We start from the raw sequence: 115,343 nt of genomic DNA on the forward strand, positions 1-115,343 counted from the left end.
CGCATGGCGCCTACAAATTCTCGCGTCCGCCAACAGGCGATATTCTGGCGATCGACCGCATCAAAGAAATTCACCAGCGCATTCCAACCACGCACTTGGTAATGCATGGCTCGTCGTCAGTTCCACAAGAGTGGCTGAAAGTGATTAACGAGTTCGGCGGTGAGATTCCGGAAACTTACGGTGTGCCGGTTGAGCAAATCGCTGAAGGAATTAAGTATGGTGTGCGTAAGGTCAATATCGATACCGACCTGCGCTTAGCTTCAACGGGTGCGATTCGTCGTCACTTGGCGCAAAACACCAGCAACTTCGACCCGCGTAAGTATTTGAAAGCATCGACCGATGCCATGTACGAGATTTGTAAGGCGCGTTATGAAGCCTTTGGTTGTGCTGGCCAAGCAAGTAAAATCAAGCCAATCTCGCTCGAGCAGATGTTCAAGCGCTATGAGAGTGGCGAACTCGACGCCAAAGTAAAATAACTGAAATTAAAGAGAGATGACCGTGACCAAGTTCAAACCAGCTGTTATTGCAGCGCTCGTAAGCTGTAGTCTATTCGCTCCTGCACACGCGGCAGCGTCAATTTTTATGTATGACGATGCGGATGACTTAAGCACCACAGAAAAGCATGAGTGGGATGCCAGTGCTGAACTTGGTCTGCTCTTTACTTCAGGGAACACTGAGACTGAGACCTTTAAAACTAAGCTCAATGCTTCGCGTGATTACGAGAACTGGCGCTTAAAAGGGGTGGTGGATTACTTCCGTTCAAAGCAAGAAGACCAAGCGACCGGTGAAGACCGTGTAACTGGCGACCGCTTCTTTTTATCTGGCCAAGCCAACTACAAGTTTTCGCCTGAGTCTAAATCGTCTATCTTCGTATTTACCTCATATGAAGAAGATGAATTCAGTGGTTACGACTACCAAGGAACTCTAGCGATTGGTTATGGAGCGCGTTATCGCTACAGCGAGAGCCTCTATGCAGATTATGAGATTGGTCCGGGTTACGCCTTTGATCGTCCAATTATTGGCGGAATTGTCCAACCCGAAGAGAGCAGCGGTATTATTCGTGTTGCCGGCAACTTGGTGTGGGAAATCAGTGAATCAGCGAAACTTAACGCGCTCGCTTCATCTGAGAAAGGTAAAGACAATACCAAGACTCGTGCAGAGGTCTCGATTTCAGCCAATATCAACAGCTCGTTGGCGTTGAAGTTCTCGATTTCGGGTAACCATAACTCGTTTTTAGAGGATTCAAGCAAAGAGAAGTTAGATACTCAAACCGCAGTCACCTTGGTGTATAGCTTCTAAAATCAGCCCAGTATGCAAAAAAGCCAGACAGATTTCGCTGTCTGGCTTTTTTATTGGCGTGGTTTTGAGGTATGGTAACAGGGTTTTACACATCTAGAGTGAATAATAAGAATGAATCAATCGACTTCATCACAACAGAAAGATACGAGTTTCTTTGGGCATCCAGCTGGTTTGCAAACACTGTTCTTCACAGAAATGTGGGAGCGGATGAGCTACTACGGCATGCGTGCACTACTGGTCTTGTTTATGACCGCATCATTACAAGAAGGTGGTTTAGCGATCACTGTTGCCGCGGCAACCGCTATCTACGGTCTTTACACTGGTGCCGTTTATTTTATGGGCCTACCCGGTGGTTGGATTGCTGACCGTTTGGTCGGTGCGCAAAAAGCCACTTGGTATGGCGGTATTATTATTATGTCGGGACATATTGTCCTCGCTATTCCAAGCGTTGCCAGTTTTTACATTGGTATGATTTTAGTGGTTTTGGGTACTGGCTTATTGAAGCCGAATATCAGTGCCATGGTTGGCGATCTATACGATAGCAAAGACAGTCGCCGTGATAGTGGTTACACCCTTTACTACATGGGCATCAACATCGGTGCCATCATTGGTTACTTTGTAACGGGTTACCTACAAACTAGCGTTGGCTGGCATTGGGGCTTTGGTGCTGCTGCGGTCGGGATGTTCCTGGGCTTGGTGCAGTACAAGATGACCCAACCTAAGTTGCGTGGTGTGGGTGCCAAACCACCTAAACCGCTCTCAGCTGGCGGCGCAAAAGTCAGTTGGACGGTTATCGCTGCGTTCTTGCTCGGTTTAGTAATCGTAACCTATTCAGCATTGACGGGCGCACTCGTGATCGACCCGGTCGCCATTGCCAAGTATGTTGCGATTAGTATTACCATTGTGTTCTTTGCGTATTACATTGGTATTTTCTTGTTCGCCAAGCTCTCCCGTGATGAGATGAAGCGCCTTGGTGCCTTGTTCTTAATATGCGTGGCATCGACCTGTTTTTGGGCTGGCTTTGAGCAAGCAGGTTCATCGTTTAACCTGTTCGCCCGCGACTTGACTGACCGTATGATTGGTAGCTTTGAGATCCCAACCACTTGGTTCCAGAGCTTGAACTCGATTTTCTTGATCACCTTGTCACCTTTCTTCGCGGCGCTTTGGATTAATCTCAGTAAGCGTATGATCAACCCAAGCTATGGTTTCAAAACGGCACTGGGTCTAGTGATTATGGCAACTGGATTTATCGTCATGTTTTTCGCTGCACAAGCCGCAGCAAGTGGATTGAAAGTTGCCCCATACTGGTTGGTAACGGTTTACTTCCTGCACACTGTTGGCGAGCTCTGCTTGAGCCCGGTTGCGTTGAGTGCGGTATCTAAACTGTCACCGAAACGGATGGCGGGTCAGATGATGGGTGTGTTCGTCTTGACCTACTCGATTGGTAACGTCGTGGCAGGTCTATTGGCGGGTAATATGAACCCAGATAATCCTGCAGTGATGGCGGACCTGTTCTTGCAGATCACCTATTTTGGTCTAGCGGTTGGAGTCGTCGTTTTCTTGATTGCGCTGAAGACGCGTAAGTGGGAAGCCTTGGCTGAGAAAGATGATATGCCAGGCGCGGTGATTGATGCCAACGAACCGGTTAAGCAGGGCTAATGTAAGCCTGCGATAACAGTAAAGCCAGCCCTCGGGCTGGCTTTGTCGTTCAAAAAGTCGATAAAACGACAACAATGACTTACATTGAGGGGAGTTTTGATTAAAATAGCCCCCGACTTTTTAACTGCAGCAACAAAGGCGAACTTTTATGTCTGCTAACTCTTTTCTCGGAATGTTTGCGAAATCACCGATTAAACCGATGATTGAGCACATTGAGCAAGTCCATGATTGTGCAATGACGCTTAAACCCTTTTTCCAAGCCGTATATGCTGGTGATTGGGAGACAGCAAGAGACATCCGCACTGAAATCGTTAAAAAAGAACAGGCCGCTGACGCACTCAAACGTGATATTCGTTTGAACTTGCCAGGCGGCTTATTTATGCCGGTAGAGCGCACAGATTTACTCGAACTTGTATCGCAACAGGATCGCATTGCCAACAAGGCAAAAGATATCGCTGGCTTGGTGACGGGTCGCCGCATGGTGATTCCTGAGTCCTTGGTCGAAGCATTCGACACCTACCTTAGCCGCTGCTTAGATGCGACGGATAAAGCGAAAGAAACCATCGGTGAATTTGACGATTTGCTCGAAGCGGGTTTCCGTGGTCGCGAGCGTGAGGTCGTCGATCGAATGATTGCTGAACTAGATGCAATCGAAGCCGATACCGATGAAATGCAAATCGCCATTCGGCGTGAGTTGCGCGAGCTAGAAAAAGAGCTCCCACCGCTTGATGTGGTCTTCATGTATCAAATATTCGATTGGGTTGGTGATCTTGCTGATCTATCTGAGCGTGTTGGTGCGCGTTTCGAATTGATGTTAGCGCGCGTTTAAACGAGGAGATCGAGCAATGGATATTATTTCTACGTATCACATGACGCTGATTGTCCTCGCAGCTGCGTTTGCATTTTTTATGGCGTGGGGGATCGGTGCAAATGATGTCGCTAATGCGATGGGAACCTCAGTAGGTTCAAAAGCATTGACCATCAAGCAAGCGATTATCGTCGCCATGATTTTTGAGTTTGCCGGTGCTTACTTAGCAGGGGGTGAGGTTACCTCAACCATTCGTAAGGGCATTATTGATTCCGCTTACTTCGTCGATACGCCAGAGCTACTGGTGTTCGGGATGATCGGTGCGCTATTAGCTGCCGGCACCTGGCTACTGGTTGCTTCATGGTTAGGTTGGCCGGTCTCAACCACCCACTCGATCATTGGTGCAATCGTCGGTTTCTCCGCAGTTGGTGTGAGCGTTGACTCTGTGAACTGGAGTGGCGTTGTTGGGATTGTCGGCAGTTGGGTGATTACGCCAATGATTGCCGGGATAATCGCGTACTTTATTTTTATCAGTGCCCAACGTTTGATCTTTAACCAAGAAAACCCACTCGAGAAAGCCAAAACCTATGTCCCGTTTTATATGGCGTTAACTGGTTTTATGATATCGCTGGTCACCATCAAAAAAGGTCTAAAGCATGTCGGAATCAGCTTTTCGTTCTGGGAAGGTATTGCATTAGCGGTGGGAATTGCAGTGGTGGTTGCGGTGATCGGGAAAATTGCGATCAGCCGCTTGAAATTTGATCCATCCGCTGACCGTGAAATGCACTATACCAACGTTGAGAAGGTGTTCGCGATTCTGATGGTCGTTACTGCCTGTGCCATGGCTTTTGCGCACGGCTCAAACGATGTTGCGAATGCCATTGGACCATTAGCAGCAGTTGTTAGTGTGGTCTCAAATGGTGGTGAGATTACCAGCAAGGCACAACTCGAGTGGTGGGTGTTACCGGTCGGTGCGATTGGTATTGTTCTCGGCCTCGCCATGTTGGGGCGCCGCGTTATTGCGACCATTGGAAAAGGCATCACGCATTTGACTCCGAGTCGCGGTTTCGCTGCTGAATTAGCTGCCGCAACGACTGTTGTTCTTGCTTCAGGTACTGGCTTGCCGATTTCAACCACGCAAACGCTAGTTGGAGCGGTACTTGGGGTTGGGATGGCGCGCGGTATCGCAGCGCTCAATCTTGGCGTCGTGAGAAATATTGTGGTGTCGTGGGTCGTAACCTTACCCGCAGGTGCGGTTATGTCGATTATTTTCTTCTTTATTTTGAAAGCGATCTTCGTGGTTTAATAGCACACCAGAAGTTGCATAAAAGGGGAGCTTGGCTCCCCTTTTTTATTTTTTGATACAAATAAAAACTTTTTTCCCGCCCGAAACGAATACAGTAATGAATTCGTGAGGCTCAATTAAAAAGGAACCATATGTTTGCTCCATCTGACCAACGCTTGGTCAAGCGCGCTCGGGCGCATCATAAGCAAGCATGGCTGCAATTAGTCAAGCGCTATGAAGGGTTGGTGTTTAACCATGCGCTGCGGATGACAGGGAATCGCGATGATGCGATGGATGTGATGCAGGAAGTCTTCATCTCAGTGTTTCGCAATCTTCATTTATGGCGCGGCGATAGCTCATTTAAGACCTGGCTGATGACGATTGCACAACATCGCTGCGTTGAACACTTCCGGCGCCAACGTCCGCAAGCGCAAGAAGATGTGCTGGAACATATCGCTAGTGATGATGATTGGCACAACCCAGAGGCGGTCTATCGTGGTCAGGCACAGGGTCAACAGCTGGTTCGTGCGATGCAAGCATTGCCGTTTGAACAGCGCCAAGTGGTTGAATTGAAGTTTTTTCAGCATTTAACGTTAGAGCAAATTGCACAACAAACAGACTGTTCAGTGAATACCATCAAGTCTCGATTTTATAAAGCAATCGCTGCGTTACAGCAGCAGTTGGAGTCGCTATGAAGACAGAAAATGAATTTATCGAATGGGTACAGCGGCAAGCCGACCAACTTGAACCCGAAGCTGTACCCCCGTGGCCACGCGAACACAGCTATCAAGGTCAACAAGCGCTCGCGTGGTGGCAGCGCCCGTGGTTGCCAATGGCATCCCTAGCGACGTCCTTTATGGCGGTATTTATGGTGCTTGCACAAGTGCAATTAACGATTGATGAGCACGGCTTCAGTTTGCGTTTCGGTGATAACACGCAGCAGCAACTGACCGCCCTGGTTGAACAGCGCATGGCAGAGTATGGCGCCGACCAGCAGGTTCTCCTCGCGAACTATGCAAGTAACTTGCGAGCCGATTTGCGCACCGATATGGCGACAGAGATTGCCAGTGCGAATCAGACCTTAGTGAATTATTTGCTTGCGACCAGTCGCGAGGAGCGTCGTGATGATATGGCAGAACTTATCCGATATGTGAATTCGCAGCGCGAGGATGATCAAGTCTACTTTGCCAATCAACTGCAGCAATTATCTGAAGATTGGTATTTACCCCAGGAGAATGAATGATGAAAACTGTTTTAACCGCAACTAGTATCGCGATTGCATTGAGCGTGGGTATCGCAACTCAGGTTTTCGCAGACGAATCTCAGAATCGCTTGAAAGAGCAACTTGAGGTGATGAATAGCATTATGCAAACCAAAATGGGGCAGCAAGCCAGTGAAAAAGGGAAGCGCGTCAGAGTAGTTCGAAATGAGTTGGAGTACACTTACTTAAAGGACCAAGGCGTGGTGTATCGTGTCCCATTTTGGAAAAGTCGCTTTGAGTTTGTAACTGTGAATGGAGCCGTGACGATTCCGCCTATGCCGCCGATGCCTCCGATGCCGCCAATGGTTGAGCTTTCAGATGATATGGACGTCGTAGTTGATGAGGTCGATATTGATATGGAAATCATTGACGGTACAACTGCCGGTGGTACTCGCATTGTTCAGCGTGTACTTGAAGAAGATGGTCAAAATATTGAAGTTGTTATTGATGGCGATGAGGTCGTGATCAATGGCGAACCCGTTGAAGTTGAAGGCGCGCGCGCAATTTTTGTTGGTCAACGTGAGAATACTCGCGAATTAGCAGAGCTTGCACGTAAATTACGTGAGCAGCGGCGCCAGCTTCGCGACCTGAACTTCGCCTTAGAAAATAACCAAGGCGAGGGGAAAGTGAAACTTTAACAGCAAATTGCTGCAGTCGAAAAAAGTATGGAGCAGACGCGCGCTGAAATTGAAGCCATGCGTGCTGAGTTGCGCGAGCTAGGGAAAACCATGCGGGCCGAAGCAAAAGAGCGCAAAGCCAAGCGCGAGCAGCAACGCCAACAAAGCGTTGCGCAGTTTGAACAAGTGATGGTAACGACACTTTGTGACTACGGTAATACACTCAAAGCCTTGCCAAAGGATGAGCATGTTACCTTTGTTCTTGAAGGTGCCGGTGATGATGGAACGGATAAGGTCTTTATTTTCCGCCAGCGTGATATTGCTAATTGCTCAGGTAAAAAAGGCGCAAGTGATCTTTTAACCAAGGCGACTACGTATAGCTTTTGACCAATTAAATGATTGGTTGTCATCTCTCTTTAAGCGCACCGCCTGGTGCGCTTTTTTTTACCCGGCAAAACGGTTAAAGTACGCGCACTTTGTCGAGGAGTGAACCGATGAAACTTTCTGACTTTAATTTTGATTTACCTGATGAACTGATTGCGCGTTACCCTCAAGCCGAACGCAGTGCGAGCCGACTGCTGTGTTTAGATGGTGCGACTGGAGCAGTTGCGCATCGTCAATTCACCGATATCTTGGCGCTACTGGAGCCAGGTGACTTGATGATATTCAACGACACTCGGGTGATTCCTGCCCGGTTATTGGGCGAGAAAGTTTCAGGTGGGAAAGTTGAGGTGTTGATCGAGCGGATCACCGGTGAGGGCCGAGTCCTTGCTCATGTGCGCAGCAATCGTTCCCCTAAAGAAGGTCAGCGGCTTATCCTCGAAGGTCAAGTTGAAGTCGAAATGAAAGGGCGTCAAGACGGCTTGTTTGAACTTGAGTTTCTCACTGCGGAGCCTGTGCTCGAAGTTCTTGAAAAGTACGGTCATATGCCACTACCACCGTATATTGATCGCCCCGATGAAGAGAGCGACCGAGAGCGTTACCAGACGGTTTATGGCAAGAAGCCGGGGGCGGTTGCAGCGCCTACCGCGGGACTTCATTTTGATGACCAATTGCTCGCAGCGATAGCAGCGAAAGGTATTAATACGGCCTATGTCACTTTGCACGTTGGTGCGGGTACATTCCAGCCGGTGCGAGTCGATGATGTCACCACTCACCAAATGCATAGCGAATATGCTGAGGTGCCAGCTGAAACCATCGCTGCAATCAATGCTGCTCGAGCTGCGGGTAAACGCATCATTGCAGTTGGAACGACTTCAGTTCGCTCGCTAGAGTCCGCCGCACAACAGGCCAAAGCCGATGGTACTGAACTCAAACCATATTTTGCCGAGACGGATATTTTCATTTATCCGGGCTATGAGTTTCAACTCGTCGACGCCATGATCACCAACTTTCACTTGCCTGAAAGCACTTTGATTATGTTGGTTTCAGCATTTGCTGGACGGGAAGAAACACTGGCTGCCTACGCTCAAGCCGTAGCAGAGCGTTATCGCTTCTTTAGCTATGGTGATGCTATGTTTGTGACCCGTAAGCCAAGCTAGCGTATACTGTGGCGATAAATAGAGAGAAGCGGTGAAAGCATGAAGTTCGAATTACTCAAAACCAGTGGCAAAGCGCGGCGCGGTCGGATGATTTTTGCACGTGGAGTGGTGGATACCCCGGCTTTTATGCCAGTGGGAACGGCTGGAACGGTCAAAGGTATGAGCCCTGAAGAAGTTGCCGCGACCGGTGCGCAAATCTGTCTTGGGAATACTTTTCACTTGATGTTGCGCCCGGGTACTGGGGTGATTAAAGCCCACGGTGACCTGCATGATTTCATGAACTGGGATAAACCCATTCTTACCGATTCAGGTGGCTTCCAGGTATTCAGTCTTGGCGAATTACGCAAAATTACTGAAGAAGGGGCAACGTTTCGCTCGCCCATCAATGGTGAAAAAATTCTTCTTACTCCCGAAAAGTCGATGGAAGTGCAGCGCGATTTGGGCTCTGACATTGTCATGATTTTCGATGAGTGCACCCCGTATCCAGCCACAGTTGAGCAGGCCGAGAAATCGATGGAGTTATCATTGCGCTGGGCTGAGCGCTCGAAGCAAGCCCATGGTGATAATCCTTCTGCTCTATTTGGCATTATTCAGGGTGGAATGTACGAGGATTTGCGCAGTGTATCCCTTAAAGGGCTTGAAGCGATTGGCTTCGATGGCTATGCGATTGGCGGTTTATCGGTAGGCGAACCGAAAGAAGATATGATCCGCATTCTGGACCACATTGCGCCAGAAATGCCGAGCGATAAGCCACGCTATTTAATGGGTGTCGGTAAACCTGAAGACTTAGTCGAGGCCGTGCGCCGAGGCGTTGATATGTTTGATTGTGTGATGCCTACGCGGAATGCACGCAATGGTCATTTGTTTGTAAGCACAGGCGTGGTGAAAATACGTAATGCGGTGCATCGCCACGATACCGGGCCACTTGATCCTGAATGTGATTGTTACACGTGTCAAAACTATTCGCGCGCCTATCTGCATCATTTGGATCGCTCCAATGAGATGCTCGGCGGGCGCTTAAACACCATCCACAACTTGCACTATTATCAGCGCGTTATGCAGGACCTGCGGGATGCGATCGCTGAAGATCGACTCGAGCAACATGTTGCAGAGTTTTATGCAAAGCGAGGTTTAGAGGTTCCCGCGCTTAAATAGCGCGGGCAATATCAACGATGTAAGGTTTGATTCCTGCAAACACGAACTCGATCGCGATCAGCATCACGATCAACCCCATCAGGCGCATCAGAATTTTAGAGCCACTGCGACCAAGCCGAGCCAGCAGTTGACGGCCGCTCGCTAAGACAATCGCGGTGATGATGCAGACAGTCACAATTGCGGCAAATAAACTGATTGAGTTTGACGGTGCATTGTTGTCTTGCATGATGAGAATCACCATGGTGATTGCGCCTGGTCCAGCAATCATGGGGATCCCGATTGGGGTAACGGCAACATCTGAACCAAAATCTTCTTCTGTTTCACCATCGACTCGCTTTGGAACGGTTCGTCCGCGCAGCATCTCGTAGCCCATGACAAAGAAGAGGATTCCACCAGCAACGCGTAAGCCATTGACAGATATGCTAAAAAAGTTAAATATCGCATCCCCGATGAAAGCAAATACGGTCAGGGCAATACAAGCGGTCACAGCTGCACGCATCGCGACCCAGCGTGCCGCTTTAGGTGACATCGCCTCAGTTAGCGCAATATAGATCGGGATCGCCGCCACCGGATTGATCATGGTGAACAGGGATGTGAATTGAAACAGAAAGGTTTCCAACATTGGATATCGACTCCTAAGCCGCAAAAAATAAGTGGTTGGAACGGTAAGTGCTTAGTGTAATTGAAAATGATCTGAGCCGCGAGGGTTAGGATCAATTATTCATCGATCCGACTTTACATCGTTTGGCGGAATGGTTAGAATTGCGCACCATTTTTGATCAACAACAGAATTTTCATTGAGGTGAGATTTTAATGCCAGTTGTTAAAGTTAAAGAAAACGAGCCGTTTGACGTAGCGTTACGTCGCTTCAAGCGCTCTTGCGAAAAAGCAGGTGTATTATCTGAAGTGCGTCGTCGTGAGTTTTACGAGAAGCCTACTTCAGAGCGTAAGCGCAAAAAAGCGGCTGCTGTAAAACGTCATGCGAAGAAGCTGTCGCGTGAAAACGCGCGCCGCACTCGTCTGTACTAAGACTGCGCGTTAACACCAAAATTAGAGAGCCGAAGTGTTTTGCACTTCGGCTTTTTTATTGGGGCTTTCGTATAACCCAGATCGGACGTAGAATAGCAACTCATCACTCACTGCAACTTTATAATTGGATTACCCCTAGTTCATGGCCGGCTTAATACCCAAAAGCTTTATTCACGACTTACTCGAACGCGCCGATATCGTCGAAGTGGTTGATAGTCGTGTGCCGTTGAAAAAAGCCGGTCGCAATTACCAAGCCTGTTGCCCATTTCATAATGAGAAAACTCCGAGCTTTTCGGTGGCACCCGACAAGCAGTTTTATCACTGCTTTGGTTGTGGTGAGCATGGGAATGCCATCGATTTTCTCATGAACTTTGATGGTCTGGAGTTCCCTGAAGCGGTCGAGGAGTTGGCCTCGATGCTTGGCCTCGAAGTTCCTCGTGAAACTTCAGTGAATCCGCAAGCCGAGGCAAAAAAACGTGCGCAGGCGCATGATGATTATCAGCTCATGGAACGTGCGACACAGTTTTTTGCCAAGCAATTACGCAGTCACAGCAACAGCAGCCAAGTTATTGACTACTTAAAGGGACGAGGATTGACGGGCGAAACGGTCAAGCGCTTCCAAATTGGTTACGCCCCGAGTGAGTGGGACAGCCTCCAGAAAGCACTGGCTAATTCTGCTGCAACTCGCCAGCAACTGCTCGATTTGAAGTTATTGAATCAAGCTGATTCTGGCAAAGTATACGACTTCTTCCGTGACCGCATCATGTTCCCTATTCGTGACCGGCGTGGTCGTGTGGTTGGTTTTGGTGGGCGCATACTCGCAGGTGATGGACCGAAATATTTAAACTCACCTGAAACCCGAATTTTCCATAAGGGGCGTGAGTTATACGGCTTTTATGAACTGAAACAGGCGCATCGACAGCCGCAGCAAGTGGTGATTGTCGAGGGCTATATGGACGTTGTCGCGCTGGCGCAGGCGGGGATAGATTATGCAGTTGCTTCGCTCGGTACTGCGACAACTCCTGAGCAATTACAGATGTTGTTTCGTGCCACGCAGCGCGTGATCTGTTGCTATGATGGCGATAGAGCAGGTCGCGATGCAGCCTGGCGGGCACTTGAAAATGCCTTGCCATTACTTACTGACGGCTTGGAAATGAGCTTTCTATTTTTACCCGATGGCGAAGACCCAGATAGTTTGGTGCAAAAAGAGGGCGCCGAGAAGTTTGCTGAGCGGTTCGCGCAAGCACAAAGCTTTACCGACTACTTTTTTGAGCATCTAAGCCGTGATCTTAACCTAGCGTCAGATGCTGGGCGGAGCGCGCTATTACGCGATGCTCGACCGCTCATCGAAAAGGTTGCCAGTCCGTTTTATCGTGAACTGCTGCTCGAGCGCTTGGCGAACTTATTGCGTCGTGAAACCTCACAAGTAGCCGCGCATATTCAAACCCCAAGCAAAACCAAAGGGAAACAGCCGCAACAAAAAATGACCCCGATGCGACGGGCGATTGGGTTACTGATTCAACATCCAGAAATTGGTCGAGAGGTGCCTGTTCACGAAGAACTGGCAGGGCTCGATATTGCGGGTATGCCATTGTTATTAGAATTGCATCGCCTCACTCATCAGCAGCGTTACACCACAGCACAACTACTCGAAAGCTGGCGCGGGCGTCCGGAAGAAAAACCACTGCGACAACTGAGTCAATGGCAGCATCATCTCGAAGCGGATGCGGTTATTGCGGAATTTCGCGATATCTTCCTGTATTTTATTGACCAGTTCGTAGAGCAACGCGCGAGTGAATTACTTGAGCGGGAAAAACATGCACCGCTCACGCGTGCCGAGCGCGAAGAGTTTATGACGTTGCTGAAATATCGCAAAGGTTCGTAATTTTCCACACCTATTGGTGAGTTTCACAACTTACACATCGCAACACTTTCTCTCAAGCCCTTACAAATGCTTGCTTCAAGAGTTTGGCATTGTTCTTGCATAATCCTTCTTGTCTGACGAAGAGACATAATAGTTCTAACCCTAGATGTAAGAAAAAGGAAGAGAGTATGACGCGTACGAATAAATTAGCGCTTGCTGCCGCAGTTGTCGCAGCGAGTTTGAGTTTGCAAGGTTGTATCGTGGTTGCCGATGGTGATGGGGTTCGTGAGTGGGATAATTTAGCACAGCATGAACGCGTTGAACGCGATAACCGTCGTGTGATTGCGAGCTTAACCGAAGGCGATGCCTTAGCCTCTATTCAGGCAGAACTTGGCACGCCTAACTTTTCTGAGCTGGTAGTGGATAACGGCACGCGCTACCGCGTATTGTATTACCGCACCCATCGGGTGACAGCGGACGGTGAAACCACTAAAGATGAATGCACCCCACTGGTCTTTCGTGATGACCAGCTGATCGGCACAGGCGAGCTTGCATTGCGCCAAATTCCTCTCGCTAACTGATTATTTTCTGGCTCAAAAGCACAGTTTCTGCTACAATATCCGGTCTTAAATTTTGCCTTTTTAAGGCCGGTTTTTTCGCCAAGTTTAGAACAGGTGGTAGATCTGTATGCAGCAGAGTCGTCAGTCGCAACTCAGAATTCTTATTGCTAAAGGAAAAGAGCAAGGGTATCTCACCTTCTCTGAAGTAAATGATCACTTACCCTCTGAGATTGTAGATTCTGATCAAATCGAAGATATTATTGCCATGATCAACGACATGGGTATCAAGGTGTTCGAGAGTGCACCTGATGCTGATGAATTGATGATGAGTGAAGATACCGCTGATGAAGATGCAGCGGAAGCTGCTGCCGCAGCACTTGCGAGTGTTGATGGTGAGCTGGGTCGGACAACTGATCCCGTGCGGATGTATATGCGCGAGATGGGAACGGTTGAGCTATTGACCCGTGAAGGCGAAATCGATATCGCTAAGCGTATCGAAGAAGGTATCAACCAAGTTCAATGTTCCGTCGCTGAATACCCTGAAGCAATCAACTTCCTGCTCGAGCAGTGGGATACGTGTGAAGCTGAGGAAATGCGCCTGACGGATATCATCTCTGGTTTTATCGATCCAAACGAAGTGGACGAGGCACCTGTGAGTGCGACCCACATCGGCTCTGAATTACCAGAAGAAGAACTCGACGATGAAGATGATGACGATGACGACGATGATGACAGCGATGATGATGCATCAGAAGGCGGCATCGATCCGGAATTTGCGCGGCAGAAATTTGGTGAATTACGTGACCAATACGAAAAGACGCGCAAAGCCATCAGCAAGCATGGTCGTGACCATGCCAAAGCGCGCGAGCAAATCGAAGCGCTAAGTGAATTGTTCAAACAATTCCGGTTAGTCCCAAAACAGTTTGACCGCTTAGTCAAAGACATGCGCGATATGATGCATCGCGTGCGGGTGCAAGAGCGCCTGATCATGAAGATGGTGGTCGAACAAGCGAAAATGCCAAAACGGGCATTCATGAAGTTATTTGTTGGCCACGAGAATAACCTCAGCTGGCTAGATAAGGCGCTCGAAGGTAAAGGCGATTATATTGCCGCACTTGAAACCTTGCGTCCTGAAATCGAGCGCTGTACCCAAAAACTTGCGGAAGTTGAGCAAGAAACTGGGCTGACTATTGCCAAAGTAAAAGATATCAATCGCCGTATGTCGATCGGTGAAGCCAAAGCGCGCCGGGCGAAAAAAGAGATGGTTGAAGCCAACTTGCGTTTGGTTATTTCGATTGCGAAAAAATATACCAACCGCGGGTTACAATTCTTGGACTTAATCCAAGAAGGGAATATTGGTTTGATGAAGGCGGTAGATAAGTTCGAATACCGCCGTGGTTATAAATTCTCGACCTATGCGACCTGGTGGATTCGCCAAGCCATCACGCGTTCGATTGCGGATCAGGCGCGTACGATTCGTATTCCGGTGCATATGATTGAAACCATCAACAAACTAAACCGGATCTCGCGGCAAATGCTGCAAGAAATGGGGCGGGAGCCGACGCCAGAAGAATTGGCTGAGCGGATGGTGATGCCAGAAGACAAGATCCGTAAAGTCTTAAAAATTGCGAAAGAGCCGATTTCAATGGAAACCCCGATTGGCGACGATGAAGATTCGCATCTTGGCGATTTCATCGAGGACACCACCCTCGATTTGCCTGTCGACTCTGCGACCTCAGAAAGTCTGCGTAACGCGGTTCGCGACGTGCTCGGTGGACTCACTCAGCGGGAAGCGAAAGTGCTGCGGATGCGCTTTGGTATCGATATGAATACCGATCACACCCTAGAGGAAGTCGGTAAACAGTTTGACGTAACCCGTGAGCGGATCCGTCAGATCGAAGCAAAAGCTCTGCGCAAGTTGCGTCACCCAAGTCGCTCTGAGCAATTAAAGAGCTTCTTAGACGAATAAATTGCAATTCCAGTCATGACAAGCGGGCGGAAATTTTCTATACTTCCGCCCGTTTTTCTTACCCGCTATTCGAATATGGCCCCTTAGCTCAGTGGTTAGAGCAGCCGACTCATAATCGGTTGGTCCCCAGTTCAAATCTGGGAGGGGCCACCATCTCCACTAGATTAGTGGTTGTATGGTAAACAATTACTTACACTCTTTAAGTTTACTAGAAAAGTCTTAGGTTCCTAGCTTGGTAACCTTGGACAATTTGATTTTTTATGAGCTTACCAGTACAGCAGCCTCACTAATAATAGCGAATAGATCATAGTAACGGTATGCGCAAGGATGACTAGTCCGCCCGAATGCACCTGTGTTGTCACATCCGTGGCGAGACTGGTGAACTCGGAGCTTTTTGAAAAAAGAGCCACCTTAAATACTAATGTGGCTATAAGCTGCTTATTGCCCATCACTCTGTTTTCTGAGCCTTTAGAGCGCAGCCAATAGGTCATGTAAAGCACGGTCATTCGCTTGGCCGTGTTCCTCTGCAAGAGACTTGTAATGCCCAACAGCGTCATCGTTTTGGGCAAGGCTTTGTAGTTGCGCCATTCTCGCATAAGCCCATGCTATTTCAGGAATTTCAATGGCACTGTCGTATTCCTCTAGGTATTGCGTTAAAGCGTTAATACCTTCAACAATATTGTCTTCACTGAAGACCGCATTTCTTGCGATTTGATATAGACCATTCAAGTAAATATCGCGCTTGTCTTGTTGGAGTTGGGTCAGCTCTGCTGAACGCAGAAACGCAGAATGTGCGTCGCTGTACTTTCCTTGTTCCTGCAGATTCAAACCGAGTCTTAATTGAACACCGGCAAATTCAGGATATTGCGTTGCCAAGCGCTGTAACTCGTCGCCATATTGGCGGGAATGAAACACATTGATAACACGTAAATGAGCGATAGCTCCGGCCTCTCGATTCAATTCCTGAATGTTAATTACTTCTTGTTTTGCTCGGTCTTCTCCGCCACCAACAATACCCGGCGCATTTAAGTAATAGTTAAATAGCGCCTCTCTGTATTGCAGGTTATCGGGTTCAATCGCTACAGCTTGTTCTAGGCAGTTTCGGCTTTTTCCGGCAAATCTAATCGCTTTCATAAAACCTTCACTGGCGCGTAATCCGTAGATCATCCCGCAGTAATAATTCACTTTCGGGTTATCTGGAGCCAGCTCTAATGCTTGCTCCATATAGTTTTCCGCATCGCCAAGGAAATCTGGGAAGTGCGTTTCAATGTTTTCGATGAGGCTCTCAACGGAAGCCTCTTGAGTGTTGGCATGCAAACTTGAAGACAATACCAGTGCAATGGTTATCACACTCATTCTGAGGGGGAGTGTTAGTACATTCATAATAATTTCTTGTTCTAAATATTTTTCTTTCCAACAGTTTTTGGAACTGTTGGCGGGTCATATTTTTTTGATAATTTAATGATAAAGAGCGTGCCGACAATTCCTGGAGCTATCCATAGCGCGGTGTAGATTGAGCCAGTTGCGGAAAGCACTGTCGCAGCACCAAACACGATAAACGCGGTATAAGCTCCGATACCCGAGCCGATATATGCGCCAAGATGCTCGCGTAGCCATGCCTTTCTGGAGTAGTTTTGAGCGAAGATGAATTTCAGATTAGAAAAGCCAATCCAAAAGCCAAGCGCGCCAAAAGCGATGTGCAGAACCAGATTATTGAGAACGCCAACAATAGCAAGCGCCAATCCATTGAGGGCAAGTACAGCAAGAATCGTAATAAGATATGGCTGCTTTAATCCACTATGGTTAGCTTTGTGGTTGAGAACCGCATTCCCATAGTAGATGGCACTATGAATTAAAATACTTAAATGCAGAAGAAACCACGCAAACAGTTGAGCGTACTCAACCCTAGCCTCGGCAAGATGAGGAACGGTGTAGAGTTCAGGTTTCACCACAGAGGTCAGTAGCAGTGTAAGAGTCGACATTGCGATCCCCGTAAATGCCACCGTATTCATACTGAACCCGTAATACCGCCCAAACTTTTTGTGGTTCAAACTGCCTTTGCGAGTTAAGGCTGGAACCCAAAACAGCAAAAGCGATAATGAGCCCGCCAAGATATGGGTGAAAAGTAAACCCTGATAAAGATGTAACATGACAGTTCTCCTGTGTATGTTTAACAACAGGGGAAATAATATTTCTTATGACTTGACGATATCAGTGACGAAAGTCATGACTTTGAACGTGACTTTTGGCCTATTGGAGTAAGCGTTCTAGCAGGGCATACTCAATACATGAAACGGAAAAAATTGAACTTTAAAATCACTTCTGATCAACTTAGTGGACTTGGTACCGTTGTCCTTGTCGGTGGTATCGATCTCTGGAGTCTGGTGACATTCCAAGATTTGTCACCAACGGTTATCTTTTCTTTGGCTTCTTGTTACTTCGTATTTGCGCTTTTATTTTCGCTCCTGACAAGTAACGACGAATTGACGGGGAAGGACAAGACAACGTGGTTGCTCCTTATTGGTCAGTTCCTAGCCGTGAACTTAGTCATGTATATCTCTCCGAATATGTTCACTGCAATACTACTAGTGATTTGGATGGCGCAATTGCCCTATATCATGCCATTCAAATTAGCCTTGTGGCTTTCACCATTATTGACGGCTATCGCCTGGTATAGCCACGCAATTGCGTGGGGAGGAGATACTCTAATTTTTAATGCATTACTCTTTTATTCCTTCAATATTTTTGCCATGTTGATGATGGAATCAAGAAGAAATGCGGAGTTTCAGACCGAGCGTGCTGAGCGAGGAAACCGGGAGCTCGTAGCGATGCAGTCGTTGATGCAAGAAGCGTCAAAGCAAGACGAAAGACTTCGAATTGCGCGAGATATTCATGACTTGGTAGGGCACCACCTGACGGCATTAACCCTACAGCTTCAGGTGCTCGGACGCACGGTTCCAGAGACGTCGAAGAAAGAAGTCGAGCAGACCCACGCTATCGCTAAATTATTACTAGCGGATGTTCGAGAGGCCGTGAGTGATATTCGCGAACACGACTATTTAGATCTGAAAGTAGCATTAAGTCAGATCAGCGAGCGTATTCAAGGCGTCAAAGTACTATTGGACATACCAGAGAGAGTCGCCGTTCTTGATTTAAAACAGGGTATGGCAGTGCTCAGAGGGGTCCAAGAAGCCATTACCAACTCCGTGAGACACGGCAGAGCGAATGAGGTACGCATTGAAGTCAGGCAAAATAAAGAGCTGCTGACTGTTTGCGTGGAAGACAACGGCAGTAGTTCAAAGCCATTCATAGCCGGTAACGGTATTACTGGAATGACCGAACGTTTTGAACAATTACGAGGACATGTACAAGCGGGTCCGTCTGAAAAAGGCTTTGTTGTGAAATTAGTCTTGCCATTGATGAGGACGTCATGAGCGACACACATGTATATCGAGTCTTACTCGTAGATGACCAGATGCTCGTTCGCCAAGGCTTAAAGAGCTTGTTGTCACTTTCTCCCGAGATTGAGGTTGTCCATGACGTTTGCGATGGTGTAGAGGCAACCGAGTGGCTTAAAGTGCATCAACAAGATATTGATGTAGTTCTTTTGGATATTCGAATGCCAAAGATGAACGGTATCGAGACGCTTAACGCGATGAGGCGGGAGGATATTGAGACACCTGTACTCATTTTGACTACCTTTAATGATCACGAATTACTGATTGATGCGCTTAAAGCCGGCGCAAAAGGCTACTTGTTGAAAGATGTTGAGTTAGAGACGTTGGTCAGTGGCATCCAGCGCGTCGTTCGCGGAGAGTCGATGATTCAACCTTCGATTACTACCCATTTACTTTCTGGGTTAAAAGACATGAAGTCTGATTTTGCGTCGTTTGAGCAACCGGAACCTCTCTCTGTAAAGGAAATTGAAATTCTTCGGTTAATGGCTTCGGGCTGTAGTAACAAGGAAATAGCCACTGCCTTGTTTAAGTCTGAGGGTACGGTAAAGAATCAGGTCAGTACCTGAGGGATCCCCTCGAATTTGACCATAGTATCAGCTCTTTTCCAGTTTGATGATACCCCAGTCAAACTCTGCTACCCAGAGCATGATTTGCTGCCTCGCCGCTTGTATCTCTTCTTCAGTCAATCCTGGCTGGGCGAGCTTACATAACCGCATTCCCAGATAGTTGAACGACAATACGCGCCGGTGCTTGATGCTGTTAGCCTGAAACTGTAAGTGCTTCCCGGCCAGCTCTGCCGCCAGCCCTATCATGTAGTGCAACCAATTTGCCAGTGCCGCCAATAGCAACAGCACTTCCAGCCGTTCACGTTTATAAGTACGGTGGGCTTCGCTACCTAAGCCATAGGTCTGGCTTTTCTGGTCGCGGAAGCTCTCTTCTATTTGCATGCGTTTGCCGTAGCATTTGGCAATCTTCGTCGCGTAACCGAAGCAATTGGGCAAGGATGAGACCAACAACCACGGCTCTTTATATTGCTTGTGTTTGTCGGATTTTCGCAGCTTCCAACCGGTGCCCACCAGCACGGCTTGAGTGCGATATTGCTGGGCTTTGGTCAGCTGAACTTCACCCAATAGCTGCGGCGTGGAGCGCGCCTTTTTATACACTTTTGCCACGGTGACAAAGTCATTTTGTCCAGGCAGTTGCAGTGTCTGGTTGCCACGCACTCTGGCAATGTAGTGCCAGCCGAGCTTACGTATTTGCTTAAACCACGGCACTTTAAAACCAGCATCGGTAATAATCACCGGCTTAAAATCTGCTGGCAGTACCTGCTTTAATCGGTGTAAAAACGCCTTGTGTACGTGCGGACACGTATACTCGTCCATCGGTGCGACCACCTGATGTAACGTCAGCGGGCGACCTTCCAGCGCCAGGCTGGCACGCAGGATAAAATGGCGCTTTTCTGTGTCGGCATTGCTCCAGTCCACTAAAATCAGGGGCTGTTTGCCTTGACGTAGCAAGCGGGTCATTGCGGCATAAATAAGCGGCGCCTCTGCTTGCAGCGCTTCATTTCTTAACAAACGGTCAGCCCGCTTGATGCCGTGTTTTTCTGACGTTTCACTGTCAAAATCACGGCCGATAGCCGTTACCGTGCATTGACCATTCTGCATCAAGCTTTGTACTGCCGCCCCCAAAGCTAAAAACCGGGCTTTGTGCATATATTTTGGGGTGACAAATGAGAGGAAATCGGCGAGCATTGTTTTTACATTCATGGCGGCACTCATGGTTTGAGAGTTTTGGCGAATGATCTGATCGGGAACTGCCATGAATGTTCCCTTCGCCTCTAACTATTTGTTTTATTTATGCCATTCGTGGGGATTCGTCAGACACGTCAGCTACCTTTATTGCATCATTCGTAGCACTTGCTGGCACATTCTTACTGTCTTACATCGTATAACAACAAGGTATTATGATGACTACTAACATTGATCAACTTACCGAACAATATCCGCTGGTAAAAGAACTTATCGAGCTAAAGGAGATAGCTTGGTTTAACCCGTCCATCACCAACCTTGAAGAGGGTTTACCCTACGTCGGACTGGGTGCTGAGAACATTCAAGATGCAAGTGAACGGCTAAAAAGATTCGCTCCTTACCTTGCAAAAGCATTCCCGGAAACAGCCAAAACTGGCGGGATTATTGAGTCTGAAGTGGTTAGTATTTCAGCAATGCAAGATGTAATTGAGCGTGAATACAGCACCAAAATACAAGGTCGATTGCTACTGAAAAAAGACAGTCACTTACCAATTTCGGGCTCAATTAAAGCTCGAGGTGGGATCTATGAAGTCCTGACACACGCTGAAAAACTAGCTATGGAAGCAGGATTGCTTACTGAGTCAGATGACTACAGCAAGTTATTTAACGAAGAATTTCGTGATTTCTTTAAACAGTTCAGTGTTGCTGTGGGCTCTACCGGAAATCTGGGGATGTCTATTGGGATTATGAGTGCCAAATTAGGTTTCTCCGTTTCCGTTCATATGTCAGCCGATGCAAGAGAATGGAAGAAAAACAAACTTCGCTCTCATGGCGTCAATGTTGTTGAATATGAACAAGACTACGGTGTTGCTGTGGCTCAGGGTCGCAAAGAAGCCGAAAACGACCCGACTTGCTTTTTCATTGATGACGAAAACTCGCAAACCCTATTCTTAGGGTATTCGGTTGCTGGTGAGCGCCTCAAGAAACAGTTCGATGAAAAAGGTATTTTGGTAGACGCGCAGCACCCTCTATTCGTTTATCTACCATGTGGCGTTGGTGGGGGCCCCGGTGGTGTTGCATTCGGCCTGAAAATGGCTTTTGGTGACAACGTTCATTGTATTTTTTCTGAGCCGACACATTCTCCATGTATGGTGCTAGGCGTTCATACCGGATTGCACGACGAAATAAGTGTTCAGGATATTGGTATTGATAACATTACCGCTGCTGATGGTTTGGCTGTAGGTCGTGCTTCTGGTTTTGTAGGCCGAGCAATGGAAAGATTATTGGATGGTTATTTCACTGTCACTGATGAACGCATGTACCGATTACTGGGTCAACTGAGTGAGTCTGAAGACATCCAGCTTGAGCCTTCGGCATTAGCTGGCATGGTAGGGCCGGTAGTGGTAACAAATGATGGTGATTATAGAAAGCGAATGCAGTTCGACGACACCATTATGAGTAAAGCCACACATCTAGTTTGGGCTACGGGTGGCGGCATGGTGCCAGAAGCTGAAATGTCCTCTTACCTGGAAAAATCTGGTCTTTAATCAATAAATTGTTGGCAATCTGCTTTGGCGGATTGCCTCTATGTGTAAGGAAAATCATTCATGAAGACAAAAGTTCATACAGGGCACGCTCCCGCAGCTATCGGACCTTATGCACAAGGTATTATTCATAACAGCGTTATCTATACTTCGGGTCAGCTCCTGAGGGATCCCCACGAATTTAGTCCCCGCATTCAATGTTGTAACTCGTCGTATCCAGCAAGTGTTTACAGTGGCGCAAGGTGTTGCGCCACTGTGTTGTTGTAAACACCACCCGTTTGACCATGGCTCTTAACCCCAGGGTGTGAAACGACAAGACTCGTCTGTCACGATAACTGTTTGCCTGGAACCGGCGCTGCTGATTGGCTATGGTCAGCCCTACACCGAGCAATATCAATACTAATGAGGCTAAATTGCTCAGCAGTAGTAACAGGCTTATGCGGTGTAGTTTGGTACTGCCATTTTGCTCAAAGCCCAGACCATACTGAGTACTTTTCATATCTCTGAAGCTTTCTTCTATCTGCATGCGCTGCCGGTAAATCGATACTACCTGCTTGCTGTGATGGCTGCTTTGCGGCAGGTTAGAAGCAAGTAGCCATGGCTCTGTGTTTCCTCTGGCGTGTATTTTGGAGGCTCCTGAACGTTTCATGCTGCCATCCGCATTACGTAAATGACGACCTTTGCTTTTTTGCTTGTACAACGTCAACAAGCAGGCAAACGGTTTGTACCGTGCAATCTGTGCCTGATATTGCTTCGGTTGTAGCGCTGCTTCGGCAAATAACCTGCTAATACACTGCCAGTTTGCACCATTATCAGTGGTATAAAAATTCGGCTTACGTACCCGACCGACAAAGTACCAGCCTAATGCTTCAATTTGCCTGAACCAGGGTGCTTTAAAGCCTGCATCGGTGACGATCACCGGTTTACACTTTGCTGGCAGTAGCTGAGACAACGTCTGTAAAAACAGCTTATGAACTGCCGGTTTTTCTTTTGTACCCAGTGGATGAACCTCCTGGTACAGGGTGATAGGCCGACCATTGAATGTCAGCACTGCCCGCAGTAAAAAGTGTCTGCCGGCTTCATCCAAATCAGACCAATCTATGCTTATCGTTGGGTGTTTGGCAGTACAAAACAAGCGACATACGGCTCCGTAAATTAACGTCTGCTCACGCAGTAAATGCGTATTAGACAGCAGCCTGTCAGCCCGCTTAATGTTATGTTTTTCAAAGGCATTAGAGTGAATCCCCCGGCCAATACTGGTTACGGTAGCGGCACTGCCGTTTGCGAGGCTATGCACGCAATCAATTACGGCTTTTCGTCTGGTAACATGCATTTTGGGTGTGACAAATGAAACGATATTGGTCAAGATAGCGCGAACATTCATGGCAGTTTGGGGTTGGTGATTTTTGGCGATTGATCTGATCACCGAACGCCATGAATGTTCCCTCCGAGTTCATCTTTTTGTTTTAGCTGATAATTTTGTGGGGATACCTCAGGGTCAGTACCATCATGGCGAAACTAGGAGTAAGAGACCGAACTCGGGCTGTGTTAAGAGCTATCGAGCTCGGTCTGTTAGCTACTTAATGTTGTTCTTGAGCTATTAGGTCGTCCATTTCACTTTCAAGTTTCGCACTCTCATTGACCCGCGGCTTCGCATACCGATAGCCCTTTGTCGCAAAGTTTGGTCGGCAAACTCAATAAATAGAATAGAGTTCTTCGCTAGAAGGTCGATCAGCATGACAAGACCAATTTGCGAATAGATATTGATACAGTTGTCATTTCTAAAAAGGGCGAATAGTGCAGCAGCGATACCTAAAGGAACGGTAATCATAACGACAATGGCACTGTTTACACTCTCACCTTGTGCCGCATCTGGTAGAAGAATTTCTTCAGGCTTATAGGCTTAACGATCCATAAAGTCCAAAGTTACGTCGTCGAGGCCCCATAATCGGTTGGTCCCCAGTTCAAATCTGGGAGGGGCCACCATTACCCTATTGATCCGAACTCTTTGCTGCCCGCGCGGCATGCAACTTGCGATAGCTCTCAAGTAAACGCTGATGTCGGTCCAGTCCAGTTAAGTTCATATCGGTAGGGGTTAGACCGTAAAAACGGACCGTACCGTCGACAGAGCCCTCAACAGCATTCATGACTTCATCACTATACATGCGGCGTAAATTAACGATGAAATCGCTTCGTTCCAGCTCGTCATCAAGTTCAATTTCCAAGACAGCTTGAACTGCCCGGTAGAACAACTGCCGACTGACAGTGTTATCGTTGTACTGCAGGAACGCTTCGACCCCTTCAAGTGCATCTTCGTGCTGACCCAGCGCGAGTTGAATCAGAATCTTTAATTCTAGAAGAGTGAGCTGACCCCATACCGTATTCTCGTCAAACTCAACGCCAATTAAGGTGATGATGTCCATGTAATTATCGAGCTGGCTCTGCTCGAGCTGATTGAGTAGATCGGCCAGTTGTTCAGTCGAGAGTCGATGCAGGTTCAGAATCGATTCACGGAACTGCAGCGCCTGATTCGTATTATCCCAAATCAAATCCTCAATCGGATAGACTTCCGAATAATCAGGCACGATCATGCGCACTACAGGTGCGCCGAGATCGGTATGCACCATTTGATAAACTTCTTTACCGAGTTCGTGCAGGATTCCAAATAGCGTATCGGCTTCTTGCTGATTGTCAGCTTGATGGTCGGCGCTAAAATCCCATTCAACAAATGGATAGTCTGCTTTGGCACTGAAAAAGCGCCAGGAGACGACCCCAGATGAGTCGATAAAATGCTCGACAAAGTTGTTTGGCTCGCTTACTTCCATACTGTTAAACGTCGGCGGAGGTAAATCGTTTAAGCCTTCAAAACTGCGTCCTTGGAGTAACTCGGTAAGGCTTCGCTCGATTGCGACTGCCATGCTCGGGTGGGCACCAAACGAGGCGAACACGCCACCTGTTCTGGGGTTCATTAAGGTCACACAAGCCACCGGGAATTGCCCGCCGAGAGAAGCATCCTTGACCAGCACCGGGTAGCCTTGTGCTTCGAGTGCTTTGACTCCTTCGACTAAGTGCGGATAGCGCTCAAGCACCTCAGTAGGAACATCAGGTAGGGCAATCTCTTGTTCGATAATCTGCTTTTTAACCGCCCGCTCAAAGATTTCTGAAAGACATTGAACTTGGGCTTCGGCAAGGGTGTTGCCGGCGCTCATGCCATTACTCAAGTACAGGTTTTCGATTAAGTTTGATGGAATATAAACCGTTGCACCGTCACTTTTGCGAGTGAATGGCAGGGCGCAAATACCGCGCTCAATATTACCTGAGTTGGTATCAATTAAATGTGAGCCACACAGCTCGCCCTCAGGGTCATAAACTGTGCGGGTATACGCATCGAGGAGACCGTCCGGTAGGCTATCGTCTGCGCTCAGTGGGAACCATTTTTCAGTTGGATAGTGAACAAAATCGGCCTGCGCCAGTTCAGCGCCAAAATATTGATCATTATAGAAAAAGTTACAGCTCAAACGTTCAATGAATTCGCCTAACGCTGAGGCGAGAGCCGCTTCTTTGCTGGCGCCTTTACCATTGGTGAAGCACATAGGTGAAGACGCATCTCGAATATGCAAAGACCAAACATGCGGGACAATATTGCGCCAGGATGCGACTTCGATTTTCATCCCCAATGACTCGAGAATTGCGGTCATATTGGCAATGCTCTCTTCGAGCGGTAAGTCTTTCCCTTCAATATAGGTTTTATCTGTTTTTGAGAGGCCTTCCATTAACAAAGCTTGGGCGTCCTCAGCGAGGTTATCAACGAGCTCAACTTGGAACTCGGGCTGAGTTTGCACCACTTTTTTCACGGTACAACGGTCGATGGCACGGAGAATCCCTTGCCGATCTCGCTCGGAAATATCTTCTGGTAACTCACATTGAATCTTGAATACTTGGTTGTAGCGATTTTCAGGGTCAACGATGTTGTTTTGGACGATACGAATGTTATCGGTTGAGATGTTTCGAGCTAAACAATAAACCCGCACAAAATAAGCTGCGCACAACGCGGAGGAAGCAAGAAAGTAGTCGAAAGGACTGGGGGCTGAGCCATCACCTTTATATCGAATCGGTTGGTCTGTGATGACGGTAAAGTCATCAAACTTGGCTTCAAGTCGCAAATTTTCGAGAAAGTTTACTTTAATTTCCATTACGTATGCCGCAGTCGCAGTGAGTCTTGCTGGGCATTATCTCGCATACCTGAGTATTTTTCAGTTCATTTCTTTTATCAATCGAATTCATAGCATGTATTCAGTTAGTTAATTGTGATGCTATTTTACATATGTTAGGCTTTGCGATTGTTTCGATTGAAACTAAAAAAATGCACGTATTTGATCTTAAATGCGCTTAAAAGCGTTAATTTTGTCGATTTACATGATATTTATACTTCGTTATCGAATAATAAATACACTGTGCATTAAACGCGTTCTACGCATGCGGCTTGGTCACCCTAGGGCCAATCGTTCCACAAGAATGAAGAAGCTTAAGCAGGAGAGAACATGTTCCAGCAAAGTAAGTTAACCCACGCCATCCTGGTTGCCTTGGCAGCCTCAGCACCTGGTTATGCCTTAGCACAGGACGCCAGCGAGGAAGCCAACGATGAAAATACCCGCGCGGTTGAGACCATTGAAGTCACAGCAACCAAGCGCACCACTAATATTCAGCAAACTCCAACAGCGGTTCAGGCGCTCAGTGAAAAGGAGTTACGTGACCAGAATATTGGTAATTTTGAGGATTATATTCAGTACGTGCCAAACGTATCTGCTGGTGGTCGTGGCCCGGGTCAGAATGATGTATTCATTCGCGGCATGTCGATTCAACCGATTACGGTGATGCTGTCGGGCGCGCAAGGAACCATGCCTAACGTTGCCTTGTATGTGGATGAAATGCCGGTCACAGCTCCGGGGCGTAACCTAGATGTCTATGCGGCTGATCTACAGCGTATCGAGGTCCTACCTGGACCACAGGGCACGCTATTTGGTGCAAGCTCGCAAGCCGGGACGATTCGTTACATTACTAAAAAGCCGCGTTATGGAATAACCGAAGCGGGTTTCAAAGCGGGCTTTGAAATGATGCCTGAAGGTGAAATGAGTAATGTCACCGAAGCATTTTTAAATGTGCCAATTGGCAATGATATGGCTGTTCGAGCTGTGGTCTACAACGTCAATCGTGGTGGTTACATCGATAATGTTTATGGTGAATTCACGCTCGATCCGGCAATTAATCCGAACTCAGCTGTCAATTACGGTCCTGATGCGAAATACGAAACAGCTTATAACACCAATTTAATCGAAGAAGACTTCAATGATAGCTACTATCGTGGCTTCCGCCTTAGCGCACGCTATCAAATCAACCTTGATTGGGAGCTATTGGTTCAACACCAAAGCCAAGACCTTGGCGCTGACGGGGTATTCGATTACGATCCTGAAGTAGGGGATTTACAAGTTCAACGCTTTTATCCGGACCAACTGGAAGATAGCTTTGGCTTGACCTCATGGACCCTTGATGGTCGCTTGGGTGACCTCGAAGTGGTCTACACCGGGGGGTACTTACAGCGTGAAGTAGAACAATCAATTGATTACACCGGTTACAACAATACCGGCGCATTTATTGGTTATTACACCTGTACTTATACGAACCCTGATTACATTGATAATTACGGAATCAATCCGGATGTGATCACCGATGTGCGTGAGTGTCTGGACCCAACGAAAGGCTTTGAAGGGTATCAAGAGCATACGCGCTTTACGCAAGAGTTCCGGATCAATTATGACTTCAATGACAGCTCTCGTGTCACCGCGGGTGTTTTCTACGATGATTATGAAATTGAAACACAAGATGACTATGTGTACTTCAATGATCCTGACCGCTTAGGTTTTGCCCCGAATGCACCTTTACCTGACGCAAACAATATCAACCCGAATACGCGTCCTCCAGGTGTAGCATTCTTTAATGATATTACCCGTACTGAGAGTCAGATTGCGGTGTTTGGTGAGTACACTTATGACTTCACCGAGCAATGGTCAGCGACGGTTGGTCTGCGTTGGTACGATATGGAAAGTGATTATACCGGCTCATCAAACTTCGCCGCGGGTATCTTTAATGGCTCAGTTGACCATGATGCAGGTCGTGATTACGACGTGTCTGGCGGCCACACTCCAGAGCCACTCAAGCTCGATGGCGTGATTCCGAAGCTAACCGTCAGTTATCAGATGGACTCAAGCAAGTTGTTCTACGCAACCTATTCAGAAGGGTTCCGTCCAGGTGGTTTCAACCGTGGCGGTGGTTTGCCTTCGGCTAACCCAGAGTTCCCAACTGTTGAGACAACCTATGAAACCGATGATGTGGTGAACTATGAGTTTGGTTGGAAAACGCTCCTGCTAGACAACACCCTGCGTTGGAATGGTAATGTTTATTACATCGACTGGACTGACATGCAGGTGTCTCGTTTTGACCCTCAAAACGTTTCTATCTTGACCTTTATCGAGAATGCGGCTGATTCTGAAATTCGCGGTATCGAGTCAGATTTCACCTGGCGCGCAACGGACAATTGGACCTTAATGGGAGCCTTCTCTTATAACGACACGGAATTGGTTGCGACCAATGCAAACGTTATTGAGATGGCACCGGTTGGCTCTGAGTTACCATTGACTCCGAAGTTCCAGGCAAACTTCCGCGCCCGTTATGACTGGCGTTTGGATAACAATATGGATGCCCATGTTCAACTCGGTTGGTTGCATGCTGGTAAGGCCTACAGCTCAATCGTAGCGGCCGACCGCCTTGAACAAGATGCGTATGATATCCTTAACGCATCAGTTGGTGTTGCCACAGGACAATGGTCAGCTAAGTTGTACATTAACAACTTGACGGACGAGCGGGCGCAGATGTTCATCAATGATATGGATGATATTCCGCGTATCTCAACGAACCGTCCGATGACTGTTGGTCTGGCATTCTCTTATAACTTCTTCTAATCAGAGTGAAGTTGTAGAAGAGTGATGTAAAAGGGGCCAATTGGCCCCTTTTTAACTTGAATGACCATGTTGACCGAGAGATCCATGACCTTAGCTACAATTAAACAGCAGTTAGCCCAGAAGCAATTTGCACAAGCACTCCAAGCTCTTCAGAGCTTTGATGAGACAGCTGCAGATTTTGACGCCATTGAACATTTATATCTTACTGCGGTCTGCCAACGTTATTTGCAGAACTTCAATGAGAGCTTAGCCAGCTTGCGTCGTTTGCTGGAGTTACAGCCCGATTTGGGGCGCGCTTACCAAGAACAAGGGCATTGTTATCGCGATCAGGGGCAGACTGAACTCGCGCGAGCCGCTTATCGAGAAGCCCTCCGGCATAACCCTGCGTTACACGCGTCTTGGTCAAATCTCGCCCGCATTGAGCAGCAATTCGGCAATAGTGCCCAAGCGCAACGGGATATGGAGCAATCACAGTACTTGTTAAAACAACCTCGAGCGGTACTTGCAGCAATGAACTTGCTCTATGAAGGCAAGCTTTATAAAGCTGAGCAGTTAGTTCGTGAGTTTTTGCGACAAACGCCACATCATATCGAGGCCATGCGCACCCTGGCCAATATTGGTTTCAAACTTAATATATTGGCTGATGCAGAATTTTTGCTTGAGTCGGTACTCGAGTTCAAGCCCGATTACGACTTGGCCCGCTATGATTACATTAAGGTGTTGCAGCAACGGCAGAAATTTCAACAAGCCCATATAGCGGCGCGAGAACTCTTCCAACGCCGCCCCGAAAACCAGGCATACAAAGCGCTTTATGCAAATCAGTGTGTTGCAGTAGATGATTTTGATACGGCGCTCAAGCTCTATGACGAGTTATTAAGCGAAGCAAGCAGTGATCATGCGGGCATTTATTTAGCCAAGGGCCACCTGCTGAAAACCGCTGGTGAAACTGAACAGGCGATGCAGGCGTATCAGCGCGCGTATCAGTTGCGCCAAGATTTTGGTGATGCCTATTGGAGTTTGGCAAATTTAAAAACCTACCGATTCAGTTCTGCTGAAATAGAGCAAATGCGAGCCGCTCTAGAGCAACCTGTGTTGCAACTGCAAGATAAGATTCACTTGTTGTTTGCACTCGGTAAAGCTTATGGCGATCTTGGTGATGCGGGTCAGAGCTTTAAATTCTACCAACAAGGTAATGAGCTTAAACAGACTTCGGTGAGCTATCGTGAAGAGCGCTTTGCCGCCGATGTAGCGCGGCAAAAGGACTTTTTTACGCCAACTAAAGTTGCTGAGCTTAGCTCGAAAAAGCGTTCAAAAGTTGAAGATGCGGACCCTATTTTTATCGTCGGCTTACCCCGCTCTGGCTCCACGTTGGTGGAACAAATCTTGGCATCTCATTCGCAAGTTGATGGCACCATGGAGTTGCCCAATATCTTGGCTTATGTGCGTGAGTTGAATGGTCAGCAATTACAAAGTGAGACACCTAAATACCCCGCTATCATTGATGAATTAACGGTCGAACAATTGAGTGAGTTCGGGCAGCGCTACCTCGATGAGACCCGCTTTCATCGGCAAGGAGCGGCGTTTTTTACCGACAAAATGCCCAACAATTTCCGTCATGTCGGCTTTATTAAGTCAATTTTGCCTAACGCCCGTATCATTGATGCGCGCCGCCATCCACTTGATTGTTGCTTTAGTTGCTTCAAGCAGCTCTTTGCTGAGGGCCAAGAGTTCACTTATGGGTTATCCACCATAGCGCATTACTATCGGCATTATGTGGACTTGATGAGCCATTGGAAGCAACTGTATCCAGATTCAGTTTATACCTTAGTGCACGAGGATTTGATCGACGCACCTGAGCGCGAAATCAGTAATTTATTAAGCTTCTTAAAATTACCGATCGAAGCGCAGTGTTTTGCCTCGCATAAAACCAAACGAAAAGTAAAAACGGCCAGTTCAGAACAAGTTCGGCAACCGATCAACCGTAAAGGTGTCGGGCAGTGGCAAGCCTATGAGGCCTATCTAGACCCACTGAAAGACGAACTCGGTGAGTTGCTCGAAAACTGGAACCAAGTCTAGCGACTTGGTTCCAAACCTTTTTTAGGAGAAACGTGCTTCAATATCTTGGTGAAGCTGGCGTTTGCCACCAAGCATAAAGACGACTTCGGCTACCACGAATAAAGGGCCGACTGCTAACCCCATGATATCGTCAACAAAAGCTGGTTTGCGTCCCTCGAAATAGTGGCCAATAAACTGGAATATCCAACCCACCACAAATAAGCCGATACCCCAGCTTAAATAAAGGCTTGTATCTAGCACTGCAACTGAATGGCCAAGCCAGACGGTGAGAGCTAATAAGATTGCCATTACAACACCTAAGAAAAAATCCAGTTTTAAATAAAAGAGGCCAGCTAGGATGGCGACAATCACAGCAGGACTGAGGGGGTAATCCGCGACTACCCACTGTGGTCGGGATAACAAAATTTGTAAGGCAATCACGATCATCGGAATACCGATTAAGTGCGTTGCAACGTTGCGACGGTCGCGATGATACGCCGCATATTCAGCTAAGTAATCAGTAATCGTTTTCATACTCTAACTCGCTTGTTGTTTATCGAAGATACTGCCAATATGACTTAATTAGGGCGACGAGACAAGGTATCCCAAATAATCGACTTATGCCGCACGCTACTTCTCTCAAACAACACCTGAAACAGCGCCATATTTTGCCGCAATGAGTACTTGGTTTCTTTGGTGATGCGCTAAAGTCGAGTTGCATGAGCCCATCCCCCGCACTATGCTGTAGTGAAATTTATTGAGAGATCAAGTCATTATGCGTGAACGACTCGAACGACGAGCATTCTTCTTACTGCTCATAGCGGTAACCATAGGTTTTGGGATTATCTTAGAGCCTTTTTGGAGTGCAATATTCTGGGCTTGCGCAGTCGCTGTTATTTTTGCTCCAGTGCAGAGTCGTTTGCTGGCGAAACTTGGCGATAAGCCAAATACTGCCGCCGCAATTACCTTATTGTTATGCATGGCAATTGTGGTGATTCCTGTGATGTTTCTGGGCGCTGCATTTGTCCGTGAAGGAATGCAATTTTATCAGCGGATTAGTTCGGGTGAACTCGATCCGCAGCAAGTTCTTGAGCAAGTTCGAACTGCCTTCCCATGGCTTGATGGCGTCCTAGTTGAGCTGGGTATCGATACGCAAAACCTTCGCACCCAACTGGCTGACTGGGCCGTCAACGCCAGTCGCTTCCTAGCCAAAGAAACCCTGACCATTGGGCAAAACACCGCCAGTTTCTTTTTAAGTTTGGCCTTGATGCTCTACCTAACCTATTTCTTATTACGCGATGGCAGTAAGTTACGGGATTTAATGATCCGAGCCCTACCATTTGGTGATGAACGTGAGCATGCACTCTTCGTGAAGTTTGTAGAAGTCACGCGTGCCACAGTTAAAGGCAACTTAGTGGTTGCCTTCGTTCAAGGCGCTCTCGGTGGCTTCATTTTTTGGATTTTAGACATCCCAGGCCCGCTCTTGTGGGGCGTGGTTATGGCTTTCTTGTCATTGATTCCAGCGGTCGGGGCTGCGCTCATTTGGTTCCCGGTAAGCTTATATCTATACGCCACCGGTGATTGGATGAGTGCATCGATTTTAATTGCCTTTGGGGCCATCGTCATTGGTTTGGCTGATAACGTGCTACGCCCGATATTAGTCGGGCGAGATACGAAGTTACCGGATTACGTCGTGTTGTTTTCAACGATCGGTGGGATTTCATTATTTGGTATTAACGGCTTTGTTGTCGGGCCTCTTATTGCCGCTTTATTTATGGCGACCTGGCAGATTTTTATTGTCGATTTTAATAGTCACGAAGAAGAGGAGGCGCGTGATTAACGCGCCTCTAGAATAACTGCTCTAACCTGTCGTTTTACTCGAGACGAACTCAGGGTATGCCTCGACACCACAGTCTGCGATGTCGCCACCTAGATACTCGTCTTGTTCTGACACTCGCAAGCCGAGTGTTACCTTCAGCAGCCACCAAACCACTATACTTGCTGCGAAAACCCAAGCAAAGATAACTCCGGCACCAAGTAATTGATTGATGAGAGTCGCGCTTGAGTGGGTGTAAGCGACCCAGATGAGCCCGTAAACGCCACACACACCGTGGACTGAAATGGCCCCAACTGGGTCATCAATTTTTAATCGGTCAAGAGCAATAATGCTGAGCACAACTAAAACTCCAGCACCTGCACCGATGATGCAACTCAGCACTGCAGACGGTGCGGCAGGCTCTGCGGTGATTGCCACTAACCCGGCTAACGCGCCATTCAAGATCATGGTCAGGTCAGCTTTTTTCCAAATCAGGCGCACCAGCAAAAATGCGGTGATTGCGCCAGTCGCTGCCGCAGCGTTGGTATTCACAAATATATTGGCAACGGCATTGGTATTGTCTTGTCCAACTAATGCCAGTTGCGAGCCACCGTTAAAACCAAACCATCCCATCCATAAAATCAAGGTGCCGAGCGTCGCAAGTGGCATATTTGCGCCTGGAATCGCGTATATCGCACCGCTATGACCGTACTTCCCTTTCCGCGGCCCGAGCAACAACACACCTGCAAGTGCGGCTGCTGCGCCAGCTAAATGGACAATCCCAGAGCCAGCGAAATCCACGAATCCCGCTTCGGCTAAAAAGCCTCCACCCCATGTCCAGGCACCTTCGATTGGGTAGATAAAACTGGTGAGAATGACGCTGAAAATTAAAAAACTCGCGAGTTTCATCCGCTCTGCGACTGCGCCAGAGACAATCGACATTGCGGTTGCTACAAACACGACTTGGAAGAAGAAATTCGCCGCTGGGGCATGACTGGTCACTTCAGGTATGCCATACATGAGCTCATAACCGATCAGCAAATAGCAGGTAGAGGCAATGGCATACAGCAAGACGTTTTTAACTAATATTTCAGTGGTGTTTTTGCTCCGCACTAAGCCTGCCTCGAGCATCGCAAAACCGGCTGCCATCCACATGACTAAAACTGCAGAAATCAGCAAATAAAAGGTATTGAGGGCATAATTTAAATCCATCATGGTGGTCTTCCTTATGTTACAGAGCGTCTTGGTCTTGTTCGCCTGTGCGAATCCGTATCACCTGACTTAAGGGATGCACGAAAATCTTGCCATCGCCGGTGTTACCAGTGTGACTGGCGGATTGGATGGTCTCGATAACACGGTCGAGCTGAGCCTCGGTGACCGCGATCTCAACCCGCAGTTTGGGCAGAAAATCTATCCGATATTCAGCACCGCGATAGAGTTCAGTGTGTCCTTTTTGCCGACCAAAACCTCTGACCTCAGTAATGGTCATACCCTGACAGCCGATTTCAGCAAGCGCTTCGCGCACATCGGTAAGTTTCGCTGGTTTGATAATCGCTATGACTAAATGCAGTTGCATAAGCACTCTCCTTTTTCTTAGCGGGAGTAGATTGAGTCGAATCTACTTGCTAAAGCACTGCAAGAGCTGTGCCAGATCAGCACAGCGATAGCGAACGGCTACTTTGCGGGTCATCAGAGAGTTATGCTTGGCGAGATTGCCTTATTGCGGTGCAGGAGTGACATCCTGTTGCGCTCTACTGGTGCAATCCGAATGAGCTTGTCACTGCATTATTTGCACTAAGCTATAACCAATCAAACTGGAAATTAAGTCGTGACAGCAGTATCGTATCCGCCACTGCAATGGGGTTATCGGAGGTCACCATGCGCACTGCTCAGCGTCCAAGTGAGTTAATTGGACAAACAGATATGCTTCGGATTCACTCGCTCTCGGAACTTACTGGGTGTGATATTTATGTGAAGTTGGAATCGCAAAATCCAGGCGGTTCGATCAAAGATCGAGCTGCTTTGCAAATGATTAAGGATGCGATGCAACGGGGTGACTTGAAGCCGGGTATGACAGTGGTGGAGGGGACTGCAGGCAACACTGGGATTGGACTGGCCTTAGTCGCACGTTCCTTTGGTCTGAATATGCTGGCAGTGATGCCGAATGATCAAACCCCAGAGAAGGAACGCATGATTCGCCTGCATGGGGCCCAGTTGAAAACAGTTGACCCTGTCCCATTTCGTGATCAAAACCATTTTTATCATACGGCCCGTCGATTGGCGGAAGAGAATGTCGATTATTGGTGGGCCAACCAATTTGAAAACATCTCCAATATGCGTGCGCACTACCTCAGTACGGGGCCGGAAATTTGGCAACAAACTCAAGGACAAGTCGATATTTTTGTATCCGTCGCGGGCACTGGCGGCACCATAGCGGGGAATTCAAAGTTTCTCAAAGAGCAAAATGAGCAGGTTGAAGTGTGGTTGGTTGACCCAGATGGTTCGGGTATTTACCACTACTTGAAAGCCGGTGACTATGTCTCAAAAGGGAGCTCGTTTACCGAGGGCATTGGGATCATGCGTCTTGTTGAAAACTTCAAACATGCTCGCATTGATGCCGCAGTTAATTTACCGGACCAAGATCTGATTACGCTCTCACGTTTTATCCGTGATCACGATGGCTTGGTGCTGGGGAGTAGTTCTACGCTGAATGTTGCTGGAGCCTTGATGGCTGCCATTCAACGTGGCCCAGGTAAAACGATTGTGACCTTTGCCTGTGACTTGGGTGAGCGTTCAGCGAGTAAGCTTTACAACGAGCACTATTTACGGGAACGAGGATTGCAGTTAGAGGCAGAGCCTATTGCGCAATTAATCGAGCGCTACCGTGCCGCCCGTGACTCAATTTGGTTCGCGCAAGGTTAGTCGCATCCGGTAGCCGTCTTCACCGTTCTCGTAATATTGAGCGAGGAGGTCGGTCACTTCAAAACCGAACCTGCGATAAAGGGCTAATGCAGCGGTGTTGGTTGTCATTACCTCCAGACTCACCGTTTGGCAGCCGAGTTGCTTGGCCCTTATTAAGCTGTCCTCAATAAGTCTGGCGGCAATTCCTTGGCCACGAGCCTGCGCGGCAACAGCCAGTGAATATATCCGCCAAATCTTACTATTCGCTCGAGTTAAGCCAATACTGTAACCCACCACAGAGAACTGATCATGCGTGAGCTGTTCAATCAAACGAACATGAGCAGTTGGACTCTGTAATAAATATCTTAAGTTGACGCGACCTAACTGATCCGAGTCAAAGCAACTTTGTTCAAGCTGCAACAGTGGCTCAAGATCGTCAACCGAAGCTGTGCGCAGTTGCAAGGTCATATTATTTCTCATCAAGGCGACGATAAAAGTCGCGCATAATCACGTGGTAGAGCTCGTCACCTAATAATGCATCTTCCACCCCTGCATCGATGGATGGGTTATCGTTAATCTCAATAATAACAGGCCCTTGCGCCGTCACTTTCATATCGACACCATACAAACCATCACCGATAAGCCGGGTTGCTTGTAGTGCGAGCTTGATCACGTCACGCGGAACCTGCTGCACACCAACTGTCTCGAAACCTCCTGACTTACCGCCTTTGGTATGGCTTGCATGGTTATAAATTTGCCAGTGGTTTCGCGCCATATGGTACTTACAGGCATAAATGGCCCGATGATTGAGCACCCCGATGCGCCAATCATACTCGGTTCGAACAAACTCTTGTGCCAAGATAATGGTCGACTGTTCAAAGAGTTGGTTGGCAATATGCTTCAAGCTCTCTAAATCCTCAGCTTTTTCAACGCCGATCGAGAATGAGCCATCAGGTATTTTAAGAACGATAGGGAAGCCAAATCGCTCCGCTAACTTTTCATAATCAATGTGTTGATTGCGCAACAGTAATTCTGTCATCGGTGTAGCAATCCGATGCTTATCTAAAAGCTCATGCAGAAATACTTTGTTGGCGCAGCGCACAATCGACTGTGGTGAGTCAATCACGACCAAACCATTGGCTTCTGCCTTTTTGGCAAAATGGTAGGTGTAATGATTGATTTTTGTCGTTTCCCGAATAAATAACGCATCAAATTCTAGTAGCCGATTAAAGTCACTTGCGGTGATTAATTCAGCATCAATATCATGCTGGCGTGCAGCCCGTATAAAGGCTTGTAAGGCACGTTTATTCGACGTGGGAATCGCCTCGTTCGGGTCATGCAAAATAGCTAAATCGAAACGGTAATCTTTGCGTGCCCGGGCTTTGCGCCAGACGCGCTTACTGAAGTGGTCTAAAGCATCACCAAAGAAACTTTGTTCGGAGTCGCTTAGGTCACTCAGGTTCACCGGCTTCAAAGAGTGAATGTACCAGCGTCCCTGAAATTGAAAGTCGACCCGCAGTAACGGGCATGGGTAACGATCGAAGAGCTGGCGCGCAAAGCCCTCGAAAGCGACGTCTGGAGTTTGTCCAAAGGCGATAAAAATTGAGTGTTGCTGTTCGGGTAGAGACTTCTCTAGAGCACGAACCAAGGTCTTGTCGATAGTGATCGCCAGCAATTGGTAGTGCGAGAAGTTGCGTAAGTCATTAATCGTACTGACCGACGGAATAACACGCTGACCGCGTGCTTCGGCAAGTAAGCTCACGTAATAACCTGTACCAAGATAGCCGAGGTCACTACAGAGGTTGATGACGTGCGCGCGTGAATTACTGTGATCTTGCAAAAAGTCATCTGCGGCAATAATCGCTTGGCTTGGAAAATAAGGCTGCCAGACCGCGCTGTGGTCGAGAATGACAAGGGTCGAGTGATGCATATATGCTCCATATAAAAGGCGCGCTAATTAAAGATGATTTTGACCAAAACACAAGCCTTTACAATAAATATTTTAGCCAACTTAGCGATGTACGCTATGCTTAGTTAAGAACTCATCATGGAGAGGTTCGTCATGCTAACTTTGCTCGCTCGGTTTTTTAAAGCGCTCAATTCAGAAACAGGGGCTTGGGCACTCGCTTTTGCCTTTGTGCTAGGGATGATTATGGGCATTACGCCGCTGTGGAGAGTCCATAACCTACTGATTTTATTGGTAGCTTTGTTGTTCCGGGTCAATTTAACCGGATTTTTGCTGAGTTGGGCGGTGTTTTCTGCTATCGCCTATCTCGTTGACCCAATCTCTCACGCTATCGGTGCAGCTGTGTTAGCGGCTGAGGCGTGGCAACCGGTATGGACGGCCATGTACCAATCTGCGGTTTGGCGAGTCGTACAATTTCATCACACCATTACCATGGGCTCACTCATTCTAAGTGCACTATTTGCGCCAATTTTAGCGGTCATAAGTTACTTTATCGTCAGCCGCTATCGGCAGCATATCCAGCGCTGGTTTATGCAGTTAAAACTGGTGCAAATGTTTAAAGCAAGCCGACTATTCCAAATTTATGCTGGATTAAAGGGGGAGTAATGGAACAACGCACCGTTCGTAGAAGCGCATTTCGATGGCAGGGGCTGCTGGCATTTATCATTATATTGGTGTTGTTAGTGGCATTCTCATTGCTGCTGTTGAACAGTATTTTGAAGTGGACTATGGAATACAACCTTGGTCAGCTAAATGGTGCTGAGGTCAATATAGCTGAAGTTGACCACCATTGGTCCCCACTTGGGTTGGAATTAACGGGTGTGGAGTTAACTGACCCTGCAGCACCCATGCAGAACCGAGTCGTGGTTGGTCGCCTCAGCGCAACCGTGAATGTGGAGCAGCTGTTGTTAGGTCGTATTCACCTTGAAGAGGTGGTGTCGACCGGAATTCGTGTTGCCCAACCACGCCGTAGCGCTGGTGAAGTCTATCAGTTACCTAGCGCCGATAGCGTGGCCAATGAATTACGCCAGCAGTTTGCAAACTTTGAACTGAACTTACCCTCGACGGATGAGGTAATGAGCCGTCTGCAACTGCAAACTCCAGCTGCTATTGCCAAGGCGCGAGAACAGTTAGAGGCGCAACAGACGAAACTCGCAGAGGCCAAGCAAGCCTTACCGACAGAAGAGAAAATTAAATCTTACGAGCAGCAGGTTAAGGCGATTACCGAAGCAGATTATTCGAACCCAGCGGCGCTTGCTCGGGCCCAGCAGGAGTTTGAGAAGCTGAAGCAACAATTCGAGCAAGATCGCGCTGCGGTGCTTGCCTTTAAAGAAGTTGCAAGTGAAAGCGCAGATACGATTAAGGCCCTCTTTGCGGAAGTCCGAACAGCTCCAGCTCGAGATTTAGAGCGTGCCAAGCAGTTGATGCAACTGAACAGCGAAGGGTTGAGTGAGATCACAGCCGTTATTTTTGGTGAACAAGTACAACAGTGGAGCCAGTATATTTTGCTCGCCTATGAGCAATTAGCTCCCATGTTGGCGCGTTCTGCGGATGTCGAGCCTGTTGCTGATGAGAGAGCACAAGGCGACTGGGTTGAGTTCGCTGCAGCCTCTGCACCACCGAGCTTTTTAATCAAACATGCGGTAACAGAGTTCGTGTTTGGTGAGACTCAGGTCGAAGTGGATTGGCAGAATATTACCCATCAACATGCCCAACTTGGCCAGCCCACGACTTTTCGAGCGCGCGGTGAAAATTCAAATTTGTGGCGGGTGCTTAATCTAAATGGTGAGCTTGCGTTAACAGCTGATGGAGTCGATGCGCGGCAGCAGTGGCAGGTCCAAGGGATTCAACTACAGCACCTGGCGCTGGCGGAATCACAGCAATTTGCGGCAACCATCCTGTCGACCTTACTTGATAGTGAGGGCAGTGTCGCATTGCGCGATAGTCAACTTAGCGGAGGCGGGACAGTGCGCTTAGCTGATCTTGCAATGCAAGCAAGTGCTGAAAATAAATGGGCCAATGTCGTTGCCCAAGCGTTGCAAAAATTAACCCATCTGGATATTCAAACGGATGTTTCGGGCGCCATGACTGCTCCTGTATTTGCACTACACTCGGATTTAGATCGGCAGTTAGGCAGTGCGCTGCAGAGTGCTGCCCTTGATCAAGCCGAAACGCAGTTGCAGGGAATTCGAGCGGATTTACAAGCGCAGGCGAATGGTTTTCTGGGTGATTCAGAGCAAGACTTCAACGAAATTCTGGCCCTGGTAACCGATGCTGAAAATCGTGAGCAACGCTTACAAAGCTTATTAAAAGCCAAACTTGAAGCGCAATTGGAAGATAAGCTGAAGGATAAGTTAAAAGGGTTTCTGGGCGGTGGTTAACCGCCCAGAGCTTGCCTGCTATTCGCTTTCAAGAAAGTTTTTAAGGGTTTCTGCTTCAGTACTAATACTGAATAGGCCATCTAGGTGACCCCAAATTCCCTCAATCTCGACATACTCGCTTTGTTTGCCCTGTTCTAACAGTAATTGATGGGCTTGCTGTGCTAAGTATGGTTGCAGCAAGAGGTCATTTTTAGCCGGCATAAACAACGATTTTGCTTGGATATTTTTAAGTCCATCGGCAAGTGTTTGCTGATGTCCGGCAATAAAAAGTTGATTTGCACGAACCAGATAGAGGATATGGTTGGCATCAGCTAAACTCGCGCGCATCTTGGCTGCATCAAATAAATATGAGGTTGCCGGAAGTGGGTTCAGAACGCTTTCTAACCCAGCCGCAGGCAGAGTCTCTTGCTGTGGAGCGCGGATATTCATAATCTTTGGATGCATCGCTTGTTGGGTGATCATTGCGAGGGTGTGACTCAGACCTTCGAGCGGTGGTTGTGCACCGTAGTAATCGCCACCATTCCAGTTCGGATCAAGTTTAATGGGCCGTGCCCAATGTTCTAATGCCATGATCGTCCAGGCATCCATGGCACCCGCACCGATCACAGAGACCATACGTTCGACTTGATTCGGATAGCTTGCTGCCCACTCGATGGCTTGCAAAGAACCCATCGAGGCACCGACCACAGCATGTAATTTCTCGATGCCTAGTTCAGTAATCAGCGCATGTTGAACATTAACGAAGTCTTTAATGGTGACGACTGGAAAGTCAAGGCCATAAGGTTCTCCAGTGGCTGGATTGATGCTTGCTGGACCTGTGGTGATGACATTTGGATCGTGCGGAAAGCCATTGACTAGGGTATCCGAACTTAACACAAAATACTTGTTAGTATCGATTGCTTTGCCCGGTCCAATAATACTGTCCCAATAGCCAGGTAGCGGATCCGCTGCACTATATTTCCCGGCAGCGTGACTATTGCCCGAGAAAAAATGAGTGATCAGAATGGCATTGTCTTTGGCTTCGTTGAGTTCACCATAAGCTTCCCAGCCAATTCTTACTTCAGCGATCGTTTCACCACCGACAGTGGTGTAGTTGGGGAGCACGAATTCTTGTTTTTCGACCAACATGGGCTCGTTCGCCGAGACCATGAAGATTGGGCAAAAGAGCACAAGTGCGAACAGCTTCTGGGCCATTTTCATGATGTTGTCTCCAGTAAATAATTCAGATATTGCTCACGCAAGCTATGTTTTACCAATTTCCCAGTACCGGTATGGGGAAGTTCGGCAACAATCAACACATCATCAGGGGTCCACCATTTAGCGATTTTCCCTTGTAGAAAGTCGTAAATATCTTGCTTATTGAGTTGCGCCCCTTGTTTTGGCACAACAAACAGCAATGGCCGTTCATCCCATTTAGGATGTTTAACGCCAATCACACAACTTTCATTTACTTGCGGATGTTGACTACAGATATTTTCGATTTCAAGCGAGCTTATCCACTCGCCGCCGCTTTTAATCACGTCCTTTTTGCGATCGACAACTTTCATGTAGCCTTGCGGGTCGATTACGGCGATATCTCCAGTCGCTAACCAGCCATCAGCAAATTGTTGATCAGGCTCGCGCGCATAATAATGACTCGCAATCCACGGACCACGCACGCGCAATTCACCACTGGTCTCACCATCGTGAGGAAGTGCTTGACCTTCTGCGTCAACAATTTGCATGTCGACACCAAAGCAGGCTCGTCCCGCAGTGGTTTGAATCGCATAGCGTTCAGCTTTAGGTAGACTGAGCAATGCTTTAGTCGGTGGTGCTGAACTTGCCAACGGCCCTGTTTCGGTCATTCCCCAAATCGGCTGCCAGTAGATCCCGTATTGTTCATCGTAGGTTTGGACAAGGCCCAGTGGCGAGGCGGCCCCACCGACACAAACCCGCTCCAAACTCGGGATAGCTTGTCCTGAGTCTTGCAGGTAATTGTGTAAGGTAAGCCAGATGGTCGGAACTCCAAGTCCAACGGTCACCTGTTCGCTGGCAATCAGTTCTTGCATCGCCATTCCGCTCATACCATCACCCGGTAACACCAATTTACAACCGACTAATGGTGCGGCATAGGGGGCACCCCATGCTCCCGCGTGGTACATGGCAACCATAGGCAATAAGACACTGTCGCTGGTGAGGGCGAGTAACTCATGGCTAATGGTCGCTTGGGCATGTAATACCATGGCGCGATGAGAGGACAACACCCCTTTCGGGTTCCCCGTTGTGCCAGAGGTGTAACATAAAAGGGCTGCTTGCTCTTGATTGAGCGCGGGCCAGGCAAAATTATCGGGGCGTGCTCCCAATAAGTGTTCGTAATTATAGATGCGTAACTTGCCTTGCCATGTCTCACAGTCCGGCATTTGGTTAGGGTCAGCAAGAACGATGATGCCTTTCAGATGCGGTAACCGAGACGCAAATTCGGCGATAAGATCGACAAAGCAATAGTCGACAAATAGCCAAGTATCTTCAGCATCATTCATAATCCATTCGATTTGTTCAGCAAACAAACGTGGATTAACTGTATGCAGTACCGCACCTATACCGCTTACGGCGTAATAGAGTTCAAGATGGCGATAACCATTCCAAGCGAGTGTTGCGATTCGTTCGCCAGGCTGTATCTGCAATTCATCGGTTAGCGCATGAGCAAGCTGACAGCTGCGCTGATAGCACTCAAGGTAAGAATAGCGATGAATATCGCCTTCTAGGCGCCGCGACACCACTTGCTGGTCTGGACTTCGCCGGACCGCGTGACGGAGTAGATCGATAATAAGTAACTGACTTTGCTGCATCGCTGCCGGCAAAGTGACCGCGTGTTGACTTACTTCATGCATTGTTATGCCCACCACATAAATAAACTGATCGCGAGGGCAAGACCGACAAAGGGCACGACCACGGTTACTGCCGCAACGGGCCAATATGCCGCTTGATGGGTTTCATTACAGATTGCACGAATCGTGGTGACCACATAGCCATTATGCGGGAGTGAATCGAGCGCTCCAGACGAAATCGCAACGATCCGATGTAACTGGTCTGGATTAACGCCTGCATCTAAATAGTGCGGACCGACTACGGGGAGCGCAATGGCTTGTCCGCCCGAGGCTGAGCCGGTTAAACCTGCAATCACGCTGACTGCGACGGCTGCCCCAACAAGCTCATTACCCGGTAAGCTGGTCATAAGTGCCACCGCATCACTAAAGGCCGGGGTGATTTTTGCGATACTGCCGAAACCGACCACCGCTGCGGTATTACCAATTGCAATCAAAGCACCGGTCGAGGCATCGCCTATCGCCTTACCGACATTTTGGAAGTTTTTGTAATTGATCAGGGCAAGCGCAACAACACCACCGGTGAGGGCAATGATCAAAGCATTCTGTTTGAGCTCATCGTGGAATAAAAAACTAAAGGCCAACACGACAGCGAGCGGAATTAAACCAGTCACGGGATGAGGCAAGGCGCGCTCAGTCAGAGTTGGATCGCCTGTGCGTTGCTCAAACTGTTCACCATTGGCGACGGCGTTGCGAATCATTTTACTGAGCCACCAGTAACCGAAAATTGCCATAAATACCGCAACAACCAATGAAACTTCCCACGCCGCATAGGGCGAAGTCCCCAGATATTGAATTGGAATCCAGTTTTGAATTTCTGGCGAGCCAGCTGAGGTCATTGTAAAGGTTACTGAGCCAAACGCTAATGCGGCCGGAATAAAGCGACGCGGTAAGTTGGCGTCTTTAAACAGTGACAGTGCCATCGGATAGACTGAGAAGGCCACGACGAAAACGCTGACGCCACCGTAGGTTAGAATGGCGCAGGCAAGCACCACAGCTGCGACGGCATGCTTTTTACCAAGCCGATTAATAATCCATTCGGCAACAGCGTCGGCAGCACCCGTGTCTTCCATGAACTTACCGAACAATGAGCCGAGTAAGAACATAAAAAACCATGCGGCGACGAAGCTTGCAAAGCCATCCATATAGGCACTGACAAAATTTGTTTCGCCCACAAAAAGTGGCACCCCACTGGTCAGTGCGACAACCACCGCACACAGTGGTGCGCTGATAAATAAATTCATTCCACGTAGGGTCAGCACGATGAGCAGAGTTAACCCACCGATTAGTCCAATCATGCTTAACATGTAAACCTCGTTGGTTTGGTTGTGCTTCAGGTTATGCCATGACCTGAGTTGTTCTCATCACAGGCAAAACTATGCGCCAAGCGCGTTTAAATTGACATAGTACTAACGTACAGAATACAAGCCGAAAAGTTTAGGCTAGGGTAGTGATGCCATGACAAGAGGTGTACTCGCAAATTACCACCTCGTCTTAAACAACAAAGGAAGCTGGAGATACGACCATGAGTCAGCTCTATACAAATACTACATTTCGACGCTCTTTGCTCGCAGTTGCGATTGCCTCAGCTGTGGCAATGCCTGTATACGCGCAAGAGCAAAGCGCTGAGGAAGCGCAAGCAGAACAAACCACAAAAGGTTTGGAGCGGATTGAAGTTACCGCACGTCGTACCGTTGAGAACTTGCAAGAAGTTCCTGTTGCGGTTACTTCGGTTGGTGAAATGGAACTCGAACAGAGCGGTATTCAAGTCCTGACTGAGATCCAGCAATTTAGTCCAAATACGACCCTGCAAAATAGTCGTGGGACCAACTCAACCCTGACCGCGTTTATCCGTGGGGTAGGGCAACAAGATCCGCTTTGGGGCTATGAGCCAGGCGTTGGAATTTACATTGATGACGTTTACGTTGCGCGGCCACAAGGCGCGGTTTTAGACTTGCTCAATGTGCAGCGGATCGAAGTTCTGCGCGGGCCGCAGGGAACTCTGTACGGTAAAAACACCACCGGTGGTGCGGTAAAATATGTCACTAAAGAAATGAGTGGTGACGCTGAATTTGATATTCGAGCAACCGTTGGCACCTATAACCAACGCGACGTAAAACTCACCGGTCAACTTCCGTTAATCGATAATACCCTTTATTTTGGCTTCGGTGTTGCCGATCTTAATCGCGATGGTTTCGGTGAATTCCTCGAAGTAAGTTATCCAGGCCAGGATACCGAAAACTATAACAAAGACCTCACAGCATTGCGCGCTGCACTGGAATGGCGCCCAAGCGCGGATCTATTTTTGCGTTTGAATTGGGATAAAACGGAGGACGATTCAAACTCAAAAGGTGGCTATCGCTTGCTACCGAGCTTGCTGACTCCAATCCAAGTACCAGATAGTGTTTTTGACTCCTATTCGTCAATGCCAACTTGGAATAAGGTTGAGCAAGAGAACTTAAGCTTGACCGCGACCTACGATATTTCCTCGAACATGAGCCTGAAGTATGTGGCGGCGATGCGTGAGAGCTATTCACCAACGAACATTGACTTCGATAGCACGCCGTTACCGATCTTTGATGTCCCTGCGTATTATGACGATGACCAATCATCGCATGAGCTTCAACTGACCTATTTTGGTGAGAGTTACAAAGTTGTCGGTGGAATTTACGCCGATGAAACCGATTCATGTGGTCGCTTTGATGCAGTTCTGACCGTTCTTGGAAATGCTCTAAATGCGCCAGGATTAACGCGTGAAGTATCGGGTTGTAGTAATGGCTCAAGTGTCTCACTTTATGCACAAGCTGCGATTGACTTAAATGATCAATGGTCAATGACAATCGGTGGTCGCCAAACCCGCGATGAAAAAGAAGCCTTCGTAACGAATGGTTTGATTTTCGATAATATTTACCCACTTGATGGGTGGATCGATGGTTTCGTCCGTGACGAAGCAGCTATTGCTGCTGCTACGCCAATGGTGCTCGGCACTGATACCAACAATGACGGTATTCTTGATGCACCGAAGAAAGAGAGTTGGTCACGCTTTACTCCGCGGATTGGCGTTGAGTACAGCTACAGCAACGACATCATGTTCTTTGCGAGTTACGGACAAGGCTTTAAATCGGGTACCTTTAACCCGCGAGCGACGATCAACGAGCCAGCGGCTGACCCAGAAATCGTCGATTCATTTGAGATCGGGATGAAGAGCGACTGGAATGATCAACTCCGCGCGAATGTCACCTTGTTCATGCTCGACCATAAAGATCGCCAATACATCTCTGTGTTGCCGGGTGAAACCAGTACTGATCTGAATCAGCGCCTCGGTAACATTGGTAAATCAAGTGCGAAAGGGATCGAGATTGAATCAACCTACATCGCGACAGAGAATCTTAGCTTTGATTTAGCGTTTGGTTATATCGATGCCAAGTTTGACGAAGTGCTTGATACCGATCCAAATACCGGTGCGGTATTCGATAAGAGTGACTTGTTCACTATCTCGAACACACCAAAAGTGACCGCGAACTTGGGCTTTACTTATGATGTGCAAGCTCCAATCGGTGACCTTGTGGTCAATGGTAATTACTATTACCGCGGCAAGTATGACTTGTTCGAAGAGCTTAACCTGCTTAAGCAAGACGGTTATGGCATCCTGAACTTAGGGGTAACCTGGTACAGTGATGATGGTCTTTGGACGGTTGGCTTGCATGGTAAGAACTTAACGGATGAAGAGTACATGGTCGGTGGATATCAGTTCGTAACGCCTGACCCAAGCGACCTGTATGATACTTCGCTCTATTTGCCAGGGCTCGGTGGCGACACCACGTTGACAGCCTATTATGGCGATCCAAGAACCGTCTCCCTGACGGTGGGCTATCGCTTCTGATCAGCCCGCGTTGGTCTCCTGTTGGAGCATTTGCTCCAACAGGGACTGACATTTTCATTAAGACGCGGTAGCATGACTTATCCGTATTTTGCAGTAGGCAACTCCGCTATGACGCGTGCAATCATCGCTGATGATCATCCGCTATTTCGTGCCGCTCTTCGGCAAGCACTGACCGAGCCATTAGCTGGACAAATTGAAGAGGCTGCGAGTTTTCAGCAGTTGCTCGAAACGCTCGACGCAGAACCTGCAATTGAGTTGGTGTTATTGGACTTATCGATGCCTGGAAATCGAGGCTTAGCAGGTCTGACTCTGTTGCGTAGCCAATATCCAGATATCTTGGTAGTGATTGTCTCCGCAAATGAGAATACCCGCGTGATTCGGCAAGCGATGGCCTTTGGTGCGAGTGCTTATATTCCTAAATCAATGCCATTATCTGAACTGCAGCGTGCAATCGAGGTTGTTCTGAATGGCGAAACTTGGTTACCTGAGCACTTGCTTACTAGTCTCGACGGCGCAGATGACGAAGCGCATGATTTTGCCCAGCGACTTGAGCAGTTAACGCCACAGCAATACAAAGTACTCGAGTGTCTCGCTGATGGGATGTTAAATAAACAGATTGCCTATCAGCTGAATGTTCAAGAGACCACCATCAAGCAGCACGTATCAGCTATCTTGCGCAAATTAAATGTGCTGAACCGGACTCAGGCAGGAGTCGTCTTCAAGCAAATGTTGAGTGATACTGATTCAACGCAGTAATCTCTTCAATAAGCGCATCAAGGCCGCCGTTTTGAGTGGCTTCGGCATGAAGCTGGCACGCTCGGCAATAGCTTGTTCGCGCAGCACTTCATCCGGGTCAGCTGAATTTAATAGAGCCGGTAAATCCGGGCAATTAAGCTGTTGCCGAAGCCATATTAAGACTTCAATACCGGTGTCTCCGTCGTCTAGATGGTAATCCAAAATCACTAGGCTTGGTGGTTGCGAGGCGGGAGTAAGCGGCAGATCTTGACGCTTTTTAGCTGTAACGACGTGTGCTCCCCAATCGCTCAGTAGTTGTTCCATAGCAAGTAGCACGCGCTGGTCATTATCGACCACCCAAAGCGTTTGTCCTTGCAGAAATTTGGGCGAGGATAAAGCTGCTATTTGTGGTTCTGATGAGGCGTCTTGCTGCCATCCCACCAGCGGTAACTCAAGCTTAAAGGTTGTTCCCTGTCCCTGTTTAGACTCTAATTCAAGTGGCATTTCGAGCAGTCTGCACATGCGTTCAACAATCGCGAGTCCTAACCCAATACCAGGGTTCTCATGATCATTTTCGAGTTGATGGAATTCGCGAAAAATATCGGCTTGCTGATCAGCAGGAATGCCGCGACCAGTGTCTTTAATTGCAATAGCTAAGCTGGTGTCGGTGGCTGCAAAAGTAATTTCGACATGACCTCTCTCAGTGTAACGAACCGCGTTAGAGAGCAAGTTCTGGATCACGCGTGAGAGCAAGCGCCGGTCACTTGAGACAATTGCGTTTGTCGGCGTATATCTGAGTTCAAGCCCCTTGTTGTTTGCGATGATAGCTTGTCCGGCAACCAGTGGTCGAAGCACCTCATCGATGGCAATCTGCTGCCGATTCACCTGTAAATTCCCTGCCTCGAGTCGAGTCATATCCAGCAGCTGGGTCAAGAGTTCTTCGGCGTTAGTTAAGGCCTGTTGAATTTGTTGGGCAAGTTGTGCCGGTTCAGCATCGACACGTTTTAATAGCATTTCACAGAATAAAGTTGCGGCATTAAACGGTTGCATAAGGTCGTGACTGACCGCAGCAAAAAACCGAGTTTTACTCCGGTGAGCTTGCTCTTCTGCTTGCTTGGCCAGCAGTAATTCTGCGGTGCGTTCATCAACCCGCTGTTCAAGCTGCAGATTAATCGTTTCGAGCTGGCGCTGCGCTGCGACCAATTCGGTAATATCGGTATAAGTGGTGACAAAGCCGCCATCAGGCATCGGTGAGCCCTGTAACTCGATCACTTGATCACCTTGCTGGCGCTGGTAACGGTAGGCGCTACCCGCCTTTAAATAGTTAAGCCGCTTGTCGACTTCAGCATCGAGGTCGTCGCTATCGGTATTACCGAATAATCCTCGTTCAGCGTTGTAACGCAATAACTCGGCGACCGGCATCCCTGCTTGCAGAAAGCCAGGTGGGTATTGAAATACTTCAATATAACGGTGGTTCCAGGCGACCAGTTTAAGATCTTGGTCAACCACACTGATACCCTGCGGGATGTTTTCCACGGAGGCCTGCAGCAGTTCACGGTTAAATTTATAAAGCTGTGATGCTTGCGTCGCCCAACTCACCGCCTGTGCGATCGGGACGCCTGTTTGTTGAGTGATAGCCGTGAGTAAAATTCGGCTCGCCGCACTTCCAATCACAGCCGCAAGTTCCCGTTCAATGCGCGCCAGAAGATTTTTGGGAACCCATTCGTCGGCCGCCGAAAGGGTGAGATCGGTTTGCAGTTTTTGACTTAGGCGGTCGATTTCAACTGAGTCAAAAATACGGTTAAGGACCTGGCGTAAGCGGCCCCAGCTAATATTTTGTTGAGGGTCGATATCCACCTGACTGCTGTAGGGTTCGTAAAATAAATGCCCTTGAGTTCGCTCTGTACTGCTTGCTTTGAACAGCAATGAGCCGACGATAAAAAGCAGTAGGTTGAGCGCTAAACTGAGAAGGATGCCATCACTCATTGCAACATCCGATAAGCCCCGTTGCCCCGGTAAACTCGGCCAAAGCAGTAACGCAAACCAAAGCACAGTACCAATCCCTAAACCAGCGATGGCTCCAGCTCTGTTGGCGCGGCGCCACACCAATCCACCAAGCAGGGGCGGAGCTAATTGGGCGAGTAACGCGAGTGATAACAAGCCAGCATTAACAAGGGGAAGATTCGCCTCGGTTAGTTTGTGAAACCCAAATGCGAGGAGCATGATGATGACGATGGTGCCACGCCGAATACCCAGTACCTTAGCCGGACTGAAGGTTAGTTTGCGCAGGCGTTTTTGGGTCAACTTCAACCACAGCGGCATGACGACATCGTTCGACATCATGATGCTCAGTGCGAGCGTCGCAATGATCACCATGCTGGTTGCTGACGCAAGCCCGCCAACAAATGCGACCATGGTCATTTCGAGGCTGCCGGTTTGTTGCAGCAGTGCCAGCATAAAGGTGTCACTGGTGGCTGCGGCTGGTACTAATAGCATGCCGGCGAGGGCTATCGGCAAAATGAATAAATTGATGGCAAATAAATAAAGCGGGAAGGCCCAGCGTGCCGTCCGTAATTCTTCAGGATCGGTATTTTCGATATAGGACACTTGGAACTGTCGAGGCAAGCAAAACATCGAGATAGCACCGAGCAAGACATGGGTGACATAGACGTAGCTGCCGTTGGCTTGACCGCGCAGTAAATCTTGGGTGACCTCCGCTGTTGCCGCTTGCAAAACGATGTCGCTGATCCCGTCGAAGACACCATAGGTGACATATACACCGACCGCGAGGAATGCGACAAGTTTGACCACAGATTCAAATGCGACTGCATCCATCAAGCCGTTATGCTGTTCTGCTAGGCTTAATCTGCGGGTTCCAAATAAAATAGCAAAGCCCATCATCGCCAGTGCAACCAGTCCGGCGAGATCTCCAAACCAGGGTAAAGCCACCGTATCGAGTTGAGTTGCTGCGCCAAAACTTGCCGTAACGGCGCGCAATTGCAGCGCGATATAGGGAACGATGCCAATCAATGCAATCAGGCTAACGACCATCGCTAGACCAGAAGTTTTGCCAAAGCGGCTACCAATGACATCAGCAATTGAGGTGAAGTTTTGTTGTTTACAGGTCGTCAGTAGGCGCAATTGAATACGATGGGCAAAGAGGAATACCGCGATAGCGCCCAGATAAGTTGGGGCCATTGCCCAACCGTAATGAGCAGACTGCGTGATGGTGCCGTAAAAGGCCCACGTGGTGCAGTGAATCCCTTGCGCTAAGGCATAACGATAGGGACGAATCTGGTTAGCGGGTTTGCGCTCGCCACGATACGCTATGCTGTAGAGCAAGGCGATGTAGCTAATCGCCAATAAAATCGCGACGGTTGTGCTTAGCATACAGAACAAAACTCCTGCATTGGTCGCATCGCGACTTCATTTGATAGCGAAGACATCGGCTAACACTCCCTATTTATGAATATTTTCGTTAGAATGCTCGACAGTCAGAAAAAGCGATGGTTGGCACTTGCATAATCTAAAAACAGCCCCATCTCTGAACAATTACATCACTTTAACTGTGTTTTGAATGAATAACTACTAAGGGGACACACATGGACTTTTTAATCTCAACTGCATACGCGCAAGATGGTACGGCGCAACAAGGTGGTGGCATGGAACTGATCTTCATGCTGGTGATGTTCGGTTTAATTTTTTACTTCATGATCTATCGCCCACAAGCAAAGCGCGTAAAACAGCATAAAGAGTTGGTTGCCAGCATCGCTAAAGGGGATGAAGTTCTTATGAACGGTGGAATTGTTGGCCGCATCAGCAAAATTAGTGAAGAAAAAGACTTCATGGTAATTAGCCTTGCTGAAGGTGTTGAGATTACCGTTCAAAAAGCTGCGGTGACTGCAGTTTTACCTAAAGGTACGATGAAATCTCTGTAATTGAGAGATTAAGGAACGACCGTGTTAAATAAGTTTCCGCTCTGGAAAAACCTGATGGTCATTGTCATTTTGGCAGTGGCCGCAGTATATGCCTTGCCAAACCTTTATGGTGAAGACTACGCGATACAAGTCTCGCCAACCCGAACCGCCGTAGTCGACATGACGACGCTCGGTGAAGTTGAAGACGTTTTGGCAGAGCAAAATATTGTGCCTAAGTCGGTGACCCTAGAAGATCAACAACTCTTGGTTCGGGTCAACTCTGACCGCGAGCAATTACAAGCTCGAGATGCCATTTTACGTGCCCTTGGTACCGATTATATCGTTGCTTTAAACCTTGCTCCTGCGACCCCTGAATGGTTACAGAGTCTGGGTGCTTCACCGATGAAGCTAGGTCTTGATTTGCGTGGTGGGGTTCACTTCTTAATGGAAGTGGATATGGGCGAAGCCATGCGCAAAATTCAAGATCAAATGCGTGATACGGTGCGAACCGATTTGCGTGAAGAGCGGATTCGCTATCGCAGCGTGAATCGGATGGGGAATGATGTGGTCATTACCGCCCGTAGCGCTGAAGATTTTGAGGCAGCATTAGATTTTATTGATGGACGTTATCAGGGCTTCGAAATTATTGAAGATGAGACTGACCTCAGTCTTACCTTGCGGATGACCGAAGATAAAATCAAAGAAACGCAAGATTATGCGATCTCGCAAAACGTCACCATTTTGCGTAATCGGGTTAACGAACTCGGGGTTGCAGAGCCAGTCGTTCAACGTCAAGGTGCTGAGCGGATTGTGGTGCAACTCCCTGGTGTGCAAGATACTGCGCGCGCTAAAGAGATTCTTGGGGCGACCGCAACGCTCGAATTTCGTATGGTAGACCAAGAGAACAGTCTGCGTGATGCAGAACTCGGACGCGTGCCATTTGGCAGTGAGCTATACCCTAATCGCAACGGTGGCAATATTCTACTGAAAGAAGATGTCATTCTTACCGGTGACCACATTGTTAACGCCAATAGTGGAATGGATGAAAATAACCGTCCGCAAGTAAGTATCACTCTTGATGGTGCGGGCGGAGACAAAATGTCAATCGCTACGCGGGATAACATTGGTAAGCCAATGGCGACCTTATTTATCGAGTTCAAAGCAACGGGTGAGCGTGACCAAAATGGCAAGATCGTGTTTGAGCGGCGTGCCGAGGTCATCAACGTTGCCACGATTCAAGGCCGTTTCGGTAGTAGTTTTCGGATTACCGGTATTGACTCGATGCAAGAGGCGCAAAACCTCTCTTTGCTACTCCGCGCGGGTGCTCTAATCGCACCGATTCAAATCGTCGAGGAACGCACAGTTGGTCCAAGTCTTGGTCAAGAAAACATTGATATGGGGATGCAAGCGATCATTTGGGGCTTCATCTTAGTGTTAGTGTTCATGGTCGCTTATTACCGGAAGTTTGGTTTGGTTGCGAACACCGCGTTGGCGGCCAACTTAATTTTGATTGTCGGCGTGATGTCGATGATTCCGGGTGCAACCTTAACCTTACCGGGTATGGCAGGGATTGTCTTGACGGTTGGTATGGCGGTCGATGCGAACGTGCTAATTTTTGAACGTATCCGGGAAGAGCTGCGCAATGGACGAAGTCCACAGCAAGCCATTCATCACGGCTACGACAGCGCACTCTCGACCATTGCAGATGCCAATATCACCACTTTGATTGCAGCCGTGATTTTGTTCGCGGTTGGAACCGGTCCAGTGAAAGGCTTTGCGGTGACCTTGGCAATCGGGATTTTGACTTCTATGTTTACCGCAATTATTGGTACTCGCGCAGTGATCAATGCGATTTGGGGTGGCAAACGTATTGATAAGTTATCGGTATAGGGGACCAGCAAATGCGTCAATTAATTAAAACAGATAAAACGATCCCGTTTATGAAGTTTCGCGGGATCAGCTGGATTTTCAGCGGCTTGCTGATCATTGCTTCGATTGTGTCCCTAAGCGTCAACCAATTGAACTGGGGCTTGGACTTTACTGGTGGAACAGTGATCGAAGTGGGTTACCAACAACCAGCGGACCTAGCAGCAGTGCGCAGCACCCTCGATGCACAAGGCTTTGGTGATGCTGTGGTACAAAACTTTGGTACCCAAGAGGACGTGCTCATTCGGTTGGAGCCGCGAGAAGGGGTAAAAGCTGAAGACCTGGGTAATCAAATTCTACAAGCGTTAAACCAACAGGCCGACGGCGGTGTTGAAATGCGCCGCATCGAGTTTGTTGGTCCGCAGGTCGGGGATGAGCTCACTGAGCAAGGTGGGCTTGCGATGTTGGTTGCTCTCATTTGTATTTTGATTTACATCGCCATCCGCTTTGAGTATCGCTTAGCACTCGGTGCTGTTGGCGCGCTCGCTCATGACGTTATCATTACGCTTGGCTTGTTTTCGTTTCTCGGTCTTGAGTTTGACCTCACTGTGCTCGCGGCGTTGCTAGCCGTGATTGGTTACTCAATTAACGATACCGTGGTGGTGTGTGACCGCATTCGAGAAAACTTTCGCAAGTTCCGTAAGGGCTCAAGTGAAGAGATTATCAATGGTGCGATAACCGATACGATGAGTCGGACCGTGATCACGTCATTAACCACAGTACTCGTGTTATTTGCCCTGTTCTTCTTAGGCGGTCAGCTGATTCACGGTTTTGCGACAGCATTATTGTTCGGGGTGTTCATCGGAACTTACTCGTCGATTTATGTCGCAAGCTCATTAGCCTTTAAACTGGGTATTAGTCGAGAAGACCTAATGCCTCCAGAAGTTGAGAAAGAAGGTGAAGACTTAGAGCCGATGCTTTAAGTCTTTAGCGAAGGAGAAAAACGATGTTAGTTGTGATATCCCCAGCGAAGAACCTCGATTATGAGAGCGAGCTGCCAACTCAAGAATATAGTCAACCACGCTTACTTGAGCAGGCCGAGGAGCTTGTCGATCGTTGTCGTAGCTTATCCCCACAAGATTTATCCAGCTTGATGTCGATAAGTGACAAATTAGCAGGTTTAAATGCCGCCCGTTTCGCTGAGTGGAAAACTCCTTTCACCTTAGATAATGCGCGCCAAGCGATTTACGCGTTCGATGGCGATGTTTACACCGGACTAGCGGCTGAAAGCCTTGATGAACAAGCAATTTCATATGCTCAGGAACATTTACGCATTTTGTCGGGTCTATACGGAGTATTGAAGCCGCTCGATTTGATGCAGGCTTATCGGTTAGAGATGGGGACTAAGCTTGATACCGCCCGTGGCAAGAACCTTTATGAATTTTGGGGCGACCTTATTACCGATACCCTTAACGAAGATCTTGCTGCGCTTGATAGCAAGATTCTCGTGAACCTCGCATCGAACGAGTATTTTTCAAGCGTACAGAAAAAGCGATTGAAGGCTGATGTCATCACCCCAGTCTTCAAGGATGAGAAAAACGGACAATATAAAGTAATCAGTTTTTGGGCAAAGAAAGCGCGCGGCATGATGGCGCGTTTCATTGTGACCGAACAGCCAAAAACATTACAGGACTTGCGCCAGTTTAGCGCCGGTGGGTATCGCTTTAATGCCGATGCGTCGAGCGAGTCTGAATTAGTGTTTTATCGTTCAGAGCGCGACCAATAAGCTGATTATTGAGGAGCTTACATGCCAACAGATTCGGCCCAGCAGCAACCGGAACAATCGCCTCATTACGGCAAGATTATTGTTAGCTTGATCGTGGTGATCGTCATTGCGATCGCGATAATTGCCTGGTTATGGACGCAAAACCAGTCCAACTCGGAGTCTGCGCCTAGCGCACCAGTGCCGGTCGCGACCGAGGTACAAGAGCCTGAAGTGAAGATTGAGCCTGCGCCAGAGCCAACGCCTATCGAAACCGTCGAACTTGAACCTGAGCCAGAACCGACCCCGAGTGAGCCGGTCGTCGAGTCGATTGAGCAGCCACTGCCTGCGATGGCTGAGAGTAATGCTGAAATTTTGGCGGAACTGGAGCAGGCGGAACAGAGCATTGCGCCATTAAATAGTGAACAATTGATTCGTGATGGTGTGGTATTTGTTGATAACTTGCGTCGCGGACTCGTGATTCGCGATAAGGCGCTGGTTGAAGGGCCGAAAAATCGTTTCCGAGTGTTAGAGCAGGATAGCAAGCTCTATATCGATCCACGCAGCTATGATCGTTACAACACCTTAGTTGACTGGTTCGTTAGTTTGGATAATCAGATTGTGGTGCAGCTATTTGAACGCTATCAACCATTGCTGAGTGAGGCGCTTGCTGAAATTGGCTATCCTGATGCCGATCCAAAGGAAGTTTTGAACGAAGCGTTCGAGATGGTGCTTGCAACTCCCAATGTGGGGACTGTCATTGAGCTGAGTGACGAAACAGTGATGTACAAGTTTGCTGACGAACAACTCGAGGCCCTGCCAGACGCACAAAAGCAAATGTTGCGGATGGGGCCAGATAATATTCGCCGGGTCAAATTGAAAATCGAGGCCTTGCAGTTGGAGTTAAATAAAGCACTATGAGCCAGGATCAAATCCCTGCCCATTTAATTGGTGACTTCCCACTGCGCGGAAATCGATTTAGCCGCTGGGTAGGCCGAGTGGGCTTGCGCCTATTGGGTGGCTGGAAGATTGAAGGGGAACTACCGCAAGTTCGCCAAGCGATCTTACCGGTCGCACCGCATACGTCTAATTGGGACTTTTTTATCGGCGTGTTCGTGATGTTGTCGCTGGGTATTAAGTTATCGTTTTTGGGGAAACATACGATATTTCGATTTCCGGTAAATGGTATTTTGCGTTGGTTAGGTGGGATTCCATTAAACCGAAGCTCCGCGCAAGGTGTCGTGAACCAAATGGTCGCAGAGTTTCAGCAGCGTGATGAATTAATCTTGGCCTTATCGCCCGAAGGAACACGCAAGAAAGTTAAAGAGTGGAAAAAAGGCTTCTTGCACATGGCCAAAGCAGCACAGGTGCCGGTAGTTCCCATTGGTATGGACTTCTCTCGAAACGCTATCGTCATCACTAAACCACTGATGATTAGTGGGGAAATTGATAACGAGTTGGCTCGAGTCAAAGCTGCATTAAAAGATTGTGTTGGTAAAAAGCCAGAATATGCTTAACAGCAGAACTTGTGCTATTATCGCGCCCGATTTAGTTAAAGGATACGCAGATGAACGTCATTGAAGGTGGTATTAACGCCGCAGGCAAAAAGTTTGCCCTAGTGGTGGCTCGCTTTAATCACTTTGTAGTGGATAGCCTCGAACAAGGTGCTATCGATACTTTAGTGCGACTTGGTCAAGTTGATCGTGCCGATATCACTGTGGTCAAGGTTCCAGGCGCATACGAAATTCCATTGGCCGTGCAGAAGCTTGCCGCGACCGGCGACTATGCAGCGGTGATTGCTCTTGGAGCTGTGATTCGTGGAGCAACTCCTCATTTTGATTTTGTTGCAGGAGAGTGCAATAGCGGTTTGACCCGCGTCGGCTTGGAATACGGCATCCCTGTGGCAAATGGTGTGATCACCACTGAAACCATCGAGCAAGCGATCGAGCGCAGTGGCACGAAAGCCGGTAATAAAGGCGGTGAAGCAGCAATGACAGCGCTTGAGATGGTTAATCTGTTGGCCAAGATTTAGGGATTATACTGATGAAACCAGCCGCTCGGCGGAAAGCCCGCAAACTTGCTGTGCAAGCGATATACTCTTGGCAGCTGTCACAAAATAGCATGACAGATATCGAAGCACAGTTTCTTACCGATAACGATACCAGCAAAATCGACGTCGATTATTTTCTAGCGCTGGTCCGAGGCGTCGCTCAGCAAGCCGTAAGCTTAGATCAAGCCATGGAACCTTATCTTGATCGTCCGATTAAAGACTTGGACCAGGTTGAGCGTGCGGTATTGCGATTAGCCTGTTTCGAGTTGCGCGAGCGCCTCGATGTTCCCTACAAAGTCGCGATCAACGAAGCCATCGAGTTGGCGAAGTCATTTGGCGCAGACGATAGTCATCGTTTTGTGAACGGTGTTCTTGATAAAGCCATCGACGCACTACGACCTGCTCGGCAATAGTATGTTATGGCCACTGGCGAATTTGAGCTAATCGACAACTATTTTACTCATCGCTTACCCGAGCGCGACGATGTCATCATCGGTATCGGTGATGATGGCGCCGTGCTCGATGTGCCGGCCGGATTTCAACTGGTCGTTGTTACCGATACCCTAGTTGAGAATGTCCACTTTGATCGGCAAACCTCAGCTCGAGCGCTTGGCCACAAAGCGGTCGCTGTTAATCTCAGTGACCTTGCCGCAATGGGGGCTGAACCCACTTGGATTAGCTTGGCGCTGACGTTACCGCACTCAGATGATGAGTGGTTAAATTCTTTCAGCCACGGGCTCCGCGAAATCTGCGACTATTTTAATTGCCAATTAGTCGGTGGCGATACCACCCGCGGACCATTGACTATCACAGTGACGGCTCATGGGGTGGTCCCAAAAGGTAAGGCGATTCAGCGTCGCGGCGCGAAGCCCGGTGATTGGTTGTATGTCAGCCATAGTTTAGGCGATGCGGGTCTGGCACTCGCCAGCCAAAAGCATCAGGTTAATATAAGTTCCGAACACTTCCGCCAAGTCAGCGAGCGTTTGCACTTTCCAACCCCTCGGGTAGCGCTTGGTCAAGCCCTGCGTGATGTTGCTAGCAGTGCGATTGATATCTCCGATGGCTTGCTGGCAGACTTAGGGCATATTCTCCGCGCTTCTCAGGTGGGGGCGGTGATAAGTCTTGAGGAAATACCCTTAAGTTTGGCGATGACCGAGAGTGTGTCGCAAGAGCAGGCGTTGCGCTACGCTTTAACAAGTGGCGATGATTATGAGCTATGTTTCACAGTCTCTGAGGATCAGCGCGGTGTGTTCGACACCAAACTTGCCACACTTGGGTGTAAACCCGTTTGCATTGGGCGAATTACCGGACAAGCAGAAAAAATTGAATTAAAACTTGCCGGTGAACCCTGGCAATTCGAACTACCGCAAACAGGCTACCAACACTTCCGCGAGCCACTCGAGGCATCATGAAAGTGAACTCTGTGCCGGTAACATTGCTCCTTAACCCGATTCATTTCTTGAGTTTAGGGATGGGCTCAGGCTTGCTCCCAAAAGCGCCAGGAACCTGGGGAACACTGCTTGCGATCCCGCTCACTTGGTTACTCGCAGTCAATCTATCGAGCTCCATTTATGGGGTAGTCATGGTCTTTGCTGCGGCTCTTGGAGTATGGTTTTGTGCGCACACAGCAAAGCGACTTGGCGTGCATGATCATCCTGCTATCGTCTGGGATGAAATTTGTGGCTATGGGCTGATTTTTATCTGGGTAGAACCTTCTTTATTGACCGCTTCGATAGGGTTCGCACTGTTCCGTTGGCTAGATATTCAAAAGCCATGGGTGATTGGTTGGTGTGACCGGAAGCTGACCGGTGGCTTAGGGATTATGGCCGACGATCTCGTCGCCGGCCTCGTCGCGGGTGGGGTGTTATTGGGTTTGCAGGAAACTCTCGATTTGTTGCTGTAAGCCGGCGGCATCCAGTTTGAGCTCAGCGCGGATTTCGTCCTGCGTACCATGTTTGATAAATTCATCGGGTAACCCACAACGCAGTACAGGCTTGCTGATGTTATGCTCGGCTAAATACTCCAAGACCGCGCTGCCCGCACCCCCTGCAACCACATTATCTTCAACCGTCACCAAGATATCGTGTTGCGCAGCCAATGCTTCGATGAGTGCACCATCAAGTGGTTTAACGAAGCGCATATCAGCAACCGTCGCATCAAGTGCTTCAGCGCAAGGCATGACATCTGCCAAGCAAGTGCCAAAACTTAATATGGCAATATTCTGCCCGTCTCGAATCATGCGACCTTTACCGATTTCTAGTCGCTGCGGATTTTCATCCATAGTGACGCCAACCCCATTACCACGTGGATACCGGACCGCCACAGGTTGATCCGCTAAGTGTCCGGTATACAACATATTGCGGCATTCATTTTCATCAGCCGGAGCCATCACAACCATATTCGGAATGCAGCGTAAATAGGATAAATCAAACGCGCCTTGATGCGTTGGTCCGTCGGCACCGACAATACCGGCCCGATCAATGGCAAATAAGACGGGTAAATTCTGCAGCGCAACATCGTGAATCAGTTGATCGTAGGCGCGCTGCAAGAAAGTGGAATAGATCGCAACGACCGGATTGTAACCTCCAATTGCCAAACCGGCAGCGAAGGTGACTGCATGTTGCTCAGCAATCGCGACATCAAAGTATTGTTGCGGATAGCGCTGGGAAAACTCAACCATACCTGAGCCTTCGCGCATGGCAGGTGTCACCGCCATCAACTTGTCATCGCGCGCGGCCATTTCACAGAGCCAATCGCCAAAAACTTTGGAGTAGGATGGGGTGGCAGCCTTTTTACTCGGTAATGAGGTGGTGTTCGGATCAAACTTCGGAACCCCGTGATAACCGATGGGGTCTTGCTCTGCAGGAGTATAACCTTTGCCTTTGCGGGTCACCACATGCAGAAATTGAGGGCCACTTAGGTTGCGCATATTGGTTAAGGTTTCAACCAGTAAGTTGACATCGTGGCCATCAATCGGACCAATATAATTGAACCCTAACTCTTCAAAAATAGTCCCCGGAGCAACCATTCCTTTCATATGCTCTTCGGCCCGACTCGCAAGGTTTTGGATGCTTGGGACCCCTTGTAATAAGCGCTTACCGCGTTCACGCAAGGTGGTATAAACCTTGCCTGACATAAGTTTAGCAAGGTGATTATTCAAGGCGCCGACATTCTCGGAAATCGACATGTCGTTATCATTCAGAATGACCAGCATGTTGGGTTTAATATCACCCGCATGATTCAGTGCCTCGAACGCCATCCCAGCAGTCATTGCACCATCGCCGATAATGGCAACAACCTTGCGTGGTTCAGCCTCGTGTTGGGCTGCAATCGCCATTCCTAAAGCCGCGCTAATGGAGGTGCTGCTGTGCCCCACAGAGAGAGTGTCATACTGGCTCTCAGGGCGCCAAGGGAAAGGATGCAAACCGTCTTTTTGGCGAATCGTATGCAACTGGTCTTTACGGCCAGTTAAAATTTTATGCGGGTACGCTTGATGACCCACGTCCCAAACTAACTGGTCGACGGGAGTTTGGTATACATAATGCAACGCAACGGTAAGCTCGACGGTGCCAAGCCCTGAGGCTAAATGGCCACTACTTTGGCTAACCGATCGTAAGAGAAACTCACGGACCTCGGCGCACACTTGTGGCAGTTGGGTGGTCGATAATTTACGCAAGTCCGCTGGGAGGTTAATCCCATCGAGTAAAGGAAATTGCGTACCGCTTAATCGCGTTGATTCTGTCATATCTTAATGCTTCCGGGTCAGCAATACTTCAGCAAAAGCTTCCAAGGTATCGGTATTGTAAGGGATTCTCGCTAGCGCATGAAGTGCTTTATGATGAAGTTGTTCGAGCCTTTGTTGGGCGCCATCAAGCCCAAGCAATCTTACATAAGTCGCTTTGTTTGCTTCAATATCGCTCCCTTGCGGCTTACCTAAGGTGGCCGTTGTTGCCGTAACATCGAGGATATCATCTTGGACCTGAAAGGCTAAACCAAGGTGGGCGGCAAACTCATCAAAGTCAGCGGCCCAATTTTGGGCGTCGTCATTACCGCAAATCACGCCAATATTAACTGCTGCGCGAATCAAAGCTCCGGTTTTATAATTATGTACTTGCTGTAAATCATGCTCAGTGAGGTCATGACCGGTGGCAACCAGGTCCAATGCCTGACCACCGCACATACCGCGATCACCCGTTGCTAAAGCGAGCGTCCGGGTGACTTGCACGATTTGGTTTGGGCTGAGTTTAAGGTGTTCATCTGAAAGCAGTTCGAAGGCCAATGTATGCAGGGCATCGCCGGCTAAAATAGCGGTCGCCTCATCAAATTCGACATGGCAGGTAGGCTGACCTCGACGCAAAGCATCATCATCCATCGCCGGCAAGTCATCATGCACTAAGGAGAATGTATGAATACACTCGAGTGCTGCAGCAACTTGCAATAGGTCGTCCTCATCAGCACCACAGATTTTACCTGTCGCCAAGGTCAGGAACGGCCGAACACGTTTGCCGCCAAGCAGCAAAGCGTGTTTCATCGCCGCATGCAAGCGCATAGAGGGGCCGTGGCGCTGCTCTAAAATCGCGGTTAATTGCTGATTAATACGCGCTTGTGCCGCAGCAAGGTATGAATCAATACTCACTCTAAACCTTCACTTTTACTCATTTCGACGAGTTGCTCAGTGCCATTTTGCTGGAGCAATTGAGTTACTTTTTGCTCCGCTTGTTGCAATTTTTCTTGACTGATTCTGGACAGCTTAATGGCTTGCTCAAACTTTTGTAGGGCTTGCTCTAGCGGTAACTCACCTTGTTCGAGTTCGCTTACGATCGTTTCAAGTTGCTGCATCGCAGCCTCAAAACTCAATTCAGTTTGTTCTGATTTGGACATAGCCACTGACCTTATTTGCCTTTGCTCTAGTTTCAAGTCGGATAATTAGGCTATCATAACCTCTCACTTATCCGGCGCAATGGTATTTTATCGCATAGTGCCAACAGCAGACGCATTGAGGAGTATATGTCGCAGCCACCATCAATGAACATACGGAAATGGTCACAACGCGCGTTTATATTGTTGTTGGTTGGTTTAACGATAGCGTTTGTTGCACAGGTCGATCAAAACCAAGTGCCACGTATTGAACACCTCGATAAACTCGTTCACTTTGGCGCATTTTTCTTGCTTGCCTGGACCTTCCATCAAGGTTTCGCCACACCATGGTGGTTGGCTTTGCTGTGCCTTGGGGCCTATGCTGTGCTGATTGAGTGGATTCAAAGTACGTTGCCCTACCGTTCCGCCAGCTTAGGTGATTTCATTGCCGATGGACTCGGTGTACTGAGCTATTTTCTCGTTGCTTATTGTTGTCAGCAATGGCGACAACGCCGCAGTGCATCCTAAGGTTACTTTTTAGCTTTCTTCTTTTTAGCCTTTTTCTTCGCCTTTTTGACGCTATCAGGGAATTTGTACTGGGGGCGCAAATCGTCGAATACGCGCCGTTCAATCTTGCTATTCTGGTAACGCTGAATCCGTCCCAAAAGCTGCGCATCATGTGCTTCGACGATGCTCACAGCGAGTCCTGTTTTGCCCGCACGACCGGTGCGACCAATCCGATGCAGATAAATATCCGCCTGCTTGGGTAGGTCAAAGTTTACGACTAATTCAATATCTTCGATATCAAGACCTCTGGCAGCAACATCAGTCGCGACTAAGAGGGTGTCTTTAAAATGTTCTGCGCGACCTAAAATGCGTTGCCGCTCGTCTTGTGGCATATCACCGCGGAGCATCAAGGTCTTTAAACCAGCCCGTTGTAATTCTGCGACCACCATGTCGACGCGCTCGCGCGTGCGCACAAAAATTATTTTTCGGCCGTGATGGGTGCTGACTAAACGCAGCAGCAGTTGGACCTTGTGCTGATAGGTGTCGGCTTGATACCAACGCTGCAGGATCTTGCCTTTTTCGCGCTTGGGTGGCTCAACATCAACCTGCTCAGGTTCAGTCAGAATTTGTTGGCTGAACTTGGTGACTCCCGGACTTTGTAACGTTGCACTAAATAACATGCGTTGCTGTAACGCTGGCATTTCGAGCAGTAATTGCTGAACGGTTGGTGCAAAGCCCATATCAAGCATACGATCGGCTTCATCGATGATGAGCCACTCGACCTGCTCGAGTGAGCATTGCTCAGCACCTAATAAGTCGAGTAATCGGCCAGGTGTGGCAACTAAAATATCGGTATTTTCCTCAAGTTGATTGACCTGGCTACCGTAGTTGACGCCACCGGTGATGAGCACAGTGGTTAAATCAGTATTCTCACCGAAAGCCTCGGCCTGTTCTGCGATTTGCTGGGCAAGTTCGCGGGTTGGCGCTAGAATTAATATTCGTGCTTTACCGGTGCCTTTGCGTGGGTAATCGAGCAAATGTTGCAAGGCAGGCAACAAAAAAGCGAGTGTCTTGCCGGTACCTGTCGGCGAGCTGACCAGCATATCGCGACCTTCAAGCGCTGTTGGAATGACCGCTTGCTGGACTTTGGCGGGCTTATTTAGCTCCGCAGCCAAGAGGACTTCAATGAGTTCGGCGTCCAGTTCTAGTTCATCCCAATCTGGTGTCATGCGGCTTTCCTGTGGTAACGAGGCAGTTGATGAGTTTTCAATTTCGAGAATTTTACCTTAAAGACGACAACTGTGCGATGAAAGTTAGCACAGATGCCATTTTATTGGGGAGTTGGGTCGCACTACCGAGTACCGATGCACCTCTGAGGTGTCTCGATCTTGGTACCGGGAGTGGTATTTTGGCATTGATGTTGGCGCAGCGGCAGGCCCAGCAATTGCGCCCGTTTATGATCGATGCGCTAGAGCTTGAGCACACCGCTTATCAAGATGCACAAGAGAATGTCGCTGATTCGGTTTGGGCTGAACATATTCATGTATATCAAACGGATGTGCGGCAATGGCAGGGTGGACCGTATCAGCTGTTAATCAGTAATCCACCTTACTTCAACCAGTCGCTGCGTGCTTCTCACAGCGCTCGAGCTGTGGCGCGACAAGGACAAAATGAAAACATAGAAGCTTGGCTTGATATCGCCCAAGCATGGCTTGAGCCAACCGGGCGCTACAATTTAATGTTACCGCGAGCCTTGATTACGGATGCAAAGATTATGCAGTGGCGGCAATTGGGGTGGTATTTGACGCGTCATTGCCAGGTTCGAAGTCAGCCCAATAAAAGTCCCTATTTGAGCTTGCTAGAGTTAGCGCGGCAGCCTGTCGAGGCATGTGAACAGACAGAGTTAGAAATCTTTGCTAGGGGCGAATCACGAGCATATTCGGCCGCTTTTAAAAAGCTCACGGCCGACTTTTACCTAGCCGGCCGTGAGTGGGATAAGGCTTTAAGCGAGTCTCAGTGACTTAAGCCAAGTACCTGTTTGCCTTGAATAAAAGTAATATCAACTGGGATATCCGCCGCACCGAGTCGGTCAAGGTCAGCTTGAAGTTGCGGGCTAACATTGCCCATTTCTTCAAACAATTCCGTTACTCCCAGATAATCACCGTCCCCTTGTAAGGTTAAAATTTTCTCACTGAGACTGTTCATTGCCGTGCGCATGGCATCCATATTCACAGCATATTGCCCCTGCTCATTGCGAGTGAAGGCTCCGGCCTGCTCAAAATAGTTAAAGCGGATCATATTGGCTTTACCGTGAGCACTTGACGCGCCGAAGCGTACTGAACGGAAAATTCCTGCCAAGAAGGTGGTGTAATAGTCTTCCAGTTGCCCCTCATCGAGCACGCCTTGTTCGAGTAGCTGCGTCACCATATACAAGCCAAGAATATCGGCCTTGCCTTCTTCAAGTGGCGAAGCATGCTCTTTTAGCGCTTCGCGCACCGTGCCATCACCGCTTACCAGGTTCTTAATCCCTAACCCATGCGCAACTTCGTGAAACATGGTATTGGCGAAAAAGGCATCAAAAGTGATGTGCTTGCGTTGCTCGGGCACAATGAGAATGTCTGCTAATGGCACTAAAATCTCATCAAACTTAGCCCGCATTGCATTTTTAAGCTGCGATCTGCGGGTGCCTTTTTCGAGTTGTACTTGTTCATCGTTGGGTAAGTTTACCGCAATGGTTTTGCTGCCAGCGTTAGAATGACCAGCGTAATACAAGACATCATAAGCATTGAGCTGAGCCTCTGAACCAGGCATTTCGGCTTTATATTCTGGCGCAACCGGCAAGCCTCGCTGTAACTCAGGTAAATATTCTGCGTATTTTGCTAAGCGCTCACTCCAGGCCATGTCTTTCAACAAAACGTAGGCTTCAAAGCCTGCGCGATAACCGTACAACTGGTCTTCATAGGTTTCAATTGGACCGATGATGACATCGATAAGGTTGTCTTTCATATCCATCCAAGCGTAATCAGAGGCTTGGTAGTCATTACTCAAAAATGCATCTGCACGCATTTCTAGGTATCGCGCAAAATCCTTATCTTCCGCCAGCGTGGCAGCTTTACGAAGGAGCTTGGCAGCGGCCTCAAGTTCTGTTGCGTAGACTTGGTTGTAGGGCAAACTGACGAGGTCACCGTTTTGGTCGCGTCGTACCAAGCTGTAAAGATCAACCTTTCCAGGAAAATCCGCCTGCTCAAACTCAGCTTTGGTCATATCTGCGGGATAAAAATTTGCGCCCGCTGGTTTGGCGTCGAAACCTTGTAAAAACGGCGTGTCGTTGTTTAGGCGATCCCATGGGCCGTAGTTGATCGCAGCAAACGCTCGAACCTTTGGATCACTAATTCGCTGCAGAAAATCATCCGCATGCGCTCCAAAAGCTTGCTGCCAAAACAGCTTATCCATAATTTCTGCTGCATCGATCAGATGGCTCAGCAATTGCCGTTGGTTTTCTGACAGTGCAGAAAGATCAGCGCTGAGCTCCACCGGTTGATAAATATCAAGACGTGCCTCTGCGCCCTCTACCAACTGTAGAGGTTCCGGCTGAGTTGCTTCAGGGGCAGGGGAACAGGCCGTTAAACTAAGCATAATAGCCGCTGCGACGGCACCTGTCGTCAGTTGCTTAAATTGGGAAGTCGGTAACTTGAACATCTCTCATCCTTACTCAAAAAGTTGATGAAGTGCGGGAAACAATTGAGAAAATTCACCGCTTAATAGCGCAAAATCGGCATCGATTTTATCAGCGTAGCTGGCATCGACCAGTTTGTCTTGGTTTTCTACCAGCAGGTCCGTTGGTTTAAAACGTTTGATCGCAAAGTCATTCTCGAGCACAAACTCTAACTTGTCCGCCCAAATGAGACCGATTTTAGTCGCTTGTTTGCCGTGCTCTAAATGAGTCTTGATTTCTACACCCGCTAAATCGGTTTGCTTGCAGCGCACAATCCCCCCCTCGCTGTCACTATCGCGGAGCTCTAATTCATCGCCAAATTCAAAATCAGCGGCGACTTTGCCGGCTTGTAACCACTCGGTGAAGTATACTTCTGCGGGCTGCTCAGCCAACCAAGGTTTGACCGGTAATGAACCAATTGAACTGCGTAATAAGGCAAGAATATCCTCGGCTCGGCTGGCATTTGCCGCATCGCTCACCACCACCCCTAACGCAGTATTGATTAACAACCAGTAATCACGATACTTGGTGAAGGCCTGCGGTAATAATCGCGCGATAATGTCTTCTTTTAACGATTGCTTCTCTTTCCCAGCGACTTTACGGCCTTGTTCTGCTTCAATCCGCTCAAGATGCTCTTCTAATTCGCTTTGAATGACGGCAGCTGGAAGGACTTTTTCTTCTTTACGGGCGCACATTAGAAGGCTATCACCGATTTTGTGAACAAGAACTTCACTGTCGCGTCCAAACGGAGAGACCCAACCAAAGCTTGCCAGTTCTTGCCGACCACAAGGGGTAAACTGCTGCAGAGTTAAATCATCAGCTAATGTTTCGGGTAGTTTAAATTCGGGGCTAAGCGTATAGACGCGAAGATTGCGGAACCACATAAATATCCTTTAATAAGAGCTATGCTGAGGGGGTAATAAATTCTGCTGGGATAGTGATATCGTAGCGTAAACCTTCACCGGGTTTGCTACTTGGGACAATCTTCCCTGCAAGTTTTTCGGTGACCAAGTTAAACACAACATTCATACCAACGCCAGTACCGCCTTGGCCGGGCTTGCTGGTGTAGTAAAGCGTGAAGAGTTGTTCTAGGCCATTGGCGTCAAGTCCTTTACCATTATCGGCAAAGATGATGTGCAGGCTATTTTGCTGGCGCTCTATACTAAGTTTAATGACGCCACTGCTTTGCCCATCAAATCCATGCAGCACTGCATTATCAATTAAATTGGTCAAAATTTGGGTGTAGGCACCGGCTGGCCCCCGAATAAAGAGCGCCTCAGGGCAACTAAACTGATAACTGATCTTGATCTGTTTATGCCGCGATCGAACCGTGTTCAAAATACTTTCAACGTATGGTTTGAGCTCGAATTCACGGACTGTTTCCGAGCCTTGATCGACCGCAATCTGTTTGAAGCTGGCAATTAGGTCAGAGGCGCGATTCAGGCTTTCCTCGATCATCCGCGCGGCATCGGCACAGACGCTCAGGTAACCTTTTAGCTGAGTTGCGGTCAGCTGCTTGGCCGCCAGAGCCTGTTCAATTTCAGCTGTTTTCTCACCGACTAAACTTGCTGCGGTAATACTGACACTAATCGGATTATTGACCTCATGCGTAATGCCCGGAACCAAGTCACCGAGCGAGGCCATTTTCTCTGAGCCAAGTAATTTCCGTTGTGTTTGTTCCAGCAAGTGAACCGAACTTTGCAAACGCTCATTTGCTTCACGTAGGTCCTGCTCAATTTCTTTACGCTGCTTAATTTCCCGCAACAGCTTTTCCTGACGGGTTTCGAGTTCATCCTTACGCCGTTCAAGGTCAACCAAAACTCGACTTAAACTTGCGGTTTTGCGCGCAACTTGCTCTTGGAGCAAGGCATTTTGACTATCAAGTTGCCGATTCGCCTCGCGATATTTGGCTTCAGAAAGCGTGAGATCGGCCTGATAGTCAGCGAGACTATCGAGTAACTGGTTATAAGCATTTTGCACCATGGAAAATTCGGTATTGGTGCGATCATGGAGTTGTATACGCGATTGCTCTAAGGCATCCAGACGAAAACCACGAATTTGGTTGGTCAGCTCTCGCAATGGTTTACGTAACATCCGATTGAAGGCGAGCGTGAACAGTAAGAGCAGGAAGGTACTCTTCACCAAGGCGTTTGCGAGAATAAAGGCAAGACTTACTTTGAGACGCTCGATAATAACGGTGCGATTGGTAAATAATGAAACATCTCCGACCCGCGTCGACTCACCTGAGAATTCGAAGGCGAGTGGAGAATGATAGCCAAAAATTCCGGCTTGCTCGGGGATTTCGTCGGCATCATTCGTCAGTGACTCGAGTTGTGAGACGCTGGAAACATCGCCGAGTTGCACCACAACTGTGCCTTTATCATCGCGGACTCGCACGCCCGAAATGGAAGGAATTGCGATTAAGCTTTGCGCGAATTCTTCGACTTGATCATAGCGATACTCCCACAGTGAGCGAGCGATAGAGCCACGAAAGCTACTTTGTTGATTGCGCAGCTCTTCTAGCAAAACGGACTTGCTATCATAGTACTCGCCACCGATTTGCACAGCAGTAACGACCACGGTCAACAAAAAGTAGACCGACAGCACTTGAGTCAGCAATGCACGGGAAAGACTTTTAGTGGCCATGAGGTTCCTGTTCGAGATTTATCACAAAGTACTGTATTGACCTATTTTTGACAACCATGGGGCATTGAAAAGGAACAAGGTTGTCATTAACTCTTCACACTCACGTCACGGGACTGTCACATAACCTGCTTAACCTTGGCTCCGTCATTTTAAACTATATGCCCCGTAATGGAGACTGTTATGCAACGCAAAACCCCTCTCGCGCTTAGTGCCGTAGCTCTTGCTTTAGCTTTATCTGGCTGTGGTGGAGATATCAACTTAACCCCGACTTCGATTGACAACTCCGTCGATAACTCAGTGAGCGGTGGTTCTTCAACAACCAATAATTGTGCGTCATATGAAGTATCTGGCACAACTGTTCAAGGCGAGAAAGTTGGTGCAGATTGTATCTACCCTCGTAGTTTCTCGACTCCAGAGAATCCAGTTTTGACTGATATTCGCTTAGTCGAATTGCCAGGCGGGGCTCATATTTTCCCAAATGGTCTCTATATCGGCGAAAATATTGAAGCAACGGCAAGTGTCAATCGTTCAGGTCCTACCTTGACCATTGATGCAGGTGCAGTGCTCGCTTTTGAAGACGGCGACTCGTTTGTCCGTATCGCTCGTGGTGCAGATATCATCGCTGAAGGTAACCGCAACGCTCCGATTATCTTTACTTCAGTACAAGACATCGATGATCAAATCACTAACCCAAATGCTCGTGGTTTGTGGGGTGGTTTAGTCATCAACGGGTTAGGTATCTCGAATAAGTGTGACCAAAACGATTTAGCGAATTGTGTCCTCCAAGGCGAAGGCGGAGCCGGTTTCTACGGTGGTGACGACAACACCGATAGTTCAGGTACTTTACGCTACATCCAGGTGAAATTTGCTGGTTATGAGGTATCGCTCGATAACGAATTGAACGGCATCACCTTCAACACCGTTGGTTCAGGTACCACAGTCGAGTATATCCAAGTTCACAACAACTTAGATGACGGTATTGAATTCTTCGGCGGCGCTGTGAACTTCAAGTATGCCGTTCTTACCGGTAACGATGATGACTCAGTTGATTGGGCTGACGGTTGGCAGGGTAAGGCACAATACATTCTGGTTAAACACGCAGATGACCGTGCTAACCGTGGTATCGAAGCGGATGGTAACAGCGGTAACAATGATGCGCAGCCATACTCAGACCCAATTATTGCAAACTTCACTTCAATTGGTTCATTAACTGCAACCGATGGTTCAGATGAGTCAGAGGGTATCTTGTTACGCCAAGGTACGCGTGGCGCACTCTACAATGTTCTGTTAACGAACCATCGTGGCGAATGTCTCGATCTGAACCAAGCGGCCACAGTGACCAATGCGCAAGCAGGTGACTTGACGATGGAAAACTCGGTCATCGCATGTCAAGAAAACTTTAAAGATGTAACAACCCAAGATTGGTATCAAGGCTTTGCTTCAAATGTCACTCTTGATGACCTTGCCACAGTCATTTCAAGCGGTTACTTCACCGCTGCAACCATCACAGATGCAGGTGGTGCTCCGGTTACCGTTAATCCAAAAACTGACCTAAGCACAGTTGATGCCTTCTTCGATGATGTTGACTTCATCGGTGCGGTCAGCGAATCAGATGACTGGACCAATGGTTGGACTGTTGGTCTGCGCGACTAATTCCTTGGACATATAGAGCACATGGATGTGCAGGACGTTTGAAATTGAATGGCAAGCCAAGGAGCTTCTAATGACCAAGCAGAATTTTTTTAAGCACAGCAAAATCGGTCTCGCGATAAGTTTAGCGCTCGGTAGTTCGGTTGCCCTCGCGCAACAGGCCGCTGACCAGCAAGTTGCTGCGGATGAAGTAATTGAAGAGGTCGTCACCACCGCTACTCGCCTGCAAGGCTCTGCAGCTGCTGTAGTTGAAGAGCGGAAAGCGCAAGCCTTTGTTGCGGATATTCTCGGCGCAGAGCAAATTTCACGGACAGGTGATAGTGATGCCGCTGCAGCGTTACGCCGGGTGACCGGGTTGACCCTTGTCGATGGTAAATTTATTTATGTGCGCGGGTTGGGTGAACGTTATTCGAGTACCCAATTAAATGGTGCGTCGGTACCTTCGCCAGACCCGACTCGAAATGTCATTCCACTTGATATGTTCCCCGCCAGCATCATCGAGAGCATGTCGGTGCAAAAGTCGTACTCGCCAGATATGCCAGCTAATTTCGGTGGCGGTAATGTCGACATTCGAACGGTTTCAATTCCCTCTGAGCAAGTTTTTGATATTTCAATTGGCACAGGTTGGGATTCGAACTTTTCAGATGACGGTTTGACTTATACCGGTGGTGGGGATGATTGGCTCGGTACTGATGACGGCACGCGCTCGCTACCAAATGCAATGCGCGCTGCGTTGGCACGCTATCAAGAGTCGATCAATGTTGCTGATATCGCTAATTTTGATGGCGTTGATGTCGCAACTGCAGCGGCAACTAACCGTGAACTTGCGGCAGCACTAAACACCCAAAACCAAGTCTACAGTACAGGCCTCGAGCCTGACCTCAAAGGCTCTGTCGCTTATGGTGATAGTTATGATCTGAGTGATGACTGGACCTTCGGATTTCTGACGGCTATCGACTACGATAAGAGTTGGTCAAATCATCAGGAGACGGATGTCGTTCTAGGTATCGCCAACGGTGCAGCAACCGTCATTCAGTCTGGTGAAAGTCGCGTCACAGCGCAACAAGTTGAGTTAAGTGGGTTGCTGAATTTCGGCCTTCAATATGGTGATTATCATCGTATTGAAACTTCGACGATATTCCTGCTCAATACTCAAGATCGAGTTGAGCAAGGGGTCGTAGAAACGCCAAATACCATCGCTGATGAGAACTTGAGTTATTTTGATACCGACATCCGCTATGAGTCTCGTGAGCTCTTAACCAAGCAAGTGCGCGGCTCTCACTTCTTTCCTGAATATTGGAATATTGCAGTGGATTGGCAATATGCTGAATCCCGCGCAAACCGGGATGCCCCAGGCGAAGTGTTTTATCGTCAAAACAATGATCGTGACCTTGGCGAAGGGATTGGTAACTTAGCGTTTCAACAAACCCGTACTGCGACGACGTTGCAATTCCAGGAGTTGCAAGATGACGCACAAGACTGGCGCATGGACGTCGAGTTACCGGTCTACCTGAGTGACATGGAAATTTTAGTCAAAGGCGGTGGTCAGGTCTCGAAAAAAGCGCGTTCAAGTTATTCACGGCGCTTCGCGATATCTGCAGAAAGTGTCGATAATGCTGAGCTTGCCAATGTCGGCTACAACGAACTTTTCAGTGATGCCAATATCCTTGATGAAGATTTTGGCTTGCAGTTGTTCGGTGCACCAACGGCACAAGATCCGAACTACTTAGCGGCACAGCAGGTTGAGGCCGGTTACGGTTTAGTCGATATCACCCTCAATCAAGACTGGCGCTTAAGCGGAGGCTTGCGCTGGGAGCAGTATACCCAAGTCGCCGCCCAACTTGATTTGCGCAGTATGAATGTCATCGGTGATGTGACCGAGGCAGGGCGTAAAGAAGACGATATCTACGGTTCGTTAGCACTCACTTACCAGCTTAATGATGAGATGCAGCTGCGGTTCGGTTACGGTAGCACAGTGGTTCGCCCTGATTTACGCGAACTCACTGAAGTTATCTTTGTGGGCCCACTCACCAACTTTAAGGTTCGTGGTAATAGCGCGTTGGCAGTTACCGAGATGGATAACTTTGACGCACGTTGGGAATGGTATTTGCCAGCTGGTGAAAACTACTCAGTCGGTTTGTTCTATAAAGATCTGACCAATCCGATTGAGGCGGTTGAGGCAAAAGGAACCGATTCTGATCGAGTGATCACTTTCTTGAATGGTCAATCAGGCTCGCTGTACGGGGTCGAATTTGAATTTCTGAAAGATTTAACTTCGGTGCGAGATGGCTTGTTCTTTAGTGGTAACTTGACGCTAAGTGATTCTGAAATCAGTATCGCGAATACCGGTAACGTTGAATTGACGAACAACACTCGGCGGATGACCGGTCACTCTCAATATGTAGCGAACCTGCAGCTAGGTTATGACAGTTTAGATGGTGAGCATAGTGCCTCATTAATCTACAACGTTGCGGGCGAGCACATTGCCTTTGCTGGCGTAAAGCAAGGCGAGATAGGGATTGGCGATGCCTTTGAACAACCTTTCCACAGTTTAGACTTTGTCTATACTTGGTATCCAGACTTCAACTCAAAACTGAAATTTAAGGTGCAAAACGTACTCGGTGATGATGTTGACATTGAACAGAATGGACAACTGATTCAAACGCGTACGGTAGGGACCGGATTGAGTTTGGAATATAGCTACAGCTTCTAAGGTTATCCCTTGGTTACCAAGCAAACGGGAGCAGTAGCTCCCGTTTTTTTATCCTGCTAAACTGCCATTATCATAGTTACAGAGATCTGGGGTGTTTATGGAAAGCGTGCAACAACTCCAACAATGGCTTGCGGCACATCCGCAAATGGAAACACTTGCTTATATCGCACTCTTGTTGAGCGGTTCTTGGCTGGCCAATTTTGTCGTTAAGAAAGGGTTACTCCGCGGTGTTTTGAAGATTATGAGCCGCACCCCAGTTGCTCATGATCGGCAGTTAATCGAACGAAATATTATCGCGCGCTTTGCCAATGTCGTACCGGCCTTGGTTATTGGTTACGGTATTGAACATGTGCCAGGCTTGCATGAGTACGTCGCTATTGTCGTCAGTAACGTCACGAAAGCCTTTATCATACTGACCGTTGCACGTGCTATTAGTGGCACTTTAAGCGTTATTAATACCTTCTACGATCGCCAAGAAGATGCCAAAGAGCGCCCGATTAAAGGCTATATTCAAGTCGGTAAAATTGTGATTTATGTGGTTGCGGCAATTCTTGTCGTCGCTGCATTAATTGATAAATCACCGGTCATCCTGCTCTCAGGGTTAGGTGCTATGGCGGCTGTCTTGATGTTAGTCTTCCAAGACACTTTACTGAGCCTTGTCGCAAGCGTACAGATCTCGTCGAATGACATTATTCGGGTCGGCGATTGGGTCGAAATGCCGAACTTAAATGCGGATGGCGATGTGATCGATATTGCACTGCATCAAATCAAAGTTCAAAACTGGGATAAAACCATTACCTTTATCCCGACCAAACGTTTTATTACCGACCCATTCAAAAATTGGCGGGGGATGCAGGAGTCCGGAGGACGACGAATCAAGCGTAGTATTTGGCTTGATCAGCAAAGTATTCACTTTCTAACGGACGAAGAACGTCAGAAGTTGCACCGTTTTCATTTGCTTAAGCCATATTTAACGGCAAAGCAGACAGAGATTGATGAGTGGAACGCACAGCTGCAAGAGGCCGGTAAAGAGCCGGTCAATACGCGTCGTATCACCAATATTGGAACCTTTCGAGCGTATGTGAAAGCTTATTTACAGCATCATCCCCGTATCAATCAACAGATGACTATGCTGGTTCGGCAGTTAAACCCAACTGCTGATGGTTTACCACTTGAGGTTTACTGCTTCACCAATACGGTAGTGTGGGATCAGTATGAATCCATTCAGTCCGATATTTTTGACCATTTGTTTGCGATTCTGCCTGAGTTTGGCTTGCGGGTATTCCAGCACCCAAGCGGGCAAGATATGAAAAGTTTCATATTGCAACAGAACTGACATATAACCATCACTAAGCTGTCATAAAACTGACGTATCTTGCAGCACATTATCCATGTGAACTGCAAGGTATGTTTATGCGATTTGTCCCGCTTTCTATCCTCCTTTGCGGAGTCTTACTGAGTAGCACCAGTGTTGCTCAACAATCTTCCCTAGAGCCCGTTGTTGAAGCCGCTGAGCAGATTAATAGTTCCGCGCGCAGCTCGCAGCTGACCATTGACACGATTGCTGAGACGACTCAAGAGCGACTCCAACAATACAAACAGATCATGCGCCAGATTGACGGCTTGCAGGTTTATACCGAACAGCTCAGTCGGCAAATTCAAAATCAAGAAGCAGAGGCAGATGCACTCAATGCATCAATCGATGAGGTGAGTGTGGTTGAGCGCCAAATCACCCCACTGATGCTACGTATGATTGACTCGCTGGCCAAATTTATCGAGCTAGATGTGCCGTTTTTACCAGAAGAACGGCAGCAACGTGTCAGTCAGCTTCGGGATTTATTAGAGCGGGCTAATGTGGACGTATCTGAGAAGTTCCGGCGGGTGATGGAAGCCTATCAAATTGAGGCCGAATACGGTCGCAATATTGAAGCCTATAACGGCGAAATGCTGATCGATAACGCCTTGCAACAAGTTGAATTCTTACGCGTCGGTCGTTCTGTTTTTCTCTATAAAACCCGTGATGACAGCCGCTTAGCGATTTGGAATCAACAGCAGGGGAGTTGGGAAGAGCTTGGTACTGAGCATTTAATCCATGTCAAAGAAGCCATTCGGATTGCGCGTAAGCAACTGGCTCCTGATTTACTCATGCTTCCTGTGTTCGCGGCTGGAGAGTGATAGTGATGAAAAAGTTAAACTTAATTAACGCGGTGAGCGCATTCGCTTTGCTTGTGACCGTAACTTTATGTAACCCAGTAGCTCAGGCGCAAGAGCCGGTGGATCTCGATCAACTGCTACAACAACTGGAGCAAGGTAAATTTGCCCAATCACAGCAGAATCAGGAACGAGAAGCTCGTTTTCAGGCTCAAGCAGCGCAACAACAGCGGATTTTGCGCGAGGCGATTGCGCAGCGCGATCGATTGGAACAGCAAGCCGCTCGGTTAGAAACTCAATTTGAACAAAACGAAGTGCAATTGGGCAATTTAACCGATGCTTTGACCCAACGCATGGGAAGTTTGCGTGAGTTATTTGGTGTTCTGCAGCAAGTTGCGGGTGACACCAGTAGTCGCTTGCAAAACTCGTTTGTTTCGGTTGAGTATCCGGGCCGTAGTGAGCAACTGGCCAGTTTGGCAGAGAAAATGGGGTCAAGTTCTAAACTCGCTTCTATTGCCGAAATTGAGTCGGTGTGGTTTGCGCTTCAGCGCGAGATGACTGAATCTGGCAAGGTCAGTCGTTTTACCACCGAAGTGACCGAAGCAAATGGCGCAAAAGTTGAGAAAGAGGTCGTTCGAGTCGGCACCTTCAATATGGTTGCAGATGGTCGCTACTTAGAACTTATTCCCGGTACTGACGCCGTTGCTGAGTTGATGCGTCAACCAAGTGGACGCTTCCTCGCGACCGCCGAAGAACTGCAACAAGAGCAAGGTGGTTTGGTGCAGTTTGGGCTTGATCCAACAGGCGGCTCGATTCTTGGCTTACTGGTGCAAGCACCGAGCCTCAAAGAGCGCATCGAGCAGGGCGGTACGGTCGGCTATATCATCTTAGCGCTCGGCGTGATCGGTTTGTTATTTGCATTGGAACGGTTTATCACGCTGAGCTTGATTGGTATTAAAGTGAAGCGTCAGTTGAAGCAAGCGAGCGCCAGCAATGACAACCCATTGGGTCGAGTTATGGCGATAAAAGATGCGCACCCAGATGCAGATACTGAAACCTTAGAGCTTAAATTAAGCGAAGGGATCTTGCGCGAAGTTCCGAAAATCACCCGTAATCTTACCTTCGTCAAAATCATTTCAGTGGTGGCACCATTGATGGGCTTACTTGGCACCGTAACCGGTATGATTAATACCTTCCAAGCGATCACGCTATTCGGTACAGGTGACCCGAAATTGATGGCGGGCGGTATCTCGCAAGCGTTGGTGACCACGGTCCTCGGCTTGGTTGTGGCGATTCCGATGACCTTCCTATTTGCAAGCTTAAATACGCGTAGCAAGAACATCGTGCATGTGTTGCAAGAGCAAGCCTCGGGAATTATCGCTGAACGCTCGGAGCGGAGTCACTCATGAGCTTCTTCGCTGAATTCTCACTCGCATTACAAGACTTTATCGAGACCGGCGGGCAAGTCCTGCTGGTGATCGGAGTGCTGATATTCGTAATGTGGCTGATGATTCTTGAGCGGATTTTTTATTACCTGAAAGGTCATCAGCAACTGAAGCGGCAAACTCTCGAGACTTGGCAAGCACGCAGTGATAAATCATCATGGAATGCCGAGCAAGTACGCGGTCTGTTGATTTCGCGCGCGCATTTGGCCTTAGCGGGGCAACTGCCAGTGTTACAAGCATTGGTTGCGCTGTGTCCATTGCTTGGGTTAATGGGCACCGTCACCGGCATGATTGAAGTATTCGATGTGATGGCGATTGCAGGGACGGGCAATGCCCGCTCAATGGCTTCAGGTGTTTCGAAAGCAACAATACCCACTATGGCAGGAATGGTGGGAGCTTTGTCAGGTGTATTTGCGAGTACCTGGTTACAGCGAACGGCGCGACGTGAGCGCATGAAACTTGAAGATCGGATGTTGCTAGAGCAACCGACACAATAGATAGAGCGAGATCAAGATGAAGCAGCATTTTGCCAATTTAATTGAAGAAGAAGAAACAGCAATCGATATGACGCCGATGCTAGATGTGGTGTTCATCATGCTGATTTTCTTTATTGTGACGGCATCATTCGTGAAAGAGGCCGGGGTTGATGTGAATCGGCCAGAGGCGGCAACAGCCGTGCAGAAAGACCGTGCCAATATCTTAGTTGCCATCACCGATAACGGTGAAATTTGGATCAACAAACGGCAAATCGATGTGCGCGCGGTACAAGCTAATATCGAGCGCCTCTATGCCGAAAACCCGCAGGGGTCGGTCGTTATTCAAGCAGATAAAAAGGCGACGACTGAGGTGTTAATCAAGGTTATGGATGCAGCTCGGGCGGCTGGTGTCTATGACGTTTCAATCGCAACTGCAGAGCAATAGTTATGGGTCGTTTGTTAGCGGCATTAGCACTCGCACTAGTGGTCACACTCGGACTGTTTTATTTAATGCAGTCGTTGATCAGTAGTGGTGAGGGTGCGTTCAGTGAGCCACCGCGAGGCAGTGTGCTTGATTTTGTTAGGGTCAAGCCAGAAGAGATCACCCAAGAGAAGGAGCGCAAACCCGAGCGTCCGCCTGAACCTGAGCAGCCCCCACCGGATATGCCACAGCCGCAAATGCAATCGGAAAGTATCGATAGTGAAGCGGTAGGATTGGACTTTTCCGCGAGTGTTAGCGCAGACACCCAACTTGGCAGCGGGCTTGGACTTGATACCAGTGATGGTGAATACCTACCGATTGTTAAAGTTCAAGCAGCCTATCCAAGACGCGCGTTGCAACGCGGTATTCAAGGATATGTATTGGTGGAGTTTACGGTAACGCGGCAAGGAACCGTGCGCGATCCTCGGGTGGTGGAAGCAGAGCCCGAGGGAATTTTCGACCAAGCGGCGATGGATGCAGTGCTGAAGTTTAAATACAAACCCAGAGTTGTGAATGGTGAAGCGGTTGAAGTTGAGGGTGTACAGAACCGTATTACCTTTGAGATAGATGGTTAGGAGTCACATGATGCGTATTCTTTTATTAGCACTCGCGCTTTATCTCGCAGCACAGCCGCTGTGGGCACAAGAAACGAAGCGGACCCCTGCACTTCGCGAGCAAGTATACAGCCAGTTAGCCCGTGCTCAGCAACAAGCCGACACTGGCGATGTCGCGGGTGGATTGGCGATCTTGCAGAATGTCGAAGCGAAACTCAGTAGCATGAATAGCTATGAGCGCGCCATGCTTTGGAACTTTTATGGCTACATGCACTATGGTGAAGACCGGATTGACAGTGCAATTAAGTATTTCGCTAAAGTGGTAGAAGAAGATCCTATTCCACTGTCATTACGCCAAAATACTCTATTTAGCTTGGCGCAACTTGCCATGGGCCAAGAACGTTACGACGATACCCTTGCTTACCTGAGTCAATGGCGCACAAACGCAGGCGTGCAAGAGCAAACCAAAGCGGATGTTTTAGCGGCCCAAGCCTGGTATCAAAAAGCCGATTATGATGCGGCTCTAGCTCCGATTAGTCAGGCTATTGAGGTGGCAGAGCAAACGGGTTATGCCGCAGAAAACTGGTATGTATTACAGCGAGCGATTTATTTTGAACTGGGTCAACTTGATCAGGTCGCAGTGGTCCTCGAGAAGATGGTGAAGGCCTTTAACAAGCCTGAGTATTGGGTTCAGTTAGCAGGCGTTTACGGTCAACTTGGTGCGACCGAAAAACAGCTGGCGATGTTAGAAGCGGCGTATCAGCTCGGCTTTCTCAATAAAGGACAGGATATTCTTAATCTGGCACAAAGCTATTTCTTGGCAGAGATCCCGTTTAAAGCAGGGAGTGTTGTGCAGAAAGCTTTGGACGATGGCATCTTAGAGCCTAATCTGCGGACGTTAAAATTACTTGCGCAAAGCTGGGTTGCAGCACAAGAAACTGAACGCGCAGTAGCTGCTTTGAAGGCGGCGGCAGTACTGAGTGAAGACGGTGAGCTGGATGCCCAACGCGCGCATGTTTTGTTGAATGCAGAGCAACATGAAGCAGCCATTGCTGCGGCAGAACAAGCATTAGAGCGGGGCCAATTGAATAACCCGGGGCAAATGTATTTAGTCATTGGGATGGCTCGGTTGAATCTAGAACAGTTCAACCCCGCTTTAAAAGCCTTTGCTAAAGCGAAAGAGTTTGAACAGGCCAAACGTTTAGCCACTCAATGGGAAGCCTACACTCAAGCCGAGCAACGTCAAGCTGAGACACTGAAACAACTGCGTTCACGCTCATAATCGAAACTGCTCGACTAGCCGCCCCACCTGAGAACAGGTTACACTGTTCGCAGGTGGGGTTTTAGTTTTGGCGCAAGTGAGCACATCTTAAATGGCAAATTTAATCTATATCGCAGGTTTTCTGCTTATCGGCTTGTTGCTACAGCGCAGTCGCCAATTCCCGCAAAACACTGGGCAGGTACTCAATGCCTATGTGATCTACGTTGCGTTACCCGCTTTGGTGTTACAAAAAATACCTGCGCTGACCGTATCTACTGCATTGATTATCCCGGCCATCATGCCATGGGTCCTGTTACTTCTCACGGTGCCGGTTATTCTGTTATTGGCCCGGCGTTTGGCTTGGTCGTCGGCAACCACTGCTTGTATGTTGATAGTGGTACCACTTGGCAACACCTCGTTTGTCGGCTTCCCGATGATTGAAGCCTTGGTTGGTGAGGCGGGGATTCCCTATGCGCTGCTGTATGATCAACTGGGGTCGTTTTTGATTTTGTCGATTTACGCAACATTTGTAGTGGCAATATATGCCAGTCGTGAGGGCCAGAGTGCCCGCCCAAAGCTGCGCCCAATCCTCTTAAAAATCCTACGCTTTCCACCGTTTATTGCACTTATCGCGGCACTAGTGCTGAAGTCTTGGGATTATCATCCGATTCTTGCCAGCTTTATCGACAGCCTTGCCGTTACCTTGGTGCCAGTGATCATGGTTGCGGTTGGCTTTCAATTAAAGTTTCGTCTGGCAGCTGAGGATCGGCAGCCGTTCGTTTGGGCCCTGGTCCTCAAGCTAGTGCTCACGCCGTTGGTGGCGATGCTTCTGATTTGGCCGTTGGGATTTGATTCTTTGGTGCATCAAGTCACTATTTTAGAGGCAGCGATGCCAGCAATGATTTCCGCTGGTGCTCTGGCAATTATGGCTGGACTGGCGCCGACTCTGGCCGCAGCTGTGGTCGGATATGGAGTCCTCTTATGCCTAGTAACCTTGCCTTTGTGGGCTATGCTCCTGAATTACCTCGCTAACTTTTAGTGTTCGTTATCATGCTTAATATCGATTCGCTTAGCCCGCAGTTCACCATCCGCCAGCTTGAGTGTAAACGCTTGTTCGGGAGCTAATTGCTCAGGGCGGCGAATGACCTCTTGCTGATCCGTTAAGGCGATGGCGTAGCCGCGTCCTAATACCGCAAGCGGGCTGACTAAGTTTAAGTTTTGTGCATTTGCTTGGAGCCGTTGCTGCGCTCGGTGCAACTGGTGCTGGATGGTGTGTTGTAAACGGGCATCGAGTTGCTCGAGGGCTCGTTGCGCTGGCTTCAGCTGGCGTTCGGGATGACATCGAGAGGTTCGTTCGACCAGCATTTGCTGGCGCTGTAGTTGAGTTTTTAAGAGCCGCTGCATGCTAGCGTGGATGCGTAATTGTAACTCATCAAGTCGCTGTTGATTCTGCTGTAAGCGGCGTTTAGGGTCTTGTTGGCGGAGCCGCTGGGAGAGATGCCCCAGAGTTTGGCGTTGCTGGGTCAGGTATTGACTCCAGCTTCGCGTCAGACGGTCACTGAGCTGGTTGATTTGGCGCAGTTTAACTTGCTGGTCTTGGCTCACCAGTTCAGCTGCAGCTGAGGGAGTAGGTGCGCGCAAATCCGCAACAAAGTCCGCGATAGTAAAGTCTATTTCGTGCCCGACTGCGCTAATTATTGGCAATGGACAATTAAAAATATCATGGGCGAGCTGCTCATCGTTAAAACACCATAAATCTTCGAGTGAGCCACCGCCACGCGTCAGCACGAGTACATCCACCTCAGCTCGATTTATTGCCTGTTGCAGCGCTGTGCGTAATTCGCCAGCGGCGGTTTGTCCCTGCACTTGTGATGGATAAATAATGACTTCGATACTTGGGTCGCGCCGTTTTAGTACCGCTAGGATATCTCGAATTGCAGCACCCGTCGGCGAGGTAATTACGCCCACTTTACTGATATGGCTCGGTAGTGCTTGTTTATGCTCTTGAGCAAACAAACCTTGCTGTTGCAGTTGCTGCTTCAGTTGTTCGTACTGTTGCTGTAATAGCCCCGCCCCTGCATCTTCCATATGCTCGATGATCAATTGGTAATCGCCGCGTGGCTCATACACAGTAAGCTTAGCTCGGACGAGGACTTGGCTGCCATTTTGGGGTCGGATGCGGCTGCGTTGATTCGCATTCCGAAACATCGCTGCTCGAATCTGCGCTCGTTCGTCTTTTAATGTCAGGTACCAATGACCCGATGCGGGCGCGGCAAAATTGGATACTTCGCCAACCAGCCAAATAGAGCCAAAGCCTTGCTCAAGAACTTGGCGGACTTCGGCATTCAGGTGAGCAACAGTGAAGACCTGTCGTTGCGCTGGAGGCGTTGGCATATTTGCAACCTTTTACTCGGTAGTAGAGCGAAAAAATTAGTTTACTGAAAAGCGCTTTTCGAGTAAAATCCACCCGCAACATTAAGTCAGCTAGTGAGATGTTGCCATGCTACGAATTGCCCAAGAAGCGCTTACCTTCGACGACGTTTTGCTCGTCCCCGGTCACTCAACCGTTTTACCGCATACTGCCGATTTAAGCACGCGTCTTACGCGTAAAATCGCACTTAATATTCCGCTAGTTTCAGCTGCTATGGATACGGTCACTGAAGCGGCATTGGCTATTGCTCTCGCGCAAGAGGGTGGAATTGGTTTTATTCATAAGAATATGACCATCGAAGAACAAGCTGCTCACGTCCGTAAAGTGAAGAAGTATGAGAGCGGTATGGTCTCTGACCCGGTCACGGTCACACCTGATACCACCATTGGTCAAGTTCGGGCGTTGGCCGCTGAACATGGGTTCCACGGTTTCCCTGTCGTAACCAGCGGTGGTGAACTGGTAGGAATTATAACCGGGCGAGACACTCGCGCGATTCATGATGAGCAGCAGCTGATTACTTCGGTGATGACGCCGAAAGAGCGTTTAATCACAGTGACCGAAAATGCGAGCAGTGACGAGATTCTTGATCTCATGCATCAACATCGCATTGAGAAAATTCTTGTTGTCGATGATGCCTTTCATCTGCGCGGCATGATTACCTTAAAGGACTTCACCAAAGCTGAAAGTAAACCGAATGCCTGTAAAGACGACTTGGGTCGTTTGCGGGTCGGTGCAGCGGTAGGGGTTGGTCCAGGTACCGATGAGCGTATCGCTGCTCTGGTTGAAGCGGGTGTTGACGTGCTTTTGATTGACACTTCTCATGGTCATTCGCAGGGCGTGCTTGATCGCGTAGCGAAAACTCGTAAAGAGTACCCAGAGCTTCAAATTATCGGCGGCAACGTGGCCACTGGCGCTGGAGCCCTAGCACTGGCCGATGCTGGAGTCGATGCTGTCAAGGTTGGTATTGGTCCTGGCTCAATTTGTACGACTCGGATTGTGACGGGTTGTGGCGTTCCTCAAATCACCGCAATTAGTGATGCGGTTGATGCGTTAAAAGACCGTGATATCCCAGTGATCGCCGATGGCGGCATCCGTTTTTCGGGCGACATTGCCAAAGCCATCGCTGCCGGCGCATCGTGTGTCATGGTAGGCAGCATGTTGGCCGGGACCGAGGAGTCGCCCGGTGAGGTTGAACTCTATCAAGGTCGCTATTACAAGTCTTACCGTGGCATGGGCAGTATCGGTGCGATGAACCAAAGAAATGGTTCATCCGATCGCTACTTCCAAGCTTCTAACGAGGCGGAGAAGCTGGTTCCTGAGGGAATCGAAGGTCGTATCGCTTATAAAGGCCCAATTGCGACCATCATTCATCAACAAATGGGCGGAATTCGCTCGGCGATGGGCTTAACTGGTTGCGCAAATATCGAAGAAATGCGCACCAAGCCGCAGTTTGTCAAGGTTACTGCTGCTGGAATGGGCGAATCACACGTGCACGATGTGCAAATCACTAAAGAAGCTCCTAACTATCGGATGGGTTAATGACCATGCAAGATATACATGCACATCGCATCTTAATTTTAGATTTTGGTTCGCAATATACTCAGTTGATTGCCCGCCGTGTCCGTGAACTTGGAGTGTATTGTGAACTCTGGGCTTGGGATGTCAGTGAAGAGGATATCAAAGGCTTCAAGCCAAACGGGATTATCCTCTCGGGTGGTCCTGAGTCTGTCACCGCAGCAAACTCTCCTCGGGCGCCCGAATATGTCTTCAATGCAGGGGTGCCGGTATTTGGAATTTGCTACGGTATGCAAACGATGGCCGAGCAACTCGGTGGCAAAGTTCAGGGCTCGCTTGAGCGCGAATTTGGTTATGCACAAGTCGAGCGTATCGCACCATGTCCGCTGTTCCATCATATCGAGGATAGTGTCCACGAGAATGGTAATCCTCAGCTTGACGTCTGGATGAGTCATGGCGACAAGGTCATCGAGGCGCCGGAAGGATTTGCGATTGTTGCACAAACACCGACCTGTCCGATTGCGGCCATGGCTGATGACACGCGCGACTTCTACGGGGTGCAATTCCACCCTGAAGTAACTCACACCCGGCAAGGGATGCGGATGCTTGAGCATTTCGTGGTTGAAATCTGCGAGTGTGAGCGGAATTGGACGCCAGCGCACATTATCGATGACGCAGTCGCGCGGATTCGGGAGCAAGTAGGCTCAGGTAAAGTAGTGCTTGGTTTATCTGGTGGCGTGGATAGTTCAGTCACTGCGATGTTATTGCATCGCGCCATTGGCGACCAATTGACCTGCGTCTTCGTTGATAACGGCTTACTGCGTTGGCAAGAGGCCGAGCAGGTGCTTGAGATGTTTGGCGATCACTACGGCTTAAATATTGTCCATGTCGATGCTGAAAATCGCTTCCTAGACGCACTTGCTGGCGAAAAAGACCCAGAAGCCAAGCGCAAAATTATTGGCCGCGTCTTTGTCGAAATATTCGACGAAGAGGCAAGCAACATTTCCGGGGTTGAGTACCTAGCACAAGGCACGATTTACCCAGATGTGATTGAGTCGGCCGGCTCTAAAACGGGTAAGGCACATGTGATCAAATCGCATCATAACGTTGGCGGTTTGCCAGAAGATATGAAGCTGCAATTGGTCGAGCCGCTGCGTGAACTATTTAAAGACGAAGTTCGAAAAATCGGACTCGAGTTGGGCTTGCCGTATGACATGCTCTATCGTCACCCGTTCCCGGGCCCAGGCCTTGGCGTGCGAGTGCTGGCTGAAGTGAAGAAAGAGTACTGTGATTTACTGCGTCGGGCAGACCATATCTTCATCACTGAGCTACGCAATGCAGGTTGGTACGACAAAGTAAGCCAAGCTTTCGCAGTGTTTCTACCGGTGCGCTCGGTCGGAGTGATGGGTGATGCCCGCAAGTACGATTGGGTGATTGCGATCAGAGCGGTGGAAACCATCGACTTTATGACTGCGCGCTGGGCTCATCTGCCTTACGAGCTGCTGGAGAAGGTATCGAATCGAATCATCAATGAAATTGATGGTATTTCTCGCGTGGTTTACGATATCTCAGGAAAACCTCCAGCAACCATCGAGTGGGAGTAGTTTGCTGAGCACCCCGGTCGCAGGGCCGGGGTGAAAACGAGCAAACAGCCTAGTCTCTGAGTTGGTGCTGTAGTATGCTCAAAACATCACTGAAATAATCTTGGTTTGAGACGTATGCCTCGTTACCTCTTGCTGCTTCTTTTTACGCTTGCGCTGTTGGGTTGTACACCACAGCCGCAAAGCTACCAACTTGAAGAAATTCAGCAACGCGGTGTCATTCGAGTCGGTACGTTACTCGGCCCAACCACCTACTTCCTTGACCAAGAGCGCGAAGCCGGGCTTGAGTATGCGCTGGCCAAGCGCTTCGCCGACCAGCTTGGGGTCGAACTTGAAATGGTTCCACGTTACAACGTTGATCACTTGTTCACTCTGCTTGAACAAGGTGAGGTCGATTTGTTGGCAGCTGGACTCGATCGAACCCCGCAACGGTCTGAACGCTATCGATTTACCCCGCCTTATCAAGAAATTGCACAGCGAGTTGTGTATCGTCAGGGCAGCCGAGATCGTCCTCGGGTATTGGCTGAACTTGACGATGAATTAGTAGTGGTTGCAGGCAGTAGCCATCATGAAGAACTCCTCGCGATTGCCGATGAATATCCTGATCTGCAATGGCGCGCGACGACGGAGCACGATGCCAGTGAACTCTTGCAGTTAGTGATGGCCGGGGAAATTGCGTATACCATCGCCGATAGCAACATTTTGGATGTGCATCGGCGCTTTTATCCTGACATCAGTGTTGCCTTTACCTTCCGCGACGATGTCGATGTTGCTTGGGTATTTCCGCAAGGAAATGATAGTTCCGTTTATGCTCTTGCGATTCAGTTTTTAGGAGAGCTGCGGCAAAGTGGTGAGTTAGACCAACTTATCGATCGGCATTTCGGACATATCGAAGATTTTAATTATGTCGACACCAGTCTTTTTATCGATGCGGTGGAGACGGTTCTCCCGCGTTATCGGCCGATGTTTGAAACCCACGCAGGCTCGCTAGATTGGCGTTTGTTGGCAGCGATAAGTTATCAGGAAAGTCATTGGAATCCGCGCGCTAAATCGCCGACCGGAGTGCGTGGCATGATGATGTTAACCCTACCCACTGCGAAGGCGATGGGCGTCACGAGTCGGCTTAATCCTGAGCAAAGCATTCGTGGTGGAGCCCGTTACTTTGAGCAAATGCTCGAGCGTATTCCTGCGCGTATTCAGTCACCCGATCGGATCTGGTTTGCGCTGGCAGCCTACAATATTGGTTTTGGTCACCTGGAAGATGCTCGTATTTTGACGCAACGGCAGGGTGCTGACCCAGATCGCTGGATCGATGTCAGAAAACGTCTACCCTTATTAAGACAGAAAAAATATTATCGTGAGACGCGGTTCGGTTTTGCTCGCGGTGATGAACCCGTTCGGTACGTAGGGAATATCCGCCGATATTATGACACGCTAGTCTGGCTCGATGACCGTGGACGGATTCCACAAGCATCGTTTGAGATTGATTTGCCAGCGCTAGCTGAAGACGAGGCCGAGTAAATGCGTAAAGCAAAGCGAATCCCGACTCATCAGCGCCGCCGAGCCTGGTTGCGCAAACAGCGTCACTTACAAACTGAGCGCCGGCAAAAGTGGTTTCGTTTATTAGAGACGAACGAGTAGCCGTTTAGGCTATTTCTGACTATAATAGGCGCTTCGTTTTTTCCGCTCTCAACCCTGGAGATAAACCTGTGGAAATTGTACGCGGCGCCCCTGCCTTATCTGAATTCCGAGCTGATAAATTACTTCAACGTTTAACTGAAGCAGGCTTTGCTGTCACTGAGGTTTATGCCGAGTTCGTTCACTTTGTCGAAACCAATGCCGCGTTAACTGACAGCGCAAATCAGGTCTTAGCTAAGCTCTTGACCTATGGCCCAGAACGCGCAGCCCACACTCCAGCGGGTGAATTGTTCTTGGTGGTTCCGCGTGCAGGGACGATTTCCCCGTGGTCATCGAAAGCAACAGATATCGCGCACAATTGTGGGTTGAGTGAAATTCAGCGCATTGAACGGGGTGTTGCGTATTATTTGACGGGTGATGTCAGCACTGAGCAGCGCGACAAGATTGCTGCGTTGTTACATGACCGTATGACCGAAATGGTGCTTGGCGAGTTAACCGAGGCAGATGTTTTATTCCAACATGCCGAACCGGGGCGCCTGACCAGCGTTGATATTTTAGCGGGTGGACGCGAGGCCCTCGCAAGAGCCAACATCGATATGGGATTGGCGCTTGCCGACGATGAAATTGATTATCTCTACAGCAATTTTAATCACCTCGGCCGTAACCCAAACGACATCGAGCTATATATGTTTGCGCAGGCGAACTCCGAGCATTGTCGCCATAAGATTTTTAATGCCGATTGGAGTATCGACGGAAAGCCGCAACTCAAATCATTATTTAAAATGATTAAAAACACCTATGAGTGTACTCCTGAACAAGTGTTGTCAGCCTATAAAGATAACGCGGCGGTGATGGTCGGCTCCGAAGCTGGGCGCTTTTATCCGCATCCTGTGGGTCACCCTGCCGCAGGCGAGTACAGCTACTTTCACGAGCCGATTCATATTTTGATGAAGGTGGAAACCCATAACCACCCGACTGCAATTTCACCCTATCCTGGTGCTGCAACTGGGTCTGGTGGTGAGATCCGTGATGAAGGTGCAACCGGGCGCGGCTCGAAGCCGAAAGCAGGTTTGGTTGGCTTCTCGGTATCGAATCTGAAAATTCCAGGTTTTGAACAGCCGTGGGAAGTAGACTTCGGCAAACCTGAGCGTATTGTTTCTGCACTCGATATTATGCTTGAGGGGCCACTTGGTGGCGCGGCATTTAATAATGAATTTGGACGTCCTGCATTGACCGGCTACTTCCGTACCTACGAAGAGCAGGTTGAGAGCCATAATGGCTCTGAAGTGCGTGGTTATCACAAACCGATCATGATTGCTGGTGGTCTAGGTAATATTCGCGAGCAACACGTTGAGAAGGGTGAAATTCCTGTCGGTGCTAAGTTAGTTGTCCTCGGTGGCCCGGCGATGAATATCGGCCTTGGTGGCGGTGCAGCCTCGTCGATGACCTCGGGTACTTCGCACGAAGATCTTGATTTTGCCTCGGTGCAACGGGATAACCCCGAAATGGAGCGGCGTTGTCAGGAAGTTATTGACCGCTGTTGGCAGCTCGGGGAACAAAACCCTATCGCGTTTATTCATGACGTGGGAGCCGGTGGTCTGTCGAATGCAATGCCAGAGCTTGTCAGCGACGGCGGACGTGGCGGCAAATTCGACTTGCGTGCGATACCTAACGATGAATCGAGTATGACCCCGCTTGAGATTTGGTGTAACGAATCGCAAGAACGCTACGTACTCGCTATTGCTCCGGAAAACATGGAGCGCTTTGCTGCGATTTGTGAGCGTGAGCGGGCCCCTTATGCGGTCATTGGTGAAGCCACAGAAGCCGAGCATTTAAGCCTGTATGATGCGCACTTTGACAATCAACCGATTGATTTACCACTCGACGTTTTACTCGGTAAGCCGCCTAAGATGCACCGTGATGTTAGCTCATTAAAAGCACAAGGTAAGGCTTTAAACACCGATAACATCCAGCTAGATGAGGCTGCCAAACGGCTATTAAGATTGCCGACCATTGCCGAAAAGACGTTCTTGATAACCATTGGTGATCGCACTGTAACGGGTCTAGTTGCGCGGGATCAGATGGTGGGACCATGGCAGATTCCGGTTGCTGATGTCGCAGTCACCGCCGCTAGTTATGATAGCTATGCCGGTGAAGCGATGGCAATGGGTGAGCGCACGCCGGTCGCTCTACTCGACTTTGCCGCTTCGGCAAAACTCGCAGTGGGTGAGGCATTAACTAACATTGCTGCGGCCGATATTGGCGATTTACAGGCGATTAAATTGTCTGCGAACTGGATGGCTGCAGCAGGTCATCCCGGTGAGGATGCAGGTTTGTATGAGGCTGTGAAAGCGGTCGGTGAGGAACTTTGTCCTGCGCTCGGTATTACAATTCCGGTGGGCAAAGATTCGATGTCGATGAAAACCAGTTGGCAAGAGCAGGGCGAAGATAAAGCCGTGACTGCGCCGCTGAGCCTGATTATCACCGCATTTGGACGAGTCCGCGATATCCGTCGCACACTTACCCCACAACTGCGAACGGACAAAGGTGATACACAACTGCTCTTGATCGACCTAGGCGCCGGTAAAAATCGTTTAGGTGGCTCGTGTCTCGCGCAGGTTTATCGTGAACTTGGTGATGTCCCGCCTACCGTGGATAGCCCTGAGCGCCTAGCAGGCTTCTTTAATGCGACGCAAAAGCTCCTCCATGACGGCAAACTTCTGGCTTACCATGACCGCTCGGATGGTGGTTTATTTGTGACCGTGGCAGAGATGGCATTCGCTGGACATTGTGGTGTTGAGGTTCGTCTAGATGAATTAGGCGAAGATAACCTTGCTGCCTTATTCAGTGAGGAGCTTGGTGCGGTTATCCAAGTTCAGCAAGATGAACTAGAAAACGTGAAAGCCACCTATGCTGAGGCAGGTCTTGATGATTGTTTACATGTTATTGGTAAGGTCGTTCGCGAAGATGTGATTCGCTTTACGCGTGCTGGCGAAGATGTGCTATGTCATTTACGCAGCCAATATCGCAGTATTTGGGCCGAAACAACGCATCAGATGCAGCGTTTACGCGATAACCCGGAATGTGCAGATGAAGAGTTTGAGGCCAAACAGCGTCTTGATGACCCAGGCTTACAAGCTAAACTGAGCTTCGATCCAAGCCATGATGTTGCCTCACCGTATATCAATACGGGGCGCGACCCGATGATTGCCATTTTACGCGAGCAAGGGGTCAACTCTCATATTGAAATGGCGGCTGCTTTTGACCGTGCCGGTTTTGCGGCGATTGACGCGCATATGAGCGACATTCTCGCTGGCCGTGTCAGTTTAGATAAGTTTGATGGTCTGGTGGCCTGTGGTGGCTTCTCTTATGGTGACGTTCTCGGTGCCGGAGAGGGTTGGGCGAAATCCATCCTCTTTAACAACCGAGCTCGAGATGAGTTCGCTGCCTTTTTTGAGCGTCAGCGCACCTTTGCGCTTGGCGTGTGTAACGGCTGTCAGATGCTCTCTAATTTGAAATCACTCATTCCAGGGGCTGAGCTATGGCCTCATTTTGTTACCAACCGCTCAGAGCGTTTCGAAGCGCGCTTCAGCTTAGTTGAAATCGAGCAAAACGATTCACTATTCTTCGCTGGTATGGCCGGTTCGCGCATGCCTATTGCGGTTTCTCACGGTGAAGGACGAGCTGAGTTCAAAGCCAACCAACTTGAGCAAGTCGAAGCGTCAGGTTTAGTGACCATGCGTTATATCGACAACAAAGGCGGTGTCGCCAGTCAGTACCCGGCAAATCCGAATGGTTCACCAAACGGAATCACTGGCTTAACCACAACGGATGGTCGCGTTAGCATTATGATGCCGCACCCTGAGCGAGTGTTCAGAACGGTGGCGAATAGTTGGCATCCAGATGAGTGGGGCGAGGATAGTCCGTGGATGCGGATGTTCCGTAATGCCCGAGTCTATCTCGGCTAAGCGAGCGACTTTGTCAGACTATTTTTCGGGCTTTGGCGTATTGCGCCGAGCCCGAAAAAAGCTTTTTAACTGCGCTGAAGCCTGTTCTTGGCAAACACCACTCACTACTTCCACTTTATGATTCATACAGGCGTGATTGAGCACGTCAATCGCTGAGCCTGTTGCTCCTGTGCGCGGATCAGTGGTCGCATAGATAAGCCGTTTAATACGCGCGTGGGTGATGGCTCCTGCACACATTGCACAAGGCTCGAGGGTGACATAAAGCTCAGTCTCAGGTAGTCGATAATTCTTTAGTTTTGCGCCGGCTGCTCGAATGGCCACGATCTCAGCGTGAGCGCTTGGATCATTATTTTGAATCATTTGATTGTAGCCTTCAGCGATGATTTCACCGTTGGCAACGATCACAGCGCCTACCGGCACTTCTCCGATTTGCTCTGCTTGTGCGGCGAGCTCTAAAGCTCGTTGCATAAATTTTTGATGGTCGGACATAGCTTCGTATCTAGCGAAATAGAATTGCTCATGCAGTTTAAAAAAAAAGCCCTCGCAGTGCGAGGGCTTTTCGGTATCTAAGACAGTTTGCTTAGAACTTGTATGAAACACCTACACGGATTTCCCAAAGTGATGGTGTTGTCACACGAGACTGACCATCAGGCTGGAAGAATTCGATGAATTCATACTGACCTTGAGCGTTGAGGTTTTCAGCAACTTCAACAACTGGCGCGTTCTGTGGGAAGCCAGGTTGATAGAGCACGCCCCAGTCGCTGTTCAGCATGTTACCGAGGTTCTCAATCACGAAGAAGGCTTCAGCTTTGTGGCCGTCCATGAAACCAGGAAGTTCTTGTGAAACTTTCAGGTCAAATTTGTGCCACCAGCTACCGTAGAACTCGTTACGTGGAGCAATGCCGCCAGCGTATGAGCCAAGACCAGATTGCTCAACGAATGCGAAGAATGCATCAGTGTCAAAACCTGGGTCGAAAGCTACGTTTGGATCATCGATACCAGTTGGTACGTAGAGCAATTGACGGTCACGAGCGAAATCGCCAAGAACGTCAGTACCTGCGAAGGTATAGCTAAACGGACGACCTTTATTCGCTTGGCCGAAGAGGCTGAAGCGAGTGGTGTAACCGTCGATGAACTCTTGCTCATAACCAACACGAAGAGTGAAGCGGTGTGGGATTTCATAGTTTGAAGTCGCCGCCGCAGGGTTGTTCATGTCAGCAGTTGAGTAGTTTACGAAGTTTGAGAACGCCACTGAGCTGGTCATTGGGTTCGCATCTTCAGACTTCGAGTAAGCGTACGCAAGTGACCAGTCAAGACCGAAGTCATATGCTTTGCTTACCGCGAGTGACAAGTTGAACTGGTCACCAGCATCGTTTGAGTTGGTCAACATGAAGTCAGCTTCACGACCTTCGATGCTTGAGTAAACTGGACGGCCGTCTGGGGCAGTACCAACTTGCTCTTGTGCTAAGTCAACCAAAGTCACAGCGTCTTGACGCTTAGTGAACAACACGTCACCCATGACAACGTAGCCGCTGTCGAAGGTATAGGTTGCACCTAACGCGTACTTCCACTCACTTGGGATTTCGAAGTTTGGATCCAATACGTTCACCGCACTGTCGCCGGTTGCGTTAGCAACGCCATCGAACAAGTTTTGTGGGATGTCGTAGATTGGGTTACCAGAACCAGTCAACGGAGTGTTGAAAAGGTCTGGACGTGAACGGTCTTGCAATTGGATTTGCGTGATACCATCGTTTTGATAGTTGTTCGCGATCCATACGTTCGGGTTACCACCAGAGTAAAGACCTAAACCACCACGAACTTCAAGTTCTGGAGTTGCACGCCAGTTAAAACCGAAACGTGGCTGAATCAAGCCTTCGCCATCAAAGTTTGATGCGTTGCTGAAACCGTAACGGTTTACGAAGTTAGTGTTTTCACGTGGTAAATCGCTGCTGGTATACCAGTCATAGCGAAGACCGTAAGTTAACGTCAGGTCATACTCGTATAAGTAGTATTCATCTTGCAAGTAAAGGGTATTAATTGCATAGCTGAATGCACCTGCTGCATCTTCTGCGTTGTTGGTACCTGCACCACTACCGTAGTAGATACGCGCTGGGATACCGGCTTCAAAATCATCGATTGAATCAAAGCGATATTCACCCACAGCGTGCTGTACGAACAGGTTGAAGACGTCGAGTTCTTCGCGCTCGAAACCACCAGTGATAACGTGATCACCGACGAAGTAAGTACCGGCAAACTTCATGAAGGTCGTGTCGTACTTAAGTTTGTTTGCTTGACGTGAATCGTCCGCACCTAAGTAAACTGTTGCACGCGAGTCGCTGCCGTCGTTGTCGTGATCGTTGAAAGTGGTGATTTGAACTTCACCAATGTCACGCGGGCCAACGGTTTGTTGCGTGTTGTCAACTTCAGAGTAACCAAGACGAACTTCAGTTGAGAAGTTATCAGTCCAGTCAGAGTATAACTCACCAACAAATGAAGTCAGTTCAGTACCACGGAAGTAGTAGTGGTTCGAGAACTCGTATTCACTTGGGCTAGCGTCTGAAGGACGGATGTTACCGCCATCGTTCCAGTTATAAGTAAATGCTGCACGGTGGTCAGAGTTGATCTGCCAGTCTAATTTCAGCATTAGTTTTTCATCTTCAACAGGTGAAGAAGTCAATGGAGCACCAACATCATAGCCGTAGACATCACGAGCGATTTGCGCGATACGGTCGAGTTGAGCTTGGCTTACACCATTGATACGAGTACCGGCGTTTGAATCTGCCGCACCGTATGAGAAGTTCGCAACACCTTCATATTTTTCGTATGAAGTGAAGAAGAACAATGAATCTTCGATAATCGCGCCACCTACGTTGAAGCCATAACGCTTCTCGGTGTAGTTACCGTTATCAAGTTCAGTGTCTTCAATCTTGTCACCTTTGAGTGAATCGTTGGTGTAATCGAAGAATACGCCGCCGAACAACTCGTTTTGACCAGATTTAGTTACAGCGTTGATGTTACACGCGGTGAAGCCACCGTACATGACATCAAATGGAGCCAATTCAACAGCAACCTGTTGGATTGAGTCGTAAGAGAATGGCATACGCTCGGTTGGGTAACCGTTGCTGTTCAAACCGAAGTTATCGTTTAAGCGAACACCGTCTACCGTCAAGCTGTTGTAACGCGGATGCGCGCCACCACACTGGATTGCATCACCGAAGCTTTCGTCGATGTAGACACGCGGGTCGATACGGACGATGTCTTTGATGTCACGGTTGATTGCTGGAGCGGTTTCCAAGTCACGCAAGCTAAAGTTAGAAGCAGGACCGGTACCACCGTAGTTGTTGTTCATGAGTGCGGTGCCAGTGACCGCAATACGCTCTACGTCGCTCGACTGAACCATGACTGATACGTTCGCGGTATCACCCAAGACCAGGAAGACTTCTTCTTCAGTAACATTGCCAGAAACTGGGTCAGTTACTTTAACGATGTATGGACCACCAACTGGAAGACCACGCGCTGAGAAGTTACCGTTTTCATTCGAAGTCAAGGTACGGACGGCGCCAGTACGCGTGTCAACGATTTCAACTTGAGCATTAGCGACAGTAGCACCGGCGTCAGAGGTGACCACACCACGCAAGTCAGAAGCAGTTTCTTGCGCGTAGACCGTGGCTGACATACCGATTGCGAGTGCAACTGCGGCAGCTAAGCGACTTGGTTTGCTGTTAAACATGATGTTGCTTTCCTAGGTTGTTTTAAATAAAACAGTTAAATCCTGTTAGTACAGAGCGTATTCCATTACTGTTACGATTTGATGAATCTTTCGAATCATCGGAACTTTTCGCCGCAATAGTGTTCCAAACCAATGTTACAACATGGTGACAATCACCATCACAGCACAATTTAAACAGAGCAAACTACAGCTTACTTACCCTGCTTGGGATACAGATGAAATTCAAACATCTGAGCATAGCACTGCTCGGATGTGTTTCATTTTTGTGACGTCATTTTACACAAAATCACACCAGATTGCCCATAATTCTTTTACACAATATAGTGATTATTCATCGAATTTTTAGGTCGTAACACATGATGCAAAAAATATGGATTGGAGTGTTGGCTGCAGTGAGCTTGTTGCTGCAAGGGTGTGAACCAATGAAAACAGATGAAAGTCCCGTTCGAGCGCTTCGGGTGGCAACCTTCAATGTCAGTATGGATGCTTCGAATTATTTACCCCGAGGGCAAGTCGCAAGTGAGGGAGCAACTGCTTTGGCGCAAGCTTTAGCTGAGCAACACCCGCAGATTAAAGCGATTGCTGAAATTATCCAGCACACTCGACCCGATGTATTGGTGTTGAATGAATTTGACTACATTCCACTTCAGCAAGGGCTGTCAGTGTTTTTAAAAGAGTACTTGGCGGTCAGTCAAAATGGTGAGTCACCGATTGACTATCCCTATCATTATCTCGCGCCAGTGAATACGGGTAAGCCGTCACCTTATGATCTCAACCGAGATGGTGAAACAACGGGCTATGGTAATGATGCATGGGGCTTTGGCTGGTATGAGGGCCAATATGCAATGGTAGTGCTCTCGCGTTACCCAATTACCAATGAGCGAGTTCGAACATTCCAAACATTTAAATGGAAGGACATGCCTGGGGCTCTCAGGCCGATGCTGACCGAGGTCTTACAGCCATGGTACGAGGATGCGGCTTGGGCTGAATTCCCGCTGAGTTCGAAGTCACACTGGGATGTTCCGATTAATGTCGATGGACTTGAGTTCCATCTCTTGGTGAGTCATCCAACTCCGCCGGTGTTCGATGGCCCAGAGGATCGGAATGGTCGGCGTAATCATGATGAAATTCGCTTTTGGGCTGACTATATCGAGCCAATGCGAGCTGACTACATATACGATGATCGCGGCAATTTCGGTGGTCTTGCTGAACACAGCCGGTTTGTCATTGCTGGTGATCTGAATGCTTCGTCTGAGGGCGATGGCAATATTCCGGGCACCATTGAGCAGTTGCTCGAACACCCCTTGGTTAACCCAATCGAACCGCGCAGTCGCGGTGGTCAAGAGCACACTCCAGATAACCCTTATGCCGCATCGCACACCGCCAGTTGGCGGAAGCGCGCAGATTATGTTTTGCCATCAAAGTTTGGCATTCGAGTCATTGACAGTGGTGTCTTTTGGCCCACTACAAGCGAGCCTAAGGCGCGACTTGTAAGTGACCGCGGGGCAAGCTCAGACCACAGATTAGTTTGGGCTGATTTACAACTTTATTAAGTTATTTTGGAAAAAGTCATAAAACTGTCATAATCAGGGTCGATAATCGCTGTGCATTCAAATGATAGGTGAAGCACATGTCTAGAAAAATCCTGATTGTTGAAGACGAAGCGCCCATTCGCGAAATGTTGAGCTTTGTCATGGAGCAGCATGGCTACCAAGCAGTCGAAGCGGGCGATTACGATACTGCGCTTGCTAAAGTTGTCGAGCCCTACCCAGATATGATTATCCTCGACTGGATGTTGCCTGGTGGCACGGGCGTGCAGTTGGCAAAGAAATTAAAGACGACTGAATATACCCGTAATATTCCTATCATCATGTTGACCGCGCGCGGTGAAGAAGAAGATAAAGTGAAAGGGCTAGAGGTTGGTGCTGACGATTATATGACCAAGCCTTTCTCGCCCAAGGAATTAATGGCGCGTATGCGCGCAGTATTTCGCCGGGTTGCGCCAACTGCACTCGATGAACCACTCGAAATTAGTGGCTTGCGACTGGACCCTGTTTCTCGCCGTGTGACTGCATACAACGACGAACTCGAAATGGGACCGACAGAGTTTAAATTACTGCATTTCTTTATGACCCACACTGAACGAGTTTATAGTCGTGAACAATTACTCGACCATGTCTGGGGCACCAACGTGTATGTTGAGGACCGAACGGTCGACGTTCACATTCGTCGCTTGCGCAAAGCCTTGGCATTGCATGACCATGACCGTTTGGTGCAAACTGTCCGCGGAGTCGGCTATCGTTTCTCGGCGCGTTAACCTATATGGATAAAAAATATTCGGTTTGGTTTATAGTTAGCGGTTTCTTGTGGTTTGTTATCCCACTGGGACTGTTGGGCTTTTTGCTGGATATTTTTTGGCCGCTACTAGCGCTCGGTTTATTAGGCGCGCTTGCTTGGCACTATTACTTTCAATACAAACTTGTCGATTGGTTGTGGCATCAACGCACGCTCTTACCGCCAACAGCTCCGGGCAGTTGGAGTTACATTTATGATGGGATTTATCGCACGCAACGGCGCAGTCAGCAACGTCGCCGCGCGCTAGCGAAACTGCTGCGGCGTTTTCGAGAAGCTGCCGAAGCCATCCCGGATGCCGCGATTGTGTTTCGAAAAGACGGTGGCTTAATTTGGTGTAACAAGCTTGGGCAATTTTATTTTGGGCTCAAATGGCCAGCCGATACCGGCATTCGTCTACCTAACTTAATTCGCCAACCGGAATTTATCGAATATTTGCAACGCAACGATTTTCGTCAAAGTCTTCTTTTGAATTCGCCGGTACGAGAAGACATTATTCTGGAAGTGCGGATCATTCCATATAGCGATGATCAATATTTAATGATGGCGCGCGATGTCACGCAGATACAGCAATTAGAGCAAATGCGTAAAGACTTTGTCGCCGATGTCTCGCATGAGCTAAAAACGCCTTTGACGGTTTTACAAGGTTACCTCGAAATGCTGTCAGACCCCGCTGCGCTGCCCCCCAAAATGCTTGAAAAGGCAGTTCGTGATATGCATGCGCAAAGCAATCGGATGCGTGACTTGGTTGAACAGCTGCTAGCGATGTCGAAGCTTGACGTGGCACCGCGCGATATTTTTGAACAGCAAGTTGATGTACCCGCGATTTTGCATGCGATTGAGAAGGATGTCGTTAACTTAAATAACGATAAAGAGCATCAGATCGAATTTGAAATCGGCTCCGCAAAAATGTTCGGTCTAGCCGATGAGCTGCGCAGTGTGTTTGTCAACCTGATCACCAACGCAATCCGCTACACGCCTGCAGGTGGCAAGATTACAGTGCGCTGGGCGAGACGATACAATCATTATATTTTTAGCGTCACTGATAATGGTCCGGGTATTGCAGCTGAGCACATCCCGCTGTTAACAGAACGCTTCTATCGCATCGATAAAGATCGGAATAGTGCGACCGGTGGCTCAGGATTGGGGCTAGCGATCGTGCAACAGGCGCTCGAGCACCACCATTGTAAATTACAAATCGACAGTATTCTCGGCCAAGGTTCGAGCTTCTCATTTCGGGTTCCCGAAGAACTTTTACTCGAAAATCAATAAAAGTTTCATATTGTCATTAAATTGTCACATTGCTTTCTTAAACTAGCTTCAACAACTTCAAGCTGGCCTGCCAGCATTCATCTAGAGTGGAGTGATTATGAAACTCAAAAGTGTAATTTTAGCAATGGGAACCGCATCTATCGTAGCTTTTGCTGGTGCGGCTAATGCACAAAAAGCAACTGACGACCTGCCAGAGTATGAAAAGGTCAGTGGTCTTTCTGGCAATTTGTCATCTGTTGGTTCTGATACGCTTGCCAATAAAATGACGTTTTGGGCGGAAGAATTTAAGCGCCTTTATCCAAACGTAAATATTCAAATTCAAGCGGCGGGTTCATCAACTGCGCCACCAGCTTTGACTGAAGGAACTTCAAACTTCGGACCAATGAGCCGAGCAATGAAGTCGAAAGAAATCGAAGCTTTTGAAAAGCGTCATGGTTACAAGCCGACTCCGGTTCGGGTTGCTATCGATGCATTGGCTGTGTTTGTTCACAAAGACAACCCAATTGAAGGGATGACGATTCCTCAAGTTGATGCGGTGTTCTCAAATACCCGCCTTTGTGGAGCAACTGAAGAAGTGCAGCGTTGGAGCGATCTTGGTTTGACGGGTAGCTGGGAAAATCGGGATTTACAACTTTATGGCCGTAACTCAGTGTCTGGGACTTACGGATATTTCAAGCAAATCGCATTGTGTGATGGTGATTTCCGTCCGAATGTGAACGAGCAGCCGGGTTCTGCATCTGTGGTTCAGTCTGTTTCAACCTCACTGAACGCGATTGGTTACTCAGGTATCGGTTATTTGACCTCAGGCGTTAAAACTGTACCACTTGCCCTCGAGGAAGGCGCTGAGTATTACGATGCAACGACTGAGAACGCTTTATCAGGTAACTACCCGTTGGCTCGTTTCCTCTACGTTTATGTCAACAAGCATCCAAATAAGCCATTAGATCCAGCAACTGCGGAATTCTTGAAGATGGTTTTATCTAAAACCGGCCAGGAAATCGTCGCCAAAGATGGTTATATTCCATTGCCGCGAATTGTTGTTGAACAAGAACTTGAGCGTCTCGGTTTAAACTAAACTTTAGCGCTCTAATAAAGCCGGCCCGAGGGTCGGCTTTGCTGTTTATGACAGATATATTTCAGCATTATGACAGCGCTGTAACAATACTGTCATATTTCTCGATTATACTTTGTGATTATCGATAATGGCCAAGAGAGGATTTATGGCGGTTCAGTCACCTACAGCATTAGGGGCAAGCAGTAAACGCTTAGTCAAAGATCGGCTTGCGCGCTGGGGAGTTACCACCGGAGGGGTCGCAGTGTTGGTCGCCCTCTTGCTTATCTTTTTCTATCTACTCTATGTCGTTGAGCCAATTTTCCGTGGCGTTGAGTTAGAACAGCAGCGTCAATTTAGTGTCCCCGGAACTGGCCAAACCGTCGCTTTGGGAATGGAAGAACAATCAGAGATTGGCTATCGCTTTTCTGATACCGGCGAATTGACCTATTTTGCCTTACTGCCAAAACCCCACATGCAGGCTCAAACAGGTCAAGTGCTGCTGCAGCAACAGCTCACTGAGGTTAAGCCAACTGCTTTTACTCAGACCCAACCGCAAAACAATCGTTTCGCTTATGCTTTGCCAGGTGGCAAGGTGCAACTTGTCGAAGCAAAGTTTAAAACCCGGTTCGAAAATGGTCAGCGCTTTACTGAGCCACGGATCAATCTCGTTAACGATGGCGAACTGATCCAAGTTGACCCCGCTGAACAAGATCTCGTCCAACTAGCTTACGAATATGATGGTGATGCGATGCTGTTTGCCGCGGTCACTGACAGTGGTCGTATCATCGTCAATGCTTTTACCGCATCACGTAATTTTTTGACGGGTCAAGTCAGCTTAAAATCAAAGTTTAGTGAGCTTGAATTATCAGGGCCAGTGAAAGCACTAAGCGTGACCCCTGACCTGCGCCAGGTCCTCGTTCTGCAGCCTAGCCGTCTGGCGATTTTTGATGTATCGCGCAGTGGCGTGGTAACCGAGCGTCAAGTCCTTGCGCTGGACAAACGTCGCTTCGCAGAGGTGACCAGCATGCAGTTATTGGCAGGTGCGAGCTCTATCATGCTCGGCCATGCTGACGGCAGAATTACCCAATGGTTTGAAGTAACAACCGATGAAGGGCGGCGATATCGCTATATTCGCGACTTCCAAACCGCGCCAAAGGCCGCTGCGAATGCAGTTATCGATATTGTGCCCGAGTACTTCCGCAGAACCTTTTATAGTATTTCTGCTCAGGGTGAATTGGGAGTGTTTCACACCACATCAGAGGCCGATTTATACTTTGCCAAAACTGCTGGCGTGAGCGCTGAACGTGCCGTGGTTGATCCTCGCGCAAATACGTTACTGGTTGAAAGCGGCGATCAGTTACACGTCTTTAGTCTCGATAACGAGCACCCAGAGGTGACGTGGAGCGGATTGTGGCAAGAAGTATGGTACGAGGGCTATCCAGAACCGCAATATGTCTGGCAGTCCACTTCAGGTTCAGATGACTTTGAACCTAAGTTTAGCTTAGTACCGATTTCATTCGGGACCATCAAAGCAGCCGCGTACGCTATGCTCTTTGCCGTCCCAATCGGCTTGGCCGCAGCGATTTATACGGCTTATTTCATGTCAGCTCCGGTCCGTAAGATTGTCAAACCAACCGTTGAAATCATGGAGGCATTACCAACCGTTATCCTTGGTTTCTTGGCGGGACTCTGGTTGGCGCCCATTGCGGAAACCCATTTACCCGGCATTATTGCAACGATTCTGCTCGTTCCTGCCGCGATCATTTTGTTCGCTTTGATCAGCAGCAAGTTGCCAAAGCAGGTGCGCAATTACCTCAGCGATGGGCGCGCCGCGCTTGTCTTGATTCCGTTAGTTGTTTTAGTCGGTTATTTCGCATTTTCAATGTCACCGTTGGTTGAACAATGGTTATTTGATGGCAATGTCCGTCAGTACTTGACCAATGAGCTTGGCATTACCTTTGACCAGCGGAACTCGCTTGTTGTCGGCATTGCGATGGGCTTCGCTGTCATTCCGACTATTTTCTCGATTGCAGAGGATGCGGTATTTAGCGTGCCGAAGCACTTGTCGAATGGTTCCTTGGCACTTGGTGCAACCCCTTGGCAAACCCTCAGCCGCGTGGTGTTACTGACCGCCAGCCCGGGTATTTTCTCAGCCGTGATGATGGGGTTAGGGCGCGCCGTTGGTGAGACCATGATCGTGCTTATGGCAACTGGGAATACCCCGATTATGGATTGGAATATCTTTGAGGGAATGCGCACCTTGTCCGCCAACATTGCGGTTGAGATGCCGGAATCAGAAGTCGGTAGCTCGCATTATCGGATTCTTTTCTTGGCAGCATTTGTATTGTTTGTTTTCACCTTCGCGTTTAACACTTTGGCCGAATTAGTTCGCCAACGTCTGCGCGACAAGTACAGCTCGATGTAAGTGAGAAGGTCTGATGAAAGATTGGTTTAAAACAGGTCGCCCTTGGATTTGGCTCACAGCTGGCGCAGTAAGTGTTAGCTTGATTGCAGTACTTGGTTTGCTCGCATTAATTGCTTGGCGTGGCTTATCCTTTTTCTGGCCAGCAGAAATCCACGAGATTCAAGTACAGGCTTCTGATGGCTCTACCAAGACCGTCATCGGTGAGCTTTACGATACCGAAGAGGTGCCGATGGAGCGCCTCGCAGAATCAGGTATTGTGCTTGAAAATTACAGTGAAGAAACGCTCGAACGTTGGTTATTGAAAGTTGGTAACCGTGAATACGTGCCGCTCGATTTTATGTGGATCATGGAGCCGCAAATCGTGGCTGACGCAAAACCACTCGATGTCGCCAAAATTGAGCGCTCTAAAAATGGCAATTTTTACGGTTATATCACGGACGTTCTCGAGCAGGGGGAATCTGTATTTAATAGCTCGCCTGAGCAGAGCGAATTACGTGAAGAATTAGCGCAGCGAATTGAGCGGGTGTTGGATATTAATGATCAAGCCGAAGATCTGCAAAATAGTGAAATCGGTGCGATCAACTATCGCCTCAATCAGCTCCGTCTAGAGCGTCGGGCGCTCGCATTAAAAGAGCAATTGACAGATAGCGAAGAACAGCGAATTGCTGCCGAAGAGGCGCAGTTACGCGCTGATTATAAGGTGCTTGAAGAAGAGCTTTTCGCGATGCGCGAAGAAGCGAGTCGCGACAGTATTGTGGTGCGCGATATGCGTGGAATGGATGTGACAATCCCCATGTATCGGGTGCTTGATGTCACCTTCCCGAACGACATGGGGGCTATCGCCAAAGTAGGCTACTTCTTCTCGCAAATTGGCAATTTCGTCAGCGAAAACCCACGTGAAGCAAATACTGAAGGCGGTGTTTTCCCAGCCATATTCGGGACCGTATTTATGGTCCTGTTGATGTCTGTTATCGTCACTCCGTTTGGTGTGGTTGCTGCCATCTATCTACATGAATATGCAGGCAAAAACCCGGTCACGCGGCTGATTCGGATCGCGGTGATCAACCTCGCTGGGGTGCCCTCGATTGTTTATGGTGTATTTGGTCTTGGCTTCTTCGTCTACATGGTGGGTGGCTCACTTGACCAGATTTTCTATCCAGAGGCCCTGCCGAGCCCGACCTTTGGCACGCCGGGGGTGATGTGGTCAGCGATTACCTTGGCAATTTTAACTTTGCCAGTGGTGATTGTCTCAACTGAAGAAGGTTTGTCGCGGATCCCGAGTAGCTTGCGTGAAGGTAGCCTTGCGTTAGGTGCGACGAAAGCGGAAACCTTGTGGCGTATCATCATCCCAATGGCGTCTCCAGCTATTATGACCGGACTTATTTTGGCGGTCGCACGGGCAGCGGGTGAGGTGGCACCTTTGATGCTGGTTGGGGTAGTGAAATCAGCACCAATGTTGCCGGTTGATGGAAACTTCCCGTATTTCCACCTCGACCGTAAGTTTATGCACTTAGGTTTCCATATTTATGATGTGGGCTTCCAAAGCCCGAATGTCGAGGCGGCCAGACCTTTGGTTTACGCAACCTCATTCTTACTGGTGACAGTAATTGTTGGGTTAAACTTAACCGCAATTAGTGTTCGTAACCATTTACGTGAAAAGTATCGCTCGCTTGAGCATTAATCGTCAGAAGGTACTGTTATGATTTCGGTAACTCCAAGCAACGCACAAACGGAAGCGTTAGATTTAGAAAACTTGAGCGCTGAGCAAACAGCGCTGGAGATCCGTGACCTGAACTTACATTATGGCGAAGCTCAGGCGCTCTATAATATCGATATGACGATTCCAAAGAATCGTGTCACCGCGTTTATCGGTCCGTCAGGTTGCGGTAAGTCGACCTTACTGCGCTGTATCAACCGGATGAATGATCTTGTCGATATTTGTAAAGTGAATGGTGAAATTCGCTTACACGATAAGAATATTTATGACAAAGATGTGGATGTAGCTGAACTACGTCGCCGCATCGGCATGGTGTTCCAGCGTCCGAACCCGTTCCCTAAGTCAATCTACGAAAACGTTGTGTACGGGCTGCGGTTACAAGGTATAAATGACCGCCGTCGTCTCGATGAAATCGTTGAACGCTCACTGAAAGGTGCGGCCTTGTGGGATGAGGTTAAAGATCGCTTGAATGAGAGTGCGTTTGGACTTTCTGGTGGTCAGCAGCAACGTTTGGTGATTGCGCGAGCCATTGCAATTGAGCCGGAAATTCTGCTACTCGATGAACCGACCTCAGCTTTGGATCCGATTTCAACCCTCACCATTGAAGAGTTGATTACCGAGCTGAAAGAGCAATTTACTGTTGTCATCGTAACCCATAACATGCAGCAAGCAGCTCGAGTCTCTGATCAGACCGCTTTCATGTATATGGGCAAATTGATTGAATACGCCGACACCAACACGCTGTTTACCACCCCGGGTAAAAAGCAAACTGAAGATTACATTACTGGCCGCTACGGTTAAGAGGATTAGAGCATGGACAATATCAATGTCAGCCGCCATATTTCTGGCAAATTTAATGAAGAGCTCGAGGCGGTCCGTAACCAAGTTTTGAATATGGGCGGGCTAGTTGAGCAGCAGCTTCGTGATGCTTTACACGCCATTGAAAAACACGATCAGGAACTTGCCCAACAAGTGCTTGAGCGTGATTACAAAATTAATGCGTTAGAAGTTCAAATCGATGAAGCGTGTGTGCAAATTATTGCTAAGCGTCAACCGGCAGCAAGTGATTTGCGCTTAATTATCTCAATTTTCAAAACCATTGCTGATTTAGAGCGAATTGGGGATGAAATTGAGCGCATTGCTAAGGTCGCACTTGAAAGCTTTAACAACGACCATCAGCAATTTCTAATTAGTCTTGAGAATTTGGGGCAACAGGTTTTGTCGATGTTGCATGGCGTCCTTGATGCCTTTGCGCGGATGGATCTCGATGCTGCTTACGATGTCCATCAGATGGATGCGCAGGCAGATCGTCAGTATGAAGCCGTTACTCGGCAGCTGATGACCTATATGATGGAAGATCCGCGCGGCATTCCAAAAGTGATGAATGTGCTTTGGTCTGCACGTTCACTCGAGCGGATTGGCGATCGTTGTCAGAATATCGCGGAGTACATTATTTTCTTTGTTAAAGGCAAAGACGTACGGCACGTTTCACCAGAGTCGATGGAACGCACCGTGCGTGGGAAGCGCGACTAACGCTTAATACAAGACCCGGGCGCGAATTGTGCCCGGAATTGTTCTGAGTTGAGCGAGCAATTCATCTGCTTGCTCACCTTGATCTTGCACTTCAATATCAATCACCACATAACCTACTTTCGAGTCGGTCTGTAGATACTGTCCGGCAACGTTAAGATGTGCATCTGCCATAATTTGGTTAATTTGGGTCAACATCCCTGGCCGGTTTTCGTGAATATGCAGTAAGCGTCGCGTGCCGGCATGCGATGGCAGCGAGACTTCAGGGAAGTTCACCGCTGAAAGGGTTGAGCCGTTATCAGAGTAATGGACTAACTTACCCGCAACTTCGACGCCAATGTTGGCTTGTGCCTCTTGGGTCGAGCCACCGATATGAGGGGTTAAGATACAGCTGTCAATGCCACGCAACGGCGACAGAAACTCTTCGTTGTTGCTCTTCGGCTCGAGCGGGAAGACGTCAATCGCTGCACCCGCCAAATGTTCTGATTTAAGCGCGCTCGCCAGTGCCTCAATATCGACAACGGTGCCGCGCGAAGCGTTAATAAGAACACTTCCTGGTTTCATGACAGCTAATTCGCTCGCGCTGATCATCCATTGTGTTTGTGGTGTCTCAGGTACGTGTAAGGTGACCACATCTGCACTTTGTAGGAGCTCGTTGAGGCTACGAACTTGGAGGGCGTTGCCTAAACTTAGCTTGGTCTCAATATCATAGTAACGAACCTGCATGCCAAGTTGCTCGGCCAAGATACTCAGTTGTGAGCCAATATGGCCATAGCCAATAATGCCGAGAATTTTGCCGCGGGCCTCATAGGATCCGGCTGCAGATTTTTGCCAATCACCGCGATGACAACCAGCGCTGCGCTCCGGAATGCGGCGCAGTAACATGATAATTTCTGCAAGAACTAACTCGGCAACACTACGGGTATTCGAGAAGGGCGCGTTAAAGACGACCACACCATGTCGCTTCGCCGCTTCTAAATCAACCTGGTTGGTACCGATACAGAAGCAGCCAACTGCTGCCAGCTTCTGTGCTGCAGCAAAAACTTTCTCTGTGAGCTGGGTACGTGAACGAATCCCAAGAAAGTGAACATCTTGGATGCGCTCACATAATTCCTCTTCGCTCAGAGAGGTTTTTAACCACTCAATAGACACATAGCCATGCTGTTTAAATACTTCAACAGCACTGTCGTGGACACCTTCAAGTAACAGTACTTTAATTTTATCTTTTGCCAGTGATACAGCCGCCATTTCACTTCCCCCTAAAGAGTTAACTCTTGCACACCTTGGGCAGTTGCGATCAAGGCAACGTCCGCATTCCGCGCGGCGAATAGGCCATTAGTCACAACCCCAACAATATTGTTTAGCTGGCGCTCGAGCTCAATCGGATCAAGGATATCGAAATTATGAACATCAAGGATAAGATTGCCATTATCGGTGACAAAACCTTGGCGCCATTCAGGATCGCCGCCAAGTTTGACGATTTCACGGGCAACATATGAGCGTGCCATCGGAATCACCTCAACTGGAATAGGAAATCCTCCGAGGCGACCGACTTGTTTGCTCTCATCGGCGATACAAATAAATTTATCAGCAACTGCGGCAATGATTTTTTCACGGGTCAAAGCGCCGCCGCCGCCCTTGGTCATGTGGAAATGCTTATCGATTTCGTCGGCACCATCAATGTAAACAGGGAGGTCACGAACATTATTCAGTTCAATCACCTCGATACCGTGCTGTTTTAGTCGTACTGTGGAGGCTTCTGAACTCGAGACCGCAGCTTCAATATCCTGTTTCATTGTTGCTAAAGCATCGATGAAATAATTGACGGTGGAGCCTGTACCCACCCCGACGACAGTGCCGGGCTGGACGAATTTGAGGGCTGCCTGAGCCGCTTCTTGTTTGAGTTTATCTTGTGCAGACGACATTAACTTTGGCCATGTTCATGAAGTGAGAAAGGTTGCGTTCGATTCACCTGTGAGTATAGCGATTTAACTGCGAAAATCCCATATTTTTGCAGGAGTAATCACCATGTTTAAGGGGACATCCCAAGGTTCTGTTGGAAGCTGCTCAAGCTGTTGACAATCGAAAGCCAAGCCGATGGTCAGTAACTTCGGGTAGCGACCAGCACGGTGCGCCGCCAGCGTTCGATCATAAAAGCCACCACCCATCCCCATCCGGTTACCCTGCTGGTCAAAGCCAACTAAGGGAACCAATAAGATATCGAGATGATCGAGTGGGATGATATCAGGACTCGCTAATCTCGGCTCCGGGATTCCGAACGAATTGGCGTGCCATATCGTCTTTTCGGTAACCTGCAAAAAGAGTAAGTGGTTGCTTACAACTGGATGCAAACGCGGCAGGGCGAGCTGTTTTTCGCGTTGTAAATGTTGGTTTAATTCGGCGGTGGGTAATTCAGCGCGGACACTATGATAGCTGCCAATCGTTTGTGCTTGTTGAAACTCTGTCAGCGCATGTAAATGCTCACTTACTTTATGTGCAGCACGTTCACGCTCCGCTTCTGTCAACTGTCCACGGTATGACAAAAGCAATCGCCGTAATTGCTGTCGTTCAGTTGCACTGCTATGCTCATGCATCATTTTATTTCTCGAACTAATTATCAACGAGGGCGCTGATTATGTTGACTCACCCACTTAGCAAATGGCTACTAGCTGGATTGGCTCTTTGGGTCAGTGTAGCAACGATTGCCGCTCCACCGAAAGCCCCATTGCGCAGTGACGAGGGACAAGGTCCGTATGCGCGCCTGATTCTCCGCGGTGGCACGCTTATCAATGGTGAGGGGGCTCCAGCAGTTGGGCCGGTTGATATTGTGATTGAGAACGATCGAATTGTGAATGTGGTGAGTGTGGGTCATCCGGGAGTGCCGATTAAACCGGCAGGACGTCCAGTAGCGCAACCCGGTGATCAAGAACTCGATGTCAGTGGCCATTATATTCTGCCTGGTTTCGTCGATATGCATGGTCATATCGGTGGCTCTGCTGACAACATTCCAGCCGAATATGTGCTGAAATTATGGCTTGCTCATGGGATTACTACAGTCCGTGAACCGGGTAGTTTTAATGGTCTAGGTTGGGTGCAGTGGCATCAACAGCGGGCTGAAGACAACCGTATTGTCTCGCCGCGGATTATTCCTTACGTTGGCTTTGGGATGGGCAGTGAGGAACCGATATTCACTGCTGAGCAGGCTCGCGACTGGGTGCGCGAAGTCAAACGCAAAGGGGCGGCAGGCATCAAGTTTTTTGGTGCAACACCACGGGTTATGGCCGCAGCACTTGATGAAGCCAACAAGCAACAGCTTGGTACCATGATGCATCACGCCCAGCTAAACGTGGTGCGGACCAATGTACTCGATTCTGCTCGACAGGGCTTAACCACCATGGAGCATTGGTATGGATTGCCCGAGGCGCTATTTGACGGCCAGGTGATCCAAGATTATCCAGCCCACTACAACTATAACAATGAACAAGATCGGTTTGCTGAAGCAGGGCGTTTATGGCAACAAGCCGCTAAGCCGGGTAGTGCCAAGTGGAATGCCGTTCGCGATGAATTGATTGCACTGGATTTTACCATCAACCCAACTTTGACCATCTATGAAGCGAGTCGCGACCTGATGCGTGAACGCCAAGCGATATGGCATCAAGAGTACACTTTGCCAACATTATGGGATTTCTTTACCCCAAGTCGCTATGCCCATGGGTCATATTGGTTCGATTGGACCACGGATAACGAAATCGCTTGGCGTAAAAACTATCAGCTATGGATGGCATTCTTGAACGACTATAAAAATCACGGCGGTCGTGTCACTACAGGTTCGGATGCAGGTTATATCTACAAAGTTTACGGATTCGCCTTTATTCGCGAACTCGAGTTGTTGCGTGAGGCCGGCTTTAATGCGCTCGAGGTCGTGCAAGCGGCAACGCTGAACGGCGCTGAGGCGCTTGGCTTAGATCATGAAATTGGCTCAGTGGTGCCGGGCAAAAAGGCCGATTTAGTCATCGTCGCAGAAAACCCGCTGGCGAACTTCAAGGTGCTCTACGGCACAGGGCATTATCGCCTAAACGAACAAAATCAGCCCTATCGGACTGAGGGAATTCGTTACACCATCAAAGATGGCATTATTTATGATGCCCAACAGTTACTCGAGGATGTTCGCGCAATCGTGGCGCGCGCAAAGAAAGAAGAAGGGTGACCACCCAAAATGCCGCCGCAGTGCTGTTGCCCTTGAACCCTTTGGTTCAAGGCGGGGCGCAAATACACGACCGTAGGCTTCTCGATACATGTCGAGCTTGCACAATAGTCGCTCAGTGAACCCCTTATTAAAAAAGCATCGGCTCAGGGACATTAGCGTGCTAGCAAACATTCCAGGCGATCATTGTTACGCGCAGCTAGCGTGAAGGGCGCTGCTCCGCAGTTACTTGTTCCAAGGTCTCTTGCAATAACGTTAACTTATCTTCCAGTTCAGCAATTCGCTGCTGCTGTTGCAGCGCTTGCTGATGGCTCTCGTGGCATAAGTTGAGTGCCGCCATCACCGCAATCTGCTCAGGATGAGTAAGCTTAGTTGCAGTTCGAATTTGCTCGAGCTTGCCATTTAAGCGATCGGCAGCTTGCTGCAACGCAACTTCTTGGCCAGCAGGGCAGCTGACTTTGTACTGCCGTTGCATCAAATTGATTTCCATCATTTTTGCATTATTGCTGCTCATCACTCGTTCCTTTCAGAGCTCCTCGTTACTGCTCTATTATGCCATGCCTCGACAGGACTTGTCAGCTAGCTTGCGACTGAAGCAAGTGATAGCATTAGAGCACAAATGCAATAATCATAAGGTTGCTCAATGGTTGATGAAAGTGGCGGTTCATTGAATCAATTCAATTACGATCGTTTAAACGAGTATTTCGAACAACAAGATATTCTCGCCAGCGCGGCTGAGATCCACGGGATTCTCTCGGGTATGATAGCTGGTGGTGCCAGTACTAGCGGTGATGAATGGCTGTTATTAGTCAGTGACCTCATTCATGAGGGACAGTCTTTTAAGCCAGATTGTAAAGAGCGACTAAAAGAATTAGCTGAAATTATTCGTACCGCGATGCAAGACCCAGATATGGGATATAGCCTATTATTGCCCCATGACAATGTTCCACTGCATGAGCGCCTGCAAGGACTCGTTGGTTGGGTGCAGTCATTTTTGGTGGGCTTTGGTGTCAATCAAACCAATATGGCGGGTTTATCAGCCGACTTGCGCGAGGCGATTGACGATATGGTTGAGATTGCCAAGCTCGATTTTAATGTTGATGACGAAGAAGATGCTGAACGTGCTTATTTTGAAATAGTTGAATATTTGCGCGTATCTGCCTTGCTCTGCTTTAACGAACTCGGGCAAAAAGGCAAGGGGAAGGGACAGCCCAACAAGGTCTTACATTAAGGCAAAGAGTAACGCATGAAGATTTATCAGCAGCGTCGGCAACGGCTTCTCGATTATCTTGCTCAGCAAGCGGAACCTGCGGTAGCGGTGATCGCAAGCGCTGCACTCGTAACGCGCAGTCATGATACCGAATACCCCTTTCGACAGAACAGTAACTTTTATTACTTAACTGGCTTCAACGAACCCAATGCGCTGCTGATTTTGGCGCCTCACCTTGATCAACCCGTGCAGTTGCTTTGCCAGCCTAGTGATCCAGCGGCTGAAGTTTGGCATGGTCGGCGGCTCGGGATTGAGGCTGCCAAGCAGGATCTCGGGGTTGATATGGCTGCTTCGATTGAGCACCAAAACAGCTACCTTAAAGACGCTTTAAGTGGCATCCATACCGTATTTAGCTTGCATCAAGATAACCATTGCCAAAGCTTGCTAAAAACTGTCAGCGAACAGCTCCGCGCAGAGCAACGTAAACAACGTCTCGTACCTACGCAGTTTCAGGATCTGCATAGCTATTTCGCCGCCGCACGCTTGATTAAAGATGAGCACGAGCTGGCGCTTATGCGAACCGCAGCGGCAATCAGCGTGGCGGCTCATAAACGAGCGATGACTGTCGCTCAGCCAGGGCGCTATGAATATCAAGTTGCCGCAACACTGGAATATGAATTTGCGCTCGCTGGGGCGTTACATCCAGCCTATGGAACCATTTGTGGGAGTGGTGAGAATGCTTGCATTTTGCACTACACCGAAAACACCAAACAGTTACAAGATGGTGAACTATTACTCATTGATGCGGGTGCAGAATATCAAGGCTATGCCGCTGATATTACGCGCACTTTCCCGGTAAATGGGCGTTTCACCGGCGAACAGCGCGCCCTTTATGAGGTTGTACTTGCCGCCCAACACGCCGCCCTCGCTGAAGCTAAGGTGGGGAGTGACCTGATACAAGCCTATAACGCTGCGGCTCGGGTTATTACTGAAGGCTTAATTGATTTGAAAATTTTGCACGGCAGCTTAGTCGAGCATCTCGAGCGCCAAAGCTATCGCCGCTTTTTCATCCATGGCCTCGGTCATTGGCTTGGCCTCGACGTACACGATGATTGTACCTATCAAGAGCAGGGTGAGCAGATTAAGTTTGCACCAAATATGGTGCTAACGGTTGAACCGGGTATTTACATTCCTGCCAGTATGACTGATGTAAATGAACGTTGGCATAACATCGGTATTCGAATTGAAGATGACATCGTGATTACGCCAAGCGGTCATGAGAATCTAACTGCCGATGTCCCGAAAACGGTCGAAGAGATTGAGCAATGGATACAGAACAGTCGCAAGTGACTCCAGTGGTGATTGCCGGTGGCGGCTTAGTGGGCGCACTGACTGCTTTATTGCTGGCGCGAGTAAGGCCGGATTGGACGGTCACTGTGCTAGAGCCACGCGAGCAAGGCCCCGCACAGGATAAGCGAACCATTGCACTGGCCGCTGGCACCGTTGCGATCTTGAACAAGCTCGGGGTTTGGTCAGCGCTAGCAGAGCAAGCTTGTCGTATCCGCCATATCCACGTTAGCGATCGAGGTTATCTCGGCATGACTCGGTTGCACGCCCAGCAACAAGGAGTTGAAGCACTTGGCGAGGTCATCGCTGCGGCCGCTCTTAACCAGGAACTCTATCAAGCCTGTATTGCCCAGCCGAATATTGATTGGCGTGGTGGGTATCGCTGTCTAGAAGTAGAGCGTGGGCAAGACTTCAATGTGCTGCACTGTGACACTCCGTCGGGGGCAACGACTTTATCCTGCCGACTCGTCTTGGCAGCTGACGGGCAGCGTTCGCAGCTACGGGAGCAACTCGGGATTCGGGTGCAACAGACGGATTATCAACAGCATGGCATTATCGCGATTCTCGATTTAGCGGACGACCTAGATGGCTGGGCTTATGAACGCTTCACTGAGACCGGCCCCATCGCCTTACTCCCCATGCCGAACCGCCAGGCCTCCTTGGTTTGGACCTTAACCCCTGAACAGGCTGCTGAAGTTGAAGCACTCTCAGATGATAGCTTTGTCCGCGCCGCCCAAGGTGCCTTTGGTTATCGCGCTGGCCGCTTCACTGGCGTGCGCTTGCGGGTTCATTATCCACTGCAGTTACAACTCGCTGAGCAGCATACTGCGCAGCGTGCGGCCTTGATTGGTAATGCGTCACACACCCTGCATCCAATTGCAGGACAAGGCTTTAACTTGGGCGTACGCGATGCGTTGGCAATTGCTGCAGTGCTCGCCGAGGCAGATGATCCTGGGAGTTACCGTGTGTTAAGTGATTATTGGCAGGCTCGAGAAGCTGATTATCAGCGCACTATTGGGTTGACGGATCTGCTCGTTCGAGGTTTTTCTAATCACTATTGGCCACTCAATCTATTGCGCAATATTGGGCTGTCGACGCTCGAGGCGGTAACGCCTTTACGTGATGCATTCGCTGAGCAAACCATGGGCCTTGGAGCGCGAGCTCCGCAGTTGAAGGAGCCGCAATGAAGATGAAGCATATGGTGCTTGTCGGTGCTGGAATGGTCGGCTTAAGCCTCGCCGTCGGTCTGCGTCAGCAAGGTCATCGAGTCACCTTAATAGAACGAGGTCAGCGCCCCGTTTTTGGCACTGAACCTGAGCTACGGGTCAGTGCGATTGCGCATACTAGTCGTGATCTGCTGGTCTCACTCGATACTTGGCAAGGGTTACCAGCGCAGCGCTTAGGACCGTATCAGGCGATGGAGGTCTGGGACTATGATAGTTTCGGTCGTATCCAGTTCAGTGCCGCCGAGGTGAATCAGGATGATTTAGGCTCGATCGTCGAGAATAAAGTTTTAGAGCAAATACTTTGGGACCGTGCGCTTGCGGCGCAAGTTGAATTTTTAACAGGGGTAAGTGTTTCCGCTGTTGAGCAGGATCAACAGCAGGTTCAGCTGCGACTTGATGACGGACGTGAGATCACGGCTGATTATCTGTTTGCAGCAGATGGCGGGAAATCTACGGTTCGTAGCTTATTACACATTCCCCAGACCTTTTGGGATTATGAACAGACCGCAATCGTGGCGACTATTGCGATCAGTCATCCTCACCAAAATACCGCTCGCCAGGTCTTTTTGCCAACCGGTCCGGTCGCCTGGCTGCCTTTAGCTGATCCCAACCAGGTTTCGCTGGTGTGGTCTGCCGATACGGCCCGGGCGCAGCAGTTGCTTGCGCTGTCGGCTGAAGATTTTGTCCGAGAATTACAAGTGGTAAGTGACCAATGCCTGGGTGATTTAAGCTTACATTCGGAGCGGCTTAGCTTTCCGCTGCGGATGCAATATGCACAAACTTGGCTGGTGCAGCGCGCGCTCATTCTTGGCGATGCGGCTCATACCATCCATCCGCTCGCAGGGCAGGGCGCAAATCTTGGTTTAGCCGATGTGAAAAGCTTACTCAAAGTGACAGCAACTGAGTTTAGCCAGCGCGACTTAAGAGATTGGGAGCGTGAACGGAAGGCAGCTGCGGTCACAATGATCGGCACGATGGAGGCGTTCAAGCGTGGTTTCGGCACCCCCAACCCAGCTCTTAAATTTGCGCGTGGACTGGGATTGCGCGTTGCTGATAAGTTTGCCCCATTAAAGCAAACTTTAATTAAATCCGCTCTCGGATAAACTGGGCGAGTTGCCGCGCCGCAATATTTTTGGGGTCAACAATTTGCATCACGACATTGACCTCACCAAGCGCGGGTAATTGGGGCTGGGTTAACTTTTGTAAATTTAACGGCACCGTGCTTTGTGCAAGTACCGTGTATCCCAGTCCACTCTCAATCGCTGCGGTTAGTCCGGAAAAATCTGCATTGGTATAACTTATCTGTGCTTCAAGCTGCTGTTCACGCAGGCGTGTCAGGGCTCGCCGTCGATAAATGCATCCTTCCGGTGCTAACACGAGCTTTAGTGGTTGGTAGTCAAATACTTGGTCCTGTTGACCGACCCAAACCAGTGGTTCTTGCTTTAAAATTTGGAACGGTGATTTGCTCGAGGCCTTTTGGCCCGGCTCGGTCAATGCGATGATGAGATCATAATCAGCCGTATCGCTGCGCAGCAGAGCCTTACTTAGGGCAGAAGTGACGGCTAACGTGATACTAGGATAGGATTGAGCAAATTGCCCAACCACTTGCGGCAGTAGTTTACTGGCGAACTCACTGGGGATGCCAAGCCGAATCCGACCACTTATTCTTGGTTCAGTAAAGCGCGCAATAAGTTGATCGTTTAGACTTAACAGTTGCCGCGCAGTCTCAAGCAGCTCTGCTCCAGCGGAAGTCAGCTGAATCCGCCCACTGACCCGGTGCATGAGAGTACTTCCAAGTTGTTCTTCAAGCCGCTGGACCTGCAATGAAATCGCCGGTTGTGAGCGTCCGAGTTGGCGCCCTGCTGCGGTGTAGGATTGCAGTTCGTAAACGCTCACGAAAGCACGTAAAGCATCAAGAGAAAGGTGTTGCATAAGCACTCACTAAATAAGCAAAAACAATAGTAACGGTATCATTATTAGTTTTGTAAATATACTTATTGCGATTATTCATTTGTTCAAATGGTCTGAGAGTTCTATAATCGGCGCTCAGAATTTCGTCAAAACGACAAAGGATATTTAGCCCATGGCAAACCGCACTCCATTGTACGAAGCGCACCTTAAAGCGAACGCGAAAATGGTCGACTTCCACGGTTGGGATATGCCGCTGCATTACGGCTCGCAATTAGAAGAGCACCATGCTGTCCGCAACGACTCAGGTATTTTTGACGTGTCCCACATGACCATCGTTGATGTCGCTGGAGCTCAGGCGCAGGCTTTCTTGCGTTATTTGCTTGCGAACGACGTTGCTAAGCTAAGTATTCCGGGCAAAGCGCAATACAGCAGCATGCTCAACGAGCAGGGCGGCGTGATTGATGACTTGATCGTGTATTTCTTTTCAACTGAATCGTATCGATTAGTTGTGAACTCTGCGACGCGCGAGCAAGACCTCGCATGGATTGAGAAAGTTGCTGCCAAATTTGATGTAACTGTCACTGAGCGCGCAGATTTCGCCATGGTTGCTTTGCAAGGCCCACAAGCTGAAGCTAAGTTGAAATTGGTGTTGCAAGAGCAAGGTGCAGCGATTGATGGCATGAAACCATTTATGTCACAACAGGTCGGCGAGTACTTTATTGCGACCACGGGTTACACCGGTGA

General features: G+C 48.8%; 96 protein-coding genes, 1 tRNA gene, 1 other RNA gene and 2 pseudogenes (2 of these 100 cut by a window edge). 68 read left to right on the forward strand and 32 right to left on the reverse strand.

What is annotated here, in order from left to right; all coding sequences use genetic code 11:
* From fba to tgt, 11 genes are all read left to right on the forward strand, one after another.
* Positions 1–476: the 3' end of a class II fructose-bisphosphate aldolase gene (fba, locus tag CWI83_RS09505; RefSeq protein ID WP_126828440.1), read on the forward strand. 589 nt of this gene lie to the left of the window's left edge; the window shows 476 of its 1,065 coding nt (coding positions 590–1,065); its start codon lies beyond the left edge, outside the window; it ends in the stop codon at positions 474–476.
* Positions 477–498: 22 nt separating this feature from the next.
* Positions 499–1,299: a DUF481 domain-containing protein gene (locus CWI83_RS09510; protein ID WP_241969920.1), complete on the forward strand. Its 801-nt coding sequence runs from the start codon at positions 499–501 to the stop codon at positions 1,297–1,299.
* 111 nt (positions 1,300–1,410) lie between these two features.
* The gene (locus CWI83_RS09515; protein WP_126828442.1) at positions 1,411–2,958 is read left to right on the forward strand and encodes a peptide MFS transporter; all 1,548 of its coding nucleotides are present in this window, start codon (positions 1,411–1,413) and stop codon (positions 2,956–2,958) included.
* A 148-nt stretch (positions 2,959–3,106) separates the two neighbouring features.
* Positions 3,107–3,787, forward strand: coding sequence for a TIGR00153 family protein (locus tag CWI83_RS09520; protein WP_126828444.1), 681 nt, complete (start codon positions 3,107–3,109; stop codon positions 3,785–3,787).
* Positions 3,788–3,803: 16 nt separating this feature from the next.
* Positions 3,804–5,072: an inorganic phosphate transporter gene (locus CWI83_RS09525; protein ID WP_126828446.1), complete on the forward strand. Its 1,269-nt coding sequence runs from the start codon at positions 3,804–3,806 to the stop codon at positions 5,070–5,072.
* A 131-nt stretch (positions 5,073–5,203) separates the two neighbouring features.
* Positions 5,204–5,746 (forward strand): RNA polymerase sigma factor, encoded by a 543-nt coding sequence (locus CWI83_RS09530; RefSeq protein ID WP_126828448.1) that lies wholly within the window; start codon positions 5,204–5,206, stop codon positions 5,744–5,746.
* Entirely contained in the window at positions 5,743–6,294 is a 552-nt protein-coding gene (locus tag CWI83_RS09535) for a hypothetical protein (RefSeq protein WP_126828450.1), read from the forward strand. The genes CWI83_RS09530 and CWI83_RS09535 overlap by 4 nt, the downstream gene beginning before the upstream one ends.
* Positions 6,291–6,950 carry a hypothetical protein gene (locus CWI83_RS09540; protein ID WP_126828452.1) on the forward strand — a complete coding sequence of 220 codons (660 nt, stop codon included), beginning with the start codon at positions 6,291–6,293 and terminating at the stop codon, positions 6,948–6,950. Before CWI83_RS09535 ends, CWI83_RS09540 begins: the two co-directional genes overlap by 4 nt.
* A 27-nt stretch (positions 6,951–6,977) precedes the next feature.
* On the forward strand, positions 6,978–7,316 hold the full coding sequence (locus CWI83_RS09545) for a hypothetical protein (protein WP_126828454.1): 339 nt from the start codon (positions 6,978–6,980) through the stop codon (positions 7,314–7,316).
* A gap of 107 nt (positions 7,317–7,423) precedes the next feature.
* Positions 7,424–8,470 (forward strand): tRNA preQ1(34) S-adenosylmethionine ribosyltransferase-isomerase QueA, encoded by a 1,047-nt coding sequence (gene queA, locus CWI83_RS09550; RefSeq protein WP_126828456.1) that lies wholly within the window; start codon positions 7,424–7,426, stop codon positions 8,468–8,470.
* 39 nt (positions 8,471–8,509) lie between these two features.
* Positions 8,510–9,625 carry a tRNA guanosine(34) transglycosylase Tgt gene (gene tgt / locus CWI83_RS09555; RefSeq protein ID WP_126828457.1) on the forward strand — a complete coding sequence of 372 codons (1,116 nt, stop codon included), beginning with the start codon at positions 8,510–8,512 and terminating at the stop codon, positions 9,623–9,625.
* Here tgt and CWI83_RS09560 read toward each other — a convergent pair.
* Positions 9,618–10,247, reverse strand: a complete 630-nt coding sequence (locus CWI83_RS09560) for a MarC family protein (protein ID WP_126828459.1) — start codon at positions 10,245–10,247, stop codon at positions 9,618–9,620. The genes tgt and CWI83_RS09560 overlap by 8 nt on opposite strands.
* Positions 10,248–10,438: 191 nt before the next feature.
* Between CWI83_RS09560 and rpsU the strand changes: the two genes are divergently transcribed.
* The 5 genes from rpsU (at position 10,439) to CWI83_RS09585 (ending at position 15,200) form a co-directional block, all read left to right on the forward strand.
* A complete protein-coding gene (gene rpsU, locus CWI83_RS09565) occupies positions 10,439–10,654 on the forward strand; it encodes a 30S ribosomal protein S21 (RefSeq protein WP_034733010.1) in 216 nt (71 codons plus the stop codon).
* 142 nt (positions 10,655–10,796) lie between these two features.
* Positions 10,797–12,539 (forward strand): DNA primase, encoded by a 1,743-nt coding sequence (gene dnaG / locus CWI83_RS09570; protein WP_126828461.1) that lies wholly within the window; start codon positions 10,797–10,799, stop codon positions 12,537–12,539.
* Between the two features lie 167 nt (positions 12,540–12,706).
* Positions 12,707–13,099 carry a DUF3192 domain-containing protein gene (locus CWI83_RS09575; protein ID WP_126828463.1) on the forward strand — a complete coding sequence of 131 codons (393 nt, stop codon included), beginning with the start codon at positions 12,707–12,709 and terminating at the stop codon, positions 13,097–13,099.
* Between the two features lie 106 nt (positions 13,100–13,205).
* Positions 13,206–15,047 carry an RNA polymerase sigma factor RpoD gene (gene rpoD, locus CWI83_RS09580; RefSeq protein WP_126828465.1) on the forward strand — a complete coding sequence of 614 codons (1,842 nt, stop codon included), beginning with the start codon at positions 13,206–13,208 and terminating at the stop codon, positions 15,045–15,047.
* A 77-nt stretch (positions 15,048–15,124) separates the two neighbouring features.
* Positions 15,125–15,200 (forward strand) — tRNA-Ile (locus CWI83_RS09585).
* A gap of 315 nt (positions 15,201–15,515) precedes the next feature.
* Here CWI83_RS09585 and CWI83_RS09590 read toward each other — a convergent pair.
* Together CWI83_RS09590 and CWI83_RS09595 are read right to left on the reverse strand one after the other, a co-directional pair.
* Positions 15,516–16,430: a tetratricopeptide repeat protein gene (locus tag CWI83_RS09590; RefSeq protein WP_126828467.1), complete on the reverse strand. Its 915-nt coding sequence runs from the start codon at positions 16,428–16,430 to the stop codon at positions 15,516–15,518.
* A gap of 14 nt (positions 16,431–16,444) precedes the next feature.
* On the reverse strand, positions 16,445–17,197 hold the full coding sequence (locus CWI83_RS09595) for a hypothetical protein (protein WP_126828469.1): 753 nt from the start codon (positions 17,195–17,197) through the stop codon (positions 16,445–16,447).
* A 138-nt stretch (positions 17,198–17,335) separates the two neighbouring features.
* Between CWI83_RS09595 and CWI83_RS09600 the strand changes: the two genes are divergently transcribed.
* Together CWI83_RS09600 and CWI83_RS09605 are read left to right on the forward strand one after the other, a co-directional pair.
* Positions 17,336–18,481 (forward strand): sensor histidine kinase, encoded by a 1,146-nt coding sequence (locus CWI83_RS09600; RefSeq protein ID WP_126828471.1) that lies wholly within the window; start codon positions 17,336–17,338, stop codon positions 18,479–18,481.
* Positions 18,478–19,071, forward strand: coding sequence for a response regulator (locus CWI83_RS09605; RefSeq protein ID WP_126828473.1), 594 nt, complete (start codon positions 18,478–18,480; stop codon positions 19,069–19,071). The genes CWI83_RS09600 and CWI83_RS09605 overlap by 4 nt, the downstream gene beginning before the upstream one ends.
* A gap of 27 nt (positions 19,072–19,098) precedes the next feature.
* Here the strand turns inward: CWI83_RS09605 and CWI83_RS09610 are convergent, their stop codons facing one another.
* On the reverse strand, positions 19,099–20,274 hold the full coding sequence (locus CWI83_RS09610) for an IS4 family transposase (protein WP_126828675.1): 1,176 nt from the start codon (positions 20,272–20,274) through the stop codon (positions 19,099–19,101).
* Between the two features lie 197 nt (positions 20,275–20,471).
* Here CWI83_RS09610 and CWI83_RS09615 point away from each other — a divergent pair, with 197 nt between their 5' ends.
* Positions 20,472–21,803, forward strand: coding sequence for a D-serine ammonia-lyase (locus CWI83_RS09615; protein ID WP_088729292.1), 1,332 nt, complete (start codon positions 20,472–20,474; stop codon positions 21,801–21,803).
* A gap of 178 nt (positions 21,804–21,981) precedes the next feature.
* Here CWI83_RS09615 and CWI83_RS09620 read toward each other — a convergent pair whose 3' ends face one another.
* On the reverse strand, positions 21,982–23,226 hold the full coding sequence (locus CWI83_RS09620) for an IS4 family transposase (protein ID WP_241969921.1): 1,245 nt from the start codon (positions 23,224–23,226) through the stop codon (positions 21,982–21,984).
* Positions 23,227–23,294: 68 nt separating this feature from the next.
* On the opposite strand from CWI83_RS09620, the pseudogene CWI83_RS10725 reads away from it, so the two are divergent.
* Positions 23,295–23,384 (forward strand): annotated as a pseudogene (locus CWI83_RS10725) (DNA-binding response regulator); the annotation flags it as partial.
* Positions 23,385–23,447: 63 nt separating this feature from the next.
* On the opposite strand, the pseudogene CWI83_RS09630 reads toward CWI83_RS10725, so the two are convergent.
* Together CWI83_RS09630 and CWI83_RS09635 are read right to left on the reverse strand one after the other, a co-directional pair.
* Positions 23,448–23,685, reverse strand: a pseudogene (locus CWI83_RS09630) (efflux RND transporter permease subunit); the annotation flags it as partial.
* 106 nt (positions 23,686–23,791) lie between these two features.
* Complete coding sequence (locus CWI83_RS09635; protein ID WP_126828477.1) at positions 23,792–25,993, reverse strand: OsmC domain/YcaO domain-containing protein; 2,202 nt, start codon at positions 25,991–25,993, stop codon at positions 23,792–23,794.
* 348 nt (positions 25,994–26,341) lie between these two features.
* Here CWI83_RS09635 and CWI83_RS09640 point away from each other — a divergent pair, with 348 nt between their 5' ends.
* A complete protein-coding gene (locus CWI83_RS09640; RefSeq protein WP_126828479.1) occupies positions 26,342–28,816 on the forward strand; it encodes a TonB-dependent receptor in 2,475 nt (824 codons plus the stop codon).
* 84 nt (positions 28,817–28,900) lie between these two features.
* A complete protein-coding gene (locus CWI83_RS09645) occupies positions 28,901–30,892 on the forward strand; it encodes a tetratricopeptide repeat-containing sulfotransferase family protein (protein ID WP_198677286.1) in 1,992 nt (663 codons plus the stop codon).
* Positions 30,893–30,913: 21 nt separating this feature from the next.
* Here CWI83_RS09645 and CWI83_RS09650 read toward each other — a convergent pair whose 3' ends face one another.
* Entirely contained in the window at positions 30,914–31,405 is a 492-nt protein-coding gene (locus CWI83_RS09650; RefSeq protein WP_126828483.1) for an Mpo1 family 2-hydroxy fatty acid dioxygenase, read from the reverse strand.
* 241 nt (positions 31,406–31,646) lie between these two features.
* Here CWI83_RS09650 and CWI83_RS09655 point away from each other — a divergent pair, with 241 nt between their 5' ends.
* The gene (locus tag CWI83_RS09655; RefSeq protein ID WP_126828485.1) at positions 31,647–32,711 is read left to right on the forward strand and encodes an AI-2E family transporter; all 1,065 of its coding nucleotides are present in this window, start codon (positions 31,647–31,649) and stop codon (positions 32,709–32,711) included.
* A 21-nt stretch (positions 32,712–32,732) separates the two neighbouring features.
* On the opposite strand, the gene CWI83_RS09660 is transcribed toward CWI83_RS09655, so the two are convergent.
* A complete protein-coding gene (locus CWI83_RS09660) occupies positions 32,733–33,902 on the reverse strand; it encodes an ammonium transporter family protein (protein WP_126828487.1) in 1,170 nt (389 codons plus the stop codon).
* Positions 33,903–33,918: 16 nt separating this feature from the next.
* Complete coding sequence (locus tag CWI83_RS09665) at positions 33,919–34,257, reverse strand: P-II family nitrogen regulator (RefSeq protein ID WP_126828678.1); 339 nt, start codon at positions 34,255–34,257, stop codon at positions 33,919–33,921.
* Positions 34,258–34,565: 308 nt separating this feature from the next.
* Here CWI83_RS09665 and CWI83_RS09670 point away from each other — a divergent pair, with 308 nt between their 5' ends.
* Positions 34,566–35,609 (forward strand): cysteine synthase A, encoded by a 1,044-nt coding sequence (locus CWI83_RS09670; RefSeq protein WP_126828489.1) that lies wholly within the window; start codon positions 34,566–34,568, stop codon positions 35,607–35,609.
* Here CWI83_RS09670 and CWI83_RS09675 read toward each other — a convergent pair.
* Positions 35,586–36,056 carry a GNAT family N-acetyltransferase gene (locus CWI83_RS09675; protein ID WP_157980388.1) on the reverse strand — a complete coding sequence of 157 codons (471 nt, stop codon included), beginning with the start codon at positions 36,054–36,056 and terminating at the stop codon, positions 35,586–35,588. The genes CWI83_RS09670 and CWI83_RS09675 overlap by 24 nt on opposite strands.
* 1 nt (position 36,057) lies before the next feature.
* The gene (locus tag CWI83_RS09680; protein WP_126828492.1) at positions 36,058–37,518 is read right to left on the reverse strand and encodes a RimK family protein; all 1,461 of its coding nucleotides are present in this window, start codon (positions 37,516–37,518) and stop codon (positions 36,058–36,060) included.
* A 132-nt stretch (positions 37,519–37,650) separates the two neighbouring features.
* Here CWI83_RS09680 and CWI83_RS09685 point away from each other — a divergent pair, with 132 nt between their 5' ends.
* Positions 37,651–38,160, forward strand: a complete 510-nt coding sequence (locus CWI83_RS09685) for a TIGR03546 family protein (RefSeq protein WP_126828494.1) — start codon at positions 37,651–37,653, stop codon at positions 38,158–38,160.
* Positions 38,160–39,935, forward strand: coding sequence for a TIGR03545 family protein (locus CWI83_RS09690; RefSeq protein WP_126828496.1), 1,776 nt, complete (start codon positions 38,160–38,162; stop codon positions 39,933–39,935). Before CWI83_RS09685 ends, CWI83_RS09690 begins: the two co-directional genes overlap by 1 nt.
* A gap of 18 nt (positions 39,936–39,953) precedes the next feature.
* On the opposite strand, the gene CWI83_RS09695 is transcribed toward CWI83_RS09690, so the two are convergent.
* From CWI83_RS09695 to CWI83_RS09705, 3 genes are read right to left on the reverse strand one after another with little or no spacing between them, the layout of a single operon-like run.
* Positions 39,954–41,129 carry an E22 family MetX-like putative esterase gene (locus tag CWI83_RS09695; protein ID WP_241969924.1) on the reverse strand — a complete coding sequence of 392 codons (1,176 nt, stop codon included), beginning with the start codon at positions 41,127–41,129 and terminating at the stop codon, positions 39,954–39,956.
* A 2-nt stretch (positions 41,130–41,131) separates the two neighbouring features.
* Positions 41,132–42,805, reverse strand: coding sequence for a long-chain fatty acid--CoA ligase (locus tag CWI83_RS09700; protein WP_241969922.1), 1,674 nt, complete (start codon positions 42,803–42,805; stop codon positions 41,132–41,134).
* A gap of 2 nt (positions 42,806–42,807) precedes the next feature.
* Positions 42,808–44,106, reverse strand: coding sequence for a GntP family permease (locus CWI83_RS09705; RefSeq protein WP_126828500.1), 1,299 nt, complete (start codon positions 44,104–44,106; stop codon positions 42,808–42,810).
* Between the two features lie 218 nt (positions 44,107–44,324).
* Between CWI83_RS09705 and CWI83_RS09710 the strand changes: the two genes are divergently transcribed.
* Together CWI83_RS09710 and CWI83_RS09715 are read left to right on the forward strand one after the other, a co-directional pair.
* On the forward strand, positions 44,325–46,682 hold the full coding sequence (locus CWI83_RS09710; RefSeq protein WP_126828502.1) for a TonB-dependent receptor: 2,358 nt from the start codon (positions 44,325–44,327) through the stop codon (positions 46,680–46,682).
* A gap of 108 nt (positions 46,683–46,790) precedes the next feature.
* On the forward strand, positions 46,791–47,438 hold the full coding sequence (locus CWI83_RS09715; RefSeq protein WP_126828503.1) for a response regulator transcription factor: 648 nt from the start codon (positions 46,791–46,793) through the stop codon (positions 47,436–47,438).
* Here CWI83_RS09715 and CWI83_RS09720 read toward each other — a convergent pair.
* Positions 47,427–50,807, reverse strand: a complete 3,381-nt coding sequence (locus CWI83_RS09720) for a hybrid sensor histidine kinase/response regulator (RefSeq protein ID WP_126828505.1) — start codon at positions 50,805–50,807, stop codon at positions 47,427–47,429. The genes CWI83_RS09715 and CWI83_RS09720 overlap by 12 nt on opposite strands.
* Positions 50,808–51,019: 212 nt before the next feature.
* On the opposite strand from CWI83_RS09720, the gene yajC reads away from it, so the two are divergent.
* Genes yajC through CWI83_RS09770 form a run of 10 tightly spaced genes read left to right on the forward strand, consistent with a single transcriptional unit; the run spans position 51,020 to position 58,915 of the window.
* Positions 51,020–51,355, forward strand: a complete 336-nt coding sequence (yajC, locus tag CWI83_RS09725; RefSeq protein WP_126828507.1) for a preprotein translocase subunit YajC — start codon at positions 51,020–51,022, stop codon at positions 51,353–51,355.
* A gap of 21 nt (positions 51,356–51,376) precedes the next feature.
* Positions 51,377–53,224: a protein translocase subunit SecD gene (gene secD / locus CWI83_RS09730; RefSeq protein ID WP_126828508.1), complete on the forward strand. Its 1,848-nt coding sequence runs from the start codon at positions 51,377–51,379 to the stop codon at positions 53,222–53,224.
* A gap of 11 nt (positions 53,225–53,235) precedes the next feature.
* Entirely contained in the window at positions 53,236–54,183 is a 948-nt protein-coding gene (gene secF / locus CWI83_RS09735) for a protein translocase subunit SecF (protein ID WP_126828510.1), read from the forward strand.
* A gap of 23 nt (positions 54,184–54,206) precedes the next feature.
* Positions 54,207–54,986 carry a peroxide stress protein YaaA gene (gene yaaA, locus CWI83_RS09740; RefSeq protein ID WP_126828512.1) on the forward strand — a complete coding sequence of 260 codons (780 nt, stop codon included), beginning with the start codon at positions 54,207–54,209 and terminating at the stop codon, positions 54,984–54,986.
* Positions 54,987–55,007: 21 nt separating this feature from the next.
* Positions 55,008–55,883 (forward strand): DUF3014 domain-containing protein, encoded by an 876-nt coding sequence (locus CWI83_RS09745; protein WP_126828514.1) that lies wholly within the window; start codon positions 55,008–55,010, stop codon positions 55,881–55,883.
* Entirely contained in the window at positions 55,880–56,479 is a 600-nt protein-coding gene (locus CWI83_RS09750) for a 1-acyl-sn-glycerol-3-phosphate acyltransferase (protein ID WP_126828516.1), read from the forward strand. The genes CWI83_RS09745 and CWI83_RS09750 overlap by 4 nt, the downstream gene beginning before the upstream one ends.
* 50 nt (positions 56,480–56,529) lie before the next feature.
* The gene (ribH, locus tag CWI83_RS09755) at positions 56,530–56,994 is read left to right on the forward strand and encodes a 6,7-dimethyl-8-ribityllumazine synthase (RefSeq protein ID WP_126828517.1); all 465 of its coding nucleotides are present in this window, start codon (positions 56,530–56,532) and stop codon (positions 56,992–56,994) included.
* A gap of 11 nt (positions 56,995–57,005) precedes the next feature.
* Positions 57,006–57,425: a transcription antitermination factor NusB gene (gene nusB, locus CWI83_RS09760; RefSeq protein WP_126828519.1), complete on the forward strand. Its 420-nt coding sequence runs from the start codon at positions 57,006–57,008 to the stop codon at positions 57,423–57,425.
* Between the two features lie 6 nt (positions 57,426–57,431).
* Positions 57,432–58,424, forward strand: coding sequence for a thiamine-phosphate kinase (gene thiL, locus CWI83_RS09765; protein ID WP_126828520.1), 993 nt, complete (start codon positions 57,432–57,434; stop codon positions 58,422–58,424).
* Positions 58,421–58,915: a phosphatidylglycerophosphatase A family protein gene (locus CWI83_RS09770; RefSeq protein ID WP_126828522.1), complete on the forward strand. Its 495-nt coding sequence runs from the start codon at positions 58,421–58,423 to the stop codon at positions 58,913–58,915. The genes thiL and CWI83_RS09770 overlap by 4 nt, the downstream gene beginning before the upstream one ends.
* Here the strand turns inward: CWI83_RS09770 and dxs are convergent.
* Genes dxs through xseB form a run of 3 tightly spaced genes read right to left on the reverse strand, consistent with a single transcriptional unit; the run spans position 58,877 to position 61,893 of the window.
* Complete coding sequence (gene dxs / locus CWI83_RS09775; protein WP_126828524.1) at positions 58,877–60,757, reverse strand: 1-deoxy-D-xylulose-5-phosphate synthase; 1,881 nt, start codon at positions 60,755–60,757, stop codon at positions 58,877–58,879. The two genes, CWI83_RS09770 and dxs, sit on opposite strands and share 39 nt — an antisense overlap.
* Before the next feature lie 3 nt (positions 60,758–60,760).
* The gene (locus CWI83_RS09780; RefSeq protein ID WP_126828526.1) at positions 60,761–61,648 is read right to left on the reverse strand and encodes a polyprenyl synthetase family protein; all 888 of its coding nucleotides are present in this window, start codon (positions 61,646–61,648) and stop codon (positions 60,761–60,763) included.
* A complete protein-coding gene (xseB, locus tag CWI83_RS09785; RefSeq protein ID WP_126828528.1) occupies positions 61,645–61,893 on the reverse strand; it encodes an exodeoxyribonuclease VII small subunit in 249 nt (82 codons plus the stop codon). The genes CWI83_RS09780 and xseB overlap by 4 nt, the downstream gene beginning before the upstream one ends.
* Positions 61,894–62,037: 144 nt before the next feature.
* On the opposite strand from xseB, the gene CWI83_RS09790 reads away from it, so the two are divergent.
* Complete coding sequence (locus CWI83_RS09790) at positions 62,038–62,397, forward strand: VanZ family protein (RefSeq protein WP_157980389.1); 360 nt, start codon at positions 62,038–62,040, stop codon at positions 62,395–62,397.
* A gap of 2 nt (positions 62,398–62,399) precedes the next feature.
* On the opposite strand, the gene srmB is transcribed toward CWI83_RS09790, so the two are convergent.
* A complete protein-coding gene (srmB, locus tag CWI83_RS09795) occupies positions 62,400–63,605 on the reverse strand; it encodes an ATP-dependent RNA helicase SrmB (RefSeq protein ID WP_126828532.1) in 1,206 nt (401 codons plus the stop codon).
* A gap of 29 nt (positions 63,606–63,634) precedes the next feature.
* Between srmB and CWI83_RS09800 the strand changes: the two genes are divergently transcribed.
* Positions 63,635–64,396 (forward strand): tRNA1(Val) (adenine(37)-N6)-methyltransferase, encoded by a 762-nt coding sequence (locus tag CWI83_RS09800; protein WP_126828533.1) that lies wholly within the window; start codon positions 63,635–63,637, stop codon positions 64,394–64,396.
* On the opposite strand, the gene CWI83_RS09805 is transcribed toward CWI83_RS09800, so the two are convergent.
* From CWI83_RS09805 to CWI83_RS09815, 3 genes are read right to left on the reverse strand one after another with little or no spacing between them, the layout of a single operon-like run.
* Complete coding sequence (locus tag CWI83_RS09805) at positions 64,390–66,075, reverse strand: dipeptidyl-peptidase 3 family protein (RefSeq protein WP_126828535.1); 1,686 nt, start codon at positions 66,073–66,075, stop codon at positions 64,390–64,392. The genes CWI83_RS09800 and CWI83_RS09805 overlap by 7 nt on opposite strands.
* A gap of 9 nt (positions 66,076–66,084) precedes the next feature.
* Complete coding sequence (gene rdgC / locus CWI83_RS09810) at positions 66,085–66,975, reverse strand: recombination-associated protein RdgC (protein ID WP_126828536.1); 891 nt, start codon at positions 66,973–66,975, stop codon at positions 66,085–66,087.
* Positions 66,976–66,994: 19 nt separating this feature from the next.
* Positions 66,995–68,737 carry a sensor histidine kinase gene (locus tag CWI83_RS09815; protein ID WP_126828538.1) on the reverse strand — a complete coding sequence of 581 codons (1,743 nt, stop codon included), beginning with the start codon at positions 68,735–68,737 and terminating at the stop codon, positions 66,995–66,997.
* Positions 68,738–68,917: 180 nt separating this feature from the next.
* Here CWI83_RS09815 and CWI83_RS09820 point away from each other — a divergent pair, with 180 nt between their 5' ends.
* From CWI83_RS09820 to CWI83_RS09865, 10 genes are all read left to right on the forward strand, one after another.
* On the forward strand, positions 68,918–70,390 hold the full coding sequence (locus tag CWI83_RS09820) for a hypothetical protein (protein ID WP_126828540.1): 1,473 nt from the start codon (positions 68,918–68,920) through the stop codon (positions 70,388–70,390).
* A 70-nt stretch (positions 70,391–70,460) separates the two neighbouring features.
* Positions 70,461–73,100: a TonB-dependent receptor domain-containing protein gene (locus CWI83_RS09825; RefSeq protein WP_198677287.1), complete on the forward strand. Its 2,640-nt coding sequence runs from the start codon at positions 70,461–70,463 to the stop codon at positions 73,098–73,100.
* 97 nt (positions 73,101–73,197) lie between these two features.
* The gene (locus CWI83_RS09830; RefSeq protein WP_126828543.1) at positions 73,198–74,436 is read left to right on the forward strand and encodes a mechanosensitive ion channel family protein; all 1,239 of its coding nucleotides are present in this window, start codon (positions 73,198–73,200) and stop codon (positions 74,434–74,436) included.
* Between the two features lie 77 nt (positions 74,437–74,513).
* Entirely contained in the window at positions 74,514–75,275 is a 762-nt protein-coding gene (locus CWI83_RS09835; RefSeq protein WP_126828544.1) for a DUF3450 domain-containing protein, read from the forward strand.
* Between the two features lie 5 nt (positions 75,276–75,280).
* Positions 75,281–76,660 carry a MotA/TolQ/ExbB proton channel family protein gene (locus tag CWI83_RS09840; protein ID WP_126828546.1) on the forward strand — a complete coding sequence of 460 codons (1,380 nt, stop codon included), beginning with the start codon at positions 75,281–75,283 and terminating at the stop codon, positions 76,658–76,660.
* Entirely contained in the window at positions 76,657–77,193 is a 537-nt protein-coding gene (locus CWI83_RS09845; RefSeq protein ID WP_126828547.1) for a MotA/TolQ/ExbB proton channel family protein, read from the forward strand. The genes CWI83_RS09840 and CWI83_RS09845 overlap by 4 nt, the downstream gene beginning before the upstream one ends.
* A gap of 16 nt (positions 77,194–77,209) precedes the next feature.
* Positions 77,210–77,617, forward strand: coding sequence for an ExbD/TolR family protein (locus CWI83_RS09850; RefSeq protein ID WP_126828549.1), 408 nt, complete (start codon positions 77,210–77,212; stop codon positions 77,615–77,617).
* A gap of 2 nt (positions 77,618–77,619) precedes the next feature.
* Positions 77,620–78,228 (forward strand): energy transducer TonB, encoded by a 609-nt coding sequence (locus CWI83_RS09855; protein ID WP_126828550.1) that lies wholly within the window; start codon positions 77,620–77,622, stop codon positions 78,226–78,228.
* Positions 78,229–78,235: 7 nt separating this feature from the next.
* On the forward strand, positions 78,236–79,489 hold the full coding sequence (locus CWI83_RS09860; protein ID WP_241969923.1) for a tetratricopeptide repeat protein: 1,254 nt from the start codon (positions 78,236–78,238) through the stop codon (positions 79,487–79,489).
* 91 nt (positions 79,490–79,580) lie between these two features.
* Positions 79,581–80,507 (forward strand): AEC family transporter, encoded by a 927-nt coding sequence (locus CWI83_RS09865; RefSeq protein WP_126828552.1) that lies wholly within the window; start codon positions 79,581–79,583, stop codon positions 80,505–80,507.
* On the opposite strand, the gene xseA is transcribed toward CWI83_RS09865, so the two are convergent.
* Complete coding sequence (xseA, locus tag CWI83_RS09870; RefSeq protein WP_126828554.1) at positions 80,504–81,862, reverse strand: exodeoxyribonuclease VII large subunit; 1,359 nt, start codon at positions 81,860–81,862, stop codon at positions 80,504–80,506. The two genes, CWI83_RS09865 and xseA, sit on opposite strands and share 4 nt — an antisense overlap.
* Positions 81,863–81,968: 106 nt before the next feature.
* Between xseA and guaB the strand changes: the two genes are divergently transcribed.
* From guaB to purL, 4 genes are all read left to right on the forward strand, one after another.
* Complete coding sequence (gene guaB / locus CWI83_RS09875) at positions 81,969–83,438, forward strand: IMP dehydrogenase (protein WP_126828555.1); 1,470 nt, start codon at positions 81,969–81,971, stop codon at positions 83,436–83,438.
* A gap of 5 nt (positions 83,439–83,443) precedes the next feature.
* Positions 83,444–85,018 (forward strand): glutamine-hydrolyzing GMP synthase, encoded by a 1,575-nt coding sequence (gene guaA / locus CWI83_RS09880; RefSeq protein WP_198677288.1) that lies wholly within the window; start codon positions 83,444–83,446, stop codon positions 85,016–85,018.
* 114 nt (positions 85,019–85,132) lie between these two features.
* Positions 85,133–86,536: a membrane-bound lytic murein transglycosylase MltF gene (gene mltF, locus CWI83_RS09885; protein ID WP_126828558.1), complete on the forward strand. Its 1,404-nt coding sequence runs from the start codon at positions 85,133–85,135 to the stop codon at positions 86,534–86,536.
* Between the two features lie 188 nt (positions 86,537–86,724).
* Entirely contained in the window at positions 86,725–90,621 is a 3,897-nt protein-coding gene (gene purL, locus CWI83_RS09890; protein ID WP_126828559.1) for a phosphoribosylformylglycinamidine synthase, read from the forward strand.
* Between the two features lie 18 nt (positions 90,622–90,639).
* Here purL and tadA read toward each other — a convergent pair whose 3' ends face one another.
* Both tadA and CWI83_RS09900 read right to left on the reverse strand, forming a co-directional pair.
* Positions 90,640–91,110 (reverse strand): tRNA adenosine(34) deaminase TadA, encoded by a 471-nt coding sequence (tadA, locus tag CWI83_RS09895; RefSeq protein ID WP_126828561.1) that lies wholly within the window; start codon positions 91,108–91,110, stop codon positions 90,640–90,642.
* Positions 91,111–91,201: 91 nt separating this feature from the next.
* Positions 91,202–94,351, reverse strand: coding sequence for a TonB-dependent receptor (locus CWI83_RS09900; RefSeq protein ID WP_198677289.1), 3,150 nt, complete (start codon positions 94,349–94,351; stop codon positions 91,202–91,204).
* 356 nt (positions 94,352–94,707) lie between these two features.
* Between CWI83_RS09900 and CWI83_RS09905 the strand changes: the two genes are divergently transcribed.
* From CWI83_RS09905 to phoU, 8 genes are all read left to right on the forward strand, one after another.
* Positions 94,708–95,904 (forward strand): endonuclease/exonuclease/phosphatase family protein, encoded by a 1,197-nt coding sequence (locus tag CWI83_RS09905; protein ID WP_198677290.1) that lies wholly within the window; start codon positions 94,708–94,710, stop codon positions 95,902–95,904.
* Positions 95,905–95,981: 77 nt separating this feature from the next.
* Positions 95,982–96,668: a phosphate regulon transcriptional regulator PhoB gene (gene phoB, locus CWI83_RS09910; RefSeq protein ID WP_126828565.1), complete on the forward strand. Its 687-nt coding sequence runs from the start codon at positions 95,982–95,984 to the stop codon at positions 96,666–96,668.
* 5 nt (positions 96,669–96,673) lie between these two features.
* Positions 96,674–97,975: a phosphate regulon sensor histidine kinase PhoR gene (phoR, locus tag CWI83_RS09915; protein ID WP_126828567.1), complete on the forward strand. Its 1,302-nt coding sequence runs from the start codon at positions 96,674–96,676 to the stop codon at positions 97,973–97,975.
* 97 nt (positions 97,976–98,072) lie between these two features.
* Positions 98,073–99,050 (forward strand): PstS family phosphate ABC transporter substrate-binding protein, encoded by a 978-nt coding sequence (locus tag CWI83_RS09920; RefSeq protein ID WP_126828569.1) that lies wholly within the window; start codon positions 98,073–98,075, stop codon positions 99,048–99,050.
* Between the two features lie 145 nt (positions 99,051–99,195).
* Positions 99,196–101,454: an ABC transporter permease subunit gene (locus CWI83_RS09925; protein ID WP_126828571.1), complete on the forward strand. Its 2,259-nt coding sequence runs from the start codon at positions 99,196–99,198 to the stop codon at positions 101,452–101,454.
* Between the two features lie 10 nt (positions 101,455–101,464).
* Complete coding sequence (pstA, locus tag CWI83_RS09930) at positions 101,465–103,135, forward strand: phosphate ABC transporter permease PstA (protein WP_198677295.1); 1,671 nt, start codon at positions 101,465–101,467, stop codon at positions 103,133–103,135.
* Between the two features lie 18 nt (positions 103,136–103,153).
* Positions 103,154–103,972 carry a phosphate ABC transporter ATP-binding protein PstB gene (gene pstB / locus CWI83_RS09935; protein ID WP_126828574.1) on the forward strand — a complete coding sequence of 273 codons (819 nt, stop codon included), beginning with the start codon at positions 103,154–103,156 and terminating at the stop codon, positions 103,970–103,972.
* A gap of 12 nt (positions 103,973–103,984) precedes the next feature.
* A complete protein-coding gene (gene phoU, locus CWI83_RS09940) occupies positions 103,985–104,704 on the forward strand; it encodes a phosphate signaling complex protein PhoU (protein WP_126828576.1) in 720 nt (239 codons plus the stop codon).
* A gap of 3 nt (positions 104,705–104,707) precedes the next feature.
* Here the strand turns inward: phoU and serA are convergent, their stop codons facing one another.
* From serA to CWI83_RS09955, 3 genes are all read right to left on the reverse strand, one after another.
* Positions 104,708–105,949, reverse strand: coding sequence for a phosphoglycerate dehydrogenase (serA, locus tag CWI83_RS09945; protein WP_126828578.1), 1,242 nt, complete (start codon positions 105,947–105,949; stop codon positions 104,708–104,710).
* A gap of 11 nt (positions 105,950–105,960) precedes the next feature.
* On the reverse strand, positions 105,961–106,626 hold the full coding sequence (gene rpiA / locus CWI83_RS09950) for a ribose-5-phosphate isomerase RpiA (RefSeq protein ID WP_126828579.1): 666 nt from the start codon (positions 106,624–106,626) through the stop codon (positions 105,961–105,963).
* Between the two features lie 63 nt (positions 106,627–106,689).
* Positions 106,690–107,298, reverse strand: a complete 609-nt coding sequence (locus tag CWI83_RS09955) for a 5-formyltetrahydrofolate cyclo-ligase (protein ID WP_126828581.1) — start codon at positions 107,296–107,298, stop codon at positions 106,690–106,692.
* 38 nt (positions 107,299–107,336) lie between these two features.
* On the opposite strand from CWI83_RS09955, the gene CWI83_RS09960 reads away from it, so the two are divergent.
* Entirely contained in the window at positions 107,337–108,908 is a 1,572-nt protein-coding gene (locus CWI83_RS09960; RefSeq protein ID WP_126828583.1) for an amidohydrolase family protein, read from the forward strand.
* Here CWI83_RS09960 and ssrS read toward each other — a convergent pair.
* Together ssrS and CWI83_RS09970 are read right to left on the reverse strand one after the other, a co-directional pair.
* Positions 108,906–109,090, reverse strand: a non-coding RNA gene (gene ssrS / locus CWI83_RS09965) — 6S RNA. The two genes, CWI83_RS09960 and ssrS, sit on opposite strands and share 3 nt — an antisense overlap.
* Positions 109,091–109,104: 14 nt before the next feature.
* Positions 109,105–109,419, reverse strand: a complete 315-nt coding sequence (locus tag CWI83_RS09970; RefSeq protein ID WP_126828585.1) for a cell division protein ZapA — start codon at positions 109,417–109,419, stop codon at positions 109,105–109,107.
* A gap of 129 nt (positions 109,420–109,548) precedes the next feature.
* Between CWI83_RS09970 and CWI83_RS09975 the strand changes: the two genes are divergently transcribed.
* Genes CWI83_RS09975 through CWI83_RS09990 form a run of 4 tightly spaced genes read left to right on the forward strand, consistent with a single transcriptional unit; the run spans position 109,549 to position 113,791 of the window.
* Positions 109,549–110,136, forward strand: a complete 588-nt coding sequence (locus CWI83_RS09975; RefSeq protein ID WP_126828587.1) for a UPF0149 family protein — start codon at positions 109,549–109,551, stop codon at positions 110,134–110,136.
* Between the two features lie 15 nt (positions 110,137–110,151).
* Complete coding sequence (locus CWI83_RS09980) at positions 110,152–111,465, forward strand: aminopeptidase P N-terminal domain-containing protein (RefSeq protein ID WP_126828589.1); 1,314 nt, start codon at positions 110,152–110,154, stop codon at positions 111,463–111,465.
* A complete protein-coding gene (ubiH, locus tag CWI83_RS09985) occupies positions 111,441–112,649 on the forward strand; it encodes a 2-octaprenyl-6-methoxyphenyl hydroxylase (protein WP_126828590.1) in 1,209 nt (402 codons plus the stop codon). Before CWI83_RS09980 ends, ubiH begins: the two co-directional genes overlap by 25 nt.
* On the forward strand, positions 112,646–113,791 hold the full coding sequence (locus CWI83_RS09990) for a UbiH/UbiF/VisC/COQ6 family ubiquinone biosynthesis hydroxylase (protein ID WP_126828592.1): 1,146 nt from the start codon (positions 112,646–112,648) through the stop codon (positions 113,789–113,791). Before ubiH ends, CWI83_RS09990 begins: the two co-directional genes overlap by 4 nt.
* On the opposite strand, the gene CWI83_RS09995 is transcribed toward CWI83_RS09990, so the two are convergent.
* Entirely contained in the window at positions 113,772–114,620 is an 849-nt protein-coding gene (locus CWI83_RS09995) for a LysR family transcriptional regulator (protein WP_126828594.1), read from the reverse strand. The genes CWI83_RS09990 and CWI83_RS09995 overlap by 20 nt on opposite strands.
* A gap of 151 nt (positions 114,621–114,771) precedes the next feature.
* On the opposite strand from CWI83_RS09995, the gene gcvT reads away from it, so the two are divergent.
* Positions 114,772–115,343, forward strand: the 5' portion of a protein-coding gene (gene gcvT / locus CWI83_RS10000; protein ID WP_126828596.1) for a glycine cleavage system aminomethyltransferase GcvT. Its footprint extends 505 nt past the window's final position; only the first 572 of its 1,077 coding nucleotides appear in the window; the start codon lies at positions 114,772–114,774; its stop codon lies off the right edge, out of view.

It is taken from the genome of Pseudidiomarina taiwanensis (assembly GCF_003987435.1).
GTDB classification, from domain to species: Bacteria; Pseudomonadota; Gammaproteobacteria; order Enterobacterales; family Alteromonadaceae; genus Pseudidiomarina; species Pseudidiomarina taiwanensis.

What these genes read in the sequence shown, in the direction of transcription:
- CWI83_RS09690 (WP_126828496.1), top strand. Translation starts at nt 38,160, where the DNA reads ATGGAACAACGCACCGTTCGTAGAAGCGCATTTCGATGGCAGGGGCTG.
- rpoD (WP_126828465.1), top strand. Translation starts at nt 13,206, where the DNA reads ATGCAGCAGAGTCGTCAGTCGCAACTCAGAATTCTTATTGCTAAAGGA.
- CWI83_RS09700 (WP_241969922.1), bottom strand. Translation starts at nt 42,805, where the DNA reads ATGCATGAAGTAAGTCAACACGCGGTCACTTTGCCGGCAGCGATGCAG.
- CWI83_RS09525 (WP_126828446.1), top strand. Translation starts at nt 3,804, where the DNA reads ATGGATATTATTTCTACGTATCACATGACGCTGATTGTCCTCGCAGCT.
- CWI83_RS09640 (WP_126828479.1), top strand. Translation starts at nt 26,342, where the DNA reads ATGTTCCAGCAAAGTAAGTTAACCCACGCCATCCTGGTTGCCTTGGCA.
- CWI83_RS09670 (WP_126828489.1), top strand. Translation starts at nt 34,566, where the DNA reads ATGCGCACTGCTCAGCGTCCAAGTGAGTTAATTGGACAAACAGATATG.
- CWI83_RS09805 (WP_126828535.1), bottom strand. Translation starts at nt 66,075, where the DNA reads ATGTTCAAGTTACCGACTTCCCAATTTAAGCAACTGACGACAGGTGCC.
- guaB (WP_126828555.1), top strand. Translation starts at nt 81,969, where the DNA reads ATGCTACGAATTGCCCAAGAAGCGCTTACCTTCGACGACGTTTTGCTC.
- CWI83_RS09710 (WP_126828502.1), top strand. Translation starts at nt 44,325, where the DNA reads ATGAGTCAGCTCTATACAAATACTACATTTCGACGCTCTTTGCTCGCA.
- guaA (WP_198677288.1), top strand. Translation starts at nt 83,444, where the DNA reads ATGCAAGATATACATGCACATCGCATCTTAATTTTAGATTTTGGTTCG.
- CWI83_RS09900 (WP_198677289.1), bottom strand. Translation starts at nt 94,351, where the DNA reads ATGTTTAACAGCAAACCAAGTCGCTTAGCTGCCGCAGTTGCACTCGCA.
- CWI83_RS09540 (WP_126828452.1), top strand. Translation starts at nt 6,291, where the DNA reads ATGATGAAAACTGTTTTAACCGCAACTAGTATCGCGATTGCATTGAGC.
- CWI83_RS09655 (WP_126828485.1), top strand. Translation starts at nt 31,647, where the DNA reads ATGCGTGAACGACTCGAACGACGAGCATTCTTCTTACTGCTCATAGCG.
- CWI83_RS09605 (WP_126828473.1), top strand. Translation starts at nt 18,478, where the DNA reads ATGAGCGACACACATGTATATCGAGTCTTACTCGTAGATGACCAGATG.
- CWI83_RS09705 (WP_126828500.1), bottom strand. Translation starts at nt 44,106, where the DNA reads ATGTTAAGCATGATTGGACTAATCGGTGGGTTAACTCTGCTCATCGTG.
- CWI83_RS09545 (WP_126828454.1), top strand. Translation starts at nt 6,978, where the DNA reads ATGGAGCAGACGCGCGCTGAAATTGAAGCCATGCGTGCTGAGTTGCGC.
- CWI83_RS09905 (WP_198677290.1), top strand. Translation starts at nt 94,708, where the DNA reads ATGATGCAAAAAATATGGATTGGAGTGTTGGCTGCAGTGAGCTTGTTG.
- CWI83_RS09635 (WP_126828477.1), bottom strand. Translation starts at nt 25,993, where the DNA reads ATGGAAATTAAAGTAAACTTTCTCGAAAATTTGCGACTTGAAGCCAAG.
- rdgC (WP_126828536.1), bottom strand. Translation starts at nt 66,975, where the DNA reads ATGTGGTTCCGCAATCTTCGCGTCTATACGCTTAGCCCCGAATTTAAA.
- CWI83_RS09970 (WP_126828585.1), bottom strand. Translation starts at nt 109,419, where the DNA reads ATGAGCAGCAATAATGCAAAAATGATGGAAATCAATTTGATGCAACGG.
- ubiH (WP_126828590.1), top strand. Translation starts at nt 111,441, where the DNA reads ATGGATACAGAACAGTCGCAAGTGACTCCAGTGGTGATTGCCGGTGGC.
- CWI83_RS09615 (WP_088729292.1), top strand. Translation starts at nt 20,472, where the DNA reads ATGATGACTACTAACATTGATCAACTTACCGAACAATATCCGCTGGTA.
- pstB (WP_126828574.1), top strand. Translation starts at nt 103,154, where the DNA reads ATGATTTCGGTAACTCCAAGCAACGCACAAACGGAAGCGTTAGATTTA.
- tadA (WP_126828561.1), bottom strand. Translation starts at nt 91,110, where the DNA reads ATGTCCGACCATCAAAAATTTATGCAACGAGCTTTAGAGCTCGCCGCA.
- CWI83_RS09720 (WP_126828505.1), bottom strand. Translation starts at nt 50,807, where the DNA reads ATGCTAAGCACAACCGTCGCGATTTTATTGGCGATTAGCTACATCGCC.
- phoR (WP_126828567.1), top strand. Translation starts at nt 96,674, where the DNA reads ATGGATAAAAAATATTCGGTTTGGTTTATAGTTAGCGGTTTCTTGTGG.
- CWI83_RS09680 (WP_126828492.1), bottom strand. Translation starts at nt 37,518, where the DNA reads ATGCATCACTCGACCCTTGTCATTCTCGACCACAGCGCGGTCTGGCAG.
- CWI83_RS09595 (WP_126828469.1), bottom strand. Translation starts at nt 17,197, where the DNA reads ATGTTACATCTTTATCAGGGTTTACTTTTCACCCATATCTTGGCGGGC.
- CWI83_RS09695 (WP_241969924.1), bottom strand. Translation starts at nt 41,129, where the DNA reads ATGGCCCAGAAGCTGTTCGCACTTGTGCTCTTTTGCCCAATCTTCATG.
- CWI83_RS09745 (WP_126828514.1), top strand. Translation starts at nt 55,008, where the DNA reads ATGCCAACAGATTCGGCCCAGCAGCAACCGGAACAATCGCCTCATTAC.
- nusB (WP_126828519.1), top strand. Translation starts at nt 57,006, where the DNA reads ATGAAACCAGCCGCTCGGCGGAAAGCCCGCAAACTTGCTGTGCAAGCG.
- CWI83_RS09715 (WP_126828503.1), top strand. Translation starts at nt 46,791, where the DNA reads ATGACGCGTGCAATCATCGCTGATGATCATCCGCTATTTCGTGCCGCT.
- CWI83_RS09750 (WP_126828516.1), top strand. Translation starts at nt 55,880, where the DNA reads ATGAGCCAGGATCAAATCCCTGCCCATTTAATTGGTGACTTCCCACTG.
- yajC (WP_126828507.1), top strand. Translation starts at nt 51,020, where the DNA reads ATGGACTTTTTAATCTCAACTGCATACGCGCAAGATGGTACGGCGCAA.
- rpiA (WP_126828579.1), bottom strand. Translation starts at nt 106,626, where the DNA reads ATGTCGTCTGCACAAGATAAACTCAAACAAGAAGCGGCTCAGGCAGCC.
- CWI83_RS09815 (WP_126828538.1), bottom strand. Translation starts at nt 68,737, where the DNA reads ATGGCCACTAAAAGTCTTTCCCGTGCATTGCTGACTCAAGTGCTGTCG.
- dnaG (WP_126828461.1), top strand. Translation starts at nt 10,797, where the DNA reads ATGGCCGGCTTAATACCCAAAAGCTTTATTCACGACTTACTCGAACGC.
- CWI83_RS09610 (WP_126828675.1), bottom strand. Translation starts at nt 20,274, where the DNA reads ATGAATGTAAAAACAATGCTCGCCGATTTCCTCTCATTTGTCACCCCA.
- phoU (WP_126828576.1), top strand. Translation starts at nt 103,985, where the DNA reads ATGGACAATATCAATGTCAGCCGCCATATTTCTGGCAAATTTAATGAA.
- secF (WP_126828510.1), top strand. Translation starts at nt 53,236, where the DNA reads ATGCGTCAATTAATTAAAACAGATAAAACGATCCCGTTTATGAAGTTT.
- CWI83_RS09925 (WP_126828571.1), top strand. Translation starts at nt 99,196, where the DNA reads ATGGCGGTTCAGTCACCTACAGCATTAGGGGCAAGCAGTAAACGCTTA.
- CWI83_RS09850 (WP_126828549.1), top strand. Translation starts at nt 77,210, where the DNA reads ATGAAGCAGCATTTTGCCAATTTAATTGAAGAAGAAGAAACAGCAATC.
- srmB (WP_126828532.1), bottom strand. Translation starts at nt 63,605, where the DNA reads ATGACACCAGATTGGGATGAACTAGAACTGGACGCCGAACTCATTGAA.
- CWI83_RS09790 (WP_157980389.1), top strand. Translation starts at nt 62,038, where the DNA reads ATGAACATACGGAAATGGTCACAACGCGCGTTTATATTGTTGTTGGTT.
- CWI83_RS09845 (WP_126828547.1), top strand. Translation starts at nt 76,657, where the DNA reads ATGAGCTTCTTCGCTGAATTCTCACTCGCATTACAAGACTTTATCGAG.
- xseA (WP_126828554.1), bottom strand. Translation starts at nt 81,862, where the DNA reads ATGCCAACGCCTCCAGCGCAACGACAGGTCTTCACTGTTGCTCACCTG.
- phoB (WP_126828565.1), top strand. Translation starts at nt 95,982, where the DNA reads ATGTCTAGAAAAATCCTGATTGTTGAAGACGAAGCGCCCATTCGCGAA.
- CWI83_RS09980 (WP_126828589.1), top strand. Translation starts at nt 110,152, where the DNA reads ATGAAGATTTATCAGCAGCGTCGGCAACGGCTTCTCGATTATCTTGCT.
- CWI83_RS09820 (WP_126828540.1), top strand. Translation starts at nt 68,918, where the DNA reads ATGCAACGCAAAACCCCTCTCGCGCTTAGTGCCGTAGCTCTTGCTTTA.
- CWI83_RS09515 (WP_126828442.1), top strand. Translation starts at nt 1,411, where the DNA reads ATGAATCAATCGACTTCATCACAACAGAAAGATACGAGTTTCTTTGGG.
- CWI83_RS09660 (WP_126828487.1), bottom strand. Translation starts at nt 33,902, where the DNA reads ATGATGGATTTAAATTATGCCCTCAATACCTTTTATTTGCTGATTTCT.
- mltF (WP_126828558.1), top strand. Translation starts at nt 85,133, where the DNA reads ATGCCTCGTTACCTCTTGCTGCTTCTTTTTACGCTTGCGCTGTTGGGT.
- thiL (WP_126828520.1), top strand. Translation starts at nt 57,432, where the DNA reads ATGGCCACTGGCGAATTTGAGCTAATCGACAACTATTTTACTCATCGC.
- CWI83_RS09995 (WP_126828594.1), bottom strand. Translation starts at nt 114,620, where the DNA reads ATGCAACACCTTTCTCTTGATGCTTTACGTGCTTTCGTGAGCGTTTAC.
- CWI83_RS09645 (WP_198677286.1), top strand. Translation starts at nt 28,901, where the DNA reads ATGACCTTAGCTACAATTAAACAGCAGTTAGCCCAGAAGCAATTTGCA.
- CWI83_RS09835 (WP_126828544.1), top strand. Translation starts at nt 74,514, where the DNA reads ATGCGATTTGTCCCGCTTTCTATCCTCCTTTGCGGAGTCTTACTGAGT.
- CWI83_RS09530 (WP_126828448.1), top strand. Translation starts at nt 5,204, where the DNA reads ATGTTTGCTCCATCTGACCAACGCTTGGTCAAGCGCGCTCGGGCGCAT.
- CWI83_RS09865 (WP_126828552.1), top strand. Translation starts at nt 79,581, where the DNA reads ATGGCAAATTTAATCTATATCGCAGGTTTTCTGCTTATCGGCTTGTTG.
- serA (WP_126828578.1), bottom strand. Translation starts at nt 105,949, where the DNA reads ATGGCGGCTGTATCACTGGCAAAAGATAAAATTAAAGTACTGTTACTT.
- CWI83_RS09960 (WP_126828583.1), top strand. Translation starts at nt 107,337, where the DNA reads ATGTTGACTCACCCACTTAGCAAATGGCTACTAGCTGGATTGGCTCTT.
- xseB (WP_126828528.1), bottom strand. Translation starts at nt 61,893, where the DNA reads ATGTCCAAATCAGAACAAACTGAATTGAGTTTTGAGGCTGCGATGCAG.
- CWI83_RS09860 (WP_241969923.1), top strand. Translation starts at nt 78,236, where the DNA reads ATGATGCGTATTCTTTTATTAGCACTCGCGCTTTATCTCGCAGCACAG.
- CWI83_RS09990 (WP_126828592.1), top strand. Translation starts at nt 112,646, where the DNA reads ATGAAGATGAAGCATATGGTGCTTGTCGGTGCTGGAATGGTCGGCTTA.
- CWI83_RS09800 (WP_126828533.1), top strand. Translation starts at nt 63,635, where the DNA reads ATGAGTTTTCAATTTCGAGAATTTTACCTTAAAGACGACAACTGTGCG.
- CWI83_RS09650 (WP_126828483.1), bottom strand. Translation starts at nt 31,405, where the DNA reads ATGAAAACGATTACTGATTACTTAGCTGAATATGCGGCGTATCATCGC.
- ribH (WP_126828517.1), top strand. Translation starts at nt 56,530, where the DNA reads ATGAACGTCATTGAAGGTGGTATTAACGCCGCAGGCAAAAAGTTTGCC.
- CWI83_RS09590 (WP_126828467.1), bottom strand. Translation starts at nt 16,430, where the DNA reads ATGAATGTACTAACACTCCCCCTCAGAATGAGTGTGATAACCATTGCA.
- CWI83_RS09575 (WP_126828463.1), top strand. Translation starts at nt 12,707, where the DNA reads ATGACGCGTACGAATAAATTAGCGCTTGCTGCCGCAGTTGTCGCAGCG.
- CWI83_RS09770 (WP_126828522.1), top strand. Translation starts at nt 58,421, where the DNA reads ATGAAAGTGAACTCTGTGCCGGTAACATTGCTCCTTAACCCGATTCAT.
- CWI83_RS09600 (WP_126828471.1), top strand. Translation starts at nt 17,336, where the DNA reads ATGAAACGGAAAAAATTGAACTTTAAAATCACTTCTGATCAACTTAGT.
- CWI83_RS09840 (WP_126828546.1), top strand. Translation starts at nt 75,281, where the DNA reads ATGAAAAAGTTAAACTTAATTAACGCGGTGAGCGCATTCGCTTTGCTT.
- CWI83_RS09830 (WP_126828543.1), top strand. Translation starts at nt 73,198, where the DNA reads ATGGAAAGCGTGCAACAACTCCAACAATGGCTTGCGGCACATCCGCAA.
- queA (WP_126828456.1), top strand. Translation starts at nt 7,424, where the DNA reads ATGAAACTTTCTGACTTTAATTTTGATTTACCTGATGAACTGATTGCG.
- yaaA (WP_126828512.1), top strand. Translation starts at nt 54,207, where the DNA reads ATGTTAGTTGTGATATCCCCAGCGAAGAACCTCGATTATGAGAGCGAG.
- CWI83_RS09560 (WP_126828459.1), bottom strand. Translation starts at nt 10,247, where the DNA reads ATGTTGGAAACCTTTCTGTTTCAATTCACATCCCTGTTCACCATGATC.
- CWI83_RS09955 (WP_126828581.1), bottom strand. Translation starts at nt 107,298, where the DNA reads ATGATGCATGAGCATAGCAGTGCAACTGAACGACAGCAATTACGGCGA.
- CWI83_RS09520 (WP_126828444.1), top strand. Translation starts at nt 3,107, where the DNA reads ATGTCTGCTAACTCTTTTCTCGGAATGTTTGCGAAATCACCGATTAAA.
- CWI83_RS09535 (WP_126828450.1), top strand. Translation starts at nt 5,743, where the DNA reads ATGAAGACAGAAAATGAATTTATCGAATGGGTACAGCGGCAAGCCGAC.
- CWI83_RS09685 (WP_126828494.1), top strand. Translation starts at nt 37,651, where the DNA reads ATGCTAACTTTGCTCGCTCGGTTTTTTAAAGCGCTCAATTCAGAAACA.
- tgt (WP_126828457.1), top strand. Translation starts at nt 8,510, where the DNA reads ATGAAGTTCGAATTACTCAAAACCAGTGGCAAAGCGCGGCGCGGTCGG.
- CWI83_RS09920 (WP_126828569.1), top strand. Translation starts at nt 98,073, where the DNA reads ATGAAACTCAAAAGTGTAATTTTAGCAATGGGAACCGCATCTATCGTA.
- CWI83_RS09825 (WP_198677287.1), top strand. Translation starts at nt 70,461, where the DNA reads ATGACCAAGCAGAATTTTTTTAAGCACAGCAAAATCGGTCTCGCGATA.
- CWI83_RS09855 (WP_126828550.1), top strand. Translation starts at nt 77,620, where the DNA reads ATGGGTCGTTTGTTAGCGGCATTAGCACTCGCACTAGTGGTCACACTC.
- dxs (WP_126828524.1), bottom strand. Translation starts at nt 60,757, where the DNA reads ATGACAGAATCAACGCGATTAAGCGGTACGCAATTTCCTTTACTCGAT.
- rpsU (WP_034733010.1), top strand. Translation starts at nt 10,439, where the DNA reads ATGCCAGTTGTTAAAGTTAAAGAAAACGAGCCGTTTGACGTAGCGTTA.
- CWI83_RS09975 (WP_126828587.1), top strand. Translation starts at nt 109,549, where the DNA reads ATGGTTGATGAAAGTGGCGGTTCATTGAATCAATTCAATTACGATCGT.
- CWI83_RS09675 (WP_157980388.1), bottom strand. Translation starts at nt 36,056, where the DNA reads ATGACCTTGCAACTGCGCACAGCTTCGGTTGACGATCTTGAGCCACTG.